This is a genomic window from Micromonospora taraxaci, from assembly GCF_007830095.1.
In the GTDB taxonomy this organism is placed as follows: domain Bacteria; phylum Actinomycetota; class Actinomycetes; order Mycobacteriales; family Micromonosporaceae; genus Micromonospora; species Micromonospora taraxaci.
Genome location: NZ_VIWZ01000001.1, coordinates 2,912,081 through 3,027,423, shown reverse-complemented (window position 1 = coordinate 3,027,423; position 115,343 = coordinate 2,912,081). Strand labels below are relative to the sequence as shown.

Annotated in this window: 99 protein-coding genes (2 of these 99 running past the window's edge); 38 read left to right on the top strand and 61 right to left on the bottom strand. The window is 70.9% G+C overall.

Annotated features, from left to right (window positions below; translation table 11 throughout):
• The 4 genes in view from FHU34_RS14000 to FHU34_RS13985 are tightly spaced (at most 12 nt apart) and all read left to right on the top strand, a layout consistent with a single transcriptional unit that may run on beyond the window.
• Window positions 1-694 carry the end of an FAD-dependent oxidoreductase gene (locus tag FHU34_RS14000; RefSeq protein ID WP_145785583.1) on the top strand. 932 nt of this gene lie to the left of the window's left edge, so only the last 694 of its 1,626 coding nucleotides appear in the window; its start codon lies off the left edge, out of view; its stop codon occupies window positions 692-694.
• Between the two features lie 12 nt (window positions 695-706).
• Window positions 707-1,981, top strand: a complete 1,275-nt coding sequence (locus FHU34_RS13995) for an ABC transporter substrate-binding protein (RefSeq protein ID WP_208744997.1) — start codon at window positions 707-709, stop codon at window positions 1,979-1,981.
• A 10-nt stretch (window positions 1,982-1,991) separates the two neighbouring features.
• Window positions 1,992-2,957, top strand: a complete 966-nt coding sequence (locus tag FHU34_RS13990; protein WP_145780498.1) for a carbohydrate ABC transporter permease — start codon at window positions 1,992-1,994, stop codon at window positions 2,955-2,957.
• Complete coding sequence (locus tag FHU34_RS13985; RefSeq protein ID WP_145780496.1) at window positions 2,947-3,789, top strand: carbohydrate ABC transporter permease; 843 nt, start codon at window positions 2,947-2,949, stop codon at window positions 3,787-3,789. The genes FHU34_RS13990 and FHU34_RS13985 overlap by 11 nt, the downstream gene beginning before the upstream one ends.
• A 42-nt stretch (window positions 3,790-3,831) precedes the next feature.
• On the opposite strand, the gene FHU34_RS13980 is transcribed toward FHU34_RS13985, so the two are convergent.
• Window positions 3,832-6,270, bottom strand: a complete 2,439-nt coding sequence (locus tag FHU34_RS13980) for a M48 family metalloprotease (protein ID WP_145780494.1) — start codon at window positions 6,268-6,270, stop codon at window positions 3,832-3,834.
• A complete protein-coding gene (locus tag FHU34_RS13975; protein WP_145780492.1) occupies window positions 6,267-6,782 on the bottom strand; it encodes a hypothetical protein in 516 nt (171 codons plus the stop codon). Before FHU34_RS13975 ends, FHU34_RS13980 begins: the two co-directional genes overlap by 4 nt.
• A 214-nt stretch (window positions 6,783-6,996) precedes the next feature.
• Between FHU34_RS13975 and FHU34_RS13970 the strand changes: the two genes are divergently transcribed.
• Window positions 6,997-8,100 carry a glycoside hydrolase family protein gene (locus tag FHU34_RS13970; RefSeq protein ID WP_244311665.1) on the top strand — a complete coding sequence of 368 codons (1,104 nt, stop codon included), beginning with the start codon at window positions 6,997-6,999 and terminating at the stop codon, window positions 8,098-8,100.
• A 7-nt stretch (window positions 8,101-8,107) separates the two neighbouring features.
• Here the strand turns inward: FHU34_RS13970 and FHU34_RS13965 are convergent, their stop codons facing one another.
• A complete protein-coding gene (locus FHU34_RS13965) occupies window positions 8,108-8,992 on the bottom strand; it encodes an NAD-dependent epimerase/dehydratase family protein (protein ID WP_145780487.1) in 885 nt (294 codons plus the stop codon).
• Between the two features lie 120 nt (window positions 8,993-9,112).
• Complete coding sequence (locus tag FHU34_RS13960) at window positions 9,113-9,487, bottom strand: hypothetical protein (RefSeq protein WP_208744996.1); 375 nt, start codon at window positions 9,485-9,487, stop codon at window positions 9,113-9,115.
• Window positions 9,488-9,772: 285 nt separating this feature from the next.
• Here FHU34_RS13960 and FHU34_RS13955 point away from each other — a divergent pair, with 285 nt between their 5' ends.
• Window positions 9,773-10,192, top strand: coding sequence for a PPOX class F420-dependent oxidoreductase (locus tag FHU34_RS13955; RefSeq protein WP_145780485.1), 420 nt, complete (start codon window positions 9,773-9,775; stop codon window positions 10,190-10,192).
• 47 nt (window positions 10,193-10,239) lie between these two features.
• Here FHU34_RS13955 and FHU34_RS13950 read toward each other — a convergent pair whose 3' ends face one another.
• A complete protein-coding gene (locus tag FHU34_RS13950; protein ID WP_145780483.1) occupies window positions 10,240-11,124 on the bottom strand; it encodes a bile acid:sodium symporter family protein in 885 nt (294 codons plus the stop codon).
• Window positions 11,125-11,269: 145 nt separating this feature from the next.
• Between FHU34_RS13950 and FHU34_RS13945 the strand changes: the two genes are divergently transcribed.
• Window positions 11,270-12,595, top strand: coding sequence for a glycoside hydrolase family 18 protein (locus tag FHU34_RS13945; protein WP_145780481.1), 1,326 nt, complete (start codon window positions 11,270-11,272; stop codon window positions 12,593-12,595).
• 65 nt (window positions 12,596-12,660) lie between these two features.
• On the opposite strand, the gene FHU34_RS13940 is transcribed toward FHU34_RS13945, so the two are convergent.
• Both FHU34_RS13940 and FHU34_RS13935 read right to left on the bottom strand, forming a co-directional pair.
• A complete protein-coding gene (locus FHU34_RS13940; RefSeq protein ID WP_145780480.1) occupies window positions 12,661-14,559 on the bottom strand; it encodes a caspase family protein in 1,899 nt (632 codons plus the stop codon).
• Entirely contained in the window at window positions 14,556-14,972 is a 417-nt protein-coding gene (locus tag FHU34_RS13935; RefSeq protein WP_145780478.1) for an effector-associated constant component EACC1, read from the bottom strand. Before FHU34_RS13935 ends, FHU34_RS13940 begins: the two co-directional genes overlap by 4 nt.
• A gap of 168 nt (window positions 14,973-15,140) precedes the next feature.
• Here FHU34_RS13935 and FHU34_RS13930 point away from each other — a divergent pair, with 168 nt between their 5' ends.
• Window positions 15,141-17,945, top strand: coding sequence for a M14 family zinc carboxypeptidase (locus FHU34_RS13930; protein WP_145780476.1), 2,805 nt, complete (start codon window positions 15,141-15,143; stop codon window positions 17,943-17,945).
• 169 nt (window positions 17,946-18,114) lie between these two features.
• On the opposite strand, the gene FHU34_RS13925 is transcribed toward FHU34_RS13930, so the two are convergent.
• From FHU34_RS13925 to FHU34_RS32965, 3 genes are all read right to left on the bottom strand, one after another.
• Complete coding sequence (locus FHU34_RS13925; RefSeq protein ID WP_208744995.1) at window positions 18,115-18,915, bottom strand: SAM-dependent methyltransferase; 801 nt, start codon at window positions 18,913-18,915, stop codon at window positions 18,115-18,117.
• Window positions 18,916-19,040: 125 nt separating this feature from the next.
• The gene (locus FHU34_RS13920) at window positions 19,041-21,104 is read right to left on the bottom strand and encodes a cellulose binding domain-containing protein (protein ID WP_145780475.1); all 2,064 of its coding nucleotides are present in this window, start codon (window positions 21,102-21,104) and stop codon (window positions 19,041-19,043) included.
• 181 nt (window positions 21,105-21,285) lie between these two features.
• Window positions 21,286-21,435, bottom strand: coding sequence for a hypothetical protein (locus tag FHU34_RS32965; RefSeq protein ID WP_167524821.1), 150 nt, complete (start codon window positions 21,433-21,435; stop codon window positions 21,286-21,288).
• Window positions 21,436-21,713: 278 nt separating this feature from the next.
• Here FHU34_RS32965 and FHU34_RS13915 point away from each other — a divergent pair, with 278 nt between their 5' ends.
• Window positions 21,714-23,048 (top strand): extracellular catalytic domain type 1 short-chain-length polyhydroxyalkanoate depolymerase, encoded by a 1,335-nt coding sequence (locus FHU34_RS13915; protein ID WP_145780474.1) that lies wholly within the window; start codon window positions 21,714-21,716, stop codon window positions 23,046-23,048.
• Window positions 23,049-23,094: 46 nt separating this feature from the next.
• The gene (locus FHU34_RS13910; protein WP_145780473.1) at window positions 23,095-23,799 is read left to right on the top strand and encodes a SanA/YdcF family protein; all 705 of its coding nucleotides are present in this window, start codon (window positions 23,095-23,097) and stop codon (window positions 23,797-23,799) included.
• Between the two features lie 40 nt (window positions 23,800-23,839).
• Here FHU34_RS13910 and FHU34_RS13905 read toward each other — a convergent pair whose 3' ends face one another.
• The 4 genes from FHU34_RS13905 to FHU34_RS13890 are packed head-to-tail and all read right to left on the bottom strand — an operon-like array spanning window position 23,840 to window position 28,088.
• Window positions 23,840-24,856: a LacI family DNA-binding transcriptional regulator gene (locus tag FHU34_RS13905; protein ID WP_145780472.1), complete on the bottom strand. Its 1,017-nt coding sequence runs from the start codon at window positions 24,854-24,856 to the stop codon at window positions 23,840-23,842.
• A 52-nt stretch (window positions 24,857-24,908) separates the two neighbouring features.
• The gene (locus tag FHU34_RS13900; RefSeq protein ID WP_145780471.1) at window positions 24,909-25,745 is read right to left on the bottom strand and encodes a carbohydrate ABC transporter permease; all 837 of its coding nucleotides are present in this window, start codon (window positions 25,743-25,745) and stop codon (window positions 24,909-24,911) included.
• A complete protein-coding gene (locus FHU34_RS13895) occupies window positions 25,742-26,740 on the bottom strand; it encodes a carbohydrate ABC transporter permease (protein WP_145780469.1) in 999 nt (332 codons plus the stop codon). Before FHU34_RS13895 ends, FHU34_RS13900 begins: the two co-directional genes overlap by 4 nt.
• Window positions 26,741-26,792: 52 nt before the next feature.
• On the bottom strand, window positions 26,793-28,088 hold the full coding sequence (locus FHU34_RS13890; protein ID WP_145780468.1) for an extracellular solute-binding protein: 1,296 nt from the start codon (window positions 28,086-28,088) through the stop codon (window positions 26,793-26,795).
• A gap of 256 nt (window positions 28,089-28,344) precedes the next feature.
• Here FHU34_RS13890 and FHU34_RS13885 point away from each other — a divergent pair, with 256 nt between their 5' ends.
• Complete coding sequence (locus tag FHU34_RS13885) at window positions 28,345-29,970, top strand: glycoside hydrolase family 43 protein (protein WP_145780467.1); 1,626 nt, start codon at window positions 28,345-28,347, stop codon at window positions 29,968-29,970.
• Window positions 29,971-30,015: 45 nt separating this feature from the next.
• Here the strand turns inward: FHU34_RS13885 and FHU34_RS13880 are convergent, their stop codons facing one another.
• Window positions 30,016-30,654, bottom strand: a complete 639-nt coding sequence (locus FHU34_RS13880; RefSeq protein ID WP_145780465.1) for a hypothetical protein — start codon at window positions 30,652-30,654, stop codon at window positions 30,016-30,018.
• Window positions 30,655-30,932: 278 nt separating this feature from the next.
• On the opposite strand from FHU34_RS13880, the gene FHU34_RS13875 reads away from it, so the two are divergent.
• The 5 genes from FHU34_RS13875 (at window position 30,933) to FHU34_RS13855 (ending at window position 35,499) form a co-directional block, all read left to right on the top strand.
• A complete protein-coding gene (locus FHU34_RS13875) occupies window positions 30,933-32,138 on the top strand; it encodes a chitosanase (protein ID WP_145780464.1) in 1,206 nt (401 codons plus the stop codon).
• Window positions 32,139-32,481: 343 nt separating this feature from the next.
• Window positions 32,482-32,874: a MerR family transcriptional regulator gene (locus FHU34_RS13870; protein ID WP_145780463.1), complete on the top strand. Its 393-nt coding sequence runs from the start codon at window positions 32,482-32,484 to the stop codon at window positions 32,872-32,874.
• Entirely contained in the window at window positions 32,844-33,191 is a 348-nt protein-coding gene (gene trxA / locus FHU34_RS13865) for a thioredoxin (protein ID WP_145780461.1), read from the top strand. Before FHU34_RS13870 ends, trxA begins: the two co-directional genes overlap by 31 nt.
• Before the next feature lie 91 nt (window positions 33,192-33,282).
• Window positions 33,283-34,533 (top strand): HNH endonuclease signature motif containing protein, encoded by a 1,251-nt coding sequence (locus FHU34_RS13860; RefSeq protein ID WP_145780459.1) that lies wholly within the window; start codon window positions 33,283-33,285, stop codon window positions 34,531-34,533.
• 101 nt (window positions 34,534-34,634) lie between these two features.
• Window positions 34,635-35,499 (top strand): IS5 family transposase gene (locus FHU34_RS13855; RefSeq protein ID WP_208745152.1). Its coding sequence is split into 2 segments (ribosomal slippage): window positions 34,635-34,975 and window positions 34,974-35,499, totalling 867 coding nucleotides; the frame shifts between segments, so codons are not numbered across the junction.
• A 12-nt stretch (window positions 35,500-35,511) separates the two neighbouring features.
• Here FHU34_RS13855 and FHU34_RS13850 read toward each other — a convergent pair.
• Both FHU34_RS13850 and FHU34_RS13845 read right to left on the bottom strand, forming a co-directional pair.
• Entirely contained in the window at window positions 35,512-36,087 is a 576-nt protein-coding gene (locus FHU34_RS13850; protein ID WP_145780458.1) for a DinB family protein, read from the bottom strand.
• 136 nt (window positions 36,088-36,223) lie between these two features.
• Window positions 36,224-37,057, bottom strand: coding sequence for an alpha/beta fold hydrolase (locus tag FHU34_RS13845; RefSeq protein ID WP_145780456.1), 834 nt, complete (start codon window positions 37,055-37,057; stop codon window positions 36,224-36,226).
• A gap of 141 nt (window positions 37,058-37,198) precedes the next feature.
• Between FHU34_RS13845 and FHU34_RS13840 the strand changes: the two genes are divergently transcribed.
• Complete coding sequence (locus tag FHU34_RS13840) at window positions 37,199-39,091, top strand: ABC transporter ATP-binding protein (RefSeq protein ID WP_145780455.1); 1,893 nt, start codon at window positions 37,199-37,201, stop codon at window positions 39,089-39,091.
• Between the two features lie 114 nt (window positions 39,092-39,205).
• Here the strand turns inward: FHU34_RS13840 and FHU34_RS13835 are convergent, their stop codons facing one another.
• From FHU34_RS13835 to FHU34_RS13820, 4 genes are all read right to left on the bottom strand, one after another.
• Entirely contained in the window at window positions 39,206-39,745 is a 540-nt protein-coding gene (locus tag FHU34_RS13835) for a PepSY domain-containing protein (RefSeq protein ID WP_145780453.1), read from the bottom strand.
• A gap of 105 nt (window positions 39,746-39,850) precedes the next feature.
• Window positions 39,851-40,405: a DUF5872 domain-containing protein gene (locus FHU34_RS13830; protein WP_145780452.1), complete on the bottom strand. Its 555-nt coding sequence runs from the start codon at window positions 40,403-40,405 to the stop codon at window positions 39,851-39,853.
• Between the two features lie 28 nt (window positions 40,406-40,433).
• Entirely contained in the window at window positions 40,434-41,723 is a 1,290-nt protein-coding gene (locus tag FHU34_RS13825; protein ID WP_145780450.1) for a sensor histidine kinase, read from the bottom strand.
• Window positions 41,720-42,415 (bottom strand): response regulator transcription factor, encoded by a 696-nt coding sequence (locus FHU34_RS13820; RefSeq protein WP_145780449.1) that lies wholly within the window; start codon window positions 42,413-42,415, stop codon window positions 41,720-41,722. Before FHU34_RS13820 ends, FHU34_RS13825 begins: the two co-directional genes overlap by 4 nt.
• Before the next feature lie 102 nt (window positions 42,416-42,517).
• On the opposite strand from FHU34_RS13820, the gene FHU34_RS13815 reads away from it, so the two are divergent.
• Complete coding sequence (locus tag FHU34_RS13815; protein WP_145780447.1) at window positions 42,518-42,979, top strand: septum formation initiator; 462 nt, start codon at window positions 42,518-42,520, stop codon at window positions 42,977-42,979.
• 60 nt (window positions 42,980-43,039) lie between these two features.
• Here FHU34_RS13815 and FHU34_RS13810 read toward each other — a convergent pair whose 3' ends face one another.
• The gene (locus tag FHU34_RS13810; RefSeq protein WP_145780446.1) at window positions 43,040-46,987 is read right to left on the bottom strand and encodes a ThuA domain-containing protein; all 3,948 of its coding nucleotides are present in this window, start codon (window positions 46,985-46,987) and stop codon (window positions 43,040-43,042) included.
• Between the two features lie 364 nt (window positions 46,988-47,351).
• On the opposite strand from FHU34_RS13810, the gene FHU34_RS13805 reads away from it, so the two are divergent.
• Window positions 47,352-47,642 (top strand): DUF1540 domain-containing protein, encoded by a 291-nt coding sequence (locus FHU34_RS13805; RefSeq protein WP_145780445.1) that lies wholly within the window; start codon window positions 47,352-47,354, stop codon window positions 47,640-47,642.
• Between the two features lie 47 nt (window positions 47,643-47,689).
• Here the strand turns inward: FHU34_RS13805 and FHU34_RS13800 are convergent, their stop codons facing one another.
• The 3 genes from FHU34_RS13800 to FHU34_RS13790 form a co-directional block, all read right to left on the bottom strand.
• Window positions 47,690-49,150, bottom strand: coding sequence for a P-loop NTPase family protein (locus tag FHU34_RS13800; RefSeq protein WP_145780444.1), 1,461 nt, complete (start codon window positions 49,148-49,150; stop codon window positions 47,690-47,692).
• The gene (locus tag FHU34_RS13795) at window positions 49,147-51,003 is read right to left on the bottom strand and encodes a dynamin family protein (protein WP_145780443.1); all 1,857 of its coding nucleotides are present in this window, start codon (window positions 51,001-51,003) and stop codon (window positions 49,147-49,149) included. The genes FHU34_RS13800 and FHU34_RS13795 overlap by 4 nt, the downstream gene beginning before the upstream one ends.
• 115 nt (window positions 51,004-51,118) lie before the next feature.
• A complete protein-coding gene (locus FHU34_RS13790; RefSeq protein WP_145780441.1) occupies window positions 51,119-52,006 on the bottom strand; it encodes an IniB N-terminal domain-containing protein in 888 nt (295 codons plus the stop codon).
• 295 nt (window positions 52,007-52,301) lie between these two features.
• On the opposite strand from FHU34_RS13790, the gene FHU34_RS13785 reads away from it, so the two are divergent.
• The 7 genes from FHU34_RS13785 to FHU34_RS13755 all read left to right on the top strand — a co-directional run bounded on the left by FHU34_RS13785 (window position 52,302) and on the right by FHU34_RS13755 (window position 61,718).
• Window positions 52,302-53,567 (top strand): Hsp70 family protein, encoded by a 1,266-nt coding sequence (locus tag FHU34_RS13785; protein ID WP_167524820.1) that lies wholly within the window; start codon window positions 52,302-52,304, stop codon window positions 53,565-53,567.
• A 5-nt stretch (window positions 53,568-53,572) separates the two neighbouring features.
• A complete protein-coding gene (locus tag FHU34_RS13780) occupies window positions 53,573-56,128 on the top strand; it encodes a helix-turn-helix transcriptional regulator (RefSeq protein WP_208744994.1) in 2,556 nt (851 codons plus the stop codon).
• Between the two features lie 12 nt (window positions 56,129-56,140).
• The gene (locus FHU34_RS13775) at window positions 56,141-58,081 is read left to right on the top strand and encodes a sensor histidine kinase (protein ID WP_145780437.1); all 1,941 of its coding nucleotides are present in this window, start codon (window positions 56,141-56,143) and stop codon (window positions 58,079-58,081) included.
• Complete coding sequence (locus tag FHU34_RS13770; protein ID WP_244311664.1) at window positions 58,078-58,527, top strand: roadblock/LC7 domain-containing protein; 450 nt, start codon at window positions 58,078-58,080, stop codon at window positions 58,525-58,527. Before FHU34_RS13775 ends, FHU34_RS13770 begins: the two co-directional genes overlap by 4 nt.
• On the top strand, window positions 58,505-58,885 hold the full coding sequence (locus FHU34_RS33655; protein WP_280116482.1) for a DUF742 domain-containing protein: 381 nt from the start codon (window positions 58,505-58,507) through the stop codon (window positions 58,883-58,885). Before FHU34_RS13770 ends, FHU34_RS33655 begins: the two co-directional genes overlap by 23 nt.
• Window positions 58,886-58,957: 72 nt before the next feature.
• Window positions 58,958-59,698 carry a cellulose binding domain-containing protein gene (locus FHU34_RS13760; RefSeq protein ID WP_145780433.1) on the top strand — a complete coding sequence of 247 codons (741 nt, stop codon included), beginning with the start codon at window positions 58,958-58,960 and terminating at the stop codon, window positions 59,696-59,698.
• Window positions 59,699-59,801: 103 nt separating this feature from the next.
• Window positions 59,802-61,718 (top strand): glycerophosphodiester phosphodiesterase, encoded by a 1,917-nt coding sequence (locus tag FHU34_RS13755; RefSeq protein WP_145780431.1) that lies wholly within the window; start codon window positions 59,802-59,804, stop codon window positions 61,716-61,718.
• A 55-nt stretch (window positions 61,719-61,773) separates the two neighbouring features.
• Here the strand turns inward: FHU34_RS13755 and FHU34_RS13750 are convergent, their stop codons facing one another.
• The 8 genes from FHU34_RS13750 to FHU34_RS13715 form a co-directional block, all read right to left on the bottom strand.
• Window positions 61,774-62,370 (bottom strand): hypothetical protein, encoded by a 597-nt coding sequence (locus FHU34_RS13750; RefSeq protein ID WP_145780428.1) that lies wholly within the window; start codon window positions 62,368-62,370, stop codon window positions 61,774-61,776.
• 112 nt (window positions 62,371-62,482) lie between these two features.
• Window positions 62,483-63,085, bottom strand: coding sequence for a hypothetical protein (locus FHU34_RS13745; protein WP_208744993.1), 603 nt, complete (start codon window positions 63,083-63,085; stop codon window positions 62,483-62,485).
• Complete coding sequence (locus FHU34_RS13740; protein ID WP_145780426.1) at window positions 63,082-63,843, bottom strand: EndoU domain-containing protein; 762 nt, start codon at window positions 63,841-63,843, stop codon at window positions 63,082-63,084. Before FHU34_RS13740 ends, FHU34_RS13745 begins: the two co-directional genes overlap by 4 nt.
• A gap of 7 nt (window positions 63,844-63,850) precedes the next feature.
• Window positions 63,851-64,552 (bottom strand): WXG100 family type VII secretion target, encoded by a 702-nt coding sequence (locus tag FHU34_RS13735; RefSeq protein ID WP_145780424.1) that lies wholly within the window; start codon window positions 64,550-64,552, stop codon window positions 63,851-63,853.
• Between the two features lie 10 nt (window positions 64,553-64,562).
• Window positions 64,563-64,883 (bottom strand): type VII secretion target, encoded by a 321-nt coding sequence (locus FHU34_RS13730; RefSeq protein ID WP_145780422.1) that lies wholly within the window; start codon window positions 64,881-64,883, stop codon window positions 64,563-64,565.
• Window positions 64,884-65,002: 119 nt separating this feature from the next.
• Window positions 65,003-65,566, bottom strand: coding sequence for a GerMN domain-containing protein (locus tag FHU34_RS13725; protein ID WP_145780419.1), 564 nt, complete (start codon window positions 65,564-65,566; stop codon window positions 65,003-65,005).
• Window positions 65,563-66,918, bottom strand: coding sequence for a sensor histidine kinase (locus FHU34_RS13720; RefSeq protein WP_145780418.1), 1,356 nt, complete (start codon window positions 66,916-66,918; stop codon window positions 65,563-65,565). Before FHU34_RS13720 ends, FHU34_RS13725 begins: the two co-directional genes overlap by 4 nt.
• Complete coding sequence (locus FHU34_RS13715; RefSeq protein ID WP_145780416.1) at window positions 66,915-67,604, bottom strand: response regulator transcription factor; 690 nt, start codon at window positions 67,602-67,604, stop codon at window positions 66,915-66,917. The genes FHU34_RS13720 and FHU34_RS13715 overlap by 4 nt, the downstream gene beginning before the upstream one ends.
• Window positions 67,605-67,754: 150 nt before the next feature.
• Between FHU34_RS13715 and FHU34_RS13710 the strand changes: the two genes are divergently transcribed.
• The 4 genes from FHU34_RS13710 (at window position 67,755) to helR (ending at window position 71,470) form a co-directional block, all read left to right on the top strand.
• The gene (locus tag FHU34_RS13710; protein WP_145780415.1) at window positions 67,755-68,111 is read left to right on the top strand and encodes an STAS domain-containing protein; all 357 of its coding nucleotides are present in this window, start codon (window positions 67,755-67,757) and stop codon (window positions 68,109-68,111) included.
• A 13-nt stretch (window positions 68,112-68,124) separates the two neighbouring features.
• The gene (locus FHU34_RS13705) at window positions 68,125-68,715 is read left to right on the top strand and encodes an STAS domain-containing protein (RefSeq protein ID WP_145780413.1); all 591 of its coding nucleotides are present in this window, start codon (window positions 68,125-68,127) and stop codon (window positions 68,713-68,715) included.
• Between the two features lie 55 nt (window positions 68,716-68,770).
• On the top strand, window positions 68,771-69,151 hold the full coding sequence (locus FHU34_RS13700; RefSeq protein ID WP_208744992.1) for a YccF domain-containing protein: 381 nt from the start codon (window positions 68,771-68,773) through the stop codon (window positions 69,149-69,151).
• Window positions 69,152-69,322: 171 nt separating this feature from the next.
• Complete coding sequence (gene helR / locus FHU34_RS13695; protein ID WP_244311663.1) at window positions 69,323-71,470, top strand: RNA polymerase recycling motor ATPase HelR; 2,148 nt, start codon at window positions 69,323-69,325, stop codon at window positions 71,468-71,470.
• A gap of 48 nt (window positions 71,471-71,518) precedes the next feature.
• Here the strand turns inward: helR and FHU34_RS13690 are convergent, their stop codons facing one another.
• Window positions 71,519-73,600, bottom strand: coding sequence for a PQQ-dependent sugar dehydrogenase (locus FHU34_RS13690; protein ID WP_145780407.1), 2,082 nt, complete (start codon window positions 73,598-73,600; stop codon window positions 71,519-71,521).
• A gap of 120 nt (window positions 73,601-73,720) precedes the next feature.
• On the bottom strand, window positions 73,721-74,287 hold the full coding sequence (locus FHU34_RS13685; RefSeq protein ID WP_145780405.1) for an RNA polymerase sigma factor: 567 nt from the start codon (window positions 74,285-74,287) through the stop codon (window positions 73,721-73,723).
• A gap of 38 nt (window positions 74,288-74,325) precedes the next feature.
• On the opposite strand from FHU34_RS13685, the gene FHU34_RS13680 reads away from it, so the two are divergent.
• Window positions 74,326-75,681 (top strand): serine/threonine-protein kinase, encoded by a 1,356-nt coding sequence (locus FHU34_RS13680; protein ID WP_145780403.1) that lies wholly within the window; start codon window positions 74,326-74,328, stop codon window positions 75,679-75,681.
• Here the strand turns inward: FHU34_RS13680 and FHU34_RS13675 are convergent.
• Window positions 75,678-76,382, bottom strand: coding sequence for a hypothetical protein (locus FHU34_RS13675; RefSeq protein WP_145780401.1), 705 nt, complete (start codon window positions 76,380-76,382; stop codon window positions 75,678-75,680). The genes FHU34_RS13680 and FHU34_RS13675 overlap by 4 nt on opposite strands.
• A gap of 307 nt (window positions 76,383-76,689) precedes the next feature.
• Here FHU34_RS13675 and FHU34_RS13670 point away from each other — a divergent pair, with 307 nt between their 5' ends.
• The 3 genes from FHU34_RS13670 to FHU34_RS13660 are packed head-to-tail and all read left to right on the top strand — an operon-like array spanning window position 76,690 to window position 80,635.
• Window positions 76,690-78,645, top strand: coding sequence for a serine hydrolase domain-containing protein (locus tag FHU34_RS13670; protein WP_208744991.1), 1,956 nt, complete (start codon window positions 76,690-76,692; stop codon window positions 78,643-78,645).
• 41 nt (window positions 78,646-78,686) lie between these two features.
• A complete protein-coding gene (locus FHU34_RS13665) occupies window positions 78,687-79,982 on the top strand; it encodes a sensor histidine kinase (protein ID WP_145780397.1) in 1,296 nt (431 codons plus the stop codon).
• Window positions 79,979-80,635, top strand: coding sequence for a response regulator (locus FHU34_RS13660; RefSeq protein WP_145780395.1), 657 nt, complete (start codon window positions 79,979-79,981; stop codon window positions 80,633-80,635). The genes FHU34_RS13665 and FHU34_RS13660 overlap by 4 nt, the downstream gene beginning before the upstream one ends.
• Before the next feature lie 52 nt (window positions 80,636-80,687).
• Here the strand turns inward: FHU34_RS13660 and FHU34_RS13655 are convergent, their stop codons facing one another.
• From FHU34_RS13655 to FHU34_RS13600, 12 genes are all read right to left on the bottom strand, one after another.
• Window positions 80,688-81,053, bottom strand: coding sequence for a hypothetical protein (locus FHU34_RS13655; protein WP_145780393.1), 366 nt, complete (start codon window positions 81,051-81,053; stop codon window positions 80,688-80,690).
• A gap of 121 nt (window positions 81,054-81,174) precedes the next feature.
• A complete protein-coding gene (locus tag FHU34_RS13650; protein WP_145780391.1) occupies window positions 81,175-82,299 on the bottom strand; it encodes an LLM class flavin-dependent oxidoreductase in 1,125 nt (374 codons plus the stop codon).
• Window positions 82,300-82,317: 18 nt separating this feature from the next.
• Window positions 82,318-83,385, bottom strand: a complete 1,068-nt coding sequence (locus FHU34_RS13645; RefSeq protein WP_145780389.1) for an LLM class flavin-dependent oxidoreductase — start codon at window positions 83,383-83,385, stop codon at window positions 82,318-82,320.
• Between the two features lie 28 nt (window positions 83,386-83,413).
• Entirely contained in the window at window positions 83,414-84,772 is a 1,359-nt protein-coding gene (locus FHU34_RS13640; RefSeq protein ID WP_145780387.1) for an NtaA/DmoA family FMN-dependent monooxygenase, read from the bottom strand.
• 15 nt (window positions 84,773-84,787) lie between these two features.
• Window positions 84,788-85,996, bottom strand: coding sequence for an LLM class flavin-dependent oxidoreductase (locus tag FHU34_RS13635; protein ID WP_145780384.1), 1,209 nt, complete (start codon window positions 85,994-85,996; stop codon window positions 84,788-84,790).
• Window positions 85,993-87,639, bottom strand: coding sequence for a dipeptide ABC transporter ATP-binding protein (locus FHU34_RS13630; protein ID WP_145780381.1), 1,647 nt, complete (start codon window positions 87,637-87,639; stop codon window positions 85,993-85,995). The genes FHU34_RS13635 and FHU34_RS13630 overlap by 4 nt, the downstream gene beginning before the upstream one ends.
• Window positions 87,636-88,526, bottom strand: a complete 891-nt coding sequence (locus FHU34_RS13625; RefSeq protein ID WP_145780379.1) for an ABC transporter permease — start codon at window positions 88,524-88,526, stop codon at window positions 87,636-87,638. The genes FHU34_RS13630 and FHU34_RS13625 overlap by 4 nt, the downstream gene beginning before the upstream one ends.
• Before the next feature lie 4 nt (window positions 88,527-88,530).
• On the bottom strand, window positions 88,531-89,460 hold the full coding sequence (locus FHU34_RS13620; protein WP_244311662.1) for an ABC transporter permease: 930 nt from the start codon (window positions 89,458-89,460) through the stop codon (window positions 88,531-88,533).
• Window positions 89,457-91,100: an ABC transporter substrate-binding protein gene (locus FHU34_RS13615; protein ID WP_145780377.1), complete on the bottom strand. Its 1,644-nt coding sequence runs from the start codon at window positions 91,098-91,100 to the stop codon at window positions 89,457-89,459. The genes FHU34_RS13620 and FHU34_RS13615 overlap by 4 nt, the downstream gene beginning before the upstream one ends.
• A 398-nt stretch (window positions 91,101-91,498) precedes the next feature.
• Window positions 91,499-92,404 (bottom strand): zinc-binding dehydrogenase, encoded by a 906-nt coding sequence (locus FHU34_RS13610; protein ID WP_145780375.1) that lies wholly within the window; start codon window positions 92,402-92,404, stop codon window positions 91,499-91,501.
• A gap of 41 nt (window positions 92,405-92,445) precedes the next feature.
• Window positions 92,446-92,979, bottom strand: a complete 534-nt coding sequence (locus FHU34_RS13605) for a flavin reductase family protein (RefSeq protein WP_145780373.1) — start codon at window positions 92,977-92,979, stop codon at window positions 92,446-92,448.
• A 32-nt stretch (window positions 92,980-93,011) separates the two neighbouring features.
• Window positions 93,012-93,863, bottom strand: a complete 852-nt coding sequence (locus tag FHU34_RS13600) for a DUF1684 domain-containing protein (protein ID WP_145780371.1) — start codon at window positions 93,861-93,863, stop codon at window positions 93,012-93,014.
• Between the two features lie 364 nt (window positions 93,864-94,227).
• Between FHU34_RS13600 and FHU34_RS13595 the strand changes: the two genes are divergently transcribed.
• Window positions 94,228-95,025, top strand: coding sequence for an SAM-dependent methyltransferase (locus FHU34_RS13595; RefSeq protein ID WP_145780369.1), 798 nt, complete (start codon window positions 94,228-94,230; stop codon window positions 95,023-95,025).
• A 56-nt stretch (window positions 95,026-95,081) separates the two neighbouring features.
• Here FHU34_RS13595 and FHU34_RS13590 read toward each other — a convergent pair whose 3' ends face one another.
• Window positions 95,082-95,636, bottom strand: a complete 555-nt coding sequence (locus FHU34_RS13590) for a cellulose binding domain-containing protein (protein ID WP_244311661.1) — start codon at window positions 95,634-95,636, stop codon at window positions 95,082-95,084.
• Here FHU34_RS13590 and FHU34_RS33650 point away from each other — a divergent pair.
• Together FHU34_RS33650 and FHU34_RS13585 are read left to right on the top strand one after the other, a co-directional pair.
• Window positions 95,629-95,940, top strand: coding sequence for a hypothetical protein (locus tag FHU34_RS33650; RefSeq protein ID WP_244311660.1), 312 nt, complete (start codon window positions 95,629-95,631; stop codon window positions 95,938-95,940). The genes FHU34_RS13590 and FHU34_RS33650 overlap by 8 nt on opposite strands.
• A 238-nt stretch (window positions 95,941-96,178) precedes the next feature.
• A complete protein-coding gene (locus FHU34_RS13585; RefSeq protein WP_145780365.1) occupies window positions 96,179-97,252 on the top strand; it encodes a hypothetical protein in 1,074 nt (357 codons plus the stop codon).
• Window positions 97,253-97,289: 37 nt separating this feature from the next.
• Here FHU34_RS13585 and FHU34_RS13580 read toward each other — a convergent pair whose 3' ends face one another.
• Window positions 97,290-98,387, bottom strand: a complete 1,098-nt coding sequence (locus FHU34_RS13580; RefSeq protein ID WP_145780363.1) for a winged helix DNA-binding domain-containing protein — start codon at window positions 98,385-98,387, stop codon at window positions 97,290-97,292.
• A gap of 422 nt (window positions 98,388-98,809) precedes the next feature.
• On the opposite strand from FHU34_RS13580, the gene FHU34_RS13570 reads away from it, so the two are divergent.
• Window positions 98,810-104,290, top strand: a complete 5,481-nt coding sequence (locus FHU34_RS13570; RefSeq protein WP_145780358.1) for an ATP-binding protein — start codon at window positions 98,810-98,812, stop codon at window positions 104,288-104,290.
• 77 nt (window positions 104,291-104,367) lie between these two features.
• On the opposite strand, the gene FHU34_RS13565 is transcribed toward FHU34_RS13570, so the two are convergent.
• The 11 genes from FHU34_RS13565 to FHU34_RS13515 all read right to left on the bottom strand — a co-directional run.
• Entirely contained in the window at window positions 104,368-104,829 is a 462-nt protein-coding gene (locus FHU34_RS13565; protein ID WP_145780356.1) for a hypothetical protein, read from the bottom strand.
• Window positions 104,830-104,935: 106 nt separating this feature from the next.
• Window positions 104,936-105,823: a M23 family metallopeptidase gene (locus FHU34_RS13560; protein ID WP_208744990.1), complete on the bottom strand. Its 888-nt coding sequence runs from the start codon at window positions 105,821-105,823 to the stop codon at window positions 104,936-104,938.
• Window positions 105,824-105,929: 106 nt separating this feature from the next.
• On the bottom strand, window positions 105,930-106,508 hold the full coding sequence (locus tag FHU34_RS13555) for a sigma-70 family RNA polymerase sigma factor (protein WP_244311659.1): 579 nt from the start codon (window positions 106,506-106,508) through the stop codon (window positions 105,930-105,932).
• Between the two features lie 67 nt (window positions 106,509-106,575).
• Window positions 106,576-108,474 (bottom strand): ABC transporter ATP-binding protein, encoded by a 1,899-nt coding sequence (locus FHU34_RS13550; protein WP_145780352.1) that lies wholly within the window; start codon window positions 108,472-108,474, stop codon window positions 106,576-106,578.
• On the bottom strand, window positions 108,471-110,177 hold the full coding sequence (locus tag FHU34_RS13545) for an ABC transporter transmembrane domain-containing protein (protein WP_145780351.1): 1,707 nt from the start codon (window positions 110,175-110,177) through the stop codon (window positions 108,471-108,473). Before FHU34_RS13545 ends, FHU34_RS13550 begins: the two co-directional genes overlap by 4 nt.
• Before the next feature lie 68 nt (window positions 110,178-110,245).
• Window positions 110,246-110,788, bottom strand: coding sequence for a gluconokinase (locus tag FHU34_RS13540; RefSeq protein WP_145780350.1), 543 nt, complete (start codon window positions 110,786-110,788; stop codon window positions 110,246-110,248).
• Window positions 110,778-112,007, bottom strand: coding sequence for a D-mannonate dehydratase ManD (manD, locus tag FHU34_RS13535; RefSeq protein WP_145780349.1), 1,230 nt, complete (start codon window positions 112,005-112,007; stop codon window positions 110,778-110,780). Before manD ends, FHU34_RS13540 begins: the two co-directional genes overlap by 11 nt.
• A gap of 39 nt (window positions 112,008-112,046) precedes the next feature.
• Window positions 112,047-113,195: a galactonate dehydratase gene (gene dgoD / locus FHU34_RS13530; protein ID WP_145780348.1), complete on the bottom strand. Its 1,149-nt coding sequence runs from the start codon at window positions 113,193-113,195 to the stop codon at window positions 112,047-112,049.
• 7 nt (window positions 113,196-113,202) lie between these two features.
• Window positions 113,203-114,018 carry a carbohydrate ABC transporter permease gene (locus tag FHU34_RS13525; protein ID WP_145780347.1) on the bottom strand — a complete coding sequence of 272 codons (816 nt, stop codon included), beginning with the start codon at window positions 114,016-114,018 and terminating at the stop codon, window positions 113,203-113,205.
• Window positions 114,015-114,965 (bottom strand): carbohydrate ABC transporter permease, encoded by a 951-nt coding sequence (locus FHU34_RS13520; RefSeq protein ID WP_208744989.1) that lies wholly within the window; start codon window positions 114,963-114,965, stop codon window positions 114,015-114,017. The genes FHU34_RS13525 and FHU34_RS13520 overlap by 4 nt, the downstream gene beginning before the upstream one ends.
• 76 nt (window positions 114,966-115,041) lie before the next feature.
• On the bottom strand, window positions 115,042-115,343 hold the 3' portion of the coding sequence (locus FHU34_RS13515; RefSeq protein ID WP_244311658.1) for an ABC transporter substrate-binding protein. 937 nt of this gene lie beyond the right edge of the window; only the last 302 of its 1,239 coding nucleotides appear in the window; its start codon lies beyond the right edge, outside the window — the gene reads right to left on this strand; its stop codon occupies window positions 115,042-115,044.

The following is a 115,343-nucleotide window of genomic DNA, read 5'->3' as shown; positions in this document are numbered from 1 at the left end:
GCCGATGATCGACTACTTCGAGCAGCCGCTGATCGACGCGCCCGACCCCGCCCACCACATCGCCGCGGCCCGCGAGCTCTCCCTGTCGGTGCTCTACTGGCTGCAGACCGAAGCGCCCCGCGCCGACGGAGGCACCGGCTTCCCCGGGCTGCGTCTGCGGGGCGACGTCACCGGCACCGGCGGCATCAGCACCGGCGGCGACGTCACCCACAGCGGTCTGGCCCAGGCCCCCTACATCCGTGAGTCGCGACGTATCCGCGCCGAGTACACGGTCGTCGAGCAGGACCTCTCCCTGGCGGTACGCGGCGACAAGGGTGCGGTCAGCTACGCGGACGCGGTGGGCGTCGGCATGTACCGCATCGACCTGCACCCGTCCACGGGTGGGGACAACTACGTCGACGTGGCCTCGTGTCCCTTCGAGATCCCGCTCGGCGCCCTGATCCCCCGGCGGGTGGAGAACCTGCTGCCCGCCGGGAAGAACATCGGCACCACCCACATCACCAACGGTTCGTACCGCCTGCACCCCGTGGAGTGGAACGTCGGCGAGGTCGCCGGTCTGCTCGCGGACTTCTGCCTGGCCCGGCGGGTCACCCCCCGCGCGGTGCGCTACACCCCCGGCCTGCTGGCCGAATTCCAGAACCGCCTCGCCGACGAGGGCGTCGAGCTGCGCTGGCCCGACATCGCCGGCTACTGAGGGAGAACCCTGATGAGGAAACGGTTGACAGCCGTCGTCGCGCTCGCCGCGATGCTCGGCCTGAGCGCGTGCGGCGGCGGCGACAGTGCCGGCTCCGACGGCCCGGTCTCGCTGCGAATGACCACCTGGTCGGCGAACGAGGCACACCTGAAGTTGTTCAACGAGATCGCCGCGGAGTACCGGAGCAGCCACCCCAACGTCGCGGAGATCACGTTCGACCCGATCCCGTTCGAGAGCTACACCACCACCCTGACCACCCAGATCGCCGGCGGGAACCCGCCGGACCTGGCCTGGGTCCTGGAGAACGCGGCTCCCGACTTCGTCTCCTCGGGCGCGCTGCTGCCGCTGGACGACACCCTGCGCGCTACCGACGGGTACGCCTTCGACGAGCTGGCGCCGTCCGCGACGAAGCTGTGGCAGTCCGACGGGAAGCTCTACGGGTACCCCTTCTCCACCTCGCCGTTCGGCATCTTCGTCAACACCGACCTGGTCAAGGCCGCCGGCGCGAAGAGCCCGGCCGAGTTGATCGCCGCCAACTCGTGGACCTGGGAGAACGCCGTGACCACCGCCTCGGCGGTGGCGACGAAAACCGGCAAGGCGGGCCTTGTGGTACGCGACTTCGACTACAAGGGTTGGGACAACCTCTCCACCATCTGGACGGGTTGGGGTGCCCAGGCGTGGAGCGCGGACGGCAGGACCTGCGGCTTCAACGCCGGCGAGATGGTCGACGCGATGACTTTCCTGCACAAGGCGATCTTCACCGCCAAGGCACTGCCCGGCCCGGGTACCGCCGCCGATTTCTTCGCCGGCGAGGCCGGCATGACGATCACCCAGATCTCCCGGGCCTCGCTGCTGGAGAAGCAGAAGTTCGGTTGGGACCTGGTGCCGTTGCCGGCCGGCCCGAAGGGTGACTACTCGGTGATCGGCCAGGGTGGCATGGGCGTGTTGAAGAAGGGCAAGAACGCCAAGGTCGCCGCCGACTTCCTCGCCTTCCTCACCAACCCTGCCAATTCCGCCAAGCTGGCGCAGTTCTTCCCGCCGCCGCGTACCCCGCTGCTGACCGCCGCGACCCTGGCCAAGACCAATCCCCTGCTCAAGCCGGAGCAGTTGCAGAGCGTGGTCATCGACGGGATCGCAGGCGGCGTGGTGAAGCCCAACCACACCGGCCAGGCCGAGCTGAGCCAGGCCGTACGGTCGGCGCTGGACCCGATGTGGAAGCCCGACGCGGACGTGCGGACCGTCCTCGACGGGGTCTGCTCGGCGATCAACCCGCTGTTGGCGAAGTAGGGGATCAGCGATGCCGGTCCTCGTGGACGACGTGGCGGGTCGGGTCGAACCCCGGCCCGCCCCGGGCGGCGCAGCGGCCCCCCGACGACGCGGATGGTGGACGAGTCGACGACGGGACCAGTTGGCCGGCCTGCTCTTCGTGACACCGCAACTGGTGGGCTCGGCCCTCTTCGTGCTGCTGCCGCTCGGCCTCGTGGTCTGGTACAGCCTGCACGAGTGGAACGTGCTCGCGGACACCTTCGACTTCGTGGGCACGGAGAACTACCGCGAGTTGGTCGACGACCCGAAGCTGCCGGGCGTACTCCGGACGACCCTGTTCTTCTCCGTCGGCCTGGTCGTCCTCAACCTCGCCCTGGCCCTGCTGCTCGCCGTGTTGCTCAACCAACGGCTGCGCGGCACAGTGGTGTTCCGGACGTTGTTCTTCTCCCCGGTGGTGGTCTCACTCGTCGCCTGGACGATCGTCTGGGGTTTCCTGCTTCAGGACAACGGCGGCGTGAACGGGGTGGCGGGGGCGGTCGGACTGGACGGCCCCAACTGGCTGCGCGGCGAGTGGACCGCGCTGCTGTCGGTGATCGTCGTTCAGGTGGTCAAGAACGTCGGCCTCAACATGGTGCTGTTCCTCGCCGCGTTGCAGGGTGTCCCGGCTGAGCTGTACGAGGCGGCCCGGGTCGAGGGAGCGAGCCGCTGGACCCAGTTCCGTCGGATCACCGTGCCGCTGATCAGCCCGACCATCCTGCTGACGTCGATCATCACAGTGGTCGGCGCGTTGCAGGTCTTCGCCCAGATCGCCGTGCTCACCCAGGGCGGACCGGGCACCTCGACCACAGTGCTCGTCTACTACCTCTACCAGCAGGCCTTCCAGTTCCACCAGTTCGGCTACGGCTCGACGCTGTCGGTACTGCTGTTTCTGATCGTGCTGACGCTGACCGTCGTGCAGTGGCGGATGCGCAGGAAGTGGGTCTTCCATGAGCAATAGGCTGCCGTTGCGGGCCCGGATGGCGATCTACGGGCTGATCTGCCTGCTGGCCGTTCCGTTCGTCTTCCCGACCTGGTGGATGGTCACCTCGTCGTTCAAGCCGGTCGGTGACATCTTCGCGTTCCCCCCGTCGCTGATCCCCACCGACCTGAGCTTCTCGGCGTACCGGCGGGTGTTCGAACTGCAACCGTTCGCCCAGCAGTACGCCAACAGCGCGTACATCGCGGTGGTGGTCACCATCGGCACCCTCGCCGTCTCGTCGCTGGCCGGCTACGCGTTCGCGCGGATCCGGTTCCGGGGGCAGCACGCGCTCTTCCTGGTGGTGCTGGTGGGCCTGCTGATCCCCAGCGAGGTGACCATCGTGCCGCTGTTCCAGATGTTCAACTCGGTCGGCCTGATCGACACCCACTGGCCGTTGATCCTGGTGCCGATGCTCGGCGCGCCGAGTGTGCTGGCGACCTTCATCATGCGGCAGTTCTTCGTCACCCTCCCCGGCGAGTTGGAGGAGGCGGCACGGGTGGACGGCCTGGGCCGGCTCGCGACCTTCTGGCGGATCGCGCTGCCGCTGGCCCGTCCGGCGCTCGGCGCGGTGGCGATCTTCACCTTCCTGCACAGTTGGAACCTCTACCTGGAACCGATCGTCTTCCTGTCCACCCCGGAGAAGTTCACCCTGCCGCAGGCGCTGACCCAGTTCGTCGACGCGTACGGCGGGCCCATGTGGGACGTGCAGCTCTCGGCGGCCTCAATGACCGCGCTCCCCGTCCTGGTCGTGTTCGTCATCGCGCAGCGGCAGTTCATCGAGGGCCTCGCCCACACCGGCCTGAAGGGCTGACGCGCCCGGGTGTGTCCACCTGCCCCCTCGAATCTCGTGGCGTTAGCCGAAGGTGCGCCGGAGCCAGTCCTCGTAGGCGAGAGGCAGGATGAGCACACTCACGTAGACGGCGAACACCACGAGCAGGATCAGCAGCACGGTGGTGACGGCCCTGCCGAGCCGCCCGGTCGGCCGGGTGGTCGGGACAATCCGCGGCACTCGGCGCCGATAGGCGGCGCCCAGCGCCCCGGCCAGGACCATGACCGGACCAGCCAGAACGACGCCGTTGACGGTGATCTCGAGACCGACCCGGGAGAAGGACTGGGCGTACAACAGGCCGAAACAGCGGGCCGGCTCGGGCGAGAAGTCCCAGACGTTGACGTGGCAGGCGATCGGGTCGGTCACGAAGAAGATCACCAGAGTGGACAGCGCCGCCGCCGTCGAGCCGGCGAGAACGGCCAGGGCCGGCCGGTACGGGCCGGGCCGGGCCACGATCACCCCCATCACGACCGCGACGACGACCTCGGCGACGGTGACGCCGGCGGCGGCGTAGATCTCGAAGAAGGGAACACCATCCACCACCTCCTGCTGCTGCCGAACCCAGCTTGGTAGTGCGGCCCTGGCCGCGAACGGCATCACGGCTCCGAGCACCGTCACGCATGCCGCACCGATCGCGCCGACGGCGAGCGCGTACCCCACCCTGAGCGGCTGATCATCCGCCGTACCACGGATCCGGCAGCGGCGGATGATCACCGGAGTCAGCCAGAGCAACGTCAGGAAGGGCAGCGTGAACGGGTTGAACACCAACCGGTACGCGGCGTCGAACCGCACCTCCGCCCACCTCGCGATGCCGCCGTACCAACCGATGTCCGCGCCAGCCGCCGGCAGTCCACCCCAGCGGATGGCGAAGCCGGTCTCGAGTTTGCTGGTAGGCAGCCAGACGGCGAAGAGGAGGGCGCCGACGAGAGCGGCAACCACCACCACGGCGGGCATGGCCCACGACGCGGGCGCCGGCGCGGTGAGTACGCCTCGGGCCGTCGACGTGATCCAGGCGGCGACCGCTACACCACCCGCCATCAACAGCAGGATCGAGACGACCCAGGCCGACGGGCTGTCCGCGATGCCCGAGGCCCCCGCGATGGCGGCCACCTGAAGAGACAGGTGCGAGCCGCCCGCGAAACCGGCGACGAGCGCGGCCGGACCAACCACCCAGCTCAGGGCCGACGGCGCCCGGACGGGCTCGATCGCGACGGCCCGCCAGATCGCCACCGCGAGCAGTGCGACGGCGACCGCGCCGACGAGGACACCGACCGCCGCGTACGCCAGCCGAGGATTGGCCAGCAGGTTGATGCCCACCAGGAAGCCGGCGTTCGAGCAGACCAGACCGGCCGCGATACCAACGCCTGCCAGCTCCCACAGACTGGTGGTGGACAGCAGTCGATGATCCACCACCGTGGCGAGCCGCCGGCGCGGATCCGGGTGGGTGCCCCACCTGCTCCATCGGTGTTTCAGCGGTGGCAGACGCCCCAGGACGGCTCGCAGTGCGTCCCCGTCGCCGCGGCCCGCGGCGAGGACGTCGGCGTACGTCTCCCGCTCACGCAGGATCGCGTTGCGCGTCAGGTACACCACTGCGGTCAGCACCAACAGCGAGACGAGGCGATATGTGGTCTGGCCCGGATACGCCACGAGCTGCACGTCGCGCCAGTGCCAATCGAGTGGTGTGCGGAGCATCTCGGGGTGCAGGGTCAGAACGAGGTAGGGCAGGAGGGCGACCGCGACGAACGCCCGCCAGATACCGATGGCCAGATAGGTCCGATCCACGTCCTCATGACGCAGGTGCGCCAGCTCGTGCCGCACCACCGCGCGGAAGGCGGGCCGGTTGGTGGCGTGCAGGACCAGCAGACCGGCATCGAGCTGCACGTATCGGTGCCAGGGCAGACCGAACGCCTGGCCGCCGGTTGTCCGCGTGAACGGTGCGATGCGCCAGTCCGGTGACCTACCGAGGCCCATCTCGCGGCTAAGCTGTTCCAGGTGACCCCACAGCTCCGGTGCGGTCGCCTCCGACAACCGCTTCAACCTGCGCTGGCGCACGATCCACCAGGGATGCGACAGATACGACGTGAGCGCCAGGCCGATCAGCAGGGCGACGCCGCCGGCGATGAAGGCCAACTGGTCGAGGAGCACGGGGGCGAAGCAGTCGCTCATCCGGCGGTCGGCCGCGTCCGATCTCCGGAGGTCCTCCTCGGTGACCACCGGGACGTCGGACCAGCCCGGGGCTGCGGATCGTTCCGCTTCGCAGGCGCTGATGGCCGTCGTCAGACGATCGAGCCGGTCGGGAACGAACGTGTAGAGGGTGAGGAAGACGAACCCGCTGGTGGCCAGGACGACGGCGACCAGAAGCGCGAGTCGCAGCGTGGACGCCGCCGGTGCGAGAACCGGAGGGGCCGGTTGTGGCGGTGCCGAGTGAGGTTCGTCGCGTACCGGGGCAGCAGACCCGGTCACGCCGGCCCACTGCCACGGTGCCCCTGTCCCACCACGGCATCAGCGATCAGCTCGGCCTGATCGGCGGGGACGCCACCCTGACGCGCCACGCGCTCGACGATCCGACGGATCTGGTTCCACTGCTCGGCGGTCAGCGTCAGCGGCTCATCCTCGTCGGGGGCGGAATCCGGGCGACGAGAGATTCCGAACAGGCGTCGGATGCCGTCGGCCGTCGCCTTCACGCCCTTCAGCGCCGCTTCGGTGACCACGTAGCGGACCACCTCGCTCATCGCGGCGAGGAGAGCTGGCGTCACGATCACCGCGAGCTCGGGCAGCCCGAACGCGAGCGGTCCGCCGACGGTGCCGTTACGGGCGAAGGCTTTCGGATCGGCGAAGTAGGCCGCGCTGAGCAACGGGAAGAGCTCGTCTCGCTCGGCTGGTGAGAACTCCCGCACCAACGGCCACGCGAGATCACGTAGTAGGGCCTCATCCGGGTCAGCGCTCATGAGATCCTCCCCGACCCCGGCGATCATCGATCCGAGCAGCGTCGAGCATAGTGGATGCGGTCTATCACTGACGGTGACCGGGAGGCGATCGAAGCACCAAGCGGACCATCCGCTCGGTGCTCGCGCCGACGAAACCGTTATCCCCGTTCGGTCGGCAAGTCTCCTGAGGGGAGGAGTTGGTGGCGATCAACCACCACCTCCTCGCTTGTCAGCAGTGCGACCACGTGAAGGAGTGGAATCGATGCGCGCAACCGGCCAGGGTGAAGCGGACGCCGCGAGGGGCGGTCGAGGTGTCCACGCGGACCCCCGACGCGGGTTACTCGGCCGCCTCCCCACAGGTGCGCGACGTCTGCTGTGGCCGCTCGTCGTGGCAGCCGTCGTCGCCGTACTGGTCAGTGGTGTGATCGTCGTGCTGCAACCGACCGGGCCGACGCCCGCCCCGGCCGCGACGCAGGCGGTCGACGCGCCGCCGCCCACCGACCCGGAGCTCGGCACTCCCAGCGCGACCACACCCGCCCCCACGGCGAGCCCGACGACGGCGACCCCTTCGGCGACGCCGTCGGCGAAGCCGACGACCGGGCGTCCGGTCGCCCCGGCGGCGCCGACGGTGACCTCGAAGCGCAAGGGCGTCGGGGTGTGGACCTTCGACGGGGTCAACCAGGCGCTGGCGAACTCCGGCGCGAGTTGGTACTACACCTGGGACGTGGCGCACCAGGGCGTCACCAGCCCGAAGGGCGCCGAGTTCGTCCCGATGATCTGGGGGGCGAAGAGCGTCACCGCCACCAACCTTCAGCAGGCCAAGAAGAACGGCAAGTACCTGCTCGGGTTCAACGAGCCGGACCTGAAGGGGCAGGCCGAGATGACCGTGGAGCAGGCGCTGGACCTGTGGCCGCAGTTGCAGGCCACCGGTCTTCCGCTGGGCAGCCCGGCGGTGGCCTGGGGTGGTGACCGGCCCGGCGAGTGGCTCGACCGTTTCATGGCGGGCGCGAAGCAACGCGGCTACCGCGTCGACTTCATCGCCCTGCACTGGTACGGCGGCGACTTCACCACCGCCAACGCGGTCAACCAGCTCAAGTCGTACCTCCAGGCCGTGCACGACCGTTACCAGCTGCCGATCTGGCTCACCGAGTTCGCCCTGATCGACTTCTCCAACGGCGTCCGCTTCCCGACCCAGGCGCAGCAGGCCGCGTTCCTCACTGCGGCGACGAAGATGCTCGGTGGGCTGTCCTGGCTACAGCGGTACGCGTGGTTCGGCCTGCCCGCGACGGACAAGGACCAGACCGGGCTGTTCCGCACCGGCAGCGAGGCGACCGCCGTCGGTCGCGCCTACCAGGCGGCTCGCTGACCCCGACCTACACGTGGTCTCGCCAGGAGTGCCGCGGCTCGTAACCGAGCACCCGTCGCGCCTTGTCGATGCTGAGCAGGGTCTCGTGCTCGCCGAGGTCCTTCCGGATCTCGACACCCGGGTAGACCTCGGCCATCAGGCTTGCGCTGGACCTGCTCATCACGGTGTCGGCGTTGGCGATGACGAACACGTCGGCACCGGGCTGGTCGTGGGCGAGTGCCCGCTCGACCGCCTGCGCGCCGTCGCGGGCGTCGATGTAGCCCCACAGGTTCCACCGGCGCAGCTGAGGGTCGGCGTCGAACGAGGGGAACGGGGCGTAGTCCTCGACGTCCATCACGTTGGAGAAGCGCAGGCCCACCATGACCAGCTCCGGGTCCCAGCGGCAGAAGTGCCGGGCCATCTCCTCCTCAAGTGCCTTGTTCAGGGAGTACGTCGACTCGGGGCGCGGCGCGTACTCCTCGTCGACAGGCGCGTACGGCGGCGGGGTGTCGAACGGCAGCCCGAGCACCGTCTCGCTGGACGCCCAGACGACCCGCTTGATCCCGGCCGCCCGGGCGGCGGCGAACACGTTGTACGTGGCGGCCGAGTTGTTGGCGAACGTGGTTGCGTTCGACATCAGCCCGGGGGCCGGGACCGCCGCCAGGTGCACGACCGCGTCGACGCCACCCGCGTGTTCGTCGGCGCCCCCGGTGAACGCCTCCACCACCTGCCCGTAGTCGGTCAGGTCGACGAGCAGGAACTCGCCGTCCACGTCGCGGGGGTCGCGGCCACCGGCGCGGTCCACGGCCAGCACGTCGACGCCGACCGCGCGTAGGTGGGTGACGACGGCGCGGCCGAGCTTGCCGGTGGCGCCGGTGACGACGACACGCCTGGGCAGTGCGGAGTTGCTCATGACCACATCCTCTCCGGCGTCGAGCTGCGCCCTGAAGGCGGTACCGCCTCCTGCGCGACGATCCGTTCGAAACGCCCATCCGGCGTGCACGTCACCGAGCACGGGAGCGCCACAAACGGATCAGCTTCCTTCAGCGCGGTACCGCCTCTGGTTCCTCGTCGCCCGGTACGCCTCGACCGCCTTGCGGGAACTTCGCCAAATGCCGTCCGATCCCTGCACCGCGTCGAGACGCCCGCGCTGCGAAGCTTGTCGGAGCGCGGCAAGGCTGAACTCCGCTGTCACCAAGGCCGCGAGCGGCACAAGGCGCGCTGGACCGGCGACGTTCGGCACGATGAAGCGGTTCAGGTTGTCGTACATCGCACGAGCAACCAACTCTCCCAGCGCACCGTAATCTCCGGCGTCCGCCTTCTGCAGCGCGGCAAGGTAGGCGTCACGCTGGCGCTTGAAGATGATCACGGGCGGGTAGCCGAGGCGGACGAGGACCACGTTGACCACCGAGGCGCTGGTTCAACTCGCCCAACGCCTGATCGAGACGCAGGTAGACGGTGGCACGTCTTGGCCGACCTCACAGGCTGTCGCTAGCGAATTGAACTTATCAAGTTGTACGTTTCCGGCGGCCGGAGGCGCGCGGTGAGGGTGCGTTCCGTCCACCCGCACTACCGCCAGGTCCACAGCCCCGGACGCCCCAGCCGTCACCGCCACACGGGTACGAACTGGAAGCGAGCAGGTAATCGGCTGCGTAACGTGCAGGGGTACACGTTCACGCCATAAGGAGACTTCATGTCCAAGCCACCGCTTCCCGAGGCCGCGGTCGAGATGCTGCGCAAGCCGAACCCGGCCGTCATGACCACGCTTCGCAATGGTGGTCAGCCGGTCTCCGCCGCCACCTGGTACCTGTGGGAGGACGGCCGGATCCTGGTGAACATGGACGAGAGCCGTCGTCGGTTGGAGCACGTCCGCAACGATCCCCGGGTCTCCCTCACCGTCCTCGACGAGGCCGGCTGGTACACCCACGTCAGCATCATCGGGCACGTCGCCGAGCTGCGCGCCGACGAGGACTTCGCGGACATCGACCGGTTGGCCGAGCACTACACCGGCAACGCGTACCCGCGGCGTGATCGTGGCCGGGTCAGTGCCCTGATCGAGATCGACCGCTGGCACGGCTGGGGCTCGCTCAAGGACAACGACCAGGTCGGCTGAGTGGCTGGCCCGGTTCGCCGAGGGCGACCGGGCCAGCACCACCTCCGTCAGGGCGTCGACGTCGCGGCGGACCGGGTGCGGACGCGGGTCACCAGGTAGCCGAAGGCCGCCGCGGTGAAGAACATGACGATGCCGTAGACGGCTCCGGGGATCGCCATCTGGGTGCTGTCGAGCAGCGCCGGGCTGAGCGCGATCGTGATGGCCAGGGTGCTGTTGTGGATGCCGATCTCGAATCCGGCGGCCGTCGCGGCGCTCCGGTCGACTCCGGCGAGTCGTGGCACCCCGTACCCGATGGCGAGACTCAGCAGGTTGAACGCGAGCACCGCCAGGCCCACCGCGACGAAGTAGTCGGCGATGTTCTCCCGTTCGCCGAGCACCGCCCCGGCGATGACGGCGACGAGCACCACGACGGAGAGGATCCGGACCGGGCGGTTCAGGCGCTCGGCGACGTGTGGCAGCCGGGCGCGGATCAGCATGCCGATCGCGACCGGGACGAGCACGATGGCGAAGACCTGCACCACCTTGTCGAACTGCAGCCCGAGGCTCCGGCCGTCGGGCAGGAAGTACGCCGCCGACAGGTTGACCAGGATCGGCAGTGTGAACACGGCGAGCACCGAGTTGATGGCGGTGAGGGTGATGTTCAGGGCCACGTGCCCACCGAACAGGTGGCTGTAGAGGTTGGCTGTCGTGCCGCCGGGCGAGGCGGCCAGCAGCATCATGCCGACGGCCAGCTCCGGTGCCAGGTCGAACGCGAGGACGAGGCAGAAGCAGATCGCCGGCAGCACCAGCACCTGACACACCAGGGCGATGACGGCGGCTCGCGGGTGCTGGGCCACCCGGCGGAAGTCCGCGATGGTCAGTCCGAGACCCAGACCGAGCATGATGACGCCGAGGGCGATGGGCAGTCCGATCAAAGTCAAGGCGGAGTCCATGGCACAACATCGTTACCACCGGGTAACGCCGTCACAATCCCCCATGTGGCTGGACGGCTCTTGACCGTGGACGGTGACCGGCTTAACTTCATCAATCAGATAAGTGTCTTTACTATTCTGCTTGACACCTCGTAGGAGTGTGCCGATGCGACCATTCCGCCACCGCCGTCTCACCGCCGTCGTCACCCTGGCGGCCCTGCTGATCACGGCAGCCCCGCCCACCGCTGCGAGCGCGGGCGACAACAAGCAGCACCGCGCCGGCTACCACCGGGTCGGCTACTTCACCCAGTGGGGCATCTACGGCCGGGCGTTCCCGGTGAAGAAGCTCGACACCTCCGGGGCGGCGAGCCGCCTCACCCACATCAACTACGCCTTCGGCAATGTCAGCGAGGACGGCCGCTGCTACGTGGACGGTGGGCCCGGCGAGGGCGACGCCTGGGCCGACTACCAGCGACCGGTCCCCGCCGAGGAGAGCGTGGACGGCGTCGCCGACGCACCGGGGCAGGCGCTCAACGGCAACTTCAACCAGCTCGCCAAGCTCAAGGCCAAGCACCCCAAGCTCCAGGTGCTGATCTCGCTGGGCGGCTGGAGCTGGTCGACGTACTTCTCGAACGCCGCCCGCACCGACGCCTCCCGCAAGGCGTTCGTCGCGTCCTGCATCGACCTCTACCTCAAGGGCAACCTTCCCGGCAGCCCGGGCGCCGGGGCCGGTGTCTTCGACGGCATCGACCTCGACTGGGAGTGGCCCAACTGGGACGGTGAGCCGGGCAACGTGATCCGCCCGGAGGACCGGGAGAACTTCACCAAGCTGCTCGCCGAGTTCCGCCGGCAACTCGACGCCCACGGGCGCAAGACCCGCACCCATCACCCGCTGACCGCCTTCCTGCCGGCCAACCCGGCGACGATGGACGCCGGCTACGAGGGCCGCAAGATCTTCAAGTACCTGGACTTCGCCACCGTGCAGGGGTACGACTTCCACGGCGGCTGGGACGCGAAGGCCAACCAGCAGTCCGCGCTGCGCGTGCCGGCCGGCGCGCCGGACGACCCGGACTTCTCCGTCGAGGTCGCCGTCGACGGGTGGATCGCCCGTGGCGCGCCCCGCGACAAGCTGGTGCTCGGCATCCCGTACTACGGTCGCGGCTGGACCGGCATCACCGGCGGCGGCAACGGTCTCTTCCAGCCGGCCACCGGGCCCGCGCCAGCCACCTTCGAGGCCGGCAACGAGGACTACAAGAAGCTCAAGACCCTGGCCGGTAACGGGTTCACCGTGCACCGCGACCTCCGCGCCGGGCACGCCTGGTTGTTCGACGGTACGACCCTGTGGACGTACGACGACCCGGCTGTCGTGTTGCAGAAGACGCTCTACATCCGCCGGGCAGGCCTGGGTGGCGCGATGGTCTGGTCGCTCGACGGCGACGACGACAACGCCACGCTGACCAGGACGATCGACCTCGGCCTGACCACCTGGTAGCCGTACTGCCCTCGACCCGGCCCGTCGTCGACCGATTGTCCGGTCGGCGGCGGGCCGGTTTCACCTCACTGGGTGCTCCAACGGTCGCTGTACCGCAGAGCAGGCTTCCCGTCCGGTCGCGTGGGTAGCCAATCCTCGTCCCGGCTGGGCGGGGTGACCCCGTGCAGCGTGGCACCCGCGAAGTGCGAGAGGGCGTGCAGGATCTCCGCCCGGCTGTGCGGGAAGTGCCGGAGGTCGGCCACTGGAAAGCCACCCAGTTGGGTGGAGTAGGTGAACTCGCGCGGCTTCTCCACCTCGGGATAGTCCCGTTTGAAGGCGATGACGAGGATGTTGCCGGCGACGAAGATCCGGTCCAGGTGGTGCCAGGCGATGAACCTGTTGTGTGTTCTGGTCTGGATGCCGATGCCCTGCTTGGAGAGGGAGACGACGAGCGGGCGTCTCGCCAGAGCGAAGTGGCCGGTCACCACGTCCTCGAGTTGGGTGACGACCAGAAAGCCGATCACGAGGATCCCGGTCACCGTCCACAACAGCCCGAGGGAGTGGCTCTCGAGCAGTTGCCACCACAGGGTTCCCTCCTCCGCCGGACCCCGGGTTGCGTACAGGAGAACGCCGACCGTGGTGGCGACCGCGACCGGGGTACGCCACCACATATTCACCCGACGGCCCCCGAGCCACCATGCGAACCAGGCGAGTAGGCAGGCGATGAACGGAACGGCGATGATCATGTCGTCACCGAAAACGGGCGTCAGAACCCAGATGATCACCGTCACGAGCAGGATCACGACGACCACACCCCAGGTGGCGATGGCCAGTCCCCACTTGATCCGTGCAACTCCCGGGAACCCATCCCGCACGTCGCCCGCAGCGGTGGCCGCCAACGCGGTGACGATGGCCGCAGCACCCAGTTCCAAGAACGTGAGCATCAGGTCACCGTCGACCCACCCGACCTGGTCCGGCACGGTCTCCCTCGAGATGAACCATCCCAGCAGCAGGACGAGGAACACGGCTTCGACGCCGGCGGCCTGCGCGAGCCGTCGCCAATGTGCCCTCAGCAGTTCGCGGTGCAACGGGTGAAACAGCCGCTGCGGTCGGCTGAGTGTGTCGATCACCGGCCGGGCTTCGGCCGAGGTGGGCAGGCCGACCGCTGGCGTGGCGACGGGCGGTTCGTTCGCTGGCTGATCCTCGGCCACCGGCGCGGCCGCAGCTGCGGGGGCGGGACGCAACACCAGGTCGGCCGCGAGGTCGGTGTTGCGTTGACGCGGACGGGGTAGGCCCTGGCTGGGCAGGGTCACCGCCAGGTGCCGGTACGCGGCGCTCAGGGTGAGGTCTTCCCCGTCGGGATGGCCGTCGCGCACCGGGGGCCCGTGGCGCAACAGGCTGAGCAGCTCGCCGGTGAACGCCGTGTGTTCCGCGCCGACCGGGGCGATGGCGGCGACGTTGTCGGAGGTAGCGGTCAGGGTGAACGTCCCCTGGATCTCGCTACGGTCGGCCAACCCGTTCTCGACGTCGGCGGCGGACATGGTGTTGAGCGCGCGGCCCGCGAAGCAGCAGTCGAGGATCAACACCCGGGTACGTGCGGGGCTGTCCCGCATCGCGTCCCGGATCCAGCTGAACGGGATGGCCGTGTACTTCAGCCAGTCCGGTCGGGGGTTCGTGCCCGACAGCGCGAGGAACAACTCCCCGTTGTCGTCCAGGAGCCCATGGCCGGCGTAGTAGACCAGCAACAGGTCCTCGGCCTCGCCACAGCGCTCGGCGATGGTCACACCCGCCTCGCCAGGATGCGCAAGGTCGAGGAGTTGCGTGCACCGTTCCACGGCGACCAGATCGACGGGCCCGGTGGTCACCAACCGGGCCATCTCGGTGACGTTCGCCCGCACCGCGGGTAGGTCTTCAAGTGCCTGTTGGCTGTGCGTGGCAGTGCCGATCAGCAGCGCGGTCGACCTGGTCGGGTCGGGGCGGCTCACCTGTCGTTCGTCTCGGCAGACGGTTCGTGCTCGGCCAGCGCGCGTACGGCAGCCTCGATGAGGGCGGTGACCTGGTCCATGTCGCGGGCCCGGCGGACGTCCAACTCGGCGGACGACCCGCCCGGAAGGGTCAGCTTCACCGTCACGTCCTCGCGGCGGTGGGTCAACCAGCCGGCAATGGCCTGCACCAGCACCATGACCGCGCCGCCACTCCCGACCGCCACCAGCAGCACGTCCGTCGCGCCCCCCGACATCTCGTCGGACGGCGGCGTCACGTCGGCGGCGGGGGCTGCATTCACCTGCCCGCGGAGCCGGTCCTCGGCGCGCAGCCAGGAGGCAAGGGAGCGCCGAGCATCGGCAGAGGGCAGATCCGGATAGACCGAGAGCGTGATGGTCTCCTGAGACGCGGGCACCGTCTTCTCCTTCCGGCGAAGGCAAACCCCACTCCCTCATCCTGCCAGGCGATGTCGCCTTCGGCAGCCCCACGGACTCACGGAAGTCGATCAGGCCTTGACCGTCGTGTCGGCCGGTTCATAGGCTCCGGCCACTGCGAGGCTCTTCCCCAGAAGGGAACCCGAGACATGCCCTCATCGTCGCGTCCGTTCTGGACGGTCCCTCCGAAACGGCTGGCGGGTGCGGCCACCGTCGCGCTCCTGCTCGGCATGACTCCCCTGTTCAGCGGCACGTCGACAGCGAGCGCCGCACCGCCGTCGCGGTGCAGCAGCGACCCGACCTCACGCCTGGGCACCGTGCCGAGCCCGGAGGCGGTGCTCGGCTTCCCCCTCGGCGTGGGGCAGGAGCGGGTCGTCACCAACGACGAGGTCCGGACGTACCTCGGGGCCGTCGACAGCGCCTCCAACCGGGTCGTCACCGGGGTGATGGCCACCAGCGTCCTCGGCCAGCCGCTGCCGTACGCGGTGGTGTCCAACGAGCGCAACGTGCGGCCCGCCGCGCTACGGAAGATCGCCGACGACGTACGGGACCTGCGCGACCCGCGCCGGACCAACGCGCGGACGGCCGCCCGTACGGCGAAGGACAGCCCGGCCATCGTCTGGGTCACCGCCAACGTGCACGGTGGTGAGAAGAGCGGCACCGACGCGGCGCTCAAGACGCTGTACGAGTTGGCGGCGGGCCTGTCCTGCGAGGTCGCCCGGCGCAACGACAACCTGGTCACCATCATCGTCCCCACCCAGAACCCGGACGGCCGCGATGCGACGCGGCGACAGAACGAGTTCGGCTTCGACATGAACCGGGACTGGTTCGCCCGCACCCAGCAGGAGACCGACGGCAAGCTCGAACTGCTGCGCCGCTACCCGCCGCAGGTGTTCGTCGACGCGCACGAGATGGGCGGCCGGCAATACTTCTTCCCACCCAACGCCGACCCGATCCACCACGAGATCGCCGGCGAGGCGGTGGACTGGATCAACCGGATCGGCGAGGCCAACAAGGCCGGCTTCGGCTTCAACGGCGCCTGCGACGACACCGTGACCACCGAGTGCTACTTCAACTACGACACGTACGACATGTTCTTCATGGGGTACGGCGACACCGTGCCGACCACCGGCTTCGGCGCGGCCGGCATGACGTACGAGAAGGGCAGCGCCTCCACGGTGGCCGACCGCGTGCAGCAGCAGTTCCACACCCAGTGGTCGACGCTGGGCTGGGCCGCCGCCAACAAGCGCGAGGTGCTGGACGGGTACTACGACATCTGGACCGACGCGCTCGCCCAGGGCCGGGCGGGCACGTTGGAGCCGAACGAGGTGGTGCAGCCCACCAACGAGGTCCAGTTCCCGGTGCCGGACATCACGATCCGCTCGTACTTCCTGCTGCCCGACCGGCAGCTCGCCGACGTCCGCCAGCTCGTCGAGCGGCTTCGCAGGATGGACGTCGAGGTGTACGAGCTGCGCAAACCAACCCGCGTGTCCACCGCGCGGGTCTTTGGTGGGCGCACCGCCACGAACGTGACGGTGCCCAAGGGTGCGTACTGGATCCCGATGGACCAGCCGCAGAAGCACTGGATCCAGGCCGTCATGGGCGAGGACCCGTACGTGCCGTTCCCGTACTTCTACGACGTGTCGTCCTGGAGCAACCCGCTGCTGATGGGTGTCTCGGCCCTCTACACGGGCGACACCGTGAAGCCGAACGCCGAGCTGGTCCGGAAGGTCACCGGTGGTCGCACTGGCGCGGCTTGGCCGTGGGGCTCGTACACGTACCCGATGGACTCGGCTGCCGCCGCCGAGTTCACCTTCACCCTTCTCGGCCGCGGTGTCCCGCTGGTCCGTGACCTCGGCAGCAGTCGGGTCGCCATCCCGGCGACCACTGTGAGCCGTACCGTCGACGAGCTGGCCAGGTCGCTCGGGGTGACGCTCACGCCGGGCGGTCGGCCGACCGGCACCCGCCTCGACCTGCCCGACGTCGGGCTCTTCCAGGGCACCGGCATCTCCACCACGTCGGGCTCCCACGGCGAGGCGCGCTATGTGCTCGGCAAGCGGTGGGGGCTGGACCTGAAGCCGGTCACCACCGCCGACATCAACGACAACACCGCCGCGTTCACCGGGCGTACCGTGTTGTTGGTGCCGGACGGCAGCAACCCGACCGGCGGTCTGACCGCTACCGGCCAGGCCAACCTGCGCGAGTGGATCGCCCAGGGCCACACCTACGTCGGGCTGCGCAACGAGGGCACCCGGTTGGCCCGCGCCGCCGGGCTCACCTCGACCACCGAGAAGACCAAGCCCGCCGACTACCTGGTGATCGGCTCGCACCTGCGGGTCGACGTGGACACCTCCAGCCCGGTGGCGTCGGGTCGCCCGGCGGAGGACTTCGAGTTCAACAACAGCGACCCGATCCTCAACCCGAGCACCACCGGGACGAACGTGCTCACCTACCCGACGGGTGACACGTTCTGGGCCAACGGCTACACCGTCGGCGCGGACATCCTCAAGGGCACGGCAGCGGTGGTGGACGAGCCGACCGGGGCTGGTCGGGCGGTGCTGTTCGCGTTCAATCCGCTCTTCCGGGCGTACAACGAGAATGGTCTGCACCTGGTGGCCAACGCGCTGCTCTACCCGGCTGGCGCGACGCCGGACGCCCGGCGCGCGGCCGGCGTCGACGCGGCGCGCGCCAGCGCCGCCGCCGCGCCGGTGACGCCGGACCTGGGCGGCGGCTGGCGGCCGATCACCATCGAGGTCGCCGCCGGCGACCTGCCACGCACGCAGGCCGTCGTCGAACGCTTCACCACCGACGCGAAGGCCTCCGCGAAGGACGGTTCGGCGTACGTCGTGATCCCGAACCCGCAGGGACTCCAGGCCGATGAACACCCGTTCGCGAAGGATCTGGTACGCGCGCTGCGCGACGCGCGGGTGCCGCTGCGGTCGGTGGTGGGCTGACCCAGCCCTCTGCACAACGAAGCGCCCGTCCCCAGGTGTGGGGGCGGGCGCTTCCGTTTTCTGCCTGCTACGACCGCCGGGGAACCTCGGCGTGGACGGCTGACGGTCACCGACGGGCGGGCACCGGATGTGCCAGCGCCCGCCCGTCGCCCGAGCGGATCAGGCCGGCCTACGGTTTGCGGGCGACGCCGCTGTAGCCGGTGCGGGCGACCTGCGGGTCTGCGGTGGCCGGCGGCTCGGTGTGCGGCCACATGTTGACCAGCCCCGGCGGTTCGAGGACGAAGTCGCCGAAGAAGCGGGAGATGTCCGCGTGGCTCCGCGGCACGAACGGGCTGTTCGCGCGCGCGTAGATCGCCGAGATGCGGGCCATCAGGTCGGGGTGCACGTCGGTGCCGGCGTGCGACAGTGCCAGGTAGCTGCCGGGGGCGAGCGCGTCGCGGTAGGTGGCCACGATCCGCTGTGGATCCTGCTCGTCGGGCACCAGGTGCAGCACGAACATCATCAGCACCGCTACCGGGCTACCGACGTCGATCGCATCGCCGATCGCCGGGTGGCCGAGGACCTGCTGCGGGTCGGTCAGGTCGGCCTGGACCACCGACACCGTCTTCGAGTCGGCGAGCAGAGCGCGGCCGTGGGTGCAGACCACCGGGTCGTTGTCGACGTAGACGACCCGCACGTCCGGATCGATGCGGTGCGCGATCTCGTGGACGTTGTCCTGGGTCGGCAGCCCGGACCCGAGGTCCAGGATCTGCCGGATGCCCTTCTCCTCGACGAGGTGTCGGACCGTCCGGGAGATCAGCTCGCGGCCCTGTCGGGCAGCCTCGGGCATCCATGGCGCCACCTGCAACACCATCTCGGCTGCCGCCCGGTCGGCGGCGAAGTTGTCCTTGCCGCCGAGGTAGTAGTCGAACATCCTCGCCGCGTTCGGCCTGTCCGGTTGCAGGCCGGTCTCGGGTTGTGACTGCGTCACGATCGACCACCTCTCCCCCGTCCGGTCCCGCAGCATAACGTTCACCATGATCGATCACCGGCCCCACAGCTCGGGTGCGCCGGCTGGCGCGGTCAACGCGCCGGCCGGTGCGCCCGACGGTCGCGTCAGCCGGTGGCGCACACCGTGCCGTTGAGAGTGAACGCCGTGGGCAGCACGTTCGGCCCGCCGTACGCGCCGACGAAGCCGGCACTCACGCTGCCGCCGGCGGCGATCTGCCGGTTGTCGTCGGTGGGCGTGACCCGCACGGCGGTGCCGACCTGTTCCCAGGTGGCGCTCCACCCGCTACTCACCTGCTGCCATTCGGTGGGCCAGGTCCAGGTGAGCGTCCACCCGTTGACCGGGCTGGTGCCGTTGTTGACGATCTCGATGCCGCCGATGTAGCCGTTGCCCCAGTCGTTGGCGGTGGTGAAGCGGACGGTGCACGCGCTGGTGGTCGGGCTACCGGTGGTGAAGGTCAGCGGTGGCGAGGCCCAGGACACCCGGCCGGCGGTGTCCCGGGCCAGCACGTTGACTGTGTACCTGCTGCCCGGCACCAGGTTGCCGACGGTGAACGAGGTGGTCGGCGTCTCGCCGAGCTGCTCGCTGGCCCCGCCGTTCTGCCGGTACACCTCGTACTTGGCGATCGGACTGCGGCCCGGGGTGGCCGCCGGCCAGGAGATCGTCGCGGCACGGTCGGTGACACCACTGGCTGTCGGCTGGCCCGGGGCCGAGGGCCGCCCGGCGGTCGCGCCAGCCGGTCGCAACACGAGCGTCGTCAACGAGTACGCCGGCAGCGTCCGGCTGGTGGCGGAGCCGTTCTGGCTGGTGGCGATGCCGGTCGCGCCGTTGGTGAGGGTCGACACCGTCGGGGCGGCGGCGGACGGGGTGAACCCGGCATAGTCGATGGTGACCGGGTGGGCGTTGTCCGGGTCCTTGTTGAGCAGCAGCAGTGCGAGGTCACCGTTGCCCCGACGGACGGCGTGGGCGGTCACCAGCGGCTCGTCGGAGCCGGCGCGGACGAACTGGTCACCGGTCTTCGCGAAGAGCTTCATCATGGTCAGCCCGTGGTACGGCGCGAACGGTGTGTTCAGTGGCGGTTGGCAGACCGAGCCGTCCTCGGTGCAGGCGCCGCTGGAGAGCATGCCGAAGTCGCCGTAGTCGGTCTGGCCGGCCACCTGCGTCACGGTGCCCATGCCGTTGTGCACGTTCCACCAGTGGGCGGTGAAGATGCCGTTCGCCAGGAGCGCGCTGTACGCGTCGGCCAGGAAGAGCGCGGCGGGCTGTGTGGTCCGTCCGGCGTCGACGTTCAGCTCGGTGAAGCTGATGCCGATGCGGTCGGCGTTCGGGCCCGCGTACCGGGTGAGGTGCTGTCGCAGCAGGTAGGTCGCGTCGGGCAGGTGGTTGGTGCGGGCCAGCGATTCGGCGGCAGAGCCACCCGGGTACCAGTGCACGTCCACGAAGTCGATCTTCGGACCGGCGATGGAGAGCACTGTCTGGTTCCACGGGCCCGGGTCACTGCCGGCGGTGATGCCGTCCGGCCAGTTGCCCGGCATCGTCAGCACCGCGCCGACCTTGATACTCGGGTCGACCGCCTTCATCGCGTCGGCGTACTCGACGACCAGCCTTGCGTACTGTGTCGCGCTCTTGTCCGGGTGGTCGTCCGCCTCCCAGGCGGACCCGTAGTGACCGTTGCCGTAGTTCTCGTTGCCGATCGTCCAGTACCGCGCGCCGTAGCGCTTGGTGACGTTCGCATACCGTACCCAGTCGGCGGCCTCGGCGGGCGTGCCGGTGCCGTAGTTCGCGATGATCATCGGCTGCGCGCCGACCCGCCGGACGGCCGCCATGAAGGTGTCGAAGTCGGTTCCCGGTGCGACGTAGCCGCCGGGCGCGGTGTGGTCCTTCCAGTGGTAGATGTCGGCGTACGAGCCGCCCGGGTAGCGCATCATCTGCACACCCGCGTCGCGGAGCAGGTCCGACGTCTCGGCGGTGCCGAGGTTCTGGTCCCAGATGGCGTGGTTGACGCCCAGCGCGGTGGCGGGCACGGTGGCCATGCCCGCGCGGGCGTCGACGGTGACGGCGACCGGGTCGGGCGCCGCGCTGGCGGTCGGGGCGTCGATGCCGGACAGCGCGGTCGCGGCGAGCAGCAGGCTCGCCAGGAGGGACGCGCGCCTCTTCTTCTGGATGCGCATGGGCTCGGTTCCTTCAGGGGAAGGGGTGGACGACGGACCTCGGTGGTCCGTCGCTCGTGTCACCCGTCCCCCCGGATCCGTACCGGATCCCGGTTGCCCATCGGACGGACATCAGCCCCGCGCGCACAGCTTTTCATCGACGCACAAGAATGTCATGGGCGTATCGCGAATCTCAAGGGCGTCACCGCTCCTTGTCCTCGCCGCGGCCGCTGCGACGCCTGCCGACGGCTGCGGCGGCCAGCAGGGTGACGACCGCGGCGGCCAACTGGAGGACGGCGCCCAGCAGGTCGACCAGGCTGGAGATGGCGTTGACGTCTGGCGCAAGGTCCATGAACGGCCTCCGGGTTAGTGCCCACCGTCCGCTTCCTGCGGAAGGCCCTCCCCCGGGCTCAGCGGTGACCACATGAGCGCCACAGCCATTGTGACACCCCCTTCCCATGCGGAGGAAGGGCGTGCGCGGTACGGCTTGACGACCGGGATGTTATCGCTCACAGTCGATGCGATGCGATCAGCGTCCGTGGCTCTCCGGGCGAGCCTCCGCTGGTCGGACTCCGACGGTCACGACGTGCTGCCGCCGGGTCCGCCGACCCATGACCAGAGGAATCGCCGATGAGATTCAGAACCGCACTGCTGGCTGCCGCGCTCACGACGACGCTCGCGACGATGGCGACAGTGGCAACTGTCGCCACCCCGGCGTCGGCCGCGACGCTCACCCAGGTGACCAACTTCGGCACCAACCCGACGAACCTGCAGATGCACCTGTACGTGCCGGACCGGGTAGCGGCCCAACCGGCCCTGCTCCTCGCGTTGCACTACTGCACCGGCAGCGGCCCGGCGGTACACACCGGCTTTGGCCTCAGCACCCTGGCCGACCGTTACGGCTTCATCGTGATCTACCCATCGGTGACCCGGAGCAGCAAGTGTTGGGACGTCTCCTCGCCGCAGGCCCTCCGACGCGACGGTGGCAGCGACCCGATCGGCCTCAAGTCCATGGTCGACCACGTCCGGAGCCGGTACCCCGTCGACTCCACAAGGATCGGCGTGGGCGGGTTCTCCTCCGGCGCGATGATGACCAACGTCATGCTCGGCCTCTACCCCGACCTGTTCCACGCGGGCTTCAGCTCCTCGGGTGTCCCGTTCGGCTGCTTCGCCACCACCAACGGCGCGGAGTGGAACAGCGAGTGTTCCGGCGGGCGGATCGTCCGGACCGGACAGCAGTGGGGTGACCTGGTCCGCAACGCGTACCCGGGCTACACCGGCAACCGACCCCGGGTCCAGATCTGGCACGGCACCACGGACACCACGCTGAGCTACGTCAACTTCGGCGAGCAGGTCAAGCAGTGGACCAACGTCCTGGGCGTGTCCCAGACACCCAGCTACACCGACACACCGCAGACCAGCGCCACTCGCACCCGCTACGGCGGCACCGGCGGCACGGCGCCCGTCGAAGCGATCAGCTTCCAGGGGTACGGCCACTCCATTCCGTTCGACGCCGCCCAGGCCATCCGGTTCCTGGGCTTCGACACCACGAGCCCCACCACCCCACCACCGAGCGGCACCGCAGCACCGCTGCGCAACGTCGGCGCCAACCGCTGCCTGGACGTGCCGTCCAGGTCACAGACGAACGGCACCCAACTGACGCTGTGGGACTGCAACGGCGGCACCAACCAGCAGTGGACACCGACCACCACGAAACAACTCCAGGTGTACGGGACCAAGTGCCTCGACGCCGAGGGGGCCGCGACCACACCGGGCACCCGCGTGATCATCTGGACCTGCGGCAGCGGCGCCAACCAGCAGTGGAACCTCAACACCGACGGCACGGTCACCGGCGTGCAGTCCGGCCTGTGCCTGTCACCGAACGCCGCCGGCACCGCGAACGGCACCACGATGGTCCTGGCGAACTGCACCGGCGGCAACAGCCAGAAGTGGACCCGAAACTGAGGCGGTGACCGATCGCGACAAGCGCCACCCGATTAGTCTCGCCGGCATGCGGGGACGTTTCGGTGTGGCGCGGTGGTACGGGGAGCACCGGCGGTTCGTCCGCCGTACTCTCTTCGCGTTGGTGGTGGGTGCGGTGCTGCTGGCCGGGGGTACGGTCGCCAGCGTGCGGTGGGTCCGCGACACCGCCGACGGCCATCTCTACAGCGAGGCCGACGTGCCCGCTGCGCCCGTCGCCCTGGTCCTGGGCACGAAGGTGGACGCCGACGGTACGCCGTCGGAGGTCCTCGCCGCCCGGTTGGAGATCGCGCGGCGGTTGTTCGACGCCGGGCGGGTGAGCGCGATCCTGGTGTCCGGCGACAACATGAACGCGGACTACAACGAGCCCGAGGCGATGCAGGGCTGGTTGGTCGACCGGGGTGTGCCGGCGCGGAAGGTGGTGCTCGACTACGCCGGTTTCGACACGTACGACTCCTGCGCCAGGGCCCGGCAGATCTTCGGGGTGCGACGCGCGACGGTCGTTACCCAGTCGTTTCACCTGCCCCGGGCCGTGGCACTGTGTCGACGGCTCGGCATCGACGCCCAGGGGGTGGGCGACGACAGCGCGAAACAGTACTCCCTGACCTGGCGGTTCGGCTCCATGCGCGAGAACGGCGCCTGCCTGAAGGCCGCGCTGGACGTGCTGTCCGGCCGGGAGCCCGCGCACCTCGGTCGCCGCGAGAGTGGCGTCGAGGACGCGCTCCGCGACGCCTGACGGCGAGGGCCGCGCGAACGTGACGAGCCGCGCGGCGCGGTCAGCGGGGTGGCGCGGCGCTGTCGCGGACGATCAGCTCGGTGGCGAGCTCGACCCGAGGGCTTTCGGTCTTCTCGCCGCCGGCGAGGCGCAGGACGGTCCGTGCGGCCAGCATGCCCATCTCGGCCAGGGGTTGACGGACGGTGGTCAGCGGCGGGGAGCACCACCGGACCTCCGGCAGGTCGTCGAACCCGACCACGCTGACGTCGTCGGGCACCCGTAGGCCGCGTTTGCGGACCGCCTCGTAGACGCCCAGTGCCATCTGGTCACTGGACGCGAAGATGGCGGTGGGTGGGTCGGGCAGGGCCAGCAACTGAGTACCCGCGCTGAAACCGGACTCGTGGTAAAAGTTGCCCGGTCGGATGAGGGCGTCGTCGATGGGGATGTCGGCGGCGCCGAGGGCGGCCCGGTAGCCGTCCATCCGGGCTCGGCTGCACATCAGGTGCGGCGGGCCAGCGATGAAGCCGATCCGGCGGTGCCCCAGGCTGATCAGGTACTGGTTGGCGCTCAGGCTGCCCGCCCAGTTGGTGGCGCCGATGGTGGGTGATTCCTGCGGGTCCACTCCGGCGGGGTCGATGATGACGACCGGCAGGTGGAGCCGGCGCAGCTCGGCCTGCAACGGCGGGTTCACCATCGACGTCACGAAGATGACGCCCTCGGTGGAGCGCGTACGCATGTTGTCCAGCCACTGCTTGGCAGAGGAGATGCGCCAGTGGATGGCCGAGACGACAGTGCCGACGCCGCTGGTCTGGCCGACGTCCTCCACCCCGCGGATGATCTCCACGGCCCACGGGCTGTCCAGGTCGTTGAAGACCAGGTCGATGAGGGCCGCGTCGGTACGCCGGGCCGGTGACCGGCGGCGGTAGCCGTGCCGGTTGAGCAGGGCCTCGACGCGCTCCCGGGTGTCGGGAGCGACGTCGGAGCGGCCGTTGATGACTCGGGAGACCGTGGGTACGGAGACACCCGCCAACCGCGCGATCATGGCGATGGTGACGTTTCGGCCGTTCTCCGCGCCCACGGTCCCCCCTCGTCGTACCGGAAGCTTCAGGTCTGCTCGCGGTGCTGCGATGTCATCCCTTGACGCTGCCGGTCAGGCCGCCGATGAGTTGACGTTCGGCGACTGCGTAGAAGCCCAGGGCTGGCAGCATGGACAGCACGACGTAGGCGAGCACCCGTGCGGTGTCGTCGGCGTACTGGCCCTGGAACGCCTGGACCCCGACCGGGAGGGTCCACCAGCTCTGATCGCTGAAGACGACCAGCGGGAGCATGAAGTTGTTCCAGCTGGTGACGATCGCCAGCACCGAGACGGTGGCCAGGGCGGGGCGCGCCATCGGCAGCAGGACCTTCCAGAAGAACCCGAAGGGGCCGCAGCCGTCGAGGACGGCGGCCTCCTCGACCTCGGCCGGGATGGTCCGGAAGAACTGGCGCAGGATGATGATGGTGATCGGCAGCCCGAAGGCGGCCTGGGGCAGGATGACGCCGAGAGGGTTGTCCAGCAGGCCGACGCTGCGCAGCAGCACGAACAGCGGCAGGATCGCCACCGCGAACGGGAACATCAGGCCGATCGCGAACAACGTCACCAGGAACTCGCGGCCCCGGAAGGCGTAGCGAGCAAAGACGAACGCGGCCATCGCCGCCGCGCCGACGACGATGAAGGTGCTGGTCACGGCGATGAGCAGGCTGTTGCCGAGCTGCCGCCAGAACACCCCGTTGCCCAGGATCTCGAAGTAGTTCGGCACCCACGGGTCGGGCCAGCCCAGCGGGTTGGTGGACAACTGGCCGTTGTCCTTGAAGCCGCCGAGCACGCCGAAGTACACCGGCACGACGATGAGCACGCCGACGGCGATGCAGACGAGGTGCAGCACGACGCTGCGGGTCCGCTGGGCGCGACTCGCCGTGGCGGTCATCGCTGGCCTCCCTGGGTGGTGATCGCGCCCGCCGTGTCACGACGCAGGACGATGCGTTGGTAGAACAGGGCGAAGATGAGGCTCAGCAGGAACATCACGATGCTGATGGCGCTCGCGTAGCCGACCTCGAAGCGACGGAAGCCGAACTGGTACATCGTGACGGCCAGCGTCTCCGAGGAGTGGATCGGCCCACCACCGGTGAGCACCCACACCATGTCGAACAGCTGGATGGTGCCGATGACCGACAGGAAGATGCTGATGCGGATCGTCGGGCCGAGCAGGGGCAGGGTGACGTGTCGGAACGCCTGCCAGCCGGTGGCGCCGTCGGTGACCGCCGCCTCGTGCAGTTCCTTCGGGATGCCCTGCCGGGCCGCCAGGAAGAGCATCATGTAGAGGCCGAAGTACTTCCAGGACACCACCAGGAATACGGCGTACAGCACGGTGTCCGGGTCGGCGAAGACGGTGCCCGCGTCGGCGCCCAGCCACCGGGCGACCCCCTCGCCCAGCCCTCGGTTCGGTGAGAACACCAGGGTGAACAGGACGGCCGTGGTGACCTCGGAGAGCACGTACGGGGCGAAGAAGATCAGCCGATAGACGGCCCGCCCGCGAAGTGGCTGATTGAGGAGCATGGCCAGGGCCAGCGCAACAGGCAGCTGCACGACCAGGGACAGCACCACCAGAATCAGGCCACGCCACAGGTCGCCGCGGAACGTCGGGTCACCGAAGGCACGGGTGTAGTTGTCCAACCCGATGAAGTTCTCCGGCAGGCCGAAGCCGTTCCACTTGAAGAAGCTGGCGTAGGCGGCCACCACGATGGGGGCGAGGACCAGCAGTACGAACAGCGCCAGGGCAGGCGCCAGGAACACGGCGAGGACGCCACCCCGGCCCGGCCGGGGCTGGCGGCCACGCTTGCGCGCGGTGCCCGGCCCCGGTGCCGGCGGATCGGTCGCCGTGTCGCCGCGCCTCAGGTCGGACACGGTCGATGGCCTGGTCATTCCTGCTCCACTCGGGTTCTACGGCCGGCTACGGACGGGTGACGGGTCACGATCAGGCGGTCTTTGCCACCTGCGTGATGTCCTTGACGATCGCCGCCGGGGACTTCTTGCCGGCGATGATCTCCGCGACGCTGTCGTTGATCTGCTGCCCGAGCGCGGGCGCGTACGCCTGGTCGAGGTAGAGCTGGAAGCCGGTGTTCTTGGACAGGGCCTCCGCGACGGCCTTGTTGTTGGGGTCGCTGATGGCGGAGGTGGCGTCCTTCACCGTGGGCAGCACGGCGTTGGTCTGCGCGGAGCGCTTCTGGTTCTCGACGCTGAGCAGGAACTTCAGGAAGTCGATGGTGGCGGCAGGCGCGTCCTTGCCGACGGCGAAGCCGTTGCCACCGCCGAAGACCTCGGTCGCCGCGCCCTTGCCGCCGTCTACGGAGGGGAACGGGAAGAAGCCGAGCTTGTCGCCGAGGCCCTTCTTGCTGGTGGAGCTGGAGGCCTGCACCGCCGGCGCCCACTGCCCCATCAGCTCCATGCCGGCGTTGCCGTTGCCCATGGTGGCTGCCTGACCGTCGGGCGAACCGAACTCCGCGCCGAGGAAGCCCTTCTGGAACGGCTGCAGGTCGACGAGTTCCTTGAGCCGCTCACCGGCGGCGACGAGGTCGGGGGTGTCGAAGTTCTTGCTGTCGACAGCCTTCTGCAGCGCGTCGACACCACCGATGCGCATCGCGAGGTAGGACCAGTAGAAGTGGGCCGGCCACTTGTCCTTGCCGGCCAGGGCGACCGGGGTGATGCCGGCGGCCTTGAGCTTGCGGACCGCGTCGAGCACCCCGGTCCAGGTGGTGGGGGTCTCGGTGATGCCGGCGCGGGTGAAGAGCTCCTTGTTGTACCAGAACCCGACCATGCCGATGTCGAACGGAATGCCGTAGATCTTGCCGTCGATCGTGTACGGCTGCATGGCGGCGGGCAGGATGCCGGCGACCAGGTCCTTCACGTCGTCGGTGAGGTCCTTGACCAGGCCCGCGTCCACCTGCTGCTTCAGCACGCCGCCACCCCAGGACTGGAACAGGTCCGGCGGGTCGCCCGCCTGGGTGGCGGTGGTGAGCTTGGCCTTGAACGCCTCGTTCTCCAGGGGCTGGATGGTGAACGTGACGTTGCTGTGCGCGGCCTTGTACTCGTTGGCCATCGCCGCCCAGACCGGAAGCATCGGCTCGGTGTTCTGGATGTGCCACCAGTTGATGGTCTGCGGGGCGTTCGGGTCGCCGGACTTGTCGTCACCGCTACAGGCGCTCAGCAGGTACGCGCCAGCGCCGGCACCGGCGAGGCCGAGCAGCGTTCGGCGGGAAAGGTGCGGGGTCATGATCCATCCCTTCGGGAACTCACGGGGTGCTCGGTTGCCGGCACGGCCGGCGTGGTGGGAACCTATGGATCTCCGGAACTTTCAAAAAGCTTCGCCGGTATTACCGGTCGATGGCGGGCACGCTACGAGCTGTTTCCGCAACGGTCAAGCCCTCTGTCCTATTGCGAAAAGACCGGCTAGCGTAGGCAGGACTTCCAGCGATCCGGGACCGCAAGTTTCCGGAAGTTCCAGACAGCCCGTCCAGAGGAGCCCCTACGTGTCGACCGACATCGCTAACGTGGCGACCGCTACCCGGTCGATCCGCAACCCCGTCCTCGCCGGGTTCCACCCGGATCCGTCGATCCTGCGGGTCGACGACGACTACTACCTGGCTACCTCGACCTTCGAGTGGTATCCGGGCGTGCGTGTGCACCATTCGCGTGATCTCGTGAACTGGCGCACCCTGAGCGGGGTCATCACCGACCGCCGCCTGCTCGACCTGCGTGGCTGCGGTGACTCCAACGGCGTGTGGGCACCCGACCTGACGTACCACGACGGTCTGTTCTACCTCGTCTACAGCGACGTGGCCAGCTTCGCCAGCGGCTACTGGGATCCGCAGAACTTCCTGGTCACCGCCGAGGACATCGCCGGTCCCTGGTCGGACCCGGTGAAGCTGCACGGGCGCGGCTTCGACGCGGCGCTGTTCCACGACGAGGACGGCACCACGTGGCTGCTGAGCATGAGCGCGGACTGGCGACCCGGCCGGGACCGCTTCGGCGGCATCGAGATCCAGCAGTACGACCGGGCCGAGCGTCGGCTGGTCGGCAGTCCGCGCATGCTGTTCACCGGCACCTCGGTCGGTGTCACGGAGGGCCCGCACATCTACCGCCACGACGGCTGGTACTGGCTGATCACCGCCGAGGGCGGCACCAGCTGGGAGCACCAGGTCACCATGGCGCGGTCCCGGGACCTGTTCGGGCCGTACGAGGTCGATCCGGACGGGCCGCTGCTCACCTCCGTGGGCCGCCCCGACCTGCGGTTGCAGAAGGCGGGTCACGGCAGCCTGGTTCGTACCCAGACCGACGAGTGGTACCTGGCCCACCTGGTGGGGCGCCCCTACTCCCCGCTGGGCAGTTGTGTGCTCGGCCGGGAGACCGCGATCCAACGGGTCGAGTGGCCGTCGGGTGAGTGGCCGAAGATCGCCGGAGGGGTTCCGGCGGACGAGGTCGTCGCACCCGACCTGCCCGCGCACCCGTGGCCGGCGGAGCCCGAGACCGATCACTTTGACGCCCCCGAGCTGGGCCTGTGCTGGTCGACGCTGCGCCGACCGGCCACCACCGACTGGGTCGACCTGCACGCCCGCCCGTCGTACGTGCGGATCCACGGCGGGCAGTCGCCGGTCGGACGGCAGGCCCCGAGCCTGGTCGCGCGACGTGTCGGGGCGATGCACTGCTCGCTGGAGACCGTTGTCGAGTTCGACCCGGCCGACCACCGGCAGCTCGCCGGGGTCACCGCGTACTACAACACCCTGAACTGGCACCACCTCTACCTGACCCGCGACGACGACGGGCGGACGGTGCTGGAGTTGCTCAGCTCCGACAACGGGAGGCGCACCCCGTACCCGGATCTGACCGTTGACGTCAGCGGCGTCACCCGGGTCGGTCTGCGGGCCGTGTTCGACGGGCCGGTGGTGCGTTTCGACTACGACCTCGGCGCCGGTTGGCAGCCAGCCGGCGTCGACCTGGACGCGACCATCCTGTCCGACGAGCACGCCGCGCTGATCATCGACGGTGAGCCGGCGGCGTGGGGCTTCACCGGGGCGTTCCTCGGCCTGTGGGTGCAGGATCTCGGCGGCGACGGCGCGTACGCCGACTTCGACCTGGCCACCTACCGGGAGCAGTGAGCACGCGGACGGCACCCGGCGGGTGCCGTCCGCGTTCCAGCCGTTCTACTCGACCTGGGCGGCGACGGCGCGGAGCTGGCCGAGGGTGGTGCGGAAGCCGTGGCCCGAGGCGGCCGGGTCCTCGGTGACCAGGCCGCTGACGGCCATGGCCTGCGAGCGGGACGCCGCGACCGCGTCGTCGCCGGCCCCGGTCACGTCGAACACGCCGAAGTCTCCGCTGAGCGTGCGGAACGTCGAGGCGGCCGGGTCCTTGGCGAGGTAGAGCACCGCGACCTGGCCCGGTTCGAGCGTGGACATGTGGGCCATGTCCGGCACGCCTGCGGGCAGGCTGGCGAGCGTGATGCGCGCCCCGGCGTTCACGGACGCCCCGTTCGCCGCGCGCAGCACCTCATCGACCCGGAAGCCGGCCGGCTCGACCTCACCGCGTACCACCAGGTCCGCGGTCTCGCTGAGTTGCCGCACCGTGCCGTACCCGCGCAGCTTGCCCTTGGCCGGCGGCGGTGCCGCGTCGGTCGGCGCGACAGCGGTCGGCGCGGCGGCGCTGCTCGTGGCGGCGCTGCTCGTGGCGGCCGCGCCGACCGGGTCGGCGCCGCCGGAGCCGCCGCAGGCGGACAGCGCCGCCAGGGCGAGCACGGCGGTAGCCGTGGCCCACAGAGGCCGGGTACGGCGGGGGTCGACTGCCATGGAGCACTCCTTGCGTCTGGGTGCCGTCCCAGGTCTGCTCGCCCGGGCCGCGGCACTGCTGACGACATCTAACTGTGCGGTCCGGGCATCGAGCTCTCGGGTGGCCGTCAACGAGGTGAACATGCCTCGTCACGGACGGCTGACGCCGATTGACGGCTCACCGACGTACTGATATCTGTTAATACAGTTTCCTGATGCTCGCGGTGCCCGCCGGGGTCGAATCGCCGCGCCGGGCACCGACCGGCTGGCGGCCTGCCGCCCCTTCCCCGAGGAACACCATGGTTCACAAGAGAACAGCCGCCTACGTCGCGGGCACCCTGCTGATCGGCGTCGCCGCCGTCGGCTACGGCCTGCCGTCGGCGAGCGCCGCCACCGCCGGCCCGATCACCGGTCTCGCTGGCAAGTGCGTCGACGTAGCCGGCGCCAACTCGGCCAACGGCACCGCCGTCCAGCTCTACGACTGCAACGGCAGCGCAGCCCAGACGTGGACCGTCGGCAACACCGACACCTCGATCCGGGCGCTCGGCAAGTGCCTCGACGTCACCGCCGCGTCGACCGCCAACGGTGCCAAGATCCAGCTGTACGACTGCAACGGCACCGGCGCGCAGAAGTGGACCGCCAGCAACGGCGCTCTCGTCAACTCCGCCTCCGGCAAGTGCCTCGACGTCACTGACCGCAGCACCGCCAACGGCGCCCGGTTGCAGATCTGGACCTGCGGTGGCACCTCGAACCAGCAGTGGACCCTGCCCGGCGGCGGTAGCACCCCTCCGCCCACCACCCCGGCCGGGACCAACCTCGACGACCCGGCGAAGAAGGACGTCGCCATGCAGCTCGTCTCGGCTGCGGAGAACTCCTCCCTCGACTGGCGTGCCCAGTTCTCCTACATCGAGGACATCGGCGACGGACGCGGCTACACCGCCGGCATCATCGGCTTCTGCTCCGGCACCGGCGACATGCTCGAACTGGTGCAGGCGTACACGAACACGAAGCCCGGCAACGTACTGTCCGGCTACCTGCCGGCGCTGCGCGCCGTCAACGGCACCCCCTCGCACTCGGGCCTCGACCCGAACTTCCCCCGCGACTGGCGCACGGCGGCCAACGACTCGGTCTTCCGGGCCGCCCAGGAGGCCGAGCGGGACCGCGTCTACTTCAACCCGTCGGTACGCGACGGCAAGAACGACCAGGTCCGGGCACTCGGCCAGTTCGCCTACTACGACGCGGCAGTCATGCACGGGTACGAGGGCATGCGGCAGATCCGCAACCGCGCCCTCGCCCGGGCGAAGCCCCCGGCGCAGGGCGGTGACGAGCGAACCTGGCTCAACGCGTTCCTCGACGAGCGGGTCATCGAGATGAAGAAGGAAGAAGCCCACTCCGACACGTCCCGGGTCGACACCGCCCAGCGGGTGTTCCTCAACAACGGCAACTTCAACCTGAACACGCCGTTGGCGTTCGCCGTCTACGGCGACCAGTTCCGCATCGGCTAAGGCCTGTGTCGAAGTCCTCGGTCGAGCCGAGGCGGAGTCCGGGCGGCGGTCCGGCAAGGCGGATGTTCGTTCGGATACCGGTGTTGTATCCGGGCGAATATCCAACGCGGCCGGTCGTCGTCCGGGCCCGCCGCAGGCCGGCCAGGGGCTTCGACACAGGCCCTGGGACTCACACGCTCAGGGCGCCGGCAAACCGGCGCCCTGAGCCATGTCCGGGGTTGGTCCGGTCGCGGGCCTGGCGGGCTGGCGCGGGCCAGCCAGCCCGCCCGGGCCGGGCGCAGCCTTGCCTTGACGCTGACGGCAAGGTTTAGCCTGGTCGCGACAGGCTGGTCGAGGAGGTCTGATGCTGATCGGCGAGCTGGCGGAACGGGCCGGCACGAGCACCCGGACGCTGCGCTACTACGAAGCCCACGGCTTGGTACACCCGCAGCGCTCGGCGAACGGCTACCGCGTCTACGACGAGGCGGAGCTGCGGGTCGTCCGGGAGATCCGGGCGCTGCTCGACGTCGGCTTCGGCCTCGACGACGTCCGTCCGTTCGTCGCCTGCCTGCGGGCGGGCAACGCGTCCGGCGACGTCTGTCCCGATTCCGTGCTGGTGCTGCGACGCAAGCTCGCCGAGGTCGACGACTACCTCGATCGACTCGGAGCGGTCCGTCAGCAGTTGCACACCCAGCTCACCCACGCCATCGCGCACCGGGAGGAAACATGCCCCAGGAAACGAGCGTCAGCTCCCTGATCACCGTCACCGACGACACGTTCGCCGAGCTGGTGCTGACCAGCGACCGGCCCGTCGTGGTCGACTTCTGGGCGGAGTGGTGCCCGCCGTGCAAGATGATCGAGAAGAGCCTCGTCGAGCTGGCACAGGAGTTCGGCGACCGGATGGTCATCGCCAAGCTCAACTCCGACGACAACCCACAGGCCACGCGACGCTACGCGGTCATGTCCCTGCCGACGCTGCTGGTGTTCCGTGGGGGCGAGGTCGTCGGCTCGGTCGTCGGATCCAGGCCGAAACTCCACCTGCGGCAGAGCCTGACCATGCACGCCGGCCTGTGACAGTCACCGCCGGCCGAATCCTCTCCGCATGGTCTGACAGCAATCGATCATGGTGACTGAATTTGTCGTACACCTGTTCTAGTATCCGGTCATGGTTGAGGAGTTGGCGCAGGCGGACGACGCGGTCGCTGCCTGCGTCGACACGGCCGCCTGGCCCCTCACCGAGCAGGAGCTGGTCGCCGCGCTCGACGCCGCGCACCGTCTTCAGCAACGCCTCGCCGCCGTCACCCTGACCCTGGTCCGCGAGATCGACGGCCGCGGCACCGCCCGCGCGCAGGGCGCCTCCACCACCACGATCTGGCTACGCGAACGACTGCGCATGACCGTTCCCGCCGCCCGCCGCCTGGTCGACCTCGCCACCGCCCTGGACACCGGCAACCCTCAGATCCGACAAGCGCTGGCCGACGGCACCATCAACCTGGACCAGGCCCGCGTCATCGCCGACACCGCCACCACCGTGCAGACCACCGCCGATACCGAAACCGCCGGCAAGGCCGTCGGCGTGCTCGTGGAATGGGCCGGGCAGTTCGACCCCACCCTGCTGCGTCGCATGGGCACCCGGATCCTCGACCACGTCGCCCCCGACCTCGCCGACGCCGCCGCAGCCGCGGCCCTCGCCGCCGAGGACGCCCGCGCCACCCGCGACCGACACCTCACGCTGTCCGCGCAAACCGACGGGCGGCTGCGACTCAGCGGCACCCTCGACGCCGAGGCCGCCGCGTTGGTGCGCGCCGCCATCGACCCGCTCAGCGCACCCGCCGGCCCCGACGACACCCGCTGCGCCGGCCAACGCCGCCACGACGCTCTGGCCGACGTCTGCCGACTCGCCCTACGCACCGGTGAGCTGCCCGACAGCGGCGGTGACCCCGCCCAGATCGTCGTCACCACCGGGTACGACGGGCTGACCCGGCAGCTAGGCAGCGGCGCACTGGACATCGGCCTGCAGCTCACCCCCGACACGGTGCGCCGACTGGCCTGCGACGCCACCATCCTGCCCGCCGTCCTCGGCGGCGCAGGCCAGGTCCTCGACGTCGGTCGACAACGTCGACTCGTCACCGGGCCGCTGCGTCGGGCTCTGGTGCTGCGCGACGGCGGTTGTGCGTTCCCGGGCTGCGACCGGCCGCCGCGCTGGTGCGCCGCCCACCACATCCACCACTGGGCCGACGGCGGCCCGACCAGCCTCGACAACGCCGTGCTGCTCTGCGGCCACCACCACCGGCACATCCACCACAGCGAGTGGACGGTGCGGCTCGGCGACGACGGCAATCCGGAGTTCGTGCCACCGGCCTGGCTCGACCCCGACCAAATTCCGCGCCGCAACCACTACCACCGACGAACGTAGAAGGGCCCACGAAGACTGGCAGCCTGCCGGTCGACGAGCCAGTCCGTCTAGGGCGTGTCCTGCCGATCTTGTAGTGGTTGATCGCTGACGATGTGCCGGTGGTGCGTCGTGGTGAGTTGACCGATGAGGCGTGGGCGGTAATCGCGCCGCTGTTGCCGGAACCGGGCGGTGCTCGGGGGTGGTGGCAGGATCCTCGGCAGGTGATCAACGGGATTATGTGGAAGCTGCGCACGGGTGCGCCGTGGCGTGACCTGCCGGATCGCTTTGGGCCGTGGAAGACCTGCCACGAACGGCTGCGTCGCTGGACGGCCGACGGCACGTGGGATCGGATCCTGGCCGCGGCGCAAGTCCACGACGACGGCACACCGGTGCAGTGGACGATCAGCATCGACTCGTCGATCGTGCGGGCGCACCAGCATGCCGCTGGCGCCCGCAAAAAGGGGCTCTGCGACAAGTGCGGCGACACCTGGTGCGCAAGATGGTGAGGCCATCGGCCGATCCCGTGAAGGGCTGAGCACGAAGATCCACCTCGTCGTCGACGGTCGTGGTCGGTCGATGTCGATCCTGCTCACCCCGGGCCAGGCCGGCGACAACCCCCAACTACTGGCGTTGCTCGACGCGATCCGGGTCAACGACCCCGGACCCGGCCGGCCCCGCAAGCGCCCCGAGGTGCTGATCGCCGACAAGGGCTATGCGCATGACTCGACGCGTCGAGCCCTGCGGCAGCGAGGGATCCGGCACGTCGTCCCCGAACGGTCGGACCAGGTCGCCCGCCGGGCCGCCAAGGGCAGCGCGGGCGGGCGACCACCGGCCTTCGACAAGGCGGTCTACCGCAGGCGCAACGTCGTGGAACGCTGCTTCAACCGGCTCAAGCAGTGGCGTGACCTGGCCACCCGATACGCCAAACGCGCATCCCTCTACCGCGCCAGCCTCGTCCTCATCGCCGCCATCATCTGGCTTCCATGATCGACAGAGAACCTAGTTGCTGCGTTTGCTGGCATCGAGGGCAGCCTGCTCCACTCGCTGGCGGTAGTCCAGCCACCATGACTCGTCGGCGGGGGGCAGATTGTCGTTCCTGGGCAGCAGTCCGGCCGCGCCGTCGATGAGTTCGCGCACGATGTCTGCGTGGCCGGCGTGCCGTTGTGTTTCCGCGATGACGTGGACCACGACGTGGTGCAACGTGACCGCTGCATCGCCCCACCACGGCACGCGGCCTACCTCATCCAGCGCAAGAGCTGCAATGGTGGTGTCGGCGTGGGCGATCGCGCGACGGTACAGTGCGACGACCTCCTCGCGGGTTTCATCCGCGGTCGCCCACATGTCGGCATTGGTTTCTGCTCCGTCGCCGACGTACGGCAGCTCCTGCTCGAACGGCCGGCCGAACACGACGCCGAAGTAGAGGATCTCCATGGCCGCCGAGTGCTTCACCAGACCGAGCAAGTTGGTCGCGGTCCGGGTTAACGGGCGGCGAATGTCGTATTCGCTGAGCCCGTCGAGCTTCCACAGCAGCGCGTCGCGGCCGCCCTTCAAGTAACTGTGCAGGTCTGCCTTCATCGCGGCACTATGGCATCCGGTTGGATGTCGCGCTGCCCCGGACGATTCGCAGAGCTCATGATCGGTAGGACAGCCCCTTGGATCGGCGCTTTCGCGGATCTGGGAGCCACGGTCAGCGGCTCAGATTCTGGCGGCCCTATTGCTTCAGGAAGTCAGTCACCGCTCGACGGAAGTCGTCCGGTTTCTCGACCCACGGCAGATGGCCGGCTCCGGCAAGGCTCACACGTCGGCTGTTGGCCAACGCGTGGTGCAACGAGTCGACGGCCCAGCGGGGACGAATGTCCTCGGTGCCACAGATGATCAGCACGGGCAGGTCCAGCGCCCGGCACCGCCCGGCCATGTCGGAGTTGCTGAGCTCCTGCCTGACCTCCGCGTTGAGTGCCTGGTTGCACTCGTGGTTGATGCCCAGCCATGGCGTGGCCATCCTCTCCGCGTGGTGTAGTGCGGTGCCCTGCTCGGCGAAGTCGACCGACCACTGGAGTACCGCCCGCTCACGTTCCTCCGCAGGTGTGCGGGCGTGGGCGCTGAGGGCCTCCCACCGGTCCAGCTGAGGCCCGAGCCGCAGCCTCAGGTTCCGCTTGTAGTGCGGGTGCCAGCCGTGATCGGGGTCGATCCCGGTCCCGGAGACGTAGATCAGATGGCTGACTCGCTCGGGGTGTTCGATGGCGTACCGCAACGCGAGGTGTGCACCCCACGAGTGACCCAACACAGCCGTTCGCGGTCCGGCCACCTGGTCTCGTACCGCGTCGAGGTCGGCCACGAAGCGGCCGAGGCGATACGGTCCGCGCCGCTGCGAGCGTCCGCACCCGCGCTGGTCCCAGCGGATGGTACGGGCGTGCCCGTCGAGCAGCCGGGCCAGCGGGCCGAGATAGTCCCAGAGGCCCGGACCGCCGTGACAGAGCACCAGCGGCGGCCCCGTGCCGGCCTGTTCGACCCACAGGCGGCACCCGTCGTCGCCGCGCACGTCCATGACCGACAGTATGGCGGCTCGGGTGGGCCCGCTTGTCTGCGCGGAACGGTCGGGTCGGAGGTCGGCGCGCATCCCCGCCCGGCGAAATGACTTGACCTCAAGCTCGGGTGAGGTCCTAACCTCCGATATCGGAGGTAATGCATGAGCATGGAATTTGCCGCGTGGACGTCCCTGCACCACGCGATGAACGCACGGGACGAGCGCCCGCTGTCCCGCGTCACGTTGAAGCGCATCGCGCAGTTCGCGCGGCCACACCGTCCGCTGATCGTCAGGTTCCTGTTGTTGAGCGTGGTGACAGCCGTCCTCACGGTCGCGGCGCCGATTCTCGCCGGGCGGGTGGTCGACGCGATCGTGGACGGCGCCGACAGCAGCGTCGTGATCCGGCTGGCGGTGCTGATCGCCCTGATCGCGCTCGCCGAGGCCGGCCTGGGTCTGGTGACGCGGTTCCTGTCCGCGAGCATCGGTGAGGGGCTGATCGTGCAGCTCCGGACGGCGGTCTTCGACCACGTCCAACGCATGCCCGTCGCGTTCTTCACCCGGACCCGCACGGGTGCGCTGGTCAGTCGGTTGAACAACGACGTGATCGGCGCGCAGCGCGCCTTCAGCGACACGCTGTCGAGCGTGGTCGGCAACACCGTCACGCTGATCCTGACGTTGGCCGTGATGCTCACCTTCTCGTGGCAGATCACGGTGCTGGCGCTCATCCTGCTGCCCATCTTCGTGCTACCCGCCCGACGCATGGGGTCGAAGCTCGCCCGGTTGCAGCGGGAGGCCGCCGAGCACAACGCCGCCATGAGCACCCGCATGACGGAACGGTTCTCCGCGCCCGGCGCCACGCTGGTCAAGCTGTACGGGCGGCCGGCCGAGGAGTCCGCCGAGTTCGCCGCACGGGCCCGACGGGTCCGCGACATCGGCGTCCGTACCGCAATGCTCCAGTGGGTCTTCATCACCGCGCTCACCGTTGTCGGCTCGCTGGCGCTGGCTCTGGTGTACGGGCTGGGCGGCCTCTACGCCCTCCGGGGCAGCCTCGACGCCGGGACCGTGGTCGCCCTCGCACTGCTCCTGTCGCGCCTGTACGCGCCGTTGACGTCGCTGGCCAGCGCCCGGGTCGAGGTGATGAGCGCGCTGGTGAGCTTCGAGCGGGTGTTCGAGGTCCTGGACCTCAAGCCGCTGATCCTCGACAAGGCCGACGCCCGGCCCCTCCCCGAGGGACCGGTCGCTGTGGAGTTCGACGGCGTACGGTTCGGCTACCCGTCGGCGGACAAGGTGTCGCTCGCGTCCCTGGAGGACGTGGCGAAGCTCGACACGCGCGGCGGCGAGGAAGTGCTGCACGGTGTGTCGTTCCGCGCCGAGGCGGGGCAGATGGTCGCGCTCGTCGGCTCCTCCGGGGCGGGCAAGTCGACCATCGCGCAGCTCGTGCCACGCCTGTACGACGTCGAGGACGGCGCGGTGAAGCTCGCCGACGTCGACGTACGCGACCTGTCGGCCGAATCGATCCGGACGGCGTTGGGCGTGGTGACGCAGGACGGGCACCTCTTCCACGAGAGCATCCGCGCCAACCTGGTGTTCGCTCGCCCGGACGCGACCGAGGACGAGATGTGGGACGTGCTGCGGCGGGCCCGGCTCGACGAGCTGATCCGCTCGCTCCCGGACGGGCTCGACACCGTCGTCGGGGAACGCGGTTACCGATTGTCGGGCGGTGAGCGGCAGCGGCTCACCATCGCGCGACTGCTGCTGGCCCGCCCGCGCGTGGTCATCCTCGACGAGGCGACAGCGCATCTCGACTCCACCTCGGAGGCGGCGGTCCAGGATGCTCTCGCCGAAGCCCTGACCGGCCGGACGAGCGTTGTCATCGCGCACCGGCTCTCCACCATCCGGTCAGCCGATCAGATCCTCGTCGTCGAGGACGGGCAGATCGTCGAACGGGGGCGGCACAGCGACCTGCTCGCCGCCGGTGGCCGGTACCAGGAGTTGTACAGCACCCAGTTCGCCGAGGACCAGCCGGCCGTCCAGGAGCAACGCGTCACCGTCTGAGCCAGCCCGCCCGAAGCCCTGCCGCCGCCCACCCGGAGCGAGCACCAGGGCGGGCGGCGAACGACCAGTCGCCCGCCCTGAATGAGCCCCAGGGCGGGCGACGGCATCAGACGGTCAGTCGTCGTCGTCCTTGTCGTCCGCGTCGTCGTCCTTGTCGTCCGCGTCGTCGTCCTTGTCGTCGGCGTCGTCGACCGGCTCCTGCTCGGCCTTGACCACCGAGCCGTTGTCCCGGTCGACGTCCACCTCGTGCTCGGTGTCGCCAGCGACGATCTCGACGCTCCACACCGGCCGGCCGTTCTCCTGCTCGGCCTCGACCTCGGTGATCTGACCGCCACCGGCCTTGGCGAGCGCGATCTCACCGGCCCGCTTCTCGTCGACCGCGCCGCCAGCCGGAGCACCGCCGGCCGGCGGACCGCTCGACGGAGCGCCGCTCGACGGCGTACCCGATGGGGTGTCGGCCGACGGCGAACCGCTGGCCGACGGCGAACCGCTGGCACCGGGCGCGTCCGTGGGCGTCGGGGCGACGGTCGCCGCGGCGAGGGTCGTGCCGCCCGACCGCGAGTCGTTCGCGGCGTTGACGCCCAGCGCGACCCCGGCCACCGCCAGCACCGCCGAACCGCCGACCGACGCCAGAAGCAGATTGGTGCGCTTCATCGTGGTGTCCACCTTTCCTCGGTTGTCGACTTCGAGGATCGGCTGAACTGGGATAGCAGCGCGCTGTCCGAACACTAAGGCCCGGTTAAGGCGTCGACGGCCGGGTCAGCCCCGCCGGTTGAGTTCCGCTTCGAGCCGCTGGACGAGCGTCTTGCGGTCCTTGCTGGCTCGTTCGTTACGCAGGGCGGTCTTGAGCTGTCGCGTGTCCAGGCCGCGGACCAGCTTGACCGCCTCGGTTACCGACATCTCTGTCATCTGGCCGGCCGTCGTGGCGTCTCGCCGCGCTCGTTTGGCCGGCCCGGTGTTGGCCACGTACTGCTTACCGGTCCGGGACGCTTCGCGCTTCTTGGTGTCGGTAGCGCGCTTCTGGCTCTCCGACATCTCGTCCCAGGCCTTCTTGGGCAGGTAACGGCTCGTCGTGCCGCCCTTGCGCGCTCGGGTGTCGCCCTCCTTCGTCTGCCACTTCTCGTTGCCCCAGCGCTGCAGAGCCTTCTGCCGATCGTCCTTCTGGCCCAGGAATCCCCCGCCGCGCCTCTTGTACTCCTGCGTGACCAGTTGCGACTTTCGCGCCGACCACTGCCCCGGCCTGCCGCCCTTGTCGGAAGCCTTGATTTCTTCCTTGATCTGCTCTCTGAGCTCGGGTTTCGTATACCGCGCCATGACTGGCAGCTACCCGGCACCGCAGCGGCTATGCCTCCGGCAACGACACCGGCGGCCCGAGCCGCAGCAGCACCTGCGCCCCGCCGCCCGGACCGGCACGCAGGTCCAGGCGACCGCCGGCGGCCTGCGCGGCGCGGCGGGCGATGTCCAGGCCGAGACCTGTCGACCCGGCCGCGCTCGCGCCTCGCTGGACCGCACCGGCCGGCATGCCCGGACCCTCGTCGGCGACGGTGAGGACCACCTCCCCGGCGTCGCGGGCGAGCCCGACGGCGAACGGCGTGCCGTCGGGGGTGTGCGCGAAGACGTTGCCGAGCAGCGCGTCCACGGCCGCCGTCAGATGGTCGGCGGCCACACCGACCGGGAGGGGGCCGGAGGCCAGGTCGAGGGTGACGGCCCGACCGGTGTCCTCGGCCAGCACCGACCAGAACGCGACCCGGTCGGCGACGATCGCCGCCGCGTCCGCCACGGCCGGCTGGGCCGCCGGTGAGTGACGCCACCGGGCCTGTCGGATCAGCCCGGTGACCGCGCGTTCGAGACCGTCGGCCGCCGCGGTGATCCGGGCGGCGTCGTCCGGGTCGCGCAACGACTCCGCCTCCAGCCGCAGTGCCGTCAGCGGGGTACGCAACTGGTGCGACAGGTCGGCGACCTGTTCGCGCTCCTGGACCAGGAGCACCTGGATGCGGGTGGCGAGATGGTTGAGCGCGCCGGCCACCTCGCGCAGCTCGGGCGGGCCGGCGGGGGTGACCCGGGCGTCCAACTCGGCGTTGGCCAGACGGTGGGAGACGGCGGAGAGGTCGCTGATCGGGCGGACCAGGGTGCGCGCCAACCGGTCGGCGACCAGCAACCCGATCAGCACGAGGATCACGCCGAGCAGCGCCAGTACCAACCAGGCCCTGGTGACCCCGGCGGTCAACTCGTGCTGCGGCACCGCGATCCGGATCACGCCGGTGCCGTCCGCCCGACCCTGCACGGCGATGACCACCTCACGGCCGTCCGCCGACTCCCCGGTGAGGCTCTGCCCGCGCGCGGCCAGCGCCACCGCCGGGGTACGAGGGGTCTGCGCGCCGAGCACCGTCCCGTCCGGCAGGAAGACGCTCACCGGCCGTCCGGACTCCGCCGCGAGCTGCTCCACGGTGAGCCGGATGGTCGCCGCGTCGGCGGTGCCGACCACCGGCACCAGGCTCTGCGCGTCGGCGGTGGCCCGGACGGTGGCCCGGTCCTCCGCGACGGTACGGACCAGCAACGCCAGCGGCACCAGGAACGCGACGAGGGTGAGCACGCTGACCGCGGCGACCAGCAGCGCGAGACGTGCCCTCACGGCTGCGCCGCCGGCGCTTCGAGGCGGACCCCGACCCCGCGCACGGTGTGCAGGTAGCGAGGCTGCTGTGCGTTCTCCCCCAACTTGCGACGCAACCAGGACAGGTGCACGTCGACGGTCTTGTCCGCGCCCCCGTACGGGATCTGCCAGACCTCGGTGAGCAGCTCACGTTTGGTGACCACCTGGCCGGGTCGGCCGGCCAGGTGGTGCAGCAGGTCGAACTCGCGGGGGGTCAGCTCGACAGTCACCCCGTCCAGGGTGACCTGCCGGGCCCGGGGGTCGACGCGGAGCCCACCGACGACGAGCGCCGCCTCCTGCGCGTCGGCGCCGGCTGGGCCCCGGCGCAGCACCGCCCGGGCGCGCGCGTCGAGCTGCGCCGCGGTGAACGGCTTGACCACGTAGTCGTCGGCGCCCGCGTCGAGCACCCGCACGATCTCGGTCTCGTCGTCGCGCGCGGTGGCCACGATGACCGGTACCGAGCTGACCGCGCGCAGCATCCGCAGCAGTTCACGCCCGTCCAGGTCGGGCAGGCCCAGGTCGAGCACGACGAGGTCGGGCCGGTCCTCCAGCGCGTCGCGGAGCCCGGCCATCGCGGTCGAGGTCGCGGCCACCGCATGGCCGCGTTCCCGGAGGGCACGGATCAGCGGGGTACGGATGGTCAGGTCGTCCTCGATGAGCAGCAGGCGGGCCACAGGTGGCAGGCTAACCGCTTCCGCTGCCGGCGAGACGCCCGTTAACCGTGCCTTAGCCTCCGCATGTGCCGACGACAACGATTGATCGGGGATAGTCGGAGCATGGGCCGTCGTTCGATCCTCGTCGCCACCGGGTGGGTGGCCACCGCCGCCGCGGCAACCCTGATCGGGTTGGGCGCGATCCGGTTGGTGGGCGAGAGCATCACCGGCACCCCGGGCGGGGTGCGCAGCGAAGCCGAGATCGAGCGGGCGCTCGCCGCACCGGAACCGGTGCCCACCGGCACGACCGGTGCCGCCTCCACCGCACCGGGCACGAGCGCCGCGCCGAGCGCCAGCTCCGGGGTCCGCCGGGGGTTCGCCACCGACGGCGGCACGGCCGTGGCCGAGTGCGGCACCGGCGGCGTACGCCTCGTGTCCTGGGCCCCCGCCCAGGGCTACCGGGTCCGGGACGTGGACCGGGGCCCGGACGACGACGTCGAGGTCACGTTCCAGGGGCCGACCCGGGAGTACGAGTTGAAGGTGCGCTGCATCGGCTCGGAGCCGGTGTCCGTCGCCGACGACTGACCCGCGGGGACGGACGTGGCCGGCACGGAGACCCGTGCCGGCCACGTCGGTGGTGGTGGTTCAGCTGGTGTACGCCTCCACCTCCCAGAGCGAATGGCCGTAGCCGGTGCCCCGGGCGGTGCCGTTGATCCGCAGATAGCGACCGTTGGCGTTGAGCGCTGTGTGTTCGTCCACTCCGCCGTCGCCGCCGGTCACCGACTTCACAGTGGTCCAGGTGGTGCCGTCGTTCGAGGTCTGGATCTGGTACGCGCTGCTGTACGCCGCCTCCCAGCTCAGCTTGACCCGACCGATCGCGGTCGGGCTGCCGAGGTCGACGCGGATCCACTGCGGGTCGGAGAAGGTGCTCGACCAGCGGGTGGTGAGGCTGCCGTCGACCGCCTGGGCGCCCGTCACGTCGGCTCCCTCGTTGCTGGACGTCGTCGTCGGCTTGTTCAGGAGCAGGTTGCCCGTCGGTCCGGTCGGGCCGCCGGTGCCGCCGTACACCTCGAACTCGAACAGCGAGTAGCCCCAGGCGGTGCCCCGGGTGGTGCCGAGGAGTCGGACGTACCGGCCGGAGCCGGTGAGCCCGGTCAGGTCGTCCACTCCGCCGTCGCCGCCGGTCACCGTGCGGATCGTGGTGAAGTTGACGCCGTCCGGGGAGGTCTGGATCTGGTAGCCGCTGCCGTACGCCGCCTCCCAGGTCAGCTTGACCCGGTTGATCGCGTAGGTGGCACCGAGGTCCACGTCGATCCACTGCGGATCACTGAACGCGCTGCCCCAGCGGGTGCCGGCCACGCCGTCGAACGCGTTGGCCGCGCCGTACGCGCCCTCGAAGCTGGACGCTCGCGCCGGCTTGCCCCGGGCCAGGTTCGCACCCGGCTCGGGATCCGGGTCGGGGTCCGGGTCCGGCCCCGGTCCGCCGGGGCTGGTGGAGAGGGTGAACTCGTCGATGTCGAAGTACGGACCAGTGCCCTTGAAGACCAGGAACAGGGTCCGGGTGCCGGTGAGGGCGGTGATCCCTCCGGTGACAGTGGCGAAGGTGGCGTACCCGCCGGTGGAGGTGACGGTGGCCGAGCCGACCAGCGGGCCGGTGGGCGAGTCCACCCGCAGCTCCAACGTGCCACCGCCGCCGGCCGGCGCGCCGACCCGGGCACTGAACGACTGGACGCCGGTCAGGTTGTACGGGCGGAACGAGATCCAGTCGTTGTTGTCGATGTAGCCGACCGCCGCGCCGCCGTGCCCGGCCGCACCCGCCACGATCTGGACGCCGGACGAGTCACCGAAGTGCTCGGCCTGCCGTACCCGAGGTTGCAGGACGGCCTGGGTGTGCGTGGTCAGCGCGGGCTGACCACCGCCGCCCAGGTCGGTGTATTCGGCGTCGATGATGCCGAAGATGTTCGCCGCGGTGTCGTGCTCGCCGTCGGCCGAGGTCTGGATGACCCCGGAGCAGCCCTGCACACTGCCGAGCTGGTGGCCGTGCGAGTCGTGGCCGAGGACGTAGTTCACCTTGACCCGGGCGCAGTTGATCGCACCGTCCTGGGCGTCGGTGACGGTGACAGTGAACGGCACCGCGTCCCCGAAGGTGAAGGTCTGCCCGTTCAACGGGGTGTTCACGGTGACCACCGGGGCGCTGTTGCCGACCGTGACCACCACGCTCGCGGTCGCCGTCTTGCCGGTGGTGTCCCGGACCGTCAACGTCGGGCTGCGGGTCCCGTTGGTGGTGTACGTGAAGCTCGGGTTCGCCGCCGTCGAGTCGGTGGTGCCGTTGTTGTCGAAGTCCCAGGCGTAGGTGAACGGGTCCCCGTCCGGGTCGAGGGTGCCTGCGGAGGAGAAGGCCACGGTCAGCGGCGCGGTGCCACTGGTCGGGGTGGCGGACACCTTCGCGACGGGCGCCCGGCCCTCGCGGGCGTACTCGATGCGGTAGAGCGCCGAGTTCGCGTCGCCGTTGAACCAGCCGGTGCCGTAGTCGAGGACGTAGAGCGCGCCGTCGGGGCCGAACTCCATGTCCATCACCTGGGTGCCGGTCCACGGGAAGGGGTTGATCTTCAGTGGTTGGCCGGTCGAGTCGAGCTTGATGTTCTTGATCCAGCGGCGACCGAACTCACCGGCGAAGTAGGTCCCGTCGTAGTACTCGGGGAACGCCACGGGCGAGGTGCTGGTGCGGTCGTACCGGTAGACCGGGCCACCCATCGGCGACAGGCCGCCACCGGTGAACTCCGGCGGCGAACCGGAGCCGCCGTACGGCAACCAGGCCGGGACGGCCGGCGGGAGCTGGGTGATGCCGGTGTTGTTGGGTGAGTTGTTCACCGGCCCGCCCGCGCAGTTGAACTTCGCCCCGGACGGTCCGGACGGGAAGGTGTAGTCGTTGTACGCGTCGTTGCGGGCGGTGCAGTAGGGCCAGCCGTAGAAGCCGGGCCGGTCGATGCGGGCGAACTCGACGTTGCCCGCCGGGCCCCGGTTCGGGTCGGCGGTGCCCGCGTCCGGACCGTAGTCGCCGAGGTAAACGATGCCGGTGGCTTTGTCCACGCTCATCCGGAACGGGTTGCGGAAGCCCATCGCGTAGATCTCCGGACGGGTCCGCGCGGTGCCCGGGGCGAACATGTTGCCGGACGGGATGGTGTAGCCGCCGGCCGCGCTCGGCTTGATCCGGAGCACCTTGCCGCGCAGGTCGTTGCTGTTCGCCGAGGTGCGCTGCGCGTCGAACGCCGGGTTGCGTCCGGCGCGCTCGTCGATCGGGGTGAAGCCGGCCGAGTCGAACGGGTTGGTGTCGTCGCCGGTGGACAGGTAGAGGTTGCCCGCCGCGTCGAAGTCCATGTCACCGCCGACGTGGCAGCACATGCCCCGGCTGGTCGGCACATTGAGGATCAGCGTCTCGCTGGCCAGGTTGATGGTGTTGTCCGCGTTGACGGTGAACCGGGCGAGCCGGTTGACGCCCTCCCAGACGGCGAAGTCGGCCGGGGTGCCGGTGGCCGGTGCGCCACCACCGGGTGTGCTCAGTGGTGGGGCGTAGAACGCGTACACCCAGCGGTTGGTGGCGAAGTTGGGGTCGGCCTTGATGCCCTGCAGGCCCTCCTCGTCGCCGGTGTAGACCGGCAGGGTGGCGGCGATTTTGGTGTTGCCGTTGGCGTCGGTGTGCCGGATCACGCCGTTGCGGGAGGTGTGCAGTACGCCCCGGTCGGGCAGGACGGTGAGGCTCATCGGCTCACCGGTCTCGGCCGCGCCCTTGGCCAGCTCCACCTGTTGGAAGCTGCTGTTGACGGTGCCACCGCAGTCGGCGTCGACCTCCCCCGCCGCGGTCCTGATGCCGCCGAGCAGGTGCTGGCGGAAGCTCGCCTCGCTGTACGACGCGTCGGTGTGGCCCAGGCCGGTGTACCAGGCTCGGCCGCCGGAGTAGTTCTGGCACCAGGAGATCGGGTGATCGGCCCCCATGCTGCCGCCGGTGTAGGTGGTCTCGTCCAGCGTGGCCAGCACGTGCACGTTGCCCCGGGGGTTGGTCCGGTAGTTGTACAGCTCGTCGAACCGGCTCCACCGCTGCGGCAACCCCGCGGTGGACGGGTGCACCTGGTCGGCGACCTTGACGGTGACGGTCTGCTCGGCCGGGTGCGAGGCGAAGTACGCCCCGACCAGCCCGCCGTACCACGGCCAGTCGTACTCGGTGTCGGAGGCGGAGTGCACGCCGACGTACCCGCCGCCGCCGGTGATGTAGCGCTCGAACGCGGCCTGCTGGGCGGCGTTGAGCACGTCGCCGGTGGTGGACAGCCAGATCACCGCGGCGAACCGGTCCAGGTTGGCGTCGGTGAACTGGGCGGCGTCCTCGGTGGCTTCGACGGTGAACCCGTTGGCCGCGCCGAGTTGCTGGATGGCGGCGATGCCGGGGGTGATGGATCCGTGCCGGAACCCGGCGGTCTTGCTGAAGACCAGGACGGTGAACGGTGCGGCGCTGGCCGTGGGTGGCGCGGCGACGATGCCGCCCGCCACGAGGATCGTGCTCAGCGCGAGGCCGAGCCACGATCTCAGGGATCTGCGCACAGTGGGGTCCTTTCGCGGTGCGGGGACGGCGTGCGCCGATCACGCCAGGCGGTGGTGGGACGAGATATGTGAATGCATCGTTGCGTCCCGGTGACGGGCGCGTCAAGGACTCTCCCACCATCCGTGAGAGCGTTATCTCCGCAGGTCAGGGACGACTGTGCAACACAAGATCGAATAACGGTTTTCGGGCCGGGATCCGCGCGTGGAGGCCCCGGAACGATCGGAGCCCCTCCACACGGTCGCTCGTTCGCGCTCAGGGGTTAGGCAAGGCTGCCCTAGCCAAAATATCCCGAGAAAGCGCGAATTGTCCCGTCGGTGCTGGGTACTGCGATGACCCGCACCACCGACGGAAGCGAGAACGCCGATGACCGACATGCTGGAGATGCCGCGGGTACACGAGTGCACCGTCACCGACTGCGGCTACAACCACGATGGCTGCCACGCCTTCGCCATCACCATCGGGCAGCAGAACGCCAGCTGCGCCACGTTCATCGACACCTCGGCGAAGGGCGGGCTGGACCGCGTCATCGCCCAGGTCGGGGCCTGCAAGCGCAGCGACTGCCAGCACAACGCCGAGTTGGAGTGCCACGCACCGTCCATCCGGGTCGGCCCGGGCCAGGACATCGCCGACTGCCAGACGTATCAACCGAGCTGAGCAGACGGGGGGCGGCCGTGACGGCCGCCCCCGAACCGCGTCCCAGCTCAGCGACCGCCCGCGACCAGCTCGGCGATCATCCCCTCGCAGCTCCGGACGACGACCTGCGCCCCGCGGCGCTGCGCCAGCGGAAGCAGGGGGTCCTCGGCCCGGTCCCGCCACCGCCACTGCGCCTCGGCGGCGACCTCCCAGAGCCGCTGCGCGGTCGCCTCGTGCTCGACACCGAGCCGGGCGGCGAGGCCCACCCCGTTGCCCCCGACCAGCCGCTGCGCCTCGTCGGCCAGCTCAGCGTCGAACCCGAGCCGGGTGTTACGCAAAGCCACCAGCAGGCGCAACTCCCGGAACTCGTGCGCACCCGCGAGGATCTGCTCGACCGCGCCGACCAACTCGTCCGAACCCCGGGTGGGTTCGGCCCGCAGCAACGTCTCCACCGCGGCCAGCGCTGACCGGGCCTTCAGCGCGTCGCGGCGGTCGATGAAACAGCGGGTCACCGACTCGCGCAGCTCGGTGAGACCGCTGCGCCGGATCAGCTCGGCGGAGAGCTTCACCCGGCTGTCGAATCCACTTCGGACCAGGGTGGCCGCCAGCCGGACACCGAAGATCCCGAACCGGTCCAGCAGCGCGACGCGTACCTCGGTGTCCAGCCGGACCGGCAGCTCGCCCCGGAGAAAGCGATCGGCCGAGATCAGGTGGGCGTCCAGCTCCGCCCGGGGTACGCGGGCCAGGGCCGCGAGCGCCGCGAAGTCCGACTCGCCGAGCATCCTGCCCGCCAGGCCGAGCATCCCACTGCACGCCACCACGTTCACACTGAGCGCGCTCACCCTCGGATCACGGTAGTGCCGCCGGGCGAGCTGGCGGGCGGTGAGCAGACCATCGATCCGACCTCCCCCGGTCTCGTCCGCCCTGGACAACACCATGATCACGTTGACCGGGGCGGCCTGCCCGACGGCGCCGTCGCGGGCCGCCTCCAGCACCCGCAGATCACTGTCGCGGCCGTCCCGGGTCAGGTACAACACCGCGTCCGAGTCCCGCAGCACCCGCTCCAACAGGGACGCCCGTCCCTGCTCGACGTCACCGTTGACCGCCGGGGTGTCGATGAGCGTGATCTGCCGCAGCGCCCGCGTCGGCCACTGCACGACGATGTCGCGTAGATCGCCGGTGTCCCAGCCGAGATCCACCCGCAGGCCGGTCGCCGACTTCACCACCGCCAGCTCCTGCGGAGGCTGACCCGACGGGTACGCGGTGGCGCGTGGCACCGGACCGTCCTCGTACCAGGTGAAGACGCCGTCGGCCCGCTCGACAGGTGCGACCTCCTCACCCATCAACGCGTTGACCACTGTCGACTTGCCGGATCGCCATGGGCCCGCGACCGCGATGCGCAGTGGTTGCTCCAGCCGGGCCACCTGGTTGCGCAACTGCCCCACGACCCGCGGGTCGTCCTGGTAGAGACCGATGGCCTGGTGCAGCAGGCCCCACGCCGCCTCGTCCAGGCGCAGCCCCACCGTCATGTCTGCGGTTCCAGCAGCAGCGGGGCGGACCGTACGCCGGTCAACTGCTGTGCCTGCTCGTAGAGCGCTGCCAGTCGGGTCATCTTCAGCCGGATCTCGCGCTGTCGCTGCTCGCGAAGGGAGGCATCGGTGTCGGCTTCCTGCTTCGCGCTGCGGAACGACTGGACGATCGCCTCCTGCAGCTCCTCGGTCAGCGCCGTGAAGTGGTCGCGCAGCATCCGCTGCACCTGGCGGACAGCGTCCCGGCAGTCTCGGCTGATCCGGACGAAGACGTCGTCGACGTGGCGCTGGATGGTGGTCTTGACGGTCGCCTGCCGGCGGCGGAGCAACTGCTTGCTCTCGTCACGGATGCTCTTGCCACCGAAGAGCGCACCGATGCCGACCGAGACCGGGTTGATCATCGGCATCCCGGCCAGGGTGGTTGCCAGACCGAACATCAGCATGCCGCCGTACGAGCCCTTCATACCGGTGAACAACTTCTGGCCGGTGGTGAACCTGTCGATCATCGGCCGTTGCAGCTCCGGCATCCGCTCGCCGATGTCGTCCGGCATGGACATCGACCAGGCCGGCAGCACGTCGTAGCCGTACCTGTTGAAGTTGGCGGCCACCCGGCGGGCGATCCAGTCGCAGCGCTGGATCAGCCACTCACGGTTCGCCTCGGCCGCCTCGATCAGGCTCCTCTCCAGCCAGTCCTGGAAGGTGTCCCAGGCCACGAGAGGATCGGCGGTGTCGAACGCCTCGTCCACCGTACGCAGGATCTCCCGCGTACGGTCGCGAAGGTCGTACTCGATGTCGGAGAGCAGGTCGCCGATCTCGTCGTTGAGCGTGTTCTGCCAGCGGGTGGAACACCTGCGCAGCTCGTCGACCTCGCGCTGCGCCGCGTGCAACCGGGAGATCGGCCCGGACTGCTCCTCGGTCTCCTGGGTCGCCAACTCGGCGCGCAGCGGAGCGGCCAACTGCTCCACGACCGTCCGGGCAACCGTCTGCACCGATGCGCGGGCCAGGTGGTTGGCCTTGCCGGCCAGGTCGCGCTGTAGTCGAGCGATCAGCTCGGGAAACCCGGACTCGGCGTTGAGGCCACGGTCGTCGGCCGCGGCGGCGCGCAGTCGCAGGGTCGCCGAGACCGGGATCAGCGTCACCGGGACGCCGGCCTCCACCAGGTGTTGCCGGTTACGTTCGGCGACCGCACGCCAGTCGGCCACCAGGTCGGTCTTGCTCTGCACCACGACCACGTTCGGGTGCGACCGCATGACGTGCAGCACCATGTTCAGCTCGGCGACCGACAGCTCCCGGGTGGAGTCGGAGACCAGCAGCACGACGTCCGCGCGGGCCGGAGCAGCGACCGGGGCGGCACCGCCGACACCGGCGACCTCGTCGGTGCCGGGAGTGTCCACCAGCACCATCCCGGCGCCGAGTAGGGCGCGTGGCACCCCGATCTCGACGTACGCCGGGCCGCCGCCCGGACGACGACCGACCATTCCGGCCACGCCCGCGGCGACCTGGTTGAGCGCGACCGGCGTTCGCTCGACGGTCACCGCCTCGGCAGCGCCGGCGGGACGGCCCGAGGCCGGCGCCGGAGCCTGCGCGACCACCGCCGACGGGGCCTCGGCGTGCCGCACGACGGTCGGCAGCACTGTCGTGCGGCCGTCGCCGACCGGGCAGGCCGGGGCGTTGATGATCGCGTTGATCAGCTGACTCTTGCCCTGGTTCGGTTCGCCGATGACGAGGACGCGCAGCGTCGGGTCCAGCAGTTGGGCACGCTTCTGCCGCACCGTCTGGAGCAGGTCAGCACGACCGTGTGCACTGCACGTGCGCGCGATCTCGTCCAGCACGTCCAACCAGATCCCGGCCATCACCGCACCAAGTGTGCGGATTTCGGCTCAATTATCAAGAGGGGCCGGGTGGGGAACCGGAGAGGACCGGACCGCCCGAGGCGATCCGGTCCCCCGCTCCGACCGGAGATCCGGGTCAGAGCAGACCGCCGGTGATACCCAGCAGCCCGTGATCGGACGAGGCGTGCGAGTCGCCGCCGAGCACACCGTCGGTGACCCCACCCGTCACGTCACCGACAGTGCCGGTGACACCGGGGAGGAGGCTGTCCACCTGGTGCGTCACGCCGCCCACCGCCGACGGCACGTCGAGCGGTGGGACCACACCGCCGACGACGCCGTCGCCGTGCCCGAGGCCGAGCCCACCCAGGGTGTCGTTGACACCGAGGGAGTTCACGACCCCGCCGAGTTGACCGTGGGTCCCGGACAGGACACCACCGGTCAGGTCGCCGCCGATCAGGTTCGAGTCGGTGACACCGAGCAGACCGCTCGGGTCGCCGACGGTGCCGGTGACGTCGCCGAGGACCGGGTCCGCGATCGCGTCCACCGGCTGCACGACATCGGCGTCGAGGGTGTACGCCACGTCGCCGACACCGGCGAGGTCGGTGTCGAGCCCGTTCGGACCGATGCCCAGGCCGACCCCCGGCAGGACGGTGATCCCGGCGGCGGCGGTCGACGGGTCGACCGCGATGGCGCCGAGCACGCCGGCCTTGACGTCCACGCCGGTGGGCGAACTGGTGACGCTGATCTGCTGCGCCACACTCTGCAACTGGCCCACCACGTCGGTGGTGTCGGTGACCAGCGGGTCCAGCCCGAGCTGCCCGACTGCCGGGGCGATCGCCCCGAGGCCCTGGCCCGGCGCGTAGTCGACCACCAGCGGCACCACGTCCTGCACATCCGCCGCGGTGATGTCGGTGAGCCCCGCGCCGCGCAGCGCACCCTCGGGGTCGAGGTCGAACGCCGACCGCGCGTCGGGGTTCGTCAGCAGGTCGAGCACGAAGTCGTGAAGGGTCTGGTGCGAGTCCATGTGCTGGTTCTCCTCGGATCTGGCGTCAGCGACGTGTCGTACGTCGACAGTGACGTTATTGCCGGGCCCGCCCCCGGGCATCGGGGCTGAGCCCGCATCCGGGCCGGTTGAACTAGGGACTCCGCTACCTCGTACGTTAGGGGGACAGGGGGAAACCGTCCCGGCGAGATTAGGGTCCCGACCAGGGTCTGATCTCTGGTACGAACGTAGGAGCCCGCGGGTTTCGCCGGGGGTGGGTCGTCGGCAGCACCGACGCCATCGCCACCGGCGGCCACCTCACGGGGGGAGAAAAGCGATGCCGTACGTCCTGGGGATAGACATCGGGAGCACCAATACCGCCGCCGCCGTCGCACGGCTGCACGGCACCACCTGGACCCGTCCCGAGGCCGTCCCGCTGCACGTCGACTCCACAGTCGTACCGTCGGTGCTGTGCCTGTCGGAGGACGGCTCGCTGCACGTCGGCGAGCCCGCGACCGACGACGGCAGCCGCACCACGCGCGACTTCGTCCACCGCATCGGCGACGACGTGCCCCTGCTGCTCGGCGGTGAGGCCTGCGCGCCGCAGACCCTCACCGCGGAGCTGGCGGCCTGGGTGGTGGAGCGGGTCCACGCCCTCGAGGGCGGCCCGGCCGAGGCGATCGTCCTCAGCCACCCGGCGGGATGGCGTCCCTACCGGCGGGAGGTGCTGCACCAGGCCCTGTCCGGCTTCGGCCTGCGCAACGTGACACTGCTACCCCGCACGGTCACGGTTGCCGAGAGCCACGCGGCGCGTGGGTTCGCGGGCAGCACGGCCGTCGTCTACGCGTTGGGCGGCAACAGCTTCGAGGCGGCGTTGGTGCGGCGCACCCCGCGCGGCACCTACGAGACGTTCGGCACCCCGCAGGGGCTCGACTCGCTGGGCGGGGCCGACTTCGACGAGGCGCTGGCCGAGCACACCCGTACCGCGCTGGCCCGGGAGTTGGCCGCCAGCGCACGCCGCGGCACCCAGGCGGCGTTGCGCGGGCTGCGCGCGGAGTGTGACCGGGTCAAGCGGGTGCTGACCGTCGACCTGACGGCCGACGTGGTGCTGGCCCTACCGAACGGCCCGGCCCGGATACCGGTGACCCGGGCTCAGTTCGAGGAGATGATCCGCCCGACGGTGCAGGTCACCGTCGACCTTCTCCTACGGGCTATGCGCAGCGCCAACCTGACGCCGGAGCAACTCGACGGTGTCCTGCTGGCGGGCGGTTCGACCCGCGTCCCGCTCGTCACCGAGCTGATCAGCGCGGCCCTCCCGGTCCCCGTCGAGGTCGAGCCGGACTCCCAGTTGACCGCCGCCACCGGGGCGGCGATGGCCGCCTGCCAGGTGGTGTCGCCGCGCGCCCGCCGAAACCCACCGGTCCGCGACGCGGCCCCGGTCAGCGGCAACGGTCGGGCCACCCTCCCGGCGCCCCGCCGCCCCCACCACGACACCACCGTTCCGGGCGATCCGCCACCGCGGCCCCCGGTCCGGGTCCTCCCACTGGACCTGCCGAAACCGTCCCGCCTGGCCTTGGCCCGCAGCCGGGGACGCGAAGGATGACCCCAATGATCATGAACGACATCGCCGCATCCGGGTTGACCCTGGATCGAGGGCCGCAGGTCCTGCTGGACACTGTCGGGCACAATCCGGCCGGGCCGCTCAGCGTCGGCATCGCCGGCCCGGGCGGCCACGGAAAGACCGCGCTGCTGACGGAACTGGCGCGAGTCCACCAGCGCGCCGGGATCGCCGTCCGCACCATCGCCCCCCAGCCGGGCGAAGCGGTCGACCCCGACACAATGGTGCTCGTCGACGACGCGCACCTGCTCGACGACGCACGCGTCGAGGTGCTGCTGCGCCTGGTCGCCACCCGCCGACACCGGCTGGTGGTCGCCCACCGCCCGTGGCCCCGGTCCGCGGCGCTCAGCGAACTGGTCGACGCGTTGCGCCGCGACGGGCAGGCCATGCTCCTCACTCCGTTCACCCGGGAGCAGACCGCCGCCTACCTCGCCCGCACACCGGAGCTGGGCAGCCGTGACGACCTGGTCGACTTCGTCCACACCCAGACCGGCGGCGTACCCCGGGACGTCGAACGGCTGGCCCGTGGCCTGGCCGGCGCGGAAACCCGGACCGACGCGGTGGTCAACCCACCCCGGTCGGTGGTCGCGGAGTTCGGACCGGACCTGGACGTCCAACCCACCGCCGTACGACGGTTGCTGCTCGCCGTCGCGGCGGGCGGGACGCTGCCGGTGAGCATGCTCGGCGCGCTTGTCGACAGGGAACCGGCGGCGGTGGACGACCTGATCGCCACGACCAGGGCGGCCGGGCTGCTCGGCGCCGACGGCCGGCTGACGCCGATCGTGCGACGGGCCGTCACGACGCTCAGCCCCACCACCGAGCGAACTGCGGTCTGGCGTCGGCTCACCGAGCTGCAACTCGCCCGGGGTGGTGCGGTGCTGCCGCTGGTCCGCTCCCTGCTCGCGGTGGGCGCGCTCGGCGACTGCCCGGTCACAACCCTGACCGCCGCGGCCACCGAGGCACTGGCCGACGAGCCGGCCTTCGCCGCCGAACTGTTCGCGGCCGCCACGGCGGCTGGCCGGCCAGCCGGCGCCGAGCAGGCGCTCGCCGCCGCGCTCGCCGGCAACCTCGACGACGCTCTCCGACTGGCCGACCGGCTGCTGGCCACGGCCACCCCACCCGACCGTCGCGAGGCGGCAGTGGTGGCCGCTACCGCCCTGGCACACCGGGGTCACGTCGGGCGCAGCGTGGAGCTGTACCGGTGGGCGGGCACCGCATCGGCGACGGCCTTCGCCACCATCGGCGGGATCGCCACCGGTGACCTGGGCGTCGCGGCCGAGCCACCGACGGGTGACCCCACCGGCGAGCCCCCGACCATGCACGCCAGCGCCGCCCGGCTGATGGCCACCGGGGTACGCGACAGCGTGTCCGGCCCGCCGACCGCCGCGCTCTCCGCCCTCGTCCAGGCCGCCGCGTTGCTGGAACCGGACGGGCGGGCGGCGCTCCTGCCGGACAGCCCGGCCGCGCTCGCCGCGTTGACCGCCGTGCACTGTGGTGAGCTGGAGATCGCCGAGCGGGTGTTGCACCGGGCCCTGGCCGCCGGTGTCGGTGGCCCGCTGATGGCACGCCGCCACCGGCTGTTGCAGGCCTGGATCCTGATGGTTCGGGGCGACACGCACGCCGCGACCGAACGCCTCGCCACTGTCACGCTCGACGGGCGTCAACTGGAGTCCCGCGACCTGCTCTTCGCCGCCGCGATCCGGATGGGCGTCAGCCGACGCAACAGTGACCTCGGCGCGCTCAAGCGGGGCTGGGGGCAGGCGCTGGAGGCGGTGGTCCGGCACCCCGTCGACCTGTTCACCCTGTTGCCGCTGGGTGAGCTGGCCATCGCGGGCGCACGGCTCGGTGACCTGGCCCGCCTGGAGCCATACCTGATCCAGGGGCGTGCGTTGCTGAGCCGACTCGGCGACCCCCCACTGTGGAGTGTCCCGCTGCGCTGGAGTGGCCTGCACGCCGCGATCCTGACCGCCGAGCCGGCGACCGCCGACGAACACGTCACCGCGCTGCTCGCCGCCGCCGACCACAGCCGGTACGCCGCAGTGGTCGCCGCCGCGGCACAGAGCTGGGTGGAGGTGCTGCGCGGCGACGTCGACCCGATCCGGGTGGAGGCCGCCGCCCGAGGGCTGCACGACACCGGGCTGTGCTGGGACGGCGCACGCCTCGCCGGTCAGGCCGCCATCCGCACCGCGGACCGACGGGCGATGACCACCCTGCTCGAATGCGCCCGCGCACTCCAGGGACGGCCGTCCGGCGGGCCGGCACCGGCGACCGGCGCCAGCACGACGCGGGTCGCCGGCCCCACCCAGCAGGGCCTCAGCGACCGCGAGTACGAGGTCGCCGAACTCGTGCTGGCCGGACTGACCTACCGGGAGATCGGCGACCGGCTCTTCATCTCGGCGAAGACCGTCGAACACCACGTGGCGCGGATGCGCAACCGGCTGAACTGTGCCAACCGCACCGAGTTGCTGGCCCTGCTGCGCACCCTGGTCGCCGACCGGGCCAGCGACACGGCCGGCCAGCCGTGGCCCCAGCGAGCCGTCCGGTGAGCGGGGCGGAACGTGACGCGTAACGAGGTGCGGCTGATCCGGCTCAGGCTGGTCGTGCTGGCCGCCGTGCTGGTCTCACTCTGGTCGTACGCGGCCTACGTGGCCAGCCAGGACGCGATGGATCTGCTGCGGGTGCGTGCCCTGGCGGACACCCTGGGCCAACCCGTCGACCGCCTGATCCTGGGCTTGCAAACCGAACGTCGACTCACCGCCGAGACGGTCACGAGAGCCGCGCCGGTGGCGGCACCGCTGGTCGAGGCGCGCCAGGGAACCGACCGCGCCACCGCCGAGATCCGCGAGTTCGCCGACGGCCGCGACCTTCGACTGCTCAGCGCCGGTGACGTCCGGGACCGGGCCGGTGAGCTGGTCCGGCGACTCGACGGTCTGAGCACGATCCGCGCCCGGGTGGACGCCGGGGGTCTCGACGTGGCCAAGGCGGTAGACGGGTACGACCAGGTCATCGACGTCGCCTTTCGGGTGTACGGCCCGGAGTGGGGCGCGTACGAGAGCACGCTGGCAGCCGACACCCGCGCGGTGATCGCGCTGGCCCGCGCCCGGGAGCTGCTCGCCCGGGAGGACACCCTGGTCAGCACGGCCCTGAGCACCGGTCGGCTCGGTGCCGACGAGCGGCGTCGGCTGACCGAGCTCGTCAGCAGCCAGCGGTACGCGCGCGGCGAGGCGGCGGCCGGGTTGCCCGCCGACGACCAGGGCGAATACCAGCGCCTGGTGGGCGGGCCCGACTTCGCGAACCTGCTCGCCCTGGAGGACCTGCTGCTCTCCGGCGACGCCGGCACCGCCCCGACCGGGGTCACCGTGCAGGCCTGGCGGGCCGCCGTGGACGCCTCGCTCGGCGCGTTGCAGACACTGGTGACGACCACCGCCCGCAGCAGTGCCGAGCGGGCGGCGCCGGGCGCGGCCGTGGTGATCGCGCGCACCGGCGCGGTGGTGGGGCTCGGCCTCATCGTCGTGCTCGTGCTCCTGCTGGGCTGGGTGAACACCGTCCGCCGCCTGACCGACGCGCCGACCAGGACGGACAACGACACCCCGGCCCCGGTCCCCGCACCGTCCGGCGCCGGCGGCACGACACCGGTCGGCGGCGACCACGACCTGTTCCTGCGACTGACCCGACGCAACCAGGCACTGCTGCGCGACCAGCTCAACCTGCTCGACGGGATGCAACGCCGGGAGCGGTCGGCCGAGGAGACCGGCGAGCTGTTCCAACTCGACCACCTCACCACCCGGGTTCGACGTAACGTGGAGAAGCTGATCGCCCTCGCCGGCGCGACGCCCGCCCGCCGCTGGCGGCGGCCGGTGCCACTGCTCGACGTGGCGCGCGGCGCGGTCGCCGAGGTGCCGGACTACCACCGGGTCCTGATCGCGCCGCACTGGCCGTGGTCGTTGGCGGGACCCGCCGTCACGGACGTCGTCCACCTGCTGTCGGAGCTGATCGAGAACGCCCTCGCCCACTCGGCGTCGGACACCACGGTCCGCGTCTCCGGCGAGCACCGACCGCAGGGCTGCGCGGTCCTGGTCGTGGACGACGGGTCCGGCCTGGACGCGTCCACGCTGGCCGAGGCGAACCACCTGTTCGACAGTCCGCCGCCGGACGGCCCTCCACCGGGTTTCGCAGGTCTGTACGCCGCCGCCGTGCTGGCCGACAGGTGCGGTGCCCGCGTCTCCCTGCGTCCCAGCCAACGAGGTGGGACGGCGGCGATCGTGCTCCTCCCGGCCGCGCTGGTCACGCCCCGCGGCGACGCCCCCGGCGCGGCCACCGCAGCACCCGACACCGCCTATCCGCCCACCCGCGACGCCGTCGACCCGCCCGCCCCGAACGGCGACGGCGCGCTGCCGACGCGGGTTCGCCACGGCGGGCCGCCCGGCTTCGGAAACGACAGGACCAGCCTCGACACGGTCGAGATCCCGATCGCCAGAACAGCAAGGAGACATCCATGACGTCCGCAGTGGTCACCAACGACGGCCTGACCAGTGCCCTGGACCGCCTGGTCGACCGAGTGCACGGCGCGGAGTTCGCCGTGGTGCTCTCCCCCGACGGGCTGCCCCTCGGCGGCTCGCGGCAGGTGGGGGCGGAGCTGGTCGAGCAGATCTCCGGTGTGGTCGCCGGCCTGATCGGGTTGGGGCTGGCCGCCACCCGCGTCTGCGAGGGGGGTGCGCTCCGTCAGGTGGTGGTGCAGATGTCGCGGGCGTTCCTCTTCATCGCCACCATCCCGAACGGGACCATCCTCACCGTGCGGATCGCCGGCGATGACGTCGAGGTCGGCGACATGGCCTACGAGGTGGCGATGTTCGTGGGGCAGGCCGAGCGGCACCTGCCCATCCGTCTGGGACCGGCCTCCTCGGCGACGATCGGGGACACAGGTGCGCAGCACCGGCACCGCTGACGAGGCGTGGTACGACGACGAGGCGGGACCGGTAGCCCGGCCCTACACGATGACCGGCGGGCGTACCGCGCCCACGGGCAGCCAGTTCGACCTGATCGCACTGGTCGTCGCCCGTCGAGGGGTCACGCCGCCCACGCCGCTCTTCCCTGAACAAGCGCGGCTCGTCGAGCTGTGCCACCATCCAGTGTCGGTGGCCGAGGTCGGCGCCGAGCTGGACCTTCCGTTGGGGACCGTTCGGGTGCTGCTCGGCGACCTGCTCACGGCCGGGCTGATCGAGACGCACGACCCGCCGATGCTGTCGGAGCTGCCGACCGCGGATCTGCTCGAGGCGATCCTCGTCGGGCTTCGCGGTCTGTGACAGGGCCGATGACATCAGCGATCCGCACGGATCGCTGACGCATCCGGCGACGAACCGAAGGGGAGACAGGCAGTGCCGGCAACACCACCCCAACCACGCCGTACCGTGGCGATCATCCTGCTGGACCGGATCGTGGCTCTCGCCACGGCCACACGGCGGGTGCTCACCGGTCGGGACGACGTCTCGCGGGCCACCTGGGTGGCCGCGATCGCGGCGCTCGGGGTGCTGGTCGTGACGGCCGTCGCCGTCATCGGACTGCTGCGTACGCCGGAGAAGCTGACGCCGGTGACCCTCGACGCGCCGCCGTCCGCCGACCAGGTGGGCACGCAGGCGCCGGAGACCCCCCGGGCGCAGGCACGGCCGGCGGCGAGCAGTCCGACGGCGTCCGCTCCCCCACCGGTCGCGTCGGCCACCCCTTCAGCGCCGACGGTCGGGGCGTCGACCCGGCCCACCCCCAGCGGTGCGACCGCCTCGCCCACGCCGGCCGCCCTGAACGCCGACTTCTCCATCGCTGACAACGCGTTGCTCAGTTACGGAGCGGCCGTGACGATCACCAACCCCGGGCCGGTGTCGGTGCCGCAGTGGACGCTGACCGTCACCCTGCCCCGGGAGTCGCTGCGGGTCAGCGGCGTCGAGGGCGCACGGGCCAGCCGCGACGGTGCGGTGTGGACGTTCGTGCCGGACGGAAGCGCCGGTCAGGTGCCGGGCAGCGCGTCGGTCCGGGTGACGTTCCGGGTCAACGGCTCACCGGCGGGTGCGGCCCCCGAGGCGTGCACCATCGACGGGACCGCCTGCACCGGCCTGACGCACTGACCTCAGGCTGACCGGCGCCGGTCGGGAGCGGTACACCGAGCGTTCCGTCGACGGCAACGCCTGATTGATCACCAGTTCGAGGCCGCTTCGTACCGTTCCGGCCATGACTGTCCTACCCGCACCATCGTCGCTCGAACGCACCGGGTCGAGGTTCGGCACCCTGCGTACCCGGGTCGCCGCCACCGTCGCCGCCCTCGCCGTCACCGGCGCTGCCGGCGCGGTCGCCCTCGCGACCTCGTCGCCGGCCACCGCCGGGCCGGGCAGCGTCGTCGTTTCGGAGAGCTTCTCGTCCGGGTCGCTGCCCGCCGGTTGGAACGCGGTCGACGGCACCTGGAAGGTCGAGAACGGCCGGCTGTATGGAACGTCCGCCAGTTCCAGCGACAACAACAAGATCACCTTCGGTCGGCACCTGAACGACTTCCGCCTCGAGGCGACAATGCGCTTCGAGACGGTCTCGGCCGCGACCCGCTGGGCCTCGCTCGGCATCGACGTCCCGGCCGACGGCGCGACCCCGTGGTGGATCGCCACCATGCGCAGCGGCACCACCGCCGCCAACGGTCTCGAGTTCGCGCAGCGCACCACGGCCAACGCCTGGGTCGTGACGAACACCGCCTCCGCCCCGTACGCCGCCGGCACCGGTCGGGACGTCCGGGTGGCCGTCGAGGTGCACGGCAACCAGGCCCGCTGGATCTTCGACGGCCGGGAGGCGATGCGGACGAACAGTCTCCAGCGCTCCGCCGACGGCGTGCAGGGGCTCTTCGTCAACGGCGCGACGGTCTCGTACGACGACGTCACCGTCACCGAGCTGGCGGCGAACGGGTACCTGCGACCCAAGGGCAGCCCGTTCACGGTGATCGCCCACCGGGGCGCGTCCGCCGCCGCACCGGAGAACACCCTCGTCGCGCAGGAGATCGCGCGTCGCGGCGGTGCGGACTGGATCGAGAACGACGTCCAGCCGAGCAAGGACGGCGTCCCGTTCATCCTGCACGACTCGACAGTCGACCGGACCACCGACGGCACCGGCACCATCCGGAACCTGACCGCCGCGCAGATCAAGGCACTCGACGCCGGCTCCTGGTTCGGCCCGCAGTACGTCGGCGAGCGGGTGCCCACCCTCGCCGAGCAGTTGGCGGACCTGCGGACCCGCGGCGGCAACCTGCTCCTGGAGATCAAGGGCAAGCACACCCGCGACGAGGTCGCGACCATCATCAAGGTGATCCGGGACGAGCAGATGACGGGCCGGGTCTTCGTCCAGAGCTTCGAGGTCGACGCGCTGCGGTACACCTACGAACTCGCCCCCGAACTGCCGCTGGGCCTGCTACGCAGCACCCTGGACGCCGATCCGGTGGCCATCGCCCGGGAGCTGCACCTGACCGCGTACAACCCGGACGGCAACGCGTTGCTGGCCAAGCCGGAGGTCGTCGCCCCGCTGCACGCGGCCGGGGTCGCAGTGATGGCCTGGACGATGGACTCGGCCGGCCTGTGGCAGCGGTTGGAGCGCATCGGTGCGGACGCGATCATCACCAACCGCGCGGCCGAGCTGGTCGGTTGGAACTCCGCGTTCCTCCAGCGGGCGTCGGCCGACCCGACCGTGGAGATCACCTCGCCGGCCGACGGCGCACGACTGGACCGGGCGCAGTCGCCGGTGATCGCCATCGCCGCGACCAACGCGGACACCGTCACCGTCACGCTCGACGGCAGGAAGTCGGCGGCCGGGCGCAAGCTCGACCTGGCCAAGCTGACCGCCGGTCGGCACACCATCTCCGTCCAGGTGAGCGGGCCCGACGGTGCCGCCACCGCGACGAGCGCCTTCACCGTGACGGTGAGCCAGGCCGGCCTCGGCTACCTGGTCCTCACCTCCGGGGCCGATCCGGGCGCCGTCACGGCGATGACCACCAAACTGGTCCACGCCCAGTACGCCGAACTGGCTACCTACGCCGACCGGCAGGCCGGCAAGCTGGTGCCGGCCGAGGTCGCCAGCGTCATCGCCGCCGACGCCCGCACCCTCGCGCTGAAGTAGCACCCCCGCACGTTGGTCCCCGCCGTCGCGCTCGACGGCGGGGACCGACGTCATCTCAGTGGACGGTCACCGGTGATTCAGCCCGTTCACCCTGCTCCCCTACCAGTGGCAAAGCCGGGGCCAACGCCGCCAGCATGCACAGGCCAGCGATGGGGAGAAGGTCGAGCGTGACCACCGGCAGGACGATGCCACCGAGCAACAGCGGAACGCTCCACCACGGCAGCCGCCGCCGGGCCGCCAGCATGCCGGCCAGGACGACCAGGCCGAGGAAGAAGAACTGGGGTACGACGTCGTAGAAGGCCACCTCGACGCCGGGGATGTCCTTGAAGTCCGCGCCGAGCGCCGACATCTCCGCCCGGTCGGCGGCCAGGAGCCCTTCGACGATGTCGGCACCGAACTGCACCATTGTCGCGGCGAGCCCGACCAACGTGAGGGCCACCACCCCGTCGCGCCACCGGCTGCGCGGCAGCAGACGGGACAGCGCGAGCACAGCCGGCACGAAGCACACCATGCCCGCGAGGGCGACCAGGTGCGCGGCCTGCCAGTCGAACCCCGGGCCGTAGACCCCGTCGGACCTACCCCAGAGACGTACCAGGCCGTAGGCGGCGATACCGACCGGGCCGGCGATCAGGAAAAGCGCAGCGCGTTTCATGCCCGCCATCATCTGACCGCCGACATGTGCCGCGACTCCGGGAAGATCCCTTGCCCACCCCCGGATTCCAGCTCAGGTCTTCCACTGAGCAGACCCCCGGTGCGGGCTCCGCTCAGGCGCGCCAGACGGTCTGGGAGCCGGCCAACGCCGCCTCCTGGTAGGGCGTGCGCGGCGAGCCTCCGGCGATGACCTCCACCGGCCACTTCTGCTTCAGCGACACCCACAGGTGCGACATCACGCCAGAGTACGTCGACAGCTCGTCCGTGCCCTCGGCCACCTGCAACACGTACGCCCACGTCGCCGCGTCGGGCGCGCCGTCGAGGGGGGCACGCCAGGCGCGGTGCAGGGCGAGGCCGTCCCAGTTCGGGGCGTCGGCGGAGAGCAGCGCGTCGGCCGGCGCCGGATCCGGGGCGTCCGCAGGGCCGTCGGGCACGAACCGGTACGACAGTGGCGGCACCTGCTCCACGACGGGCACCTCGGCCAGGTCGGGACCGTCGGGTTCGCCGACGAACGTGCGCATCAGGTCGCGTTCCTCGACGGTGACACCGACGCCCTGGTACGCCAGGCTGAGCAGGAGGGTGGCGTCGGCCAGGTCCAGCTCGCCTGCGGCGTACTGCTCTCGGACACTGCCCAGGGCGTCGTCGGAGAGTCGGCCCGCGAGCCGTCGGCACACCTCGCCGACCGCCGCGTACATCTTGGTGTCCATGGTGGTCATCTCTTCTTGTAGTCGCCCAGCTCGGTCCGCGTGACGTTGCCCTGGCCGTCCTGGACCACTCTGATGATCTTGTTGCCCTTCGGGCCCTCCCAGGTCCAACTGCCGTCGCCGCCGACGTCGGGATTACTGTATCGGGGCGGGTTGCCCATCGGGATTCCCTCCGGCGCGGGGTTGGGCGCCGGCGGGTTGAGGATGACTCCCGGGTCGGTCTTTCTCGACGGGAAGGCGGTGCGGATCTCGCCGTCGGCGAGCACTGTCGTCTTGACCTCCACCCCATCCACGACGCCGACGTAGTCGTAGGCCCACACCGGGTTGCCGTCCGCGTCCTTGGTCGGGTTTGGCCCCCTGGTCGGTGGCCCCTGCTGCGTCACCCGGTGCGCGGCGTCGAGGATCTTCGCCTCGTCCCAGCTCTTCGGGAACTCCGTCTTGTTGGAGAAGCCGGTGCCCGCGAGGTGGCCGCCCTGCCGGCCACCGTCGCCCTCGAGGATGTGTTTCCTCGACGCGTCGCTGTGGTGGATGCCCCCGGCGGGCGGCGGCGTGGTCGGCGCGGGAGGGCGGGTCGGCCTCGGCGGTGTGGTGGTGGACCCCTGGCCGACACCCGGCGGATGGCCCTGCTGCCGCGCCTGGCCGGTGGCCTGCTGGGCGCTGGAGATGCCGTTCGCGGCGTTGATGCCGCCGTAGCTCCTCGGGGGTCTACCCGCGCCACCGCCGCCCGTGCCGCCACCGCTGCCGCCACCGGGTCTTCCGGCCCTCGCCATGGACGCCTTATCCGTTCACGATGCGGGTGAGGTTGGTCAGGCTGGTGATCAGCGCGCCCACGTACATCAGGATGCGCCCGGCCCACTTGACGACGGCGGCCGTGATCTGCGCGGCGATGACCGGGATCGTGACGACGAAGATGGCCTCGACGGCCCAGACGACCACGCGCGCCACGAGGTCTGCGATGAGGTCGCGCACGATGTCGCGGGTGAAGGCCACCAGGTTGCCCGCGCCCTCGGTGGCCGCCGCCAGCGCTGCGGAGACCGCGCCGAGGCCACCGAGAGCCTCGACGTTGTGGTCCATCAGATTGTGGTACGCCACAGCGGCCTGGCCATACCACTCGGGCAGGTCACCATCCAGGTGCGACCGCAGGTCGTTGGCCATGCTGTGCAGCTCGGCGGCCATGTTGTTCCAGGTGGCGGCGTGCGAGGCCACCACGTCGGGCATGCCGGTGAGCTTGTCGAGCATGTCCCGCAGCGGCTCGAAGTATTCCATCGCCCAGCCCAGACCGTTGGCCAGCAACGCGCTGAAGGGGTCCAGCACTGTCACCGCCGCGTCCAGCCCGAACGCGGCGCCCGCGAGCAGGTCGTCGACCCAGCCCTCACTCCTGATCGCGTCGACCAGCCCCTCGACACTGTCGGCCAGGGAGGCGCCCGTCCAGACCTCGCGGGTGGACGTGACGTCGGCGACCAGCGACATGTCGGTCATCGCGCAGCCCTCACGGCGTCAACTGGCTTCCGACGTTGGTGATCAGGCTGGCGTTGTCGTCGTCGACCGCGTCGTAGTCGTCGGCCGTGCGGCGCAGCCCGGTGGCGGCCAGCGTCAGGTTCTCCTCGACGCCGGCGAACAGCTCGTCCTGCCGAACGTGTTTGCTCTCCAGGACTCCGGCGATCCACCCGCACAGCAACCCGTACGCCGAGTCGTCCTGCGCGATGTGCGCGCTCGCCGCCTTCACCGCCGCGAAGCGCGCGGCCAGCGCGTCGATGTTGCGCGCGTGGGCACGGATCTCCTCCGCGTCGACAGCGAAGCCGTCATCCATCGAAATCACCGCCAGCTTCGGTGGTCGTCGCCGCGCCCCCGCGTCATGATCATCAGTGCTGGAGTCTAACAAGCACCGTCCATCCAGGTGACCCCACGCCAGCCCCGCGCCGACCGGGCTCACCTGTCGACGATGAGCGGGGCGTAGTCGGCGCGGGTGAGCGGTGCGACGGACAGGGAACCGTCGGCCCGGGGCACACCGAGGGCTCTGCCGTCGCGCAGGAAGGCCACAGTGGTCACGTCCCCTCGGCTGGTCAGGGTGCACACGATCTGCCCGAAGGCGAGGACTTCGTCGCTACGGCCCGCATCGTCGGCGGGCGCGTCCACCGTCACCAGGGCCTGCATGCCGGTCACTGTCACACCAGCCGCGTTGACCGCACCGGGCAACGCAGTGGTCAGGCTGCTGTCGCGTTCGGCCCCGGTGGGCCCGGCGAGCAGATGCCGCAGGTGCTCGGCGACGCTGGGTGGGTCGTCGGCGCGCCGGACCACCGGGACGATCCAGTTGTCGCGGACCAGGCAGAGCGTCTCGACCGCGCGGCCGGCCGGCGCGGTGGCGTCGGCGGGAGCAGCGCTCCGCAACGGCCCGCGCGGGGGCTGCACCGGCCGAGGGCTGTCGTCGGTGGGTATGCCGCAGCCGGCCAGCAGCACAGTGAGCGCCAACGGGGCGAGACGACGACGGTTCACGGCAGACTGCCCGGCAGCGTGACCCGGAAACGCGCGCCGCCTCCGGGGCGGTCGACGACGGTGACGTGCCCCTCGTGCGCGGCGGCGTGCTGGGCCACCAGCGCGAGCCCGAGCCCGGTGCCGTCACCAGCGCCGCGCGTGTGGGCGACTCTGCCCCGGACGAAACGGTCGAAGATCGCCTCACGATCCTCCACGGGCACGCCCGGGCCGTCGTCGTCGACCTCGATCACCCCGGCGGCACCGTCGCGGCACAGGCGGACCGCCGCCGGGCCGGCGCCGTAGGTCACCGCGTTGTCGAGCAGGTTCGCCAGGACCTGGGCGATCCGCCGCCGCTCCACCTGCCAGGTCCGGGGTACGTCCGGCGCCAGGTGGACGAGACCGACCGGCAGGTCGTACGCGTGGCAGGCCTCCCCGGCCAACGTGACCACGTCCACCGGGGCCCGGTGGGCGGGCTGGTCGCTGCGGGCCAGGTCGATCAGGTCGTTGACCAGTCGCTGGAACCGGTCGATCTCGTCGGCGACGAGGCCGGCGGCGGTCGCCGTCCGCTCGTCCTGGTGTTCCCGTCGACGGGCCAGGACGCTGGCCGCCGCGGCGAGGGTCTGCAACGGTGACCGCAGCTCGTGGCTCACGTCGGCGGCGAACCGTCGATCCCGCTCGATGCGGCGGGCGAGTTGGTCGACCATCTGGTTGAACGACGAGGAGAGGCGGGTCAGGTCCGGATCGGTGGCCGGGTCCAGCCGGGCCGTGACGTCACCGGCGGCGATCTTCTCGGCCGCGTCGGCGACCGCCGTCAGCGGTCGTAGCCCGTGCCGGGTGGCGTACCAGCCGAGGGCCGCACCGGACCCGGCGACCAGCACCGCGACGGTCGTCAACGCCAGCGCCAGGACCTGCAGCGTCTGCTCCAGCTCGCGCAGCGAGTTGACCTCGAAGTAGGCCGCCGTGGAGGACAGCGGCACCCCGACCACCAGGGCTGGTTGCCCGGCGACGCGTACCCGCTGCACCGCCGGTTCCCCGGCGGCGACGACCCGGCGCATCTCGGCGGGGATGGCGGCGGTGGTGCCGGGGTCGGCGGCGCGCGCGTACCACTCGCCGTTGAGGTGGAGCACCGGCCTCCGGCTCCCGCCGGTGTCCAGCGACCGGAGCACCTCCACCACGTCCGGGGTGTCCGTGTCGAGCCCGGCGTGCACCACGGCGGCGTCGAAGTAGGCGGCGCGCACGGCTATGCGTTCCCGGTCGTCGAGCAGGGACCGACGGGTCAGCTCGTAGGAGACCAGCGCCATCGACGCCGAGAGCAGCAGCGCGCCCACGGTGAACGCCCCCGCAACCCTGGTCCGCAGGCCGAGTCGTCTCATCGCTGGAGCTTGTAGCCCAGACCCCGCAGGGTCACCAGGTGCCGGGGGTTCGCCGGGTCCGGCTCGATCTTCTGCCGCAGTCGCCCGACGTGCACGTCCACCAGCCGTTCGTCGCCGCTGTCGTACCCCCAGACGCGTTGCAGCAACTGCTGCCGGGACAGCACCCGGCCGGCGTGCTCGGCCAGCTCGCAGAGGAGCCGGAACTCGGTGCGGGTGACGGTCACCTGCTGGCCGGCGCGGCGTACCTCCCCCGCTTCCGGGCTGATCTCCAACTCTCCGAAGGCAACCGCCGGCACCGGGTCCGGCGTCGACACCGCCGCCAGCGGTCGGGCGCGGCGACGCAGTGCCCGTAGTCGGGCGGTCAGCTCCCGGATCGCCACGGGCTTGACCACGTAGTCGTCGGCGCCGGCTTCGAGGGCGGCCACGATGTCGTCGGTCTCGTCCCGGGCGCTGACCACAACGATCGGAACGTCGTCGTCCCGGCGCAACTGCCGGATGCACTCGAAGCCGTCGAGCCCGGGCAGCATCAGGTCGACGAGGACGTAGTCGGCCGGGTGGTGGCGCTGGGCGCGCAGACCCTCCTCGGCCGTGGCCGCGCCGAGGGCGTCGTAGCCCTCGTCCTCCAATGCGAGCAGCAGCGCGAGCCGGATGCGGTCGTCGTCCTCGATCACCAGTACGGCCGTCATGTCGGAATCATCCTCGGCCGGTCGCCGGGTGACCAACCATGTCGGCCAGCCGGCAGTTTTGTCACACAACTGTCATAGACCCTTGCGGAGATCGCCAACCCCGCCCAGCACGGTGGTAGTCGACCGAGCGGTGAGGAGAGGGGTACGGCCATGACAACGCCCGTGCTGCCCACGCGGTACACGCTGCCGCTGGTCGAGGTGCGCGTCGCCGAACTCGACCTGGCCTGCCTGCCGGAGGTCGGTGCGATGTTCGACCGGGTGCTGGCCCTGTGCCCCGCGCAGGTGGTGGTCGACCTGTCCGACTGCCGGCATCTCGACGCCGCCGCCATCGGTCTGCTCCTCGACGTGCACCGGCGGTTGTCCCGGGCCGACGCGGTGCTCACCGTCCGCAACCCGAACCCGCGGGTCGGGCGCATCCTGCACATCGCCCACCTGGACCAGGTGCTGTCGATCGTCACCGATCCGGGCGTGGCGGCGCAGACCGCACCAGGCCAGACCCGGACGTAGGAAGGACCCCAGCATGACCGTCGTCCCGGACGAGTACCTGATGACCCTGATCTGCGACACCTGCGGCGAGACCATTCGCGGCACCGCGTGCGTGCTCCCCGACGCCGAGGTCGTCTGGACCCTGGTGGCCGAGCACGGCTGGAGCGGTTCCCCGTTCGCCACCGGCCCGCACCGCTGCCCGCCGTGCAGCTTCCTGCCACCCCCGCGTGGCGGCAACGGGTCGTGCGACGACCACGGCCCCGGCGGCATCCTCGGCATCGACCACCTGGACGACGTGACGGTCATCGCCGCCACCGGCGACATCGACCTCGACAGCGGCGACACGCTGCGCACCGCGCTGCGACACGGGGCCGAGGTGGGTGGGCACGTCGTCGTCGACCTGACCCGGGTGCACCTCATCGACTCGACCGGGCTCGGTCTCCTCGTCCGCGCCCACCGCGACGCCCGGGAACGCGGCGTCACGCTCTGCCTGGCGGCCCCGTCGCGGTTCATCCGCACCGTCCTGCACACCATGCGCCTGGACGGAGCGTTCCCGATCTTCGAGAGCCTCGACGACGCCCTCGTCCAGTTGTCCGGCGTGACCAGCCCGGCAGCAGCGCGCTGAGGAGGGCGATCGGATGCCGCGCGACCGGGTGGTGAGCATCGCTCATGCTGGAGTGGTGATTCGCTTCGTACTGAACGTGTTGTGGCTCGTCTTCGGCGGCGGCATCGTGCTCGCGGTCGGGTACGGCTTCGCCGCCCTGATCTGCTTCGTCCTGGTCGTCACCATCCCGTTCGGCGTCGCGTCGCTACGCCTCGCGGTCTACTCGCTGTGGCCCTTCGGCCGCACAGTGGTGCCCAAGCCCGGCGCGGGCGTCGCCTCGGGGTTGGCGAACGTCCTCTGGGTGGTGCTGGCGGGCTGGTGGCTCGCGCTGTCCCACATCCTCGCCGGCATCGCCCTCTGCGTGACGATCATCGGGATCCCGTTCGGCATCGCCAACTTCAAGCTCGTGCCGGCCGCGTTCTGGCCGCTCGGCCGTGAGGTCGTCGACGCTCCCTGAGCCGCTGCGAGGTCGCGGACACGTCCGTCCGACCGGGGGAAGGGGACCAACGCACCCCTTCCACTCCTAACGTATATCGCACTGGGGGGCTTGCGGCAAGACCCCGTATATGACGCAAAATCGTCGGCCGAAGCCAGATTCGGCCGAAATGGAAGTCGTGAATTGCATTCCTTGCCGCACTCCGTGTTCGAACTCCCCGATCGCCTCTCCCCCAAGGCCGCCCCGGCGCTGATCGCCCGCGACGAGCGGCACTTCGCGGCCATGGCGGAGAGCCTCGCGCAGGTGACCGCCGATCTGACCGAGCGCCTCGAAACCGCCCGCAGAGCCCCTGGCGGTAAGGGTCGGCAGGCGGTGGACCGGGACGACGAGGTCCGCCGGCTGAGCGCCCGCCTGCGGTCGCTCAGCCGCTACGGACTGGACCTGTGCCTCGGCCACGTGGTCGAGGCGGGCAACCCCGATCCGGTGTACGTCGGGCGTCGCGGTCTCACCGACAGCGAGGGACAGCGGTTGCTGCTCGACTGGCGGTCCCCGGCGGCCGAGCCGTTCTTCGGCGCCACCCATGCCAACCCGATGGGCCTGACCAGCCGCCGCCGGTACCGGTGGACGCGCGGCCGGATCAGCGACTACTGGGACGAGGTCTTCACCACTGACGGGTTCGTGGGGCACGCCGCCGCGCTCGACGACCAGTCCGCGTTCATCGCCAGCCTGGGCAGCGCCCGGTCGAGCCGGATGCGCGACGTGCTCAGCACCATCCAGGCCGACCAGGACGCCATCATCCGGGCCGGGTCGGCCGGCGCGCTCGTCGTGGACGGCGGTCCGGGCACCGGGAAGACCGTCGTCGCCCTGCACCGCACCGCCTACCTGCTCTACTCCGACCCGCGTCTCGGTCAGCGTCGGGGTGGAGTGCTCTTCGTCGGGCCGCACCAGCCCTACCTGGCGTACGTGGCCGACGTCCTGCCCAGCCTCGGCGAGGAGGACGTGCAGACCTGCACCCTGACCGACCTCGTTCCCGAGGGTGCCACGGCGACAGTCGACACCGACCCGGAGGTGGCCCGGCTGAAGTCCTCCGCCCGCCTGGTCGAGGTGATCGACGCGGCGGTCAGGTTCTACGAGGACCCGCCTGGCACACCGATGACGATCACGACCGACGACGCCGACATCCGGTTGAGCGCGGACGACTGGGTCGACGCGTTCCAGGCGCCCGGGCCGGGAACCCCGCACAACGAGGCGCGCGACGAGATCTGGGAGGAGTTGCTCACGATCCTCGTCGACAGGTACGACGGTGACGTGCCGGACGACGCACTGCGGGCTTCGCTGCTGCGCAACCAGGCGCTGCGGTCGGCCTTCAACAGTGCCTGGCCGGTGCTCGACGCGGCCGACGTCGTCGGTGACCTGTGGTCGGTGCCCGCGTACCTGCGCAGGTGCGCGCCGTGGCTGAGCCCGGAGGAGGTACGCACGCTGCAACGCGCCGACGCCCAGGCCTGGACCGTGTCCGACCTGCCGTTCCTGGACGTCGCACGGCAACGGCTCGGCGACCGGGAAGGTGCGGGCCGCAAGGGTCGGCACGACCCGGCCGCCGCGGTGGAACGGGAGCACATGGCCCGGGTCGTCGACGAACTGCTCGCCGCCGACGCCTACGACGACGGTGAGGGTCTGCTGGCGATGCTGCGTCAACCGGACCTGCACGAGGTCCTGGTCGACAACTCGGCACTGTCGGACGCCGATCCGGACCTGCTCGCCGGCCCGTTCGCACACATCGTCGTGGACGAGGCGCAGGAACTGACCGACGCCCAGTGGCAGATGCTGCTGGCGCGATGCCCGTCGCGCAGCTTCACCATCGTGGGCGACCGCGCCCAGGCCCGGCACGGGTTCACCGAGTCGTGGCAGGAACGCCTCCACCGGGTCGGACTGGACCGGATCAACCTGGCCTCGCTGACCATCAACTACCGGACGCCGGCGGAGGTCATGGCGGTGGCCGAGCCGGTAATCCGGACCGTGCTGCCGGACGCCAACGTGCCGACGTCGATCCGTGGCAACGGGCTGCCCGTCGTCCGGGGATCGGTGTCCGAGTTGAGGTCGACGCTCGACACCTGGCTCGCCACGCACGCCGACGGGATCGCCTGCGTCATCGGTGACCCGACGGTCCCGCCGACGGCCCGCGTCCGGTCACTGAGCCCGGAGCAGGCCAAAGGGCTGGAGTTCGACCTGGTCGTCCTCATCGACCCGGACACGTTCGGCACCGGTATCGAAGGGGCCGTCGACCGCTATGTGGCGATGACCCGGGCCACCCAGCAACTCGTGATCCTGACCAGTGCCTGACGCGCTGCCGCTGTCGACCGCCCGGTGGCCCGCCGGCCGGCCGCCTGGTCAGTTGCCCAGGGTGACGTGCAGGATCCTCTCGTTGCTGTTGTTGGGAGTGCTGTCCTTGTCACCGGTGTTGGTGGTGGTCAGCCACAGCCCTCCGTCGGGCGCAGGCTCGACAGTCCGCAACCGTCCGTAGGTGCCGCTGAAGTACGTCTGCACGTTCGTCAGGCTGCTGCCGCTGATCACCGCGCGGTACATGCGGGCGCCCCGGGCGCAGGCAACGTAGAGCGCGTCGCGGACGATCGTGATGCCCGAGCAGGACCCTTCCGAGGTGGGATAGGTACGGGCCGGGGCGATGAAGCCGGCGGTGCCGCACGCGCCACTGGTGCCCTCGCACGCCGGCCAGCCGTAGTTGCCGCCCTTGGTTATCAGGTTGGTCTCGTCCATGATCGAGTTGCCGAACTCCTGCTCCCAGAGCCGACCCTGCGAGTCGAACGCCAGCCCCTGTGGGTTGCGGTGGCCGTAGCTCCACACGTAGTTGCCGAACGGGTTGTCCGAGGGGACGGTGCCGTCCGGGTTGAGCCGCAGGATCTTGCCCTCCAGGGCCGACCGGTCCTGCGCGTAGTTGCCGTTCTGCGCGTCACCCGTGCTGGCGTACAGCTTGCCGTCCGGGCCGAACCGGAGGCGACCACCGTCGTGGTACTTGTTGCGCCGGATGCCGCTGACCAGCACCTGCTCACTGGCGGTGTTGAGTCGGCCGTTCTCCAACCGGATCCGCACGATCCGGTTGTCGCTGGGCGAGGTGTGCATGATGTACAACCACCGGTCGCTGGCGTAGCTGGACGAGATGGCGAGCCCGAGCAGACCGCCCTCGCCGTCGGTGCTCTGCACGTTCGGCACCGTGCCCAGGTTGGTCTTGGCCCCGGTGGTCGGGTTCAGCTGGATGATGTCGTGCGCGTCGCGGCGGTTGTAGAGGACGCTGCCGTCCGGCAACGTCACCAACCCCCACGGAATGTCGGTGTCGGTGGTGACCTGCCGCACCCCGCACACCGGGTTGCCGCATCCCGCGCCGGTGGTCACCGTCGTGGTGCCGCTGCGCGACGAGGTGTTGTCCTGCGCGTCCCGGGCCACCACGTAGTACTGGTACGCGGTGTTCGCGGCCAACCCGCTGTCGGTGAACGTGGTCACCGGCGGCGCTCCGGTGACAGTGCCGACCTTCACACCGCCGCGGTGGATGTCGTACGCCCGCACCCCGACGTTGTCCGTCGACGCGGTCCAGCGCAGCGTCACGGTGGTGCCCGACGCGGTGCCGGTGAGCTGCTGCGGCGTGGTCGGCGGCTGGGTGTCGGCCTGGCAGGGCGGCGGGGTGATCGAGACCGTGGCGCTCGCCTGTGACACGTTGCCGGCGGCGTCGCGGGCGTTGACGTACAGGCCCCAGGTCGTGCCGGCGACCACCGTGAGGGTGGTGGACAGCGTCGTTCCGCTCACCGACGTCATCAGCTGACCGTCGTGGTAGACGTCGTAGAAGGCGACTCCCACGTTGTCCGTTGACGCGTTCCAGGCGAAGGTCACCGAGTTGCAGGTCAGGCCGCTGACCCGTGGGCTGCCGGGGGCGGTCGGCGGCTGACTGTCGGCGCTGCCGAAGGACGTCGTCCACCGTTGGTTGGACTGTCCGTTGCAGGTCCAGAGACCGACAGTGGTGCTGTTGGCGGTGCCGGCGCCGCTCACGTCGAGGCACAGGCCGGACTGGACGCCGACGATGGTCCCGGTGGTGGTGGTCCGCCAGCGTTGGTTCGCGCCGCCGGTGCAGTTGTTGATCTGTAGTGCGGCCGGGGCGGTGGTGTCCTGGCCGACGACGTCGAGACACATCGTCTCGTCGTAGACCCGCAGCTCACCGGCCGAGGTGAGGGTCCACGCCTGGTTGGCCTGGCCGTTGCAGTCGTAGATGTTGATGCCGGCGCCGGCCGTCCGGACGTTGCCGACCACGTCCAGGCAGCGGCCGCTGGCCACGCCGACCACCGTCGACGGCGCGGCGGCGGAGGCCGGCACACCGGGGGCCACGGCGAGCAGTGTCGCCGCCGCCAGCACGGCTGGCAGCAGCCGCCGTCGTGGGCGACGTGCGTTGGTCCGTGCGATGACTCGCATCCGTCCTCCAGGGTCGACCACCACAAACACGTGAACATCGACCATCAAAGATGGATACGGTGCACAAGTCAAACGATGTACCTCGATCGGGGCAAACCCGCAGATCGACGCACGCTCTCCTCAATCGCCCTGCAACGACTCCCGCACGTGTCGGCGAGCGTGATGGATCCGGGACTTCAGCGTGCCGACCGGGATGCCCAGTTGACCGGCGATCTCCTGGTAGTCGAGCTGACACATGTCGCGAAGCACGAGTGCCGTCACCAGCTCCGGCCGGTGGGCCTCCAGCCGGTCCAGCGCGTCGAGGAGATCGAGACGGGATCCGGCGATGACACTCGTCGTCCGGGGGTCGACCACGTCGACGGGCAGCAACGCGCTCGGCACCTCGGCGGCGCGTCGCCGCAACGACCGGTAGGTCTGGCGGGCGCAGTTGGCAACCACCGTGTGCAACCAGGTCGTGAACAACGACCGGCCCTCGAACCGTTCGATGTGCCGGGCGACCTGCACCAACGCGTCCTGCGCCGCCTCTTCCGCGTCCTGCCGGCAGGGCAGGAAGCGTCCACACTGCTCAAGGACCCGCGGCCCGATCGCGGCCAGCAGCTCGTCGAGGGCGCCGCGGTCGCCGGCCGCCGCCCGCCGGGCCAGTTCCTCAGTGTCGAATCCGATCACCACCCGCGCTCCCCCGCTCATGGGCGTCACCGGTGTCCCGGTCGTCGGATAATACGGTCGTGTCCATCCCGCCACAGGTCGGTCGCTACCGCATCGCGCACCCGGTCGGCGCCGGCGCGTTCGCGACCGTCTGGTTGGCGTACGACGACGAGCTGCGGTCCCCGGTGGCCGTGAAGGTGCTCGCCGACAACTGGTCGCAGCGGGCCGACATCCGGGGGCGCTTCCGTCAGGAGGCCCGGTTCATGCGGCAGGTCGACTCCGACCATCTGGTCCGGGTGCTGGACGTCGGTGAGCTGCCCGACGGTCGGCCGTACCTGGTGATGACGTACGCCGCGGGCGGCAGCCTCGCCGACCGGCTGGACGGCGGGCCGATGCCGGTGCGCGAGGCACTGCGGGTCGCCGTCGACATCGCGCGGGCGGTGGCCGTCCTGCACGACAACGGTGTGCTGCACCGCGACCTCAAGCCCTCCAACGTCCTGTTCGACACCACGGCCGGCGACCGGGTGCTGGTCGCCGACCTGGGGTTGGCCAAGACCCTCGCGCACGCGTCCGGGTTCACAGTGGTGGCCGGCACTCCCGCCTACATGGCCCCCGAGCAACTCGTCCCCGGCGGTGGGATCGACGTGCGCGCCGACGTGTACGCGATCGGCGCCCTGACGCACCACATGCTCACCGGGTCGCCGCCGGGGCAACCGGCGACACCGCGCGCGTCCGCCGCCGTCGAGCGGGTCGTCCGCCGGGCGATGCATCGCGACCCGGACCGCCGCTGGCCGACCGCGGCCGCGTACGCCGCCGCGCTGGAGGGTCTTCTCGCCACGCGGCGGGTCACGGTCCGACCACCCCCGCACCGCGTCCGCCGGTCCCTCGCCGCCGTCGGCGTCGTGGCCGCCGCGCTGGTCATGGCCGGATCCGCCGTCCCCTCCACAGCACCACACGGCTGGACGCGGGTGGGCGACGCGACCGGCACCGTCTCGGTGGCCGTGCCGGACGGCTGGGCGAGGCAACTGCGCGACAAGGGTTGGAACCCGGCCGTCATCGGTCTCACCGAGGAGCGCCGTCCGGGCCTGCTCATCGGAGCGGACCTCACCGAATGGGCCGACGTCGACAGCGCGACACCCGGTGTCTTCGTCGGTGTGAGCCGTGCCCTGCCGGCCACGGAGCGGCCGACGCTGCCCGACCACAGCGGATGCACGGATGCCTCCGGGCGAGCGGTCACCGTCGGAGCACTCAGCGGGACGGTGCGGCGCTGGGCCCGCTGCGGGGGCACCGAGAAATCCTTCAGCGAGGTCACCCTGGCCGGCGCGGGAGGCTCCGTCGGCGTGTACGTCCAGGTCAAACAGACCGACGGCGCCGACCGCACCGACGAGGTCCTCGACACGCTGCGGGTGGACGATTCGCTGCTCACGCAAGGCTAGAACCGTTCCCAGTTGCCGGCGTAGTCCCTCATGCGCCACCGGCGGGTCTCGGTGCCGCCGTCGAGCTTGCGGACGGTGGCCTCCACGTGGAAATCCACGATCCGGTACGAGACGAACGTCATGACCCGGTCGCCGGACGGGCTCGGGTCGTCCCCCTTGATGACCGGCCGCGCGAAACGCTCCTTGCCGTCGTAGGCGAGCTGGACGGGCACGAGCGCCTGCCGCCGTGCCGCGCCGGGGTTGCCGAGTTCGACGAGGACGAGGGCGTCCTCGGTCGCCGGTGCGTCCGCCGGCTCTTCGCCGATGAAGTCGGCGTACGCCGGGCGCGCGCCTCCGGGCAGGATCCGGCACGGCACGTCGAAGCCGTTCGACCCGTTGCGGAACCTCACGAACTCGTCGGACTCACCACAGAAGTCCAGGCTGCGGATCACCGCGTTGGGCCAGTCGGTCCGCCTCATCTCGCTCACCGGAGTGGCCGGCCCGGAGGTGCGGGTGGCCGGAGCGCCCGGGGCTGAGGTGCGGGTGGCCGGAGCGCTCGGAGTGGAGCTGGGGGTCGCCGGAGCGCTCGACGCCGACAGGCTCGCGCTGGCGGACGGAGAGCCGGCGGGTGCCGCGTCACCGCCGACCCGTTCGACAGGTGAGGTGCACCCGGCGACGACCGTGACGGTGAGCAGCACACCGGGAAGCAGCGTGGCGCGCATGGCTGGTCCTTTCCTCTGCGGGCTCTGTCACAGGGTTGGATGCACCGGCACGGGCAGTGGTTCACGCGAATGGACACACCGCCCTCCTCCTCAGGTCGTAAACGCTTTGCCGTCCTGCGCCAGATGGTTCAGGCGGATCGCTCGAACAGGCTGGAACCAGGCACCGGGTGACGCCGCACGGACCTGATCCGGACACCCGTTCCGCCTGGGAAGGCACTGGTCGACCATGCGCTCTCGCACTGTTCCTCGATCCCGCTCACACCGACCCGCACGAATGGTCGCCCGACTCGGGGCGGTGCTGACGGCCATGGCAGTCGTCGCCGTGAGCACCGCGGGCTGCGGCGCGTCGCCCGGCGACCCGGCCCCGGCCGCCGGCGTTCCGGCCGCTCCCGCCGGCACGGGCGGGACCGACCCCGCCCTGACCGGCAGCGACGTCAACGCCTGGCTCGACGGCCTGCTGCCGGCCGCGCTCGACCGTACCGGCATCGCGGGGGCCACTGTCGCCGTCGTAAACGACGGCAAGATCGTCACAACCCGGGGGTACGGGTACGCCGACACCGGCGACGGTGGCGAGGGGGCCGTTCCTGTCGACCCGGACCGGCACCTCTTCCGGATGGGATCGGTGTCGAAGCTCGTCACCGCCACCGCCGTCCTGCAACTCGTCCAGGACGGGAAGCTCGACCTCGACGCCGACGTCGAGACGTACCTCGACTTCGATCTCCCGCGCAGCTACGAGCGGGCGGTGACCCTGCGGCACCTGCTGACCCACACCGCAGGCTTCGAGGAGCGGATCGCCGGCCTCATCGGCACCGACGGCAGTAGGACCGACCTGCGCAAGGCCCTGGTGACCGACCCACCGGAGCAGATCTACGAGCCGGGCACCGTTCCGGCCTACTCCAACTACAGCAACGCCCTCGCGGGCTACATCGTCGAACGCGTCAGCGGGACGCGCTTCGAGGAGTACGTCCAGCGCAACGTGCTGGAGCGCGCGGGCATGCCATCCTCGACCTTCGAGCAGCCCCTACCGGCGGCGCTGCGCGACCGGATGTCCAAGGGGTACGACACCTCCGCCGCACCCGCCGCGCCCTTCGAGATCGTCGGCACGCCCCCGCCCGGCGCGCTGAGCGCCCCGGCGACGGACATGGCGCGGTTCATGCTCGCCCAGCTCGGCGAGCCGGTGGGCTTCGCGCCCCTGCTGGACCAGCCGACCCGCGAGCTGATGCAGCGTCCGGCACTCGACGCGACGTCGCTGGGCACCCTGGCCGACGGACCGCGGATGACCCTCGGCTTCTTCGAGGAGGACCGCAACGGCCACCGGATCCTCGGCCACGGCGGCGACACCAAGTACTTCCACTCGCACCTGCAGATCTACCCCGACGACCGGGCCGGCATCTTCCTCTCCCTCAACAGCAACGGTTCCGGCGGCCTCGACAGCCACGAGCTTCGCGAGGCGGTCGTGCACGGCTTCGCCGACCGCTACTTCCCCACCCGCGCCGGACAGCCGAGCACGGCCGTCGACGCGGCGACCACCGCCACGCACGCCCAGCTGGCCGCCGGCACGTACGAGTCCTCGCGGGCGATGCGGAGCAACTTCCTGACGGTGATCGGCCTGGTCGGCCGGACGACGGTCAGCGTCGCCGACGGCGACCGGCTGCGGTTCGAGCCGGGTCCACTGTCGGACTCCCCCGCCCTCTACGAGGAGGTGGCGCCGTGGGTCTGGCGGGAGGTCGGCGGGCAGCGCACGATCGCCATGCGGGCCGCCGACGACCGGGTCGAGGCGATCAGTTTCGACTCCGCGTTCACGTTGCTGCCCGTCGAGCCCGCCCGCGCCTCGGCGATCGCCGTCCCGGTGCTGGCCCTGTCGACTGTCGTGCTGCTCCTCACCGTCCTGGCCTGGCCGGTCGGCGCGATTGTCCGCCGTCGGCTCGGCAGCGCACCTCGCGAGCGGGCCGGGCGTACCGCGCGGATCCTGAGCCGCGTCGCGGTCGCCGGTACGCTGCTCGCGTTCGCCGGTTGGGTGCTGAGCATCGGCAGCATCATGAGCCTGCAGGACGTACCCGGGCCCGCCCTGCGCGGCATCCAGGCGCTGCAACTCGTCGGTCTGCTCGGCGTGCTGCCCGCCGGGATCCGGCTGGCCGACGACGTCCGACGTCACGTCGGCTGGCGACGGATCGTCGGCAGCGCTCTGATCCTGGTCGCTCTCGCCGGAGCGGGCTGGTTCGCCGTGGAGTTCCGGCTGCTCGCGCCTAGCATCTCCTACTGACCGCCCGACCCGGAACGATCCGGAGCAAGGACGCGAACCGCATGAGGGACCACACCGGCACCGAGCCCGGCACACCACGACTGACGAGGTGGCTCGACGGACGGCTGACCCGGCTCGGAGTGACCGGCGTGTTCGCCCGGGACTGCCTGCTGGCGGCGGTCCTGACCGTCCTGACCTTCGTGCTGCTGGGGGCGCTGTTCTGGTTCGCGGCACCGGAGGACGGGGTGTCGTTCGACCCGACGCGGGCCTGGCTGATCATCGCCATCTGCTGTGCGCAGGCGATGCTGCTGTGCCTGCGTCGGGTCCGGCCACTGCTCTGCCTCGCGCTCGTCGTCGGCCTTCAACTGCCCATCAACGGCCTCTCCCTTCCGGAGGTGACCATCCGGGGTCTCGCGCCGTTCGTCGTGGCGTACACCGTCGGTTCCTTGCTGCCGGTGCGGCGCGCGTTGCTGGCCGTCGGCGTGGCCGTGCTGGCGGAGTCGGTCGGGGCTGCCGTCGTGGTGATCCCCGACCTGCTGACCGGCGTCGCGTACGTCTCGGCGAGCGCCCTGACCTACGCCAGCGCGACATTCGTCGGCGGTTACGTGGCCACCTACCGGCGCTACGTCGAGCTGGTCCGGCTGCGGGCCGACGAGGCGATCCGGGAGCAGCAGGCGAAGGTCCAGGCGGCCATCGGCGCGGAGCGCTCCCGGATGGCCCGGGAACTGCACGACGTGGCGGCCCACCACCTGTCCGGTGTGGTCGTGCAGGCGGCGGCGGTGGAGCGGTTGATCGACCGCGACCCGGCAGCCGCGAAGGCCGGGGTGGCCTGGATCCGCAGTCAGGGCAAGGAGACCCTGGACAACCTGCGGCTGGTCGTCGGTGTGCTGCGCGGGCGTCCGGGGCACGAGGACGGCGACGGTGCCGCCCCGGTGCCCGGGCTGGACACGCTCGACGAACTGGTCGACACCGCGGGCGGCCTCTCCGGGCCGGTCGAACTCGTCCGGGAGGGGCAGCCACGTGCGGTGTCGCCGATCGCCGACGTGGCGCTCTACCGGATCGCGCAGGAGTCGCTCAGCAACGCCCGCCAGCACGCCCCCGAGGCGCCGGTACGGGTGGCACTCCGCTTCCTGCCCCGCTCGGTGACGCTGGAGGTGGTGAACGAACCGGCCACCCCACGATCCGGACCGTCCACCCGGACCGGCGGCGTCGGCCTGGTGGGCATGCGCGAACGCGCGCAACTGATCGGGGCATCGTTCGCGGCCGGCCCGACCCCGGCCGGCGGGTGGTCGGTCACCACGACGCTGCCGACGAACGGTCCCGTCGCGTCCCACCCGAGGGAAGAGGCCACCGCATGATCAGGGTGATGCTCGTCGACGACCAGGCGATCGTCCGCGCCGGCTTCCGCGTGATCCTGGAGGATGCGGGCGACATCGAGGTCGTGGCGGAGGCGTCGAGCGGGTCCGCCGCCATCGAGCTGGCCCGCCGACTGCAACCAGACGTCATCTGCATGGACGTCCGGATGCCCCACGGCGACGGGCTCACCGCGACCCGGCAGATCCTCGCCAACGCGCCCGGCTCACCGCCCGCGGTGCTGGTGGTGACGACGTTCGACCTCGACGAGTACGTCTTCGGCGCGTTGGAGTCCGGTGCCAGCGGGTTCATCCTCAAGGACTGCGAACCGGAGGACCTCGTCGAGGCCATCCGTCGCCTCGCCAACGGGTACGGGCTCGTCGACCAGGCCGTCACCCACCGGGTCATCTCGGAGTTCGCGAAACGCACCCCCGCGCCTCCCTCGGACGCCGCGGCGGCGCACCAGCTCACCGCGCGGGAGACCGAGATCGTGGAGCTGCTCGCGCAGGGCCTGTCCAATGTCGAGATCGCCGACCGGCTCTTCATCGAGACGAGCACCGTCAAGTCGCACCTCGGGCGCGCCATGGCGAAGATCGGCGTACGGGACCGGTTGCAGACCGTGGTGTGGGCGTACCAGAACGGGGTGGTCCGACGGTGACGGCCGCGCCGCGGTGCGGCAGGCGTGGCTGCCACCGTCGGACCGGCTGACGTCAGGTGCGGGAGGTGTCCCAGTCGCCGCACGTGACCGCGTTGAACACCCCGTAGCGGGTGCAGACGCGGATGCTGATCCAGCGCTTCTCCGCCACGTCCTCGTTGCACCCGAGCCGGCCGCCGATGTTGTCACCGCAGATCCCGGTCCGACCGTAGTCGGTGTACCACTCGGCGTAGGAGGCGTAGTACCCCGGGTAGGGGTCGTAGGTGTAGTGGGTGAGGGTGATGTAGTCCCCGGAGCTCTGGAAGTTGACCGACCCGTACCCGTTGTACGAGTACGCGTCCGCACTGGCCGGCGCCGCCGTTCCCGTCACGAGCGCCACGACCATCGCGCCCGAGATGGCCAGCGTCCTGAACAACTTCATCGATCTCTCCCTGCCGTCGACTGTCCGGTGGTGCGCCCGGCTCCGACGTCAGCCTGAGCGAGCCGCCCCGCCCGGCGGAACCGTCACCGACGGTTCCGAACAGTCCCGAACAGACCTCGCGTCAGTCGTTCCACTCCTTGGCCAGCAGTTCGTAGGAGTTGACCCGGTCGGCGTGGGCGTGGGTGATGGTGGTGACCAGCAGCTCGTCGGCGGTGGTGACGTCCCGGAGCGTACGCAGCCGCTCGACGACCGTGGCGGGTGAGCCGACGAATTGGGTGTCCACCCGGTCGGCGACGAGTTCCCGATCGGCGTCGGTCCACTGCAGCGTGGCGACCTGTTCGGGGCTCGGGAACGGGATCGCGCCTTCGCCGCTGCGAATGCTGCGCACCCACGGACCGTACGGTGCCGCCAACCGGCGTGCCGTGTCGTCGGTCTCGGCGACGACCACGTCGGCGGAGACCACCACGTACGGCTCGGCGAGCGTGGTCGAGGGCTGGAACGCGGCACGGTAGGCGGCGACCGCGTCGAGGACCGACGAGGGGCTGACGTGGTAGTTGGCGGCGAAGGGGAGGCCCAGGGCGCCCGCGAGTTGGGCGCTCTCCCCGCCGCTGCTGCCCAGCAGCCACACCTGGAGGTCGGAGCCCTCCCCCGGTACGGCGTGCGCGTCCAGACCGTCGGCGTCGGTGTAGTCGCCTCGCAGCAGGGCCAGCACGTCGGCCACCTGTTCGGCGAAGGGCGGTGGTTGCGCGCCCGGTTGGTGCAGCAGGGCGCTGGCCAGCGCGAACCGTGGTGAGGCGAGCACATTGGCGTAGGAGAACGGCGGCGGGACGAGCAGCCCGTCGACGACCCGGGCCTCGACCGGCGGCGGGGTGGACGCGGCGGCCTCCCGGGCCGCCTCGACGCGCCGCTGACCGGAGCGGCCGAGCCCGAGGTCGATGCGGCCGGGGTGCAGGGCGGCCAGGGTGCCGAACTCCTCGACCACCGACAGGGCGGTGCGGTGCCCGACCTGGACGGCCCCGGAGCCGACGCGGAGCACGCTGGTGGCCGCGGCCACCTGCCCGATGAGCACCGCCGGCGCGGAGCTGGCCACCCCGGCGGCGAGGTGGTGCTCGGCCAGCCAGTAGCGGTGGTAGCCGGACTGTTCCGCCCGGCGGGCCAGGTCGACGGTGTTGCGCAGGGCGTCGCCGACGGTGCCGCCCGAGTGCACCGGCGAGAGGTCGAGGATGGACAGTGGGGTGGACGACATGGTGGTCCCCGTTTCTGGTCAGGCCGCAGAGGCGGCGGTCACCGGCGCGGCGAAGGGGCGACTGGGGATCTCTCGGCGCAGCACGGGCGCGACCTCGGCCTGGAACAGTTCCAGGCTCTCCCGGTGCTGCTTGTCGGTGAGCCCGTCGTGGTCGGCCTGGAGGTGGATGACCTCGTGGCCGAACTGCTCGTGGTAGCGCAACACCTTGTCGACGAGTTGCTGTGGGCTGCCGACCAGGATCGAACTGCGCTCGATGGCGTCCTCCAGGGAGCCGAAGACCGGCTCGACGCCGAGCCGTCGGAACGCGGCGACCCGGGCGTCGAAGATCGGCCGGTACCGCTCGATCGCCTCCTGCGAGGTGCGGGCCACGTAGAACCCGGCGCTACCCGCCCCGACGAGGGCGTCCGCCGGGTCGTGCCCGTAGTGGACCCACCGTTCCCGGTAGTGGCGGATCAGCTCGGCGTACGGCTCGATGGGGTTGGTGACGTTGGCCGAGAAGATCGGGTCGCCGTAGCGGGCGGCGAGGTCGACGGAGTCCCTGCTGGTGGCGCTGCCGTGCCAGACCCGGATCGGCTGCTGCAACGGACGCGGCCAGGTCTCGGCGTCGGTCAACGACGGCCGGTACGCCCCGGACCAGGTGACCTTCTCCTCCCGCCACAGGCGGCGGAACAACTCGTAGCCCTCCCGGTTGCGGTCCCACTGGTCCTCGGCGGTGACGTGGAACAGCTGCGCCTGCGCGGCGCCGTTGCCCTTGCCGATGATCAGTTCGAGTCGGCCGCCGGAGAGGTGGTCGAGGGTGGCGTAGTCCTCGTACGCGCGGACCGGATCGAGCAGGCTGAGCGTGGTGACGGCGGTGAACAGCCGGATGGTGGAGGTGCGGGCCGCGATGTGGCTCAGCACCACCGGCGGCGAGGAGGAGATGAACGGGCGCTCGTGCCGTTCGCCGACGCCGTACCCGTCGAAGCCGAGTTCCTCGGCCAGGACCGCTGTGTCGACCACCTCCCGGAACCGGTCGGTGGTGCTCCGGCGCTGCCCGGTGACCGGGTCGGGCAGGTGGGTGATGAGGGTGATCAGCAGGAACTTCACGCGGGAACCGTCGCTTTCGGCGGGAGGGTCAGGCGGACGGTGACGCGGCACCGACCGGGCGGGCGGGGCTGAGGCCCAGGTGGTGGCGCAGGGTGGTGCCGGCGTACTCGGTGCGGAAGACACCGCGCTCCTGCAAGAGCGGCACGACCTGGTCGACGAAGTCGTCGAGCCCGCCCGGGGTCAGGTGTGGCACCAGGATGAAGCCGTCGGCCGCGTCCGACTGCACGAAGTGGTTCATCCGTTCGGCGATCTGTCGGGGAGTGCCGATGAAGGACTGCCGACCGGTGACCTCGATGATCAGGTCGCGGATGCCGAGGCCCTTCTCCTCGGCCAACGCCCGCCACTGCCGTGCGGTGTCGACCGGGTCGGGGTACATGCCCGCCCGGCCCCGGCTGATCGCGTCGGCGGAGACGTCCGGATCCTCCACGGGCAGTGGGCCCTCCGGGTCGTACCCGGAGAGGTCCCGGTTCCAGAGCTGTTCGAGCAGCAGGATCGCGGTCTGCGGGCTGACCTGCTGCCGGCGGATGTGGTGGGCCCGTTCCTGCGCCTCGGCGTCGGTGTCCCCGAGCACGAAGGTGACCCCGGGGATGATCTTCAGGTCGTCGGGGTGACGGCCGTACCGGGCGAGCCGGGACTTCACGTCCCGGTAGAACTCCTGACCGTCCTCCAGCGTGCCGTGCCGGGAGAAGATCGCGTCCGCGCTGGAAACAGCGAACTCGCGCCCGTCGGGCGAATCACCGGCCTGGAGGATCACCGGGTGCACCTGCGGGCTGCGGGGCACCGTGAAGTGCCCGGCGATGTCGAACTGGTCGCCGTGGTGGGCGAAGGCGCCCGGGTCGGCGTCCGCGACGTACCGGCCACCGTCCCGGTCGCCCACGACGGCCTCCGCCGGCCACGACTCCCACAGCTCCCGCGCGGTACGCACGAACTCGGCGGCCCGCTCGTAGCGCAGCGAGCGGTCGAGGTATCCACCCCGGCGGAAGTTCTCCCCGGTGAACGCATCGGAGGTGGTGACGACGTTCCAGGCGGCCCGCCCACCGGAGAGGTGGTCGAGGCTGGCCAGCTGCCGGGCCAGCTCGTACGGCTCGCGGAAGGTGGTGTTCAGGGTGCCGGCCAGACCCAGGTGGGTGGTGACCGCGGCGAGGGCGGCGAGCACCGTCAACGTGTCCGGGCGGCCGACCACGTCCAGGTCGTGGATGCGGCCCCGCTGCTCACGCAGGCGCAGCCCTTCGGCGAGGAAGAAGAAGTCGAACTTGCCACGCTCGGCGGTGCGGGCCAGGTGGACGAAGGAGTCGAAGTCGATCTGGCTGCCGGAGGCCGGGTCGCTCCACACGGTGGTGTTGTTCACGCCCGGGAAGTGCGCGGCCAGGATGATCTGCTTGGGCATCGTGGTCTCCTGAACTCAGGCCGTCGCCGCAACGGCGTAGCGGCTGGCCGGTCGGGGCAGGCCGAGCCTGTCGCGCAGGGTTCCGCCGGAATATCCGGCGCGGAACAGGCCCCTGTCGCGCAGTGCGGGCACCACAGCCCGGGTGATCGCGGTGAGGTCGTCGGGGAGCACGGCGGGCCGCAGCCGGAAACCGTCCACCCCGGCCCGGTGCCACTCGGCGAGCAGGTCGGCCAGGTCTTGCGGGATGCCGGCGACGATGGCCGCGTCCGACGTGAACTCCTCGCCGTGCAGCTCGTCCAGGCGGGCTCTGCGGTGCTCGGCGAGCGTCGACGTCTCGTCCAGCACCACGACCAGGTCGGCGAGGACGCGCAGCGGCGGGTGCACTCGGCCGACGGTCTCCTCGGCTGCCCGCACCTCGGCCACGATCGCGGCGGCGTGCCCGGCGTCGGTCGGGGTGACGAAGACGACGTCGGCGTGCCGGGCGGCGAACGCGTACGGCACCGACGAGTGGGCCAGGGCGGCGACGACCGGCTGCCCCTGCGGCGACCGGGGCACGATGGAGGGGCCCTTGACGGAGAACCAGCGGCCGGTGAAGTCGGTGTAGTGCAGCCGATCCCGGTCGACGAAGCGGCCGCTGGGCACGTCCCGGATCACGGCGTCGTCCTGCCAGCTGTCCCAGAGCCGACGGACCACCTCCACCGCGTCGCCGGCCTCGGCGATGAGGTCGCCGACGAGTCGTACGGTCTCCGGTTCGTCGAGCCGGGCCGTGTCCAGTGCCGGGATGTCGCGGCGGCCGAAGTGCCCGGCCTCGGCTCTGCGTGCCGAGATGCGGGGCCGCCACCCGGCCCGTCCGCCGCTGACGTGGTCGAGCGTGGCGATCGCCATGGCGAGGTGGAACGGCTCGGTGTGGGTGGTGCTGGTGCTCGGGATCAGGCCGATGTGCCGGGTCAGCGGGGCGATCCGCGCCGCGATCTGCGCCGCGTCGAGGCGTCCCCGGACCTCGTCGATGCGGCCGTCGGGACCGTCCGGCCGGGACGACTGAAGGTCGAGGCTGTCCTCGATGGTGAGCAGGTCCAGTGCGGCGTTCTCGGCCTCGCCGGCGAGGACGTTCCAGTAGCGGGCTGTCAGGGGCGCGCCCGCGTCGGCGGGCGAGAGCCGCCAGGCGGCCGGGTGCCAGCCGAGGCCGTCCAGGGCCACGGCCAGGTGCAGGCTCTTCTCGGTCATCGGTGTTCCTCCAACGGTCGACCGGCGGTGACGAGGGTGGGCAGCGCGTCCAGGAGGGACCGTGTGTAGTCGTGCCGGGGGTAGGTGAAGACGTCGCCGACCGGGCCCTGCTCGACCACCGCGCCGTCGTGCATGACCAGCACCCGGTCGCTGAGGTGGTGCACCACACCCAGGTCGTGGGAGATGAAGAGCAGGGCGGTGCCGTCGGTGGCACGCAGGTCGGCGAGCAGGTCGAGGACCTGGGCCTGCACGGAGACGTCGAGGGCGGAGACCGGTTCGTCGCAGACGATCACTGTGGGCCGGGGGGCGATCGCGCGGGCGATGGCGACCCGCTGCCGCTGCCCGCCGGAGAGCTGCCGGGGATGCCTGTCGACCAGGTCCGCGCCGAGACCGACCCGACGCAGCAGGTCGACGACGTGATCCCGGCGGTCCGCGCGACCGACGTCGGCGTCGAGGTTCTCCGCGACGACCCGTCCGACGGTGTAGCGGGGGTCGAAGGAGCTCAGCGGGTCCTGGGAGATCAGCTGCAACCTGCGCCGCAATGGGCGGCGGGCCCGCTCCGGCACGTCCCTCCACGGTTGTGCCTCGAAGGTGACGGTGCCCGCGTCGGCGTCGAGCAGACCGGCGACGATCCGGGCCACTGTGCTCTTGCCGGAGCCGGACTCCCCCACCAGGCCGAGCGTCTCGCCCCGCGCGACGGTGAAGGAGACGTCCCGGACGACCGTGTGCTCGCCGTACCTCTTGGTCAGGCCGGCCGCGTCGAGCACCGTGTCGTCGGCGCGGACCTCGGGCCGGGCCGGCAGCGTGGTCCGTGCGTCCCCGGCCCGCGCCGCAGCGGCGAGCCGGCGGCCCCGCGAGGTCGCGGAGGGCACCGCGGCCAGCAGCTGCCGGGTGTACGGGTGCGACGGTGCTCGCAGCAGACGATCGGTGGGCCCCTGCTCGACGACCTGACCGTCCCGCATCACCAGGACCCGGTCGGCGACCTGGGCGACCACCGCCAGGTCGTGGCTGATCAACAACAGGCCGATCCCGTCGGCCTGCCGTTCGGCGAGCAGCCGCAGGATCTGCGCCTGCACTGTGACGTCCAGCGCGGTGGTCGGCTCGTCGGCGATGAGCAGCGCCGGCTCCCCGGCGATCGCGGAGGCGATCAACGCTCGTTGCCGCAACCCACCGGAGAGTTGGTGGGGGTACTGCCGGGCGCGGCGTTCCGGCTCCGGCAGGTGCACCTGGTCGAGCAGGTGGATGGTCCGGCCGGCCCGTTCCCGGCGTCCGACGATCCCGTGGGCGCTGAGCACCTCGCCGACCTCGGCGCCCACCGTCCGCAGCGGGTCGAGGGAGACCAACGCGTCCTGGAGGACCAGCCCGGCGAGCCGACCCCGGACCCGCCGCCAGTCCCGGGGCCGGTGACCACGTACGTCGTGACCGGCCAGGTCGAGCCGGGTGGCACGGACCCGCGAACCCGGACCGGCGAGACCGACCAGGGTACGAGCCGTCACGCTCTTGCCGGAGCCGGACTCTCCGACGATGGCCACGCACTCGCCGCGCTCGACGGTAAAGCTGATCCCGCGCACCGCCTCCACCCGGCCGGTCGGGGTGTCGAATGCGACGTGCAGATCCTCGACAGCGACCAGCGGGGCCGTCACCGCCTCCTCCCGTCGAAACGGGCCTGCCAGTGTCGGCCGACGACGGTCAGCGACACCACTGTGGCGGTGACCGCCAGACCGGGCAGGATGGTGATCCACCACGCCACCTGGAGATAGTTGCGCCCCTCGGAGAGCATCGCGCCCCACTCCGGCGATGGTGGCTGCGGACCCATGCCGAGGAAGCTGAGCCCGGCGGCGGCAAGGATCGCCTCACCGAGCCCGATCACGGCGAGCACCGGCACCGGTCCGACCACGTTGGGGAGCACGTGTCGCAGCACCAGCCGGGGCCGGGACTGGCCGAAGGTGACGGCCTGTTCGACGTAGTTGGCGCGGCGGACGAGCAACGTCTGACCACGGACCACCCGGGCGTGGTGCGGCAGGGTGGCGATGCCGATGGCGACGATCAGGCTGGCGGTGCCGGGGCCGGCGATGGCGATGAACAGCAGGGCCAGCAGCAACATGGGGAACGCCGACAGCGCGTCGAACGTGCGGCTCAGCGCCTCGTCGGCGACCCGGTGGGTGAGGCCGGCGAGCAGGCCGAGCAGCACGCCGCCGGCCACCGCGATCCCGGTGGCCGCGACACCGATGGTGAGCGAGTGTCCGGCGCCGTGCACGACCCGGGTCAGGACGTCGCGGCCGAGGTGGTCGGTGCCGAACCAGTGCGTCACGCTCGGCGGCGAGAGCACCGCGAGCGGGTCGGCAGCGAGCGGATCGGCGGGGGCCAGCACCGCCGGCCAGGCCGCGGCGACGACGAGCAGGATGAGGTACGCCCCGGCGACGAGCAGGCCGGGTCGCGGAAGAGACCGCAGGCGTACGCCGGGCCGGGACGGGACGGCGCGGGTGAGCACGGGGGCGTCGGTGGACGCGGGGCCGAGGGTGACGGTCATCGGGTCAGCTCCTTCGCAAACGCGGGTCGACCAGCAGGTACGCCAGGTCGGCAGTGGTGTTGACCACGACATAGCCGGCAGCGGAGAGGGTGACCACTGCCAGCACCACCGGCATGTCCCGGGTGGTGACCGCGCTGAGGGTGACCTGGCCGAGGCCGGGCCGGCCGAAGACCTGTTCGACGATGACGGTGCCGCCGACCACGATGCCGAAGACCCAGCCGGCCAGACTGACTGCCGGCAGGAAGGCGTGCCGAAAGGCGTGGCGAACCAACACCGTTCGTTCCCGTACGCCTCGGGAGCGGGCGGTGAGCACGAACGGCTCGTCGAGGGCTCTGTCGATGCCGTCGCGCAGCACCTGGGCGAGCAGCCCGGCGATGGGCAGCGCGAGGGTGACGGCGGGGAGCACCAACGCGGCGGTTCCCTGATCACCCGAGACCGGGAAGAACCCGAACCGGAACGACAGCACACTGAGCAGCAGGAGCCCGATCAGGAACGACGGGGTGGATACCAACAGCAGTTCGCTGCCGGAGCTGACCCGGCGCAGCCACGGTCGCCGGTCGCCGGCGGTGGCCACCGCGATGAGCAGGGCGAGCAGCACCCCGAGCCCGGCGGCGGCGACGGCGAGCGTGAGGCTGGGCGCGAGTTGTTCGCCGATCACCTCGGTGACGGGGCGTTGCAGCAGGTACGAGCGACCCAGGTCGCCGGCTCCCAGCCGCCCCAGGTAGTCGAGGTACTGCACGATGGCCGGCCGGTCCAGCCCCCACTCGGCGATGATTTCGGCACGGATCTGCGGGGTGTCGGCACCGTCGGCGACGATGTTGTCCACGGTGTCGCCGGGCGCGGCCAGCAGCGCCAGGTAGGCGGCGGTCGCCGCGACCCAGAGGACGACCAGGCCGGCACCGAGCCGGCGGGCCACCGCGCGCAGCGCTGTCACTTGCCGATCCACAGGTCGTACGCGCTGGCGGGCACCCCGGCGGTGGGCTCGAAGCGCACCCCTCCGACGCCGACGCTGGCCGCGATCTGGTCGGCCGGCGCGTACAGCGGCAGGAGTAGGGCTTGTTCGGCGACGACCTGTTGTTGCAGGTCGGCGTAGATGCCGGCACGCTTCGTCGGGTCCGCGGCGGCCTGACCGGCCTCCAGGAGTCGGTCGATCCGCGGATCGTTGACCTGGGTGCGGTTGATGCCGCCCTTGGAGTGCAGGAGCAGGTTCAGTGCGGCGCCGGCGTCGGTGTCGGCGCGCGAGTTGTCGAAGACCTCGTACTCGTTGCGCTGGAACGCGTCGGTTGCGGTGCCCTGGTCGACGAGCGAGACCTTCAGGTCGATGCCGGCGCTCTGCTTGACGGCCGCCTGCACGGCCTGGGCAAGGACGTCGCGACGGTCACGGACGAAGGGGGCGGACTGCACCAGTCGTACGGTGAGCCGTCTGCCGTCCTTCGTCCGGAAGCCGTCGGCGTCGCGGGCCGCCCAGCCGGCCTGGTCAAGCAGGGTGTTCGCCTTTGCGGTGTCGCCGCCGTAGCCGCCTTCGAGGCTCTTGTCGTAAAGCGGGCTGGACGGGCTGATCACGCTCCAGGCGCGGGTGGCGGTGTCGCGGTAGACGGACCGCAGGACGGTGTCGACGTCGACGGCCTCCCGGAACGCCTGTCGGACCCGCAGGTCGTCGAAGGGCGGGTGGGAGGTATTGAAGTAGTACGAGTAGGCCGAGCCGGAGTTCAACTCGCGGGCCAGGCGTAGTGTCCGGTTCCCGGTGACCAGCGGTTGGTCGGTGGCGGGCACGCCCTCGACGAGCTGCACCTGGCCCGAGGTGAGCGCGCCGACGCGCACCGCCGACTCCTTGAGGAACCGGTAGGTGATCCCGTCCAGGTAGGCCGGGCCGGTGTGCGTCGCGGTGGGCGGCGCCCAGTCGTAGCTGGCATTGCGCCGGTAGTGCAACTCCTGCCCGGGGACGTAACGGTCCAGCACGAACGGTCCGGTGCCGGCGACGTCGACACCGCCGGCTTTGAGGTTCTTCGCCTCGCGCAGCGACTTCGGCGAGATCTGCGCGCCCTGCGGGGAGGCGAGGAAGTCGAGGATGAGCACATCCGGCGCGGTGAGGACGAGCCGTACGGTGCGCGGGTCGATGGCCTCGACGGTCTTGAGGTTGCGCAACTGCACGGCGGCGACGGCCGGGGCGTACCCGGGCTCACGAAGTTTGTCGATGTTGGCCTTGACGGCCGCCGCGTCGAGGGGCGTGCCGTCGGAGAAGGTGACCCCGTCCCGCACCGTCAGCGTGTAGGACAAGCCGTCGGGTGCGGCCTGCCAGCCCGTCGCCAACCAGGGCGCCAGCTTGCCCTGCTTGTCGTAGGTGAGCAGGGACTCGAAGGTGTTCCAGACCAGCAGGCGGGCCTTCGCCTGGGCGTACTGGTGCGGGTTGAGGGTGATCGGCTCGGTCTCCACGGCCCAGGTGAGGGTGCCGCCGGAGCGCGGCTGCCCGGCCGTCTCGGCGGTGAGGGCGGTGCCGGTGGAGCAGCCGGCGACGGCGGCGAGCAGAGGAGCGAGTGCGGCGCCGGCGATTGTGCGCAGACGGTGCGCGGGCATGGTGGGATCTCCTGTCCAGGCAGGCGGAAGCGGGTGTGCCGACGCCCGGCGCTACGCGTGGGCGTGGGCCGGTGTCGGTGACGATGCTGTGGCGGCGCAGCGGTGCGCCCCACCTCGGCGGGCCGGTGCGGCGGGCCGGGTTACGGGCGAGGGTGCCGGGTCAGGCCAGACAGGAACTCGACCACACCCGACCGAAGTCGATGTGGCCGCGGATCGTCAGCCGCAGCTCGCTGGACATGCGTCGAGTCCACAGTCAGGGCGTCGGTGGTGTCAACGAATCCGTCGGGGGATGTCGGCTATCGCACGTGCGGACGTCGATTCGTTGACGGATACCCTACTAAGGCTATAGGGTTTACAGAGATTTTGCCTGACCGGCGGAGCAGCGGGACGGACCGCACTCAGTCCAGGTCGAGCAGGATCTTTCCCGCGACACGACGGTGCGCCAACGCGTCGACCGCCTCCGCCAGCCGCTGCCACGAGCCGCGCCAACCGATCGGCGACCGCAGCGCTCCACGCGCTACGAGATCCACCAGGAGCGCAAGGTCAGGCCCCGGCGCGCTGGCGTCACCGAAGGACCGCAGCGTCCGTGCCACACCCGGAGCGAAGGTCGAGTTCACCGGGAAGACCGCCGGCTCGCCGGACGCCCAGCCGATGCTATGCAGCACCCCACCCGGGGCCAGCAAGCCCCAGGCGGCCACCAGTTGGGCGCCACCGACGGTCTCCAGCACCACATCGACCGGACCGACGCCGTCCAGGCCGACCACCACCTCGTCCGCGCCGAGTTCCGTCAAGCCGGCACCCCGAGCCACGGAGCCGACCACCGCGACTACGTACGCGCCGCCGTGCCGGGCGAGCTGGACGGCGACCCGTCCCACTCCCCCGGACGCGCCGGTGACCAGCACCCGACGGCCCAGCAGCGAACCCGACGCACGCAGTGTGCGCAGGGCGGTGATGCCGACCATGGGCAGTGCGGCCACCTCGGCCAGGTCGACGGCGGCGGGCACCACCGTCACGCTGTCCACGTCGAACACCGCCAGGCGGGCCCAGGCGCCGGGCCCGAAGGCGACCACCCGCTCACCCTCGCGGGGGCCGGAGCCGTCCTCGGCACCCCGCACCACATGACCTGCGGCGTCGTACCCGAGCACGGACCCGGCCGGGAAGAGGCCCAGGTGCCGGATCTCGCCGGTGTTGACGGCAGCGTGTCGGACGTCCACGAGCACCTGCCGCGGGCCCGGCGTGGGGTCGGGCACCTCTGTCAGCCGGAAACCCTCGCCGGTGCCCGGGGCAGCGACGATCGCGCGCATGGCGCCCTCCTCATCGTGGACTCAGCGTGCGATCGCGCCGGTCAGGCGGCGGGTCGGCGAACCGCCCCGTGCTGGTCGCCGGCCAGCCCGGCGTAGCGTCCCCGGTGGTAGAGCAGCGGCGACCCGACGTCGGCATGCCGGAGCATCTCCGGCTCGGCCAGCACCACGGCATGGTCGCCGACGGTCACCCGGTCGACCACCCGGCAGAGCAGCCAGGCCAGGGTGTCGTCGAGGATCGGCACCCCCTCAGGGCCGGTCCGCCATCGGGTCGGGCCGGCGAACCGGTCGATTCCGCTGGTCGCGAAGGTACGGGCCAGCTCCTGCTGATGGTGGGCGAGCAGATGCACAGCCACGTGCCGTGCCCGGGCGACCGCCGGCCAGCTCGACGAACCGAGGTTCAGACAGAACGAGACGATCGGCGGTGCCAGCGACACCGAGGTGAACGAGGTGGCGGTGAAGCCGACAGCCGGTGTGCCGGGCGCGGTGACCACGGTGACGGTGCTGGCCTGGTGGCGCAGTAACGTCCGCAGCGCGTCGCTGTCTGCGTCGACCGGCGCGTTGGTGGACTGGGTCATGACGATCCTCCCGATGGGCTGGTCCGCAGGGGTCATGCTCGGTCGGCCGGGTCGTCCGCCAGCCGTTCGTACGGGATCTTCTCGCCGGCCTCGACGGCGATCGGCAGTCGGTTCTCCGCCGGCGGCAGTGGGCAGGTCGCGAAGTCGGTGTATGCGCAGGGCAGGTTGGTGGCCCGGTTGAAGTCGAGCGTCACCCGACCCTGCTCGTCCGGTGGGCCGACGCTCAGGGACCGGTTGGCGGCGTACGTGGTGACGCCGGAGGTGGCGTCGGTGAACAGCACCGACAGGCTTCCAGGCGTGACACCGTTGAACGCGGTCAGGCGCAGCGGCACCCCGTCGACCGCGAACTCGATCTGGCCGGGTGCGTCGTAGACGTGTGTCAGCCCCTCCACCGCCGCGCCGACCGTGGTCGATCGCGGGCTGTCGAACGCGACGTACCGTCCGGTGACGACCCATCCCAGCTGCGGTGGATAGGTGGGGGTGCCCCGGTAGTCGACGCGCAGCGGGTGGTCCGGGCGTCTGGGCCGGAGGATGTCGTGGCCACCTCGGCGGGCAACCTCCAGCACCCCGCCGTCGAAGCCCACTGTGACGCCGGCCCGCTCGGCGATCGAGCCGAACTCGTGCCGGCCCCGGACCTGCCGGCCGTCGACAACCAGCTCCTCGTCGCCGAGACTCACCACGGGCCCGCCGTCACCGGTGTGCCACTCCCCCGGAACGCCGGGAATCCGCTGCGGTGCCGGGGTCAGCCAGTGCAGGCCGGTGACGGCGAGGAAGCCGTGTGGGTCGGCCCGCGCCTCCTCGTGGCGCCGGTGCCACTGTTGCCACGTTTCGTCGAACTCGCGCCGCGAGTCGGCGGCGGTGGACGATGGGGCGTCGATACTCATGACAGGTCCTCCTCGGCGGGGTGCACCTGGGCCGGGTGCGGGAAGCCGGTCGCGCGCCGACGGGAGAACGGCTGCGAGAGACCGGCAGGCGTGGGCTGGTCAGCCCGTTCAGACCGGGGTGGGCGCGCCGGGACAGAGCTGCGCGGCCACCCGCATCAGGTCGATGACCCGGCGGGAGGTGAACAACCGAACGGACGGCATGGCGACGATTTTCCTACCAACTAAGTAGGATTTCAAGCCCCCAGGCCGGGTGGAGCGTCGACGGGCCTTCCACCTGGCGTCGACAGTGGACACCGTCGGAGTACGATCCCGCTCACACCTCAGTGGTGACCTCCAGCTCTCGACCCCTCGATAGGAGCCTGGCATGGCCGGTCCGGACCCCGAACTCGCCGCGAAGCTTCAGCCCGACGTGCCGCACGCGGCGCGTATCTGGAACTACTGGATGGGCGGGAAGGACAACTTCCAGTCCGACCGGGCGGCCGGCGACGCCGTGGCCGAGGTCTACCCGGAGATCGTCGTCATGGCGCAGCAGTCCCGCGTGTTCCTGGTGCGGGCCGTGCGTCACCTCGCCGCCGAGGCGGGCATCCGGCAGTTCCTGGACATCGGCACCGGCCTGCCCACCATGCAGAACACCCATGCCGTCGCCCAATCCATCGCGCCGGACTCCCGGATCGTCTACGTCGACAACGACCCGATGGTGCTGGTGCACGCGCGGGCGCTGCTGGCCAACACGACCACCGAGGGGGTCACCACCTACGTGCCCGCCGACTACCACGACCCGGAGAAGATCCTCGCCGAGGCGGCGCAGACGCTCGACTTCGACCAGCCCATCGCTGTGATGTTCATGGGCGTACTGGGCTACGAGCCCAACCTCGACGTGGTGCGCTCGATCGTCGAGCGGACCATGGCCGCGATGCCCTCCGGCAGCTACCTCGTGCTCTGGGACGGCACCGACACCAGCCCCGAGGTGGTCTCCGGAGCCGAGCGGCTGGCGCAGAGCGGCGGCGTCCCGTACATCCTGCGCAGCCCGGAGGACCTCGACACCTGCTTCACCGGGCTGACCAAGGTCGAGCCGGGCCTGGTGCCCATCCCGCTCTGGCGGCCGGAGGAGCCCGATGCCACCGGCATCGACGCCTACGGCGCCGTGGCCCGCAAGCCCTGACCGACGCGACGTCCGCCCCGCCTCCGCCGTGACAGCGGGAGCGGGGCGGACGTCGTTCAGCGGGCGCAGCTCACCGTCAACCCGTCGGGCACCGAACTGGTCGCCGCGAGCAGACCGAACGTCGTCACACCGTCCAGTGCCAGCGTTCCGTTGTAGGCGGCGTTGCGGACCGTGACGTCCACGCCGACGGTCTCGGCCACGCCACCCCACACCGACTGCACGCGCTCGTCACCGGACCACCGCCAGGACACCCGCCACCGGTCCAGTGGCTCGCTCCCGGTGTTGCGGACCGTGACCGTGGCGACGAAGCCGCTGCCCCAGCGGGCATCGATCGTTGCCGTCGCGCGGCAGGAGGCCAGCGGCGCGGTCCGCGCCGACGCGATCACGTACGGGTCCCGCCGGCCCTCGACGTCGGTGAACCGGTACCAGTACTCCGTGTCGGGTGTCAGCCGGTCGATCGTGACAGTGCCGTTGCGCTCCGGCCCGGAGACGGCCACGGCCACCGGCGACCGCCACTGCTGGGCGTCCTCGCGGTTGGCGAAGAGGCTGACGGTCATCGGCGGGTCGTAGCCGCAGGGCGGGCGGAAGAAGATCGAGTAGGAGATGGTCACGCTCGTGGCGGTGACGCCGGCGACGTTGGCGGTGATCGGCAACGCGGGCGGGCACGCGATCGTCGGCGTGGGCCCCGGTGACGTCGTGGTCAAGGGTGTGGCCCCTGTGGCCTCCGTAGCCCCGGTGGCCCCTGTGGCGGCGTTCGCCCCACCCAGGACGGCGAGCGCCGCGGTCGTGGCGGCGAGGAACATGCGAAGCATCGGTACCTCCGGTGGTTACCGGGCACCGATGACCGAGGTGGTAGCCGGTGCCGCGCTCGGGTTACCGGTCGCCGACGAGGACTGCCCGGCACGGGTGACCTGACCACCGCGTGCGTCCCGTGGACCGGAGAAGGTGTGGTGCGCGCTGGCTCCCGAGCACGACCGAACCACAGCATGGCAGTCGACAAACATCGATGCAAGCGCGTGCCCGGCCCCGGAAAAGGGCCGTCCGCAGTCCGGTCGGACATCGTCCGCCTCCTCTTCGCCGGACGGACACACGCCGGGCGCCCACACCGACAATGATTCATAGTTGTCTATCACCTCGGACGTGGGAGCACACCATGCTCGACAGAATCAACAGGACCCGGCGACCCCGGACGATGAGGACGCTGATCGCGGCGGCCGCCACCGCGGTGCTGACCGCCTCTCTCCTCGCCGCGCCGACACCGGCCGCAGCCGCCGTCAGCCGTGCCGAACTCGCCCTCCGCTGGGCACCCATCCACTACCAGGACGTCGACGCCACCGGGAGTCACGCGCTGAGTGGTCAGTCGGACTACATCAGCACCGTCGACTTCGACGGTGACCTCAACGGCCGCAACAACTGGGACCGGGCCGGCCAGGCGGGCACCTCACTCGCCGCCCACGCCTACTACTCGGTCGTGGAGACGAGCACCCACTGGTACATCACGTACTTCTTCTTCCACCCCCGCGACTGGACCGACCACCCGTTCTTCGAGACCGAGCACGAGAACGACGGAGAGGGCACCCTGTTCGCCATCGAGCGCGACGGCTCCCCGTACGGCGTCCTCCGCTCGGCCGTCACCGTCGCGCACAGCGACTTCTTCTCGTACACGCCAGCCGGCAGCACCTGGACCAGTGGCCGGGAGAGCATCGACGGCACACTGCAGTTCCAGGCGTCACCGCACGATGCGTTTCAGCACCCGGTGACGGCACAGGAGGCTCAGGGCCATGGCCTGAAGGCCTACCCGCAGTACGCCATCAACGGCGACGGGCTGGTCTACTACCCGTCGACAGTCGCCGAGACGCCGAGCAGCAGCAACGACCGCGACGTCCGGTATCAGCTGATCGACATCTTCGCCGTCGGTGGGCTGTGGGCGCAGCGGTCCAACCCGAGCCTGTTCGCCAGCCTCGGCACGTTCGCTGGCGACACGTCCGGCGACTGCGGCGTCGGGACCTGGAGTTGTTCGACCAACTCGGCGAACGCGCCCTGGGGCTGGGACGACGGCAACGACGTCCCCGCGCGCGGGGAGATCGCCAGCGACCCGGCGAAACTGTCGGCCGAGTACTTCACGGTGCCGGCGGGCCTGGCACGCACCTACACCTACAACCCGTACGCCACGGCGGCGGCGGCACTCGCCGAGGCGGCGAGGACGGCACCCCCGACCATCGACTGACGCCTCCGCCTCCCCGGTGGCGGGTATTCCGCACCCGTCACCGGGGCGACGAGGCCACCCGCACCCGGTCGCTCTCGTCGTCGGACAGGAACAACGCGAGGGCGCGCCCCTGCTCCTCCACGGCGGCGCGGTCGGCGCGGCTGAGGTTGGTCAGTGGGTTGACGGTCACGGTGCCCGCCTCGACGGTCCAGGTCGCGGCGACCCGGCCGTCGACCAGCACCACGCGTTCGCCGGCCACCGAGAGGAGACGGTGCGCGTCGTCGATGATCCTGCTGCGGTCGTCGTAGCCGAGGATCGCGTTGTCGAAGGCCGGCAGGAACCGCACCGGGGCGGGTGTCTCCGGGTCGGGGCGCGGCGCGTCGGGCAGGTCGATCAGTTTCCGACCGCGCTCGTCGCGGAAGGTCACCAGCTCGTCGCGCATCTCGGCGACGGCGGCCGGCAGACCGGCGAGGCCGCACCAGGCGCGCAGGTCGGCGGTGGCAGCAGGCCCGAACGCGGTCAGATAGCGGCGGACGAGCACCGTGCCGACGGGATCCGAGCCCTCCCGGGTCGACGGGTCGACCTCCCGGCCCAGCCACGCGGAGAGCAGGACGTGCCGTACGCCCCCCTTCGCACGCCACACGCCGCGCGGTGGCAGCTGGATCAACGGAAGGAGCGCGACGGCCATCTCGCCCAGCGCCCGTGGACCCGCGGACGGCCAGCGCTCGGCGAGCGCCCGCCCGATCTCCGGCATCGAGCGCGGCTCACCGTCGGCCAGCACCTTCCGGGCTGCCACGGCCAGTTCGTCGAGGTCGACGCCGTTCAACTCGCCGCGGTAGACGCCGAGCACCCGTTGGCGCAACATGGCGTCGTGACGGGACCGCCAGGCCACGGCGTCGTCGGCGACGACCAGGTGGACGGTGCGACGCATCAGGTGGGTGCGCACCACGTGTCGCTCGGTCAGCAGGTGCGAGAGCACCGCCGGGTCGAAGGCACGCAGCCGCGACCAGAGCCCGACGAACGGCTCCTGCGGCTCCTGCGCCTGAAGACCGCCGAGGTGCGCGACGGCGTCGGGGACCGGTATCTCGGCGCGATCGAGGAGCAACTGCCGGGCAAGCGTCGCGCGGTTGAGCGCCCGCGAATCGAGAACGGTCACGTTCTCATTCTCCGTCGCCGGGCGACAGTTTCCGTCGAGGCGGTCCGGAACGACAGGTGCCGGATACGGAGTCGCCCCGACCGGTGGGCACCGGGCGGGGCGACTCCGTACGGGTACGACAGGTCAGTGCCGGCCCACGAAGATCCCGATACCGTTGGCGACCGCGCGCGCCGTACCGTCGGACGGGTTGTTGCGGGCGGTTGCCCGGCCTGCGGTCGACGTGAACCGCCCGGGGGCGACTTGATCAACTGCCGGAGCCGGCGCCTGGGTGCCAAAAAGTTTTGTGCACTTCCTACAACTGAGCGACTGTTGGTTCGGTGGTTGCGCCATAGCGCTGGCCGCCGCCAGCCGGAAAGGTGATCACTGCTGGGAGCCGTCGTCTCGCGGCACGCAGTTCAAGGTCTAGCTAAGGGGTCAGTCGGGTGTTCAACCGTGTCGCCATCGTCAACCGTGGTGAAGCCGCCATGCGGCTCATCCACGCGGTCCGCGAGTTGGCCGCGGAGACCGGCATCCCGCTCGAAACCGTCGCGCTCTACACCGACGTCGACCGGACCGCCACCTTCGTCCGCGAAGCGGACATCGCCTACGATCTCGGTCCGGCGTCCGCCCGCCCGTACCTCAATCTCCAGGTGCTGGAACGCGCCCTGACCGAGACCGGGGCGGACGCCGCCTGGGTCGGCTGGGGTTTCGTCGCCGAGGATCCCGCGTTCGCCGAACTGTGCGAGAAGATCGGCGTCACGTTCGTCGGGCCGAGCGCGGACGCCATGCGCCAACTCGGTGACAAGATCGGCTCCAAGCTGATCGCCGAGGAGGTCGGCGTTCCGGTCGCTCCGTGGAGCCGGGGTGCCGTCGAGACCCTGGCCGCCGCCCGGACGGCGGCAGCCGAGATCGGCTACCCGCTGATGCTCAAGGCGACAGCGGGCGGCGGCGGGCGCGGCATCCGGGTCATCCGGAGCGAAGCCGAGCTGGACGACGCCTACGAGCGGACCAGCCAGGAGGCGGCGCGGGCGTTCGGCAGCGGCATCGTGTTCCTGGAACGCCTGGTCACCGGGGCCCGGCACGTCGAGGTCCAGGTGATCGCCGACGGGCAGGGCACCGCCTGGGCGCTCGGCGTCCGCGACTGCTCGGTGCAGCGGCGCAACCAGAAGGTCATCGAGGAGTCGGCATCGCCGGTGCTCGACGCGGCGCAGGCCGCCGAGCTCAAGACGTCGGCCGAGCGGCTGGCCGTGGCGGTCGGCTACCGCGGCGCGGCGACCGTGGAGTTCCTGTACCACCCCGGGGACCGGCTGTTCGCGTTCCTGGAGGTCAACACCCGCCTCCAGGTCGAGCACCCGATCACCGAGTTGACCACCGGGTTCGACCTGGTCAAGGCACAACTGCACGTCGCCTCCGGCGGGCGGCTCGAAGGCACGCCGCCGGTGGAGCGCGGACACGCCATCGAAGCCCGGCTCAACGCCGAGGATCCCGACCGTGACTTCGCGCCGTCCCCGGGGCGGATCGCGCGGCTCGACCTGCCCAGCGGCCCCGGCATCCGGGTGGACACCGGCGTCAGCGAGGGCGACACCATCCCCGCCGACTTCGACTCGATGATCGCGAAGATCATCGCCTACGGCCGCGACCGTGACGAGGCGCTCGGCAGGCTGCGGCGGGCCATGGCGAACACCACGGTGATCATCGAGGGCGGCGCGACGAACAAGAGCTTCGTGCTCGACCTGCTCGACCAGCCCGAGGTGATCGACGCCAGCGCGGACACCGGCTGGATCGACCGCGTCCGCGGCGAGGGCCGACTCGTCACCCACCGTCACAGCGCGGTCGCCCTGGCCGCCGCCGCCATCGAGGCGTACGAGGAGGAGGAGCGCGTCGAGCGGCAGCGACTGCTGTCGACGGCTGCCGGCGGACGCCCGCAGGTGCAGCACTCCAGCGGCCGACCGCTCGACCTCAAGCTGCGCGGCGTCGGCTACCGCACCCGGGTGGCGCGGGTCGGCCCACACCGGTTCCGCGTCGGTATCGAGGCGGGCACCGTCGTCCGCACCGCCGACGTCGAGCTGGACCGGTTCGACCGGCACACCGGCCAGATCGTCGTCAACGGCATCCGCTACCGCCTGCTCACCGGCACGTACGGGCCTACCCACCTGGTCGAGGTGGACGGTGTGACGCACCGCGTGAGCCGCGACGAGGGTGGCGTCCTGCGCTCCCCGATGCCGGCGCTCGTCGTCGCCACGCCACTGGAGATCGGCGCGGAGGTCGAGGCGGGCGCGCCAGTGCTGGTGCTGGAAGCGATGAAGATGGAGACGGTGCTGCGGGCGCCGTTCAAGGCCCGCCTCAAGGAGTGCGCCGTCTCGGTGGGCAGCCAGGTGGAGGCGGGTGCGCCGCTGCTGCGCCTGGAGCCACTGATGGACGACGCCGAGGAGGCCACCGACGGCCCGACCGGCGAGACCGTCGAACTGGACCTGCCGACCGCCGCCGAGGACGTCCCGACGGACGAGCGCGTCCGGCGCGGTCAGGAGGACCTGCGGGGGCTGCTGCTCGGCTTCGACGTCGACCCGCACGACGACCGTCGGGTGCTCGACGGTTACCTCACCGCGCGGCGACAGGCCACCGAAGCGAGCCAGCGGTCCGGCGCCGGTCGTCGGCCGCTCGCCGCCGAACTCGACCTCATCGAGGTGTTCGCCGACCTCGCCGAGTTGAGCCGTAACCGGCCGACCGGTGAGGACGGCGGCGGCGCCCACGTGCACAGCGCCCGGGAGTACTTCCACACGTACCTGCAGAGCCTCGACGTCGAGCGGGCCGGTCTGCCGGACGCCTTCCAGACCAGGCTCGCCAAGGCGCTCGGCCGGTACGGCGTCACCGATCTGGAGCGCTCCCCCGCGCTCGAAGCGGCCGTGTTCCGGATCTTCCTGGCCCAGCAGCGCGCATCCGCCGAGGCCACTGTCGTCGCGACAGTGCTGCGCGCCTGGCTGCGGGAGACCCCGCCGGACGAGTCGTTGCGGGAGCCCGCCGGTCTCGCGCTGGAGCGGCTGATCGCCGCGACGCAGGTGCGTTTCCCCGTGGTCGCCGACCTCGCCCGTGGCGTGGTGTTCGCCTGGTTCGCCCAGCCACTGCTGCGACGCAACCGGGCCCGGGTGTACGCCGAGGTCCGTGGTCACCTGCGGCACCTGGACGCGCAGCCGGACGCCGCGGACCGCGCCGAGCGCATCGCCGAGATGGTACGCAGCACCGAGCCCCTGGTCCGGCTGCTCGGGCAGCGGCTCGTGCGCGACCACCTCGACAACGCGGTGATGCTGGAGGTGCTGACCCGGCGGTACTACGGCAACAAGGCGCTCACCAGCGTGCGTAGCCAGGCCGTCGCGGGCTGCACGTTCGTGGTCGCCGAGCGGGCCGATTCGAGCGTGGTCTCCGCCGCGGTGAGCTTCGACGCGCTGGGCAGCGCGTTGCGTGGGCTGGCCGAGCTGGCCGGTGACGAGGAGTCCGTCGACGCCGACATCTACCTCGGTTGGGAGAACCAGCCGGAGGACTTCGACGCGATGGCGGCGGCGCTGGCCGAGGTGATCGCCGCGCATCCGCTGCCGCCTCAGGTCCGCCGGGTCACCACCACCGTCGCGGGTCGCGGCGGAGCGGTGATGCACCACCACTTCACCTTCCGCCCCTCCGACACCGGGCTGACCGAGGACCGGCTGATCCGCGGCCTGCACCCGTACATCGCGCAGCGGATGCAGTTGGAGCGGCTGCACAAGTTCGACCTGACCCGCCTGCCGTCGTCGGACGAGGAGGTCTACCTCTTCCAGTGCGTGGCGCGGGAGAACCGGGCCGACGAGCGTCTCGTCGCGTTCGCGCAGGTGCGTGACCTGACCGAGCTTCGCGAGCAGGACGGCCGTCTGGTCGCGCTGCCGACCACCGAGGACGCGATCGCCGCCTGCCTCGACTCGATCCGCCGCGCCCAGTCGCTGCGGCCGTCGAAGACGCGCTTCAACACGAACCGCATCGTGGTCTACGTGTGGCCGCCGAGCGAGCTGACCCGCGAGGAGATGGAGATGATCGCCGGGCGCGTGCGCCCGACGACCGCCGGCGCGGGGCTGGAGGAGATCCTGTTCATCGCGCGGCAGCGCGACCGCCGGACCGGCGAACTGACCAAGATCGCCGTACGGATCTCGTTCGACGCCGCGGGCGGCGCGGAGCTGGCCGTCGGTGAACCGCCGGTCGAGCCGATCGAGCCGCTCGACGAGTACCGGCTCAAGGTGCTGCGCGCGAGCAGCCGCAACACCGTGTACCCGTACGAGCTGACCGGCCGGCTCGGTGACTTCGTCGAGCACGATCTCGACGACGACCACGTGCTGGTGCCGGTGGACCGGCCGAAGGGGCGCAACAGGGCGGCGATCGTCGCGGGGGTGGTCACGACGCCGACCGAGCGGCACCCGCAGGGTGTCACCCGGGTAGTGCTGCTCGGTGACCCGACGAAGTCGCTGGGCGCGCTGTCGGAGCCGGAGTGCCGGCGAGTGATCGCCGCCCTGGACCTGGCCGAGCGGATGCAGGTGCCGTTGGAGTGGTGGGCGCTGTCCGCCGGCGCTCGGATCTCGATGACCTCGGGCACCGAGAACATGGACTGGGTGGCCGCCGCGCTCAAGCGGATCGTCGAGTTCACCCAGGCCGGCGGTGAGATCAACATCGTGGTGGCCGGCATCAACGTCGGGGCGCAGCCGTACTGGAACGCCGAGGCGACGATGCTCATGCACACCAAGGGCATCCTGGTGATGACCCCGGACTCCGCGATGGTGCTCACCGGCAAGCAGTCGCTCGACTTCTCCGGTGGTGTGTCCGCCGAGGACAACTTCGGCATCGGTGGCTACGACCGCGTGATGGGTCCGAACGGGCAGGCGCAGTACTGGGCGCCGAACCTCACGGCCGCCCGGGACGTGGTGATGGCGCACTACGACCACGCGTACGTCGCCCCCGGCGAGGACGCTCCCCGGCGGGCGGTCACCTCCGACCCGACCGAGCGCGACATCTCCGACTTCCCGCACGACGTGGCGGGCAGCGCCTTCCGCACCGTCGGGGAGATCTTCTCCGTCGAGGCGAACCCGGACCGCAAGAAGCCGTTCGACATCCGTACGGTGATGCGGGCCCTCTCCGACCAGGACCACCCGGTCCTGGAGCGGTGGGCGGGCATGGCGGACGCGGACACCGCTGTCGTGCAGGACGTCCACCTCGGTGGCATTCCGGTCTGCCTGCTCGGCATCGAGTCCCGGTCGGTGCCCCGGCACGGTTTCCCGCCCACCGACGGCCCGGACACCTACACGGCGGGCACGCTGTTCCCCCGCTCGTCGAAGAAGGCGGCGCGGGCGATCAACGCGGCCAGCGGCAACCGACCGCTCGTCGTCCTGGCGAACCTGTCCGGCTTCGACGGCTCACCGGAGTCGATGCGCAAGCTGCAACTGGAGTACGGCGCCGAGATCGGTCGGGCGATCGTCAACTTCGACGGGCCGATCGTCTTCTGCGTGATCTCGCGCTACCACGGCGGTGCGTTCGTGGTGTTCTCGAAGGCGCTGAACCCGAACATGACGGTGCTCGCGTTGGAGGGCTCGTTCGCCTCGGTGCTCGGCGGCGCACCCGCCGCCGCTGTGGTGTTCTCCGCCGACGTCAACGCCCGGACGGCGGCCGACCCGCGCGTGCGGGACCTGGAGGCCAGCGTGGCGGCCGCCAGCGGCACCGAACGCGCCGCCCTGACCGCGGAACTCGACGAGCTGCGCTCGTCGGTGCGGGCGGAGAAGCTCGGCGAGGTCGCCGCGGAGTTCGACCGGGTGCACAACATCCACCGCGCGGTCGAGGTCGGCTCGGTGGACGCTGTCGTCCGCGCCGCCGAACTGCGTCCTCGCATCATCGAGGCCATCGAGGCCCGCCTGGGCTAGTTGCCCGCGTACGACGTCAGCACCACCGGTCGACGACCGGTGGTGCTGACGTGTGGAAGGGTGAGGCGCGTGGCGGTCTAGCTGAGCGCCGCGTTCAGCGCGACGGCGATGACGAACCAGACGACGACCGTGCCGATGCCGACTCCGACCATGGCGAGCGCCTTGACGGCAGGTGTCATCCGGGTGTGGGCAACTGTCAGGTTTCCCCAGACGCCCAACGCCCCGACCAGCGCGCCCACAATACCGCCGACGGTGAACAGCAGGATCGGCAGCAGAACCAGGATGCGCAGGAAGATCGGCATGGAGGGCCCGGTCCGGTGCTGCACACCGTTGATCTCCACCGTCGGGTAGGGGTCGGCGAGAACGGTGCGAACCGTTGCCTGGACGACACCACCGTCCACCGTCGGCAACGCGTAACGTCTGCCCGTCCTGGGGGCCGGCACTCCGCCGACGGTCACGGCAGGGTGGCCAAAGAGTGCCTTGGTGGCGATGACGATCGGGCCAGCTACGCCGGCGACGTTGAGAGGTTCGGTGTTCACCGGCGTGATCTTAGGAACCGCTGCCCGCCTCGTCCATCCCCTTGATCATGCGGGTCGGCCCCCACGCCAGGTGGCGCGGCCCAGCAGTCGGTGGAGGACGCGGGCGTCAGTTCCACCGGTCCTGGTTGAGGAAGCGGGCAAAGCCTCGCCACGAGTTCGGCCCCATCACCCCGTCGATCGGGCCGGTGTAACCCCACCCCGAGGCGAGGCGCTGGACCGCCGCCCAGGTGTTCGCTCCCGGCACGCCGTCGATCGGACCGGTGTAGCCGTAGCCGCGCATGGCCAGTTGCAACGCGGCATAGGTCCGCACCCCGGGAGCGCCGTCGATCGGGCCGGCGTAGCCGGAGGTGATCCGCAGCCAGTTCTGCATGCGTTTGTAGAAGATGGTGCCGGGGACGCCGTCCTGCTCGGTGGATGTCTTCGGCAGACCGCCGCCACCCGGGTTCTGGTTGACGTAGGTCAGCGGGTTGATGCGTACGCCGCTGGGGTTGATCATGTGCCAGTGCACGTGGGGGCCCGTCGAGCTGCCGGAACCGGGGGCGCCAGCCGCACCACCCGAGCGGCCCACGATCGCGCCGGCGCCGACGGCGGTGCCGTTGGCCAGCAGGAACTGCGACAGGTGCAGGTACTGGCTGCGGTAACCGTCCGCGTGCTGGATCGTCACCGTGTGGCCGCCCGTACCGTTGTTCGGGATGTTCTGGATCGTGCCGGCACCGCAGGCCGGCAGGTCCGTCCCGACGCCCATCGCGAAGTCGATGCCGCCCAACGAGCCGCGGTTGAGGTGCTCCTGCCAGCTTCCGGTGATCGGGTAGCCGGCGAACGGGTTGTAGATGGCGGGAGCGGCACGAGCGGTCCCCGGCAGACCGATGACACCGCCGACGGCGAGGGCCCCGCCAGCCGACACGGTTCCGCGCAACAGCCTGCGGCGGCTCAACCCCGTCCGCGGCTGCTTCCCGTCGTCGCCGCAGCAGGCAGGCAGAGGGTCGTGTCTCACCATCAGTCTCCGTACGGTCGCAGATGACCATGGACCATCGAGGGTAGCCACTGAAGTGACTTCGCTCAATGTCAGGAACGCCGCACGGTGCCTGTGGAATCCGCCCTCAGCCGGTTCGCCGGTCGTGGCCCGGGGCGCTGTCGAGCTGCCAGGCCGTAGCGAGATCCTCGCGTGCCCGGGCCACCCGGGACCGGATCGTGCCGACCGGGCACTGGCAGATCTCCGCCGCCTCGGCGTACGACAGGCCGAGCACCTGGGTGGCCACGAACGCCTCGCGGCGATCTCGGGCCAGGCCGGCGATCAGCTGGTGCAGCGTCACGCTCTCGTCGGCGCCGGCGGTGATCGCCCCGGCGGCCTCGGCCGCCGCCTGCCAGTCCGGCACGGACGCCAGCCTCGGCCGGACCACCGCCGTGCGTACATGGTCGACGGCGACCCGCCGGGCGATCGTGAACACCCACGTGCGGGCTGACGAGCGGCCGGCGAAGCCGGGCAGGTTGCGGAATGCCCGCAGGAACGTCTCCTGGGTCAGGTCGTCGGCCTCACCCGGCCCGGCGAGATGCGACAGGAACCGCCAGACCTGGTCCTGGAGGGCCCGGATGAACGCCGTGGCGGCCTGCTGGTCGCCCTGGCCCGCATCCTGCGCCCACCGGGTGACCTGGGCGTCGTCAACGCCGCCGGTCCGCACAGACCACCGTCCTGTGTGCCACGGGCGCTCCTTCTCGGCCGAGAGGCCGTCGTCGGGACGCCGCCGGTCAGCCGCGCACTCTGGTTGTCGCCGGCTGGTCCGGAAAAGTTCCCGGGGCTCCCACATTCGGGTGACGGTTCCCCTCGGTGCTCTCCCGTGCGGGCGGCGGCACCGGGTCGGGCGTGCGCCAGGAACGCCACAGGTGGCTGTAGCCGCCACCGGCCGCGAGCAGCTCGGCGTGCGTACCGTGCTCGGCGACGCGGCCCTGGTTCAAGACGACGATGCGGTCCGCGGTGGCCGCCTGGCTGAGCCGGTGGGCGACGACCAACGTGGTACGGCCCTCGGTGGCCGCCACGGCGGCCCGATCGAGGTCGCGCGCGCCCGCGCTGCCCGCCTCCGCGGTGGCCTCGTCGAGGACCGCGACGGCGGGGTCGGCGAGGACGAGGCGGGCCAGCGCGAGGTGCTGGGCCTGCGCCGCGGTGAGCTGCCGTCCGCCCTCCCCCACCGCGGTCGCCAGCCCGTCCGGCAGGGTACGCAGCCACCCGGTGGCGCCGACGAGGTCGAGGGCGCGGGTCAGCTCGGCGTCGGTGGCGTCCGGGTCGGCCAGGCGCAGGTCGTCGGCGAGCGGCCCGGCGAACACGTGCACCTCCTGGCTGATCAGGGCGATCTCGCGCCGGAGCTGGTGTTCGCCGAGCTGGGCCAGCGGCACGTCGCGCAGGCGCACCGAACCCTGGCTGGGCTCGATGATGCCGGCGATGATGCCGGCGAGCGTGCTCTTGCCCGCACCGCTCGCGCCCACCAGTGCCACCCGCTCACCGGGCGCGAGACGGAGGGTGATGTCCCGCAGCACGACAGGTCCGTCGTCGTAGCGGTGCTGCGCGACGGTCACCTCCAGCGCCGCCGGCTCGGGCCGCTCCGGACGGGCAGGCCGGCTGCTGTCGGGCGATGCGGTGTCCGGCAGTGTGGTCACCCCGACGAGCCGGGCGAGGCTCGCCCCGGCCTGGAGCACCGAGTCCGACTCGAACAGCAACAGGCCGATGGGGTTGAAGAGGCGGTGGAAGTAGAGGGCGGCGGTGGTCGCCGCGCCGACGGTGGACAGGTCCTCGCGGACCAGCAGGAAGCCGGCGAGCAGCACGGCGGCCAGCCCCACGAACTCGGACCTGTTGATGCGCAGTCCGAACCGGGTGAACAGGCCGAAGATCTCCAGCGACAGGTCGCGGGCGACGCCGGAACGATCCGCGATCCGCGCGACGTGCGCGTCCTCCATCCGGTAGGCGCGTACCGTCGCCGAGCCGCGCAGCGCCTCGGCCGTCGCCTGCGTACGCTCGCCCGTCGCCACCCGCTCGCGGGCGTAGTACGGCACCGACCGCCGGAGGTACCAGCGCAGCGCCAGCGCGTACGCCGGTGCGGCGGCCAGCCCGGCGATGCCGAGCCGCCAATCGAGGGCGAAGAGCCCCAGCGCTGTCAACACGACGGACAGCGTCGCCCCGAGGAAGGCGGGGCCGCTTGTGGCGATCACGTTCGTCACCACTGCCACGTCGTCGCCGGCCCGGGCCACCAGGTCGCCGGTCCCGGCTCGTTCCAGGGTGGCCGACGGCAGGTGCAGGGCACGGTCGAGGACCCGCTCCCGGAGCCGGGCCAGCACTGTCTCGCCGAGGCGTGCGGCGACCGCGGCTCCGGCCGCGGTGAGGAGCCCCGCGAGCACCGCCGCGCCCGCGATCACGCCCGACCAGGCCACGACCTGCTGTGTGTCGGTTCCGGCGATGACGTCGTCGACGAGGCGACCGAGCACCCACGGGGCGACGAGCCCGGTCGCGGACGCGGCGACCAGCAGCGTGCCGGCGACGGCGCTGAGCAGCGGCAGGCGGGCCAGCTCGGTACGGAGGGCGGCCCAGGTCTGCCGGCCGGTGGCCGTCGGCAGCAAATGCCGGGCCTCGATGCCGCTCGCGGTCGACGGGTCGGTCATCGCAGGACCTCTTCCCGGTAGCGGGTGTCAATGGCGAGCAACCGCTCGTGCGGCCCCTCGGCGACGACCCGACCCTTGTCGATCACGGCGACCCGGTGCGTGACGTGCAGCAGGGCCGGGCTGGTGGTGATCAGCACCGTGGCGCGGGTGTCCGCCGCGCGGACCGAGGCCAACCCTTCGGCGAGCAGTGCCTCGGTCACCGCGTCGACAGCGGTGGTGGGGTTGTGCAGTACCAGCACCGGTGGGTCGGCGACGAGCGCACGGGCGAGCCCGATCCGCTGCCGTTGACCGCCGGACAGGTTCGCTCCCCGCTCGGTGAGCCGGCGGTCGAGACCGTCCGGGTGTGCGGTGAGCACGTCCTCGGCGGCGGCAGCCCGCACGGCGGCTCGCAGGACCGTGTCGTCGACGTGGGCATCGGCGCTGAGGTTGGCGCGCAGGGTGCCCTCGAACAGCGCCACGTCGTGTGGCTCCACCAGGACGACGGCACGCGCGGCGTCGATGTGCAGGTCCTCGACGGGTACGCCGTCGACGTACAGCGTCCCCCGGTAGTCCGCGTGGTGCACCCGGCCGGCCAGCAGCGCGACGAGCGCTTCGGCCTCGCTCGGGTCGTAGGCGAGCACGCCCAGGATCTCACCGGCGCGGACGTTCAGGTTGACGGTGTCGAGGCCCGCGTGCGAGACCCCGTCGAGGGCGAGCCGGGACGGGCTCGGGGTGGGCGGCCCGGCGTCACCCGGCGCGAGGACCGGCGCCGCGCCGAGGACCCGCGCGACCCGCGCCGCCGAGGCCCGGGCCATGGCGAACAGTTGTACGCAGTACCCGAGCGTCTGCACCGGCTCGGCGATGAACTGGGCCAGTCCGACGACGGCGACGAGTTCGCCGATGGTGAGCCGACCCTGGAGCGCGAGCCAGCCCGCGACGCCGGCGACCGTCGCGAGGAAGAGGCCGTTGACCATTGTGGTGAGGCCGAGGTGCAGGCCCTTGGTGGTGGCGGCGCGGAGGGTCACGTCGAGGGCGTGCCGGCTGGCGCCCGCGTACCGGCGGGCGGCGTGGTCCTGCGCGCCGATGCCGCGCAGCACGCGCAGCCCGGTGACGAGGTCGACGGCGAGCGCGGTGGTGGCCGCGAGGGCCTCCTGCTGCGACGTACTGCGCCGGGTGAGCAGCGGCGCCATCCGCTGAAGGGCGACGACCAGCAGCGGTACGCCGACGAGCACCCCGAGCCCGAGGGGGACGTCGACGACGAGCAGCGCGACGGCGGCGACCACGATCGCGGTGAGCGCCGCGGCGGTGAGCCCGGCGACGCGTACGACCAGCGCGGACAACTCGGCGTCGGAGGCCGTGACGGACAGCAGCTCCCCGTCGCGCAGACCCGAGCGGTGTCCGCGCGGGTCGAGGGCGCTTCGGACGATCTCGACGCGGGTCGTGTGCGCCTCGTGTTCGACGGCGGCGTAGGCCAGCCGGGCGCCGGTGCGGTAGGCGAAGGCGAGGGCGGTGAACAGGGCGGCGAGGCCGGCGAGGGAGAGCAGCAGCGCGGTGACGTCCCCGGTGGCCACCGCCCGGTCGATGATCACGCCGATGGCGACCGGTACGAGGGCCTCGGTGGCCTGGTGGGCGCAGAGCAGCACGATGCCGAGCACCACCCGGCGGCGCTGTCGGCGCAGGGCACGGCGTAGCACCACGCTCCCGCTGATCTCGGCGACTGTCATGCTCGGATCGATGGGGGCATGGCGGCGAACTCCAGTAGGTGAGGGCAGCTAACCTAACACGCCCTCGGCTACCGCTCCCCCACCGGTGTCCAGACGGGCAGGCCGAGCCTCCGGACGGCGATCGCGACCAGGGCTCGCGGCGGGAGCGAGACGTCGAGCACGAGCACCGACTCGTCCGGCTCGGCCGGTTCCAGCGTGGCGAGCTGGGAGTCGAGCAGGCTCGCCGGCATGTAGTGCCCCTCGCGTCGCGCCATCCGCTCCCGGATGACCTCCGCCGGCCCGTGCAGGTGCACGAAGTCCACCTGCGGCGCGCCTTGGCGGAGCACGTCCCGGTACGACCGCCTCAAGGCCGAGCAGGCCAGCACCGTCGACCGGCCCTCCGCCGCGCGAGCGGCGGTCCAGCCGGCGATGTCGGCCAGCCAGGGCCGGCGGTTGCTGTCGTCCAGGGGTACGCCGGAACGCATCAGCGCCACGTTCTCCGGGGAGTGGAACTCGTCCGCCTCGACGAACGTCAGCCCGGTCACCGCGCTGATCCCGCGCGCCACTGTGGTCTTGCCCGACCCGGAGACGCCCATCACCACGATGTGCCGGCTACGCGGCTCACCAGTCATGGACCGTGCCGTCCTTGAGCCGGTTGAAGGGCAGGTAGGCCGGCTCGTACGGGAACCGGGCCGCCGCCTCCTCGTCCAGCTCCACCCCGAGCCCCGGCTGGTCGCCCGGGTGCAGGTAGCCGTCGGTGAACGTGAACGACTGCCGGAACACCTCGTTGGCGCGCGGGGTGTGCTTCATGTACTCCTGGATCCCGAAGTTGTGGATGGCCAGGTCCAGGTGCAGCGCCGCGGCCATGCCCACCGGGGAGATGTCGGTGGGGCCGTGGATGCCGGACTTGATCTGGTACTGGGCCGCGAAGTCGAGCAGCTTGCGCATGGCGGTGATGCCGCCGGTGTGGGTGACCGCGGACCGGACGTAGTCGATGAGCTGCTCGCGGATCAGGGTCTGGTAGTCCCAGACGGTGTTGAAGACCTCACCGATGGCCAGCGGGGTGGTGGTGTGCTGGCGGACCAGCCGCAGCGCCTCCTGGTTCTCGGCCGGGGTGCAGTCCTCCAACCAGAACAGGTCGTACGGTTCGAGGGACTTGCCGAGCTTCGCGGCCTGGATCGGGGTCATCCGGTGGTGGCCGTCGTGCAGCAGCGGCAGCTCCGGGCCGAACTCGGCGCGGACCGCCTCGAACACAGTGGGCAGGTGCCGCAGGTACGCGCGGGTGTCCCAGTCCTCCTCGGCCGGGAGCGGGGTGCGCTGGGCGGGTTCGTAGTCGTAGCGCTGACCGGTGGCGCTGGGTTGCGCGGCCACGCCGTAGACGGCGTTGATCCCCGGCACCGACGTCTGCACCCGGATCGACCGGAAGCCCTCGTCGAGGTGGCGGCGGATCGAGTCGAACAGCTCGGGGATGTCCCGCCCCGACGCGTGCCCGTACGCCATGATGCCGGTGCGGGACGCGCCGCCCAGCAACTGGTACAGCGGCATGCCGGCGGCCTTGGCCTTGATGTCCCAGAGCGCGACGTCGACGGCGGCGATGGCGGCCATGGTGACCGGCCCACGCCGCCAGTACGCCGAGCGGTAGAGGAACTGCCAGGTGTCCTCGATCCGGTGCGCGTCGCGCCCCATCAGCAGCGGGGCGACGTGGTCGCGCAGGTAGGAGGCGACGGACAGCTCACGGCCGTTGAGCGTGGCGTCGCCCAGGCCGGTGATGCCGTCGTCGGTGGTGATCTTCAGGGTGACGAAGTTCCGGTCGGGGCTGGACACGATGATGTCCGCGGCGACGATCTTCACGGGGTGCCTTTCCGTTAGTGCCGGTCTGGGGGGGCGGTCTCACCACTCCGCGAAGGAGCCGTCGGCGTGCCGCCAGGTCGGGCTGCGCCAGGCGTGACCGCGTTTGTCGGCTGTCCGTACCGCGTGTTCGTCGACCTCGATGCCGAGACCGGGTGCGGTCAGCCGGCTCACGTACCCGCCGACGAAGGTCAGCGGGGTCTTGTCGAGGCAGTAGTCGAGCACCTCGGCGCCCAGGTTGTAGTGGATGCCGATGCTCTGTTCCTGGATCAGGAAGTTGGGCGTGGCGAAGCCGACCTGGAGGCAGGCGGCGAGGGCGATCGGCCCGAGCGGGCAGTGCGGGGCGAGCTGCACGTCGTACACCTCGGCCAACGTGGCGATCTTGCGCACCTCGGTGATGCCGCCGGCGTGCGCGAGGTCCGGTTGGGCCACCGCGATGCCGGCCTGCAGGACGGGCAGGAACTCCTGCCGGCTGTAGAGCCGCTCCCCGGTCGACACCGGGGTCGTCGTGCAGCGGACGACCTCACCGATCAGGTGCGAGTTCTCCGGCACCACCGGCTCTTCGAGGAAGAACGGCCGGTACGGCTCCAGCAGCGGGGCGACCCGCCGGGCGTTGGCGACTGTGAACCGTCCGTGGAAGTCGACGGCCACGTCCCGCTGGTCGCCGAGGACCTCGCGGGCGACGGCCACCCGCCGCACCACGGCGTCGAGTTCGGCGACCGAGGCCAGCGCGCCCATCCGCCCGGAGGCGTTCATCTTCACCGCGGTCAGGCCCGCCTCGACCTGGGCGCTGATCTGGTCGCGGATCTCGGCGGGTTCGTCGCCGCCGACCCACCCGTACACCCGGATCCGGTCGCGGACCGGCCCGCCGAGCAGCTGGTGTACGGGGGCGCCGTAGTGCTTGCCCGCGATGTCCCAGAGCGCCTGGTCCAGGCCGGACACTGCGCTGGCCAGGATCGGCCCTCCCCGGTAGAAGGAGCCCTTGGTCAGCACCTGCCAGTGGTCCTCGATGCGTAGCGCGTCCTGACCCATCAGCAGCTCGGCGAGCTGGTCGACGGCCGTGCGGACGGTCTCGGACCGACCCTCGCAGGTCGCCTCGCCCCAGCCGATGATGCCGGACTCCGTCTCGATCCGGACGAACAGCCAGCGCGGCGCGACGAGGAAGGTCTCCACCCGTGCGATCTTCGTCATGGAGTGGTCAGCCCTTCGTGGCACCGGCGGTGAGGCCGGAGACGACGTACTTCTGCACGAACAGGGCGATCAGCATGATCGGCAGGGTGACCACCGTCGCCGCGGCCATCAGGCCGCCCCAGTCGATGCTGGCGTAGCCGACGAAGTCGAAGATCGCGACGGGCAGCGTCTTCGTGTCGGCGCCGGAGAGCACCAGGGCGAACATGAAGTTGTTCCAGGAGAAGATGAACGAGAGGATGCCGGCGGTCGCGACGCCGGGCACCGACAGCGGGAGGGTGATCCGCCGGAACGCGCCAATGTGGGTCAGCCCGTCGACGAGCGCGGCCTCTTCCAACTCGGTCGGCAGCCCGTCGAAGTAGCCCATCATGATGTAGACGATCAGCGGTAGCGACACGAACATGTGGCTCAGGATCAGCACGGTGAAGCCGCCGACCATCTTCAGGTTCGAAAAGACGTAGTACCACGGCACCAGGAGCGAGACGCCGGGGATCACCCGGGCCATGAGCACGACCAGCGCGGACTTCTTCATCGCGAAACGGCTCATCGAGTACGCGGCCGGCACCCCGAGCAGGAGCGAGAGCATCGTCGCCCCGAACGCCACCCAGAGGCTGTTGCCGATGAACTGGAGGTAGTTCGCCTGCTGGAGCACCGTCTCGTAGTTCTTCAGGCTGGGTGAGAAGACGAACGCCTTGGCGGTGTCGTAGATGTCCACGTTGGTCTTGAACGACGCGGCGATCATCCAGAGCAGCGGCGCCATCAGCGCGAACACCACGACGACGAGAGCCGACGTACGGAACACCTGGTACGGCTTGCTCGGCTTCATCGGCCCAGCCCCTTCTTGCGATAGGTGAGGGCCCACATCACCCCGATGATGATCAGAAAGAAGATGATGAGGACTGTCGACGAGACGCCGTAGTCGTTGTAGTCGAAGCTCAGGCCGTAGGCGTACACGTTGAGGGTCTCGACCTCGTGGAAGGACCCGCCACCGCGACCCTTTGTCGCGTAGAGGATGTCGAACGTCTTGAGCGCGTCGATGCCACGCAGCAGGATGGCCACGATCACCGTGGGCATCAGCAGCGGCAGGGTGACGTGCCGGAACCGCTGCCAACTGCTGGCGCCGTCGATCCGGGCTGCCTCCTGGGGCTCGTCGGACAGTGAGGTGAGCCCGGCGAGCAGGATCAGCACCACCATCGGGGTCCACTGCCAGATGTCGATGAACATCGTCGTCGGCAGCGCCGAGTGCTGGCCGGCCAGCCAGGGTTGCGGGCCGATGCCGACCCAGCCGAGCAGTTGGTTCGCCATGCCGATGTTGGGGTCGAAGATCAGGCGCCACATCATGCCGACCGCCACCGGAGTGGCCACCAGCGGCAGGAGGATCGCGACCCGGACCCACTTCTCACCGCGGAAGGGTCGCCACAGCAGCAGGGCTATCGCCATGCCGAGGACGACCTCGAAGAACAGCACGACACCGGTGAAGAGGACCGTACGCCAGACCGCCGGCCAGAACCGTTCGGTGTCGGTGAGCACGTCGGCGTAGTTCTGGACGCCGATGAACTCGAAGTCGGCGCGTACCGAACCCTCGGCGTCGGTCAGGCTCAGGTAACCGGTCCACGCCACCGGAAAGATGATCAGCAGGGCGACGAACGCCATGGCGGGCGCCGCGAAGAGCCACTTGCGGTGTTCGTTGGCCCACCGTGACCAGGCGGAGTCTTCCGGGGGTGCCGCAGCGGCCTCGGGCGTGTCGGTGCGGGGGGTGATGACGGCTGACATGAGGGGGTCTCCGGGTTCGGGGGTCAGGTCCCGGCGGGGCGGCGGAGCCCGTCGGCTCCGCCGCCCGGCGGTCGGGCTACTTCGCCTCGTCGTCGAGGAACTTCTGGAACGCCGCGTTGGCCGTGTCCGCCGAGGCGGCGGCGTCCTTGCCGGTGATCGCGTCGACGATCGGCTGACCGACGATCTCCCGTGCCTGCGCGACCTTGACCACCAGTGGGCGGTCGTGGCCGACGCCGTTGGCGGTGCTGGCCGTGTTGGCCTCGGCGAGGTCCTTCGGCAGGCTCGCGGTGCTCGCCGGGTTAGCCCAGACCGAGGTGCGGGCACCGGGGACGCCGGCGGTCTGCTGCGCCAGCGCCTGCTCCTTGCCGGCCGCCCACT

Coding starts and splice junctions, on each gene's coding strand:
- FHU34_RS13845 (WP_145780456.1), bottom strand. CDS start 37,057: ATGGACGTGCGCGGCGACGACGGGTGCCGCCTGTGGGTCGAACAGGCC.
- FHU34_RS13675 (WP_145780401.1), bottom strand. CDS start 76,382: ATGCGCGCCACGCTGCTTCCCGGTGTGCTGCTCACCGTCACGGTCGTC.
- FHU34_RS13525 (WP_145780347.1), bottom strand. CDS start 114,018: ATGAAGCCGAGCAAGCCGTACCAGGTGTTCCGTACGTCGGCTCTCGTC.
- FHU34_RS13815 (WP_145780447.1), top strand. CDS start 42,518: ATGGGCCGTCGTTCGATCCTCGTCGCCACCGGGTGGGTGGCCACCGCC.
- FHU34_RS13795 (WP_145780443.1), bottom strand. CDS start 51,003: ATGGCCGGGATCTGGTTGGACGTGCTGGACGAGATCGCGCGCACGTGC.
- FHU34_RS13785 (WP_167524820.1), top strand. CDS start 52,302: ATGCCGTACGTCCTGGGGATAGACATCGGGAGCACCAATACCGCCGCC.
- FHU34_RS13660 (WP_145780395.1), top strand. CDS start 79,979: ATGATCAGGGTGATGCTCGTCGACGACCAGGCGATCGTCCGCGCCGGC.
- FHU34_RS13955 (WP_145780485.1), top strand. CDS start 9,773: ATGTCCAAGCCACCGCTTCCCGAGGCCGCGGTCGAGATGCTGCGCAAG.
- FHU34_RS13750 (WP_145780428.1), bottom strand. CDS start 62,370: ATGAAACGCGCTGCGCTTTTCCTGATCGCCGGCCCGGTCGGTATCGCC.
- FHU34_RS13805 (WP_145780445.1), top strand. CDS start 47,352: ATGACCGACATGCTGGAGATGCCGCGGGTACACGAGTGCACCGTCACC.
- FHU34_RS13655 (WP_145780393.1), bottom strand. CDS start 81,053: ATGAAGTTGTTCAGGACGCTGGCCATCTCGGGCGCGATGGTCGTGGCG.
- FHU34_RS13835 (WP_145780453.1), bottom strand. CDS start 39,745: ATGAAGCGCACCAATCTGCTTCTGGCGTCGGTCGGCGGTTCGGCGGTG.
- FHU34_RS13665 (WP_145780397.1), top strand. CDS start 78,687: ATGAGGGACCACACCGGCACCGAGCCCGGCACACCACGACTGACGAGG.
- FHU34_RS13650 (WP_145780391.1), bottom strand. CDS start 82,299: ATGTCGTCCACCCCACTGTCCATCCTCGACCTCTCGCCGGTGCACTCG.
- FHU34_RS13910 (WP_145780473.1), top strand. CDS start 23,095: ATGCGGGGACGTTTCGGTGTGGCGCGGTGGTACGGGGAGCACCGGCGG.
- FHU34_RS13950 (WP_145780483.1), bottom strand. CDS start 11,124: ATGGACTCCGCCTTGACTTTGATCGGACTGCCCATCGCCCTCGGCGTC.
- FHU34_RS13745 (WP_208744993.1), bottom strand. CDS start 63,085: ATGACCACCATGGACACCAAGATGTACGCGGCGGTCGGCGAGGTGTGC.
- FHU34_RS13545 (WP_145780351.1), bottom strand. CDS start 110,177: ATGACAGTCGCCGAGATCAGCGGGAGCGTGGTGCTACGCCGTGCCCTG.
- FHU34_RS13690 (WP_145780407.1), bottom strand. CDS start 73,600: ATGCGAGTCATCGCACGGACCAACGCACGTCGCCCACGACGGCGGCTG.
- FHU34_RS13965 (WP_145780487.1), bottom strand. CDS start 8,992: ATGAGCAACTCCGCACTGCCCAGGCGTGTCGTCGTCACCGGCGCCACC.
- FHU34_RS13945 (WP_145780481.1), top strand. CDS start 11,270: ATGCGACCATTCCGCCACCGCCGTCTCACCGCCGTCGTCACCCTGGCG.
- FHU34_RS13615 (WP_145780377.1), bottom strand. CDS start 91,100: ATGCCCGCGCACCGTCTGCGCACAATCGCCGGCGCCGCACTCGCTCCT.
- FHU34_RS13995 (WP_208744997.1), top strand. CDS start 707: ATGAGGAAACGGTTGACAGCCGTCGTCGCGCTCGCCGCGATGCTCGGC.
- FHU34_RS13740 (WP_145780426.1), bottom strand. CDS start 63,843: ATGGCGAGGGCCGGAAGACCCGGTGGCGGCAGCGGTGGCGGCACGGGC.
- FHU34_RS33650 (WP_244311660.1), top strand. CDS start 95,629: ATGGTCACGCTCGTGGCGGTGACGCCGGCGACGTTGGCGGTGATCGGC.
- FHU34_RS13895 (WP_145780469.1), bottom strand. CDS start 26,740: ATGACCAGGCCATCGACCGTGTCCGACCTGAGGCGCGGCGACACGGCG.
- FHU34_RS13780 (WP_208744994.1), top strand. CDS start 53,573: ATGATCATGAACGACATCGCCGCATCCGGGTTGACCCTGGATCGAGGG.
- dgoD (WP_145780348.1), bottom strand. CDS start 113,195: ATGACGAAGATCGCACGGGTGGAGACCTTCCTCGTCGCGCCGCGCTGG.
- FHU34_RS13770 (WP_244311664.1), top strand. CDS start 58,078: ATGACGTCCGCAGTGGTCACCAACGACGGCCTGACCAGTGCCCTGGAC.
- FHU34_RS13625 (WP_145780379.1), bottom strand. CDS start 88,526: ATGACCGTCACCCTCGGCCCCGCGTCCACCGACGCCCCCGTGCTCACC.
- FHU34_RS13585 (WP_145780365.1), top strand. CDS start 96,179: ATGCTCGACAGAATCAACAGGACCCGGCGACCCCGGACGATGAGGACG.
- FHU34_RS13930 (WP_145780476.1), top strand. CDS start 15,141: ATGCCCTCATCGTCGCGTCCGTTCTGGACGGTCCCTCCGAAACGGCTG.
- FHU34_RS13870 (WP_145780463.1), top strand. CDS start 32,482: ATGCTGATCGGCGAGCTGGCGGAACGGGCCGGCACGAGCACCCGGACG.
- FHU34_RS13970 (WP_244311665.1), top strand. CDS start 6,997: ATGCGCGCAACCGGCCAGGGTGAAGCGGACGCCGCGAGGGGCGGTCGA.
- FHU34_RS13990 (WP_145780498.1), top strand. CDS start 1,992: ATGCCGGTCCTCGTGGACGACGTGGCGGGTCGGGTCGAACCCCGGCCC.
- FHU34_RS13540 (WP_145780350.1), bottom strand. CDS start 110,788: ATGACTGGTGAGCCGCGTAGCCGGCACATCGTGGTGATGGGCGTCTCC.
- FHU34_RS13875 (WP_145780464.1), top strand. CDS start 30,933: ATGGTTCACAAGAGAACAGCCGCCTACGTCGCGGGCACCCTGCTGATC.
- FHU34_RS13790 (WP_145780441.1), bottom strand. CDS start 52,006: ATGGACTCGCACCAGACCCTTCACGACTTCGTGCTCGACCTGCTGACG.
- FHU34_RS13915 (WP_145780474.1), top strand. CDS start 21,714: ATGAGATTCAGAACCGCACTGCTGGCTGCCGCGCTCACGACGACGCTC.
- FHU34_RS13670 (WP_208744991.1), top strand. CDS start 76,690: ATGGCAGTCGTCGCCGTGAGCACCGCGGGCTGCGGCGCGTCGCCCGGC.
- FHU34_RS13710 (WP_145780415.1), top strand. CDS start 67,755: ATGACAACGCCCGTGCTGCCCACGCGGTACACGCTGCCGCTGGTCGAG.
- FHU34_RS13605 (WP_145780373.1), bottom strand. CDS start 92,979: ATGACCCAGTCCACCAACGCGCCGGTCGACGCAGACAGCGACGCGCTG.
- FHU34_RS13850 (WP_145780458.1), bottom strand. CDS start 36,087: ATGAAGGCAGACCTGCACAGTTACTTGAAGGGCGGCCGCGACGCGCTG.
- FHU34_RS13840 (WP_145780455.1), top strand. CDS start 37,199: ATGAGCATGGAATTTGCCGCGTGGACGTCCCTGCACCACGCGATGAAC.
- FHU34_RS13800 (WP_145780444.1), bottom strand. CDS start 49,150: ATGACGGTGGGGCTGCGCCTGGACGAGGCGGCGTGGGGCCTGCTGCAC.
- FHU34_RS13730 (WP_145780422.1), bottom strand. CDS start 64,883: ATGGATGACGGCTTCGCTGTCGACGCGGAGGAGATCCGTGCCCACGCG.
- FHU34_RS13860 (WP_145780459.1), top strand. CDS start 33,283: ATGGTTGAGGAGTTGGCGCAGGCGGACGACGCGGTCGCTGCCTGCGTC.
- FHU34_RS32965 (WP_167524821.1), bottom strand. CDS start 21,435: ATGGACCTTGCGCCAGACGTCAACGCCATCTCCAGCCTGGTCGACCTG.
- FHU34_RS13685 (WP_145780405.1), bottom strand. CDS start 74,287: ATGAGCGGGGGAGCGCGGGTGGTGATCGGATTCGACACTGAGGAACTG.
- FHU34_RS13920 (WP_145780475.1), bottom strand. CDS start 21,104: ATGCGCATCCAGAAGAAGAGGCGCGCGTCCCTCCTGGCGAGCCTGCTG.
- FHU34_RS13830 (WP_145780452.1), bottom strand. CDS start 40,405: ATGGCGCGGTATACGAAACCCGAGCTCAGAGAGCAGATCAAGGAAGAA.
- FHU34_RS13985 (WP_145780496.1), top strand. CDS start 2,947: ATGAGCAATAGGCTGCCGTTGCGGGCCCGGATGGCGATCTACGGGCTG.
- FHU34_RS13640 (WP_145780387.1), bottom strand. CDS start 84,772: ATGCCCAAGCAGATCATCCTGGCCGCGCACTTCCCGGGCGTGAACAAC.
- FHU34_RS13890 (WP_145780468.1), bottom strand. CDS start 28,088: ATGACCCCGCACCTTTCCCGCCGAACGCTGCTCGGCCTCGCCGGTGCC.
- FHU34_RS13635 (WP_145780384.1), bottom strand. CDS start 85,996: ATGACCGAGAAGAGCCTGCACCTGGCCGTGGCCCTGGACGGCCTCGGC.
- FHU34_RS13705 (WP_145780413.1), top strand. CDS start 68,125: ATGACCGTCGTCCCGGACGAGTACCTGATGACCCTGATCTGCGACACC.
- FHU34_RS13550 (WP_145780352.1), bottom strand. CDS start 108,474: ATGACCGACCCGTCGACCGCGAGCGGCATCGAGGCCCGGCATTTGCTG.
- FHU34_RS13720 (WP_145780418.1), bottom strand. CDS start 66,918: ATGAGACGACTCGGCCTGCGGACCAGGGTTGCGGGGGCGTTCACCGTG.
- FHU34_RS13600 (WP_145780371.1), bottom strand. CDS start 93,863: ATGAGTATCGACGCCCCATCGTCCACCGCCGCCGACTCGCGGCGCGAG.
- trxA (WP_145780461.1), top strand. CDS start 32,844: ATGCCCCAGGAAACGAGCGTCAGCTCCCTGATCACCGTCACCGACGAC.
- FHU34_RS13880 (WP_145780465.1), bottom strand. CDS start 30,654: ATGGCAGTCGACCCCCGCCGTACCCGGCCTCTGTGGGCCACGGCTACC.
- FHU34_RS13595 (WP_145780369.1), top strand. CDS start 94,228: ATGGCCGGTCCGGACCCCGAACTCGCCGCGAAGCTTCAGCCCGACGTG.
- FHU34_RS13715 (WP_145780416.1), bottom strand. CDS start 67,604: ATGACGGCCGTACTGGTGATCGAGGACGACGACCGCATCCGGCTCGCG.
- FHU34_RS13755 (WP_145780431.1), top strand. CDS start 59,802: ATGACTGTCCTACCCGCACCATCGTCGCTCGAACGCACCGGGTCGAGG.
- FHU34_RS13735 (WP_145780424.1), bottom strand. CDS start 64,552: ATGACCGACATGTCGCTGGTCGCCGACGTCACGTCCACCCGCGAGGTC.
- FHU34_RS13520 (WP_208744989.1), bottom strand. CDS start 114,965: ATGTCAGCCGTCATCACCCCCCGCACCGACACGCCCGAGGCCGCTGCG.
- FHU34_RS13900 (WP_145780471.1), bottom strand. CDS start 25,745: ATGACCGCCACGGCGAGTCGCGCCCAGCGGACCCGCAGCGTCGTGCTG.
- FHU34_RS13610 (WP_145780375.1), bottom strand. CDS start 92,404: ATGCGCGCGATCGTCGCTGCCCCGGGCACCGGCGAGGGTTTCCGGCTG.
- FHU34_RS13975 (WP_145780492.1), bottom strand. CDS start 6,782: ATGATCGCCGGGGTCGGGGAGGATCTCATGAGCGCTGACCCGGATGAG.